Origin of the sequence: Dolichospermum heterosporum TAC447, from assembly GCF_024584745.1 — a bacterium.
Lineage (GTDB): Bacteria > Cyanobacteriota > Cyanobacteriia > Cyanobacteriales > Nostocaceae > Dolichospermum > Dolichospermum heterosporum.
In genome coordinates this window covers 3,433,769-3,549,111 of the sequence record NZ_CP099464.1, presented here as the reverse complement: position 1 = coordinate 3,549,111, position 115,343 = coordinate 3,433,769, and the positions used below count along the sequence as shown (strand labels likewise).

93 protein-coding genes, 1 tRNA gene and 4 pseudogenes (1 of these 98 cut by a window edge) are annotated in these 115,343 nt (G+C 38.4%); 30 read left to right on the top strand and 68 right to left on the bottom strand.

Annotated features, from left to right (window positions below):
• Positions 1 to 705: the 5' portion of a DNA topoisomerase (ATP-hydrolyzing) subunit A gene (gene gyrA / locus NG743_RS15885; protein ID WP_027403679.1), read on the bottom strand. The gene continues 1,947 nt to the left of window position 1, outside the view; only the first 705 of its 2,652 coding nucleotides appear in the window; the start codon lies at positions 703 to 705; the stop codon falls past the left edge of the window.
• Positions 706 to 1,074: 369 nt separating this feature from the next.
• The gene (locus NG743_RS15880; protein ID WP_027403678.1) at positions 1,075 to 1,737 is read right to left on the bottom strand and encodes a glycosyltransferase family 2 protein; all 663 of its coding nucleotides are present in this window, start codon (positions 1,735 to 1,737) and stop codon (positions 1,075 to 1,077) included.
• Positions 1,738 to 2,155: 418 nt separating this feature from the next.
• Between NG743_RS15880 and NG743_RS15875 the strand changes: the two genes are divergently transcribed.
• The gene (locus tag NG743_RS15875) at positions 2,156 to 3,466 is read left to right on the top strand and encodes a glycosyltransferase (RefSeq protein WP_035082641.1); all 1,311 of its coding nucleotides are present in this window, start codon (positions 2,156 to 2,158) and stop codon (positions 3,464 to 3,466) included.
• A 28-nt stretch (positions 3,467 to 3,494) separates the two neighbouring features.
• Here NG743_RS15875 and NG743_RS15870 read toward each other — a convergent pair whose 3' ends face one another.
• Genes NG743_RS15870 through NG743_RS15860 form a run of 3 tightly spaced genes read right to left on the bottom strand, consistent with a single transcriptional unit; the run spans position 3,495 to position 5,623 of the window.
• Entirely contained in the window at positions 3,495 to 3,653 is a 159-nt protein-coding gene (locus NG743_RS15870; protein ID WP_173401717.1) for a hypothetical protein, read from the bottom strand.
• A gap of 25 nt (positions 3,654 to 3,678) precedes the next feature.
• Complete coding sequence (locus NG743_RS15865) at positions 3,679 to 4,608, bottom strand: S66 peptidase family protein (RefSeq protein ID WP_035082639.1); 930 nt, start codon at positions 4,606 to 4,608, stop codon at positions 3,679 to 3,681.
• Positions 4,601 to 5,623 carry a DMT family transporter gene (locus NG743_RS15860; RefSeq protein ID WP_027403675.1) on the bottom strand — a complete coding sequence of 341 codons (1,023 nt, stop codon included), beginning with the start codon at positions 5,621 to 5,623 and terminating at the stop codon, positions 4,601 to 4,603. Before NG743_RS15860 ends, NG743_RS15865 begins: the two co-directional genes overlap by 8 nt.
• A gap of 165 nt (positions 5,624 to 5,788) precedes the next feature.
• Here NG743_RS15860 and NG743_RS15855 point away from each other — a divergent pair, with 165 nt between their 5' ends.
• The gene (locus NG743_RS15855; RefSeq protein ID WP_027403674.1) at positions 5,789 to 6,268 is read left to right on the top strand and encodes a molybdenum cofactor biosynthesis protein MoaE; all 480 of its coding nucleotides are present in this window, start codon (positions 5,789 to 5,791) and stop codon (positions 6,266 to 6,268) included.
• A 310-nt stretch (positions 6,269 to 6,578) separates the two neighbouring features.
• Here NG743_RS15855 and recJ read toward each other — a convergent pair whose 3' ends face one another.
• From recJ to def, 6 genes are all read right to left on the bottom strand, one after another.
• Complete coding sequence (gene recJ, locus NG743_RS15850; RefSeq protein ID WP_027403673.1) at positions 6,579 to 8,891, bottom strand: single-stranded-DNA-specific exonuclease RecJ; 2,313 nt, start codon at positions 8,889 to 8,891, stop codon at positions 6,579 to 6,581.
• Positions 8,892 to 8,960: 69 nt separating this feature from the next.
• On the bottom strand, positions 8,961 to 9,767 hold the full coding sequence (locus NG743_RS15845) for a PD-(D/E)XK nuclease family protein (protein ID WP_027403672.1): 807 nt from the start codon (positions 9,765 to 9,767) through the stop codon (positions 8,961 to 8,963).
• Between the two features lie 9 nt (positions 9,768 to 9,776).
• Positions 9,777 to 9,941 (bottom strand): type II toxin-antitoxin system RelE/ParE family toxin, encoded by a 165-nt coding sequence (locus tag NG743_RS15840; RefSeq protein WP_257120417.1) that lies wholly within the window; start codon positions 9,939 to 9,941, stop codon positions 9,777 to 9,779.
• Positions 9,919 to 10,185 (bottom strand): ribbon-helix-helix domain-containing protein, encoded by a 267-nt coding sequence (locus NG743_RS15835; protein ID WP_027403671.1) that lies wholly within the window; start codon positions 10,183 to 10,185, stop codon positions 9,919 to 9,921. The genes NG743_RS15840 and NG743_RS15835 overlap by 23 nt, the downstream gene beginning before the upstream one ends.
• A gap of 97 nt (positions 10,186 to 10,282) precedes the next feature.
• Positions 10,283 to 10,486 (bottom strand): hypothetical protein, encoded by a 204-nt coding sequence (locus NG743_RS15830; RefSeq protein ID WP_027403670.1) that lies wholly within the window; start codon positions 10,484 to 10,486, stop codon positions 10,283 to 10,285.
• 12 nt (positions 10,487 to 10,498) lie between these two features.
• On the bottom strand, positions 10,499 to 11,062 hold the full coding sequence (gene def, locus NG743_RS15825; RefSeq protein WP_027403669.1) for a peptide deformylase: 564 nt from the start codon (positions 11,060 to 11,062) through the stop codon (positions 10,499 to 10,501).
• Positions 11,063 to 11,356: 294 nt separating this feature from the next.
• Here def and NG743_RS15820 point away from each other — a divergent pair, with 294 nt between their 5' ends.
• The gene (locus tag NG743_RS15820; protein WP_027403668.1) at positions 11,357 to 12,478 is read left to right on the top strand and encodes a ferrochelatase; all 1,122 of its coding nucleotides are present in this window, start codon (positions 11,357 to 11,359) and stop codon (positions 12,476 to 12,478) included.
• An 83-nt stretch (positions 12,479 to 12,561) separates the two neighbouring features.
• Here the strand turns inward: NG743_RS15820 and NG743_RS15815 are convergent, their stop codons facing one another.
• The 7 genes from NG743_RS15815 to NG743_RS15785 form a co-directional block, all read right to left on the bottom strand.
• Positions 12,562 to 13,212: a Uma2 family endonuclease gene (locus NG743_RS15815; RefSeq protein WP_027403667.1), complete on the bottom strand. Its 651-nt coding sequence runs from the start codon at positions 13,210 to 13,212 to the stop codon at positions 12,562 to 12,564.
• Between the two features lie 5 nt (positions 13,213 to 13,217).
• Positions 13,218 to 13,673 carry a DUF29 domain-containing protein gene (locus NG743_RS15810; RefSeq protein ID WP_027403666.1) on the bottom strand — a complete coding sequence of 152 codons (456 nt, stop codon included), beginning with the start codon at positions 13,671 to 13,673 and terminating at the stop codon, positions 13,218 to 13,220.
• 62 nt (positions 13,674 to 13,735) lie between these two features.
• The gene (locus tag NG743_RS15805; protein WP_257120416.1) at positions 13,736 to 16,597 is read right to left on the bottom strand and encodes a zinc-dependent metalloprotease; all 2,862 of its coding nucleotides are present in this window, start codon (positions 16,595 to 16,597) and stop codon (positions 13,736 to 13,738) included.
• Positions 16,598 to 16,756: 159 nt separating this feature from the next.
• On the bottom strand, positions 16,757 to 18,817 hold the full coding sequence (locus tag NG743_RS15800) for a ribonuclease catalytic domain-containing protein (protein WP_257120415.1): 2,061 nt from the start codon (positions 18,815 to 18,817) through the stop codon (positions 16,757 to 16,759).
• 292 nt (positions 18,818 to 19,109) lie between these two features.
• Positions 19,110 to 19,325 carry a 30S ribosomal protein S18 gene (gene rpsR / locus NG743_RS15795; protein WP_027403663.1) on the bottom strand — a complete coding sequence of 72 codons (216 nt, stop codon included), beginning with the start codon at positions 19,323 to 19,325 and terminating at the stop codon, positions 19,110 to 19,112.
• Positions 19,326 to 19,327: 2 nt separating this feature from the next.
• Positions 19,328 to 19,522: a 50S ribosomal protein L33 gene (rpmG, locus tag NG743_RS15790; protein WP_010998585.1), complete on the bottom strand. Its 195-nt coding sequence runs from the start codon at positions 19,520 to 19,522 to the stop codon at positions 19,328 to 19,330.
• Positions 19,523 to 19,569: 47 nt separating this feature from the next.
• On the bottom strand, positions 19,570 to 20,124 hold the full coding sequence (locus NG743_RS15785) for an RDD family protein (protein WP_027403662.1): 555 nt from the start codon (positions 20,122 to 20,124) through the stop codon (positions 19,570 to 19,572).
• A 311-nt stretch (positions 20,125 to 20,435) separates the two neighbouring features.
• Between NG743_RS15785 and NG743_RS15780 the strand changes: the two genes are divergently transcribed.
• On the top strand, positions 20,436 to 21,044 hold the full coding sequence (locus tag NG743_RS15780) for a hypothetical protein (protein WP_027403661.1): 609 nt from the start codon (positions 20,436 to 20,438) through the stop codon (positions 21,042 to 21,044).
• 154 nt (positions 21,045 to 21,198) lie between these two features.
• Here the strand turns inward: NG743_RS15780 and NG743_RS15775 are convergent, their stop codons facing one another.
• From NG743_RS15775 to NG743_RS15735, 9 genes are all read right to left on the bottom strand, one after another.
• Positions 21,199 to 21,888, bottom strand: a complete 690-nt coding sequence (locus NG743_RS15775; RefSeq protein WP_027403660.1) for a J domain-containing protein — start codon at positions 21,886 to 21,888, stop codon at positions 21,199 to 21,201.
• A 15-nt stretch (positions 21,889 to 21,903) separates the two neighbouring features.
• Positions 21,904 to 22,866 (bottom strand): cysteine synthase A, encoded by a 963-nt coding sequence (cysK, locus tag NG743_RS15770; protein ID WP_027403659.1) that lies wholly within the window; start codon positions 22,864 to 22,866, stop codon positions 21,904 to 21,906.
• Between the two features lie 17 nt (positions 22,867 to 22,883).
• Positions 22,884 to 23,321, bottom strand: a complete 438-nt coding sequence (locus tag NG743_RS15765) for an RrF2 family transcriptional regulator (protein WP_027403658.1) — start codon at positions 23,319 to 23,321, stop codon at positions 22,884 to 22,886.
• A 170-nt stretch (positions 23,322 to 23,491) separates the two neighbouring features.
• On the bottom strand, positions 23,492 to 25,225 hold the full coding sequence (locus NG743_RS15760; protein ID WP_257120409.1) for an iron uptake porin: 1,734 nt from the start codon (positions 25,223 to 25,225) through the stop codon (positions 23,492 to 23,494).
• Positions 25,226 to 26,028: 803 nt separating this feature from the next.
• Positions 26,029 to 26,676, bottom strand: a complete 648-nt coding sequence (locus tag NG743_RS15755; protein ID WP_027403656.1) for an IS607 family transposase — start codon at positions 26,674 to 26,676, stop codon at positions 26,029 to 26,031.
• Between the two features lie 516 nt (positions 26,677 to 27,192).
• On the bottom strand, positions 27,193 to 28,248 hold the full coding sequence (gene psbD, locus NG743_RS15750) for a photosystem II D2 protein (photosystem q(a) protein) (RefSeq protein WP_015080309.1): 1,056 nt from the start codon (positions 28,246 to 28,248) through the stop codon (positions 27,193 to 27,195).
• 708 nt (positions 28,249 to 28,956) lie between these two features.
• Entirely contained in the window at positions 28,957 to 29,760 is an 804-nt protein-coding gene (locus tag NG743_RS15745) for an inositol monophosphatase family protein (RefSeq protein ID WP_027403655.1), read from the bottom strand.
• Between the two features lie 227 nt (positions 29,761 to 29,987).
• Positions 29,988 to 30,551 (bottom strand): thermonuclease family protein, encoded by a 564-nt coding sequence (locus NG743_RS15740; protein WP_228044053.1) that lies wholly within the window; start codon positions 30,549 to 30,551, stop codon positions 29,988 to 29,990.
• Positions 30,552 to 30,582: 31 nt separating this feature from the next.
• Positions 30,583 to 30,951, bottom strand: a complete 369-nt coding sequence (locus NG743_RS15735; RefSeq protein WP_027403653.1) for a 2Fe-2S iron-sulfur cluster-binding protein — start codon at positions 30,949 to 30,951, stop codon at positions 30,583 to 30,585.
• Positions 30,952 to 31,339: 388 nt separating this feature from the next.
• On the opposite strand from NG743_RS15735, the gene NG743_RS15730 reads away from it, so the two are divergent.
• Positions 31,340 to 31,426, top strand: a tRNA-Ser gene (locus NG743_RS15730).
• Positions 31,427 to 31,727: 301 nt separating this feature from the next.
• Positions 31,728 to 32,438 carry a LabA-like NYN domain-containing protein gene (locus NG743_RS15725; protein ID WP_027403652.1) on the top strand — a complete coding sequence of 237 codons (711 nt, stop codon included), beginning with the start codon at positions 31,728 to 31,730 and terminating at the stop codon, positions 32,436 to 32,438.
• Positions 32,439 to 32,648: 210 nt separating this feature from the next.
• On the opposite strand, the gene NG743_RS15720 is transcribed toward NG743_RS15725, so the two are convergent.
• The 6 genes and pseudogenes from NG743_RS15720 to NG743_RS15695 form a co-directional block, all read right to left on the bottom strand.
• The gene (locus NG743_RS15720) at positions 32,649 to 32,795 is read right to left on the bottom strand and encodes a hypothetical protein (protein ID WP_193963533.1); all 147 of its coding nucleotides are present in this window, start codon (positions 32,793 to 32,795) and stop codon (positions 32,649 to 32,651) included.
• Between the two features lie 1,230 nt (positions 32,796 to 34,025).
• Positions 34,026 to 34,199, bottom strand: a pseudogene (locus tag NG743_RS15715) (helix-turn-helix domain-containing protein); the annotation flags it as partial.
• Positions 34,200 to 34,570: 371 nt separating this feature from the next.
• Positions 34,571 to 35,788, bottom strand: a complete 1,218-nt coding sequence (locus NG743_RS15710) for an ABC transporter permease (RefSeq protein ID WP_257120407.1) — start codon at positions 35,786 to 35,788, stop codon at positions 34,571 to 34,573.
• Between the two features lie 20 nt (positions 35,789 to 35,808).
• Positions 35,809 to 37,278 (bottom strand): efflux RND transporter periplasmic adaptor subunit, encoded by a 1,470-nt coding sequence (locus NG743_RS15705; protein WP_193962665.1) that lies wholly within the window; start codon positions 37,276 to 37,278, stop codon positions 35,809 to 35,811.
• Between the two features lie 273 nt (positions 37,279 to 37,551).
• Positions 37,552 to 38,613, bottom strand: coding sequence for a tetratricopeptide repeat protein (locus NG743_RS15700; RefSeq protein WP_027403648.1), 1,062 nt, complete (start codon positions 38,611 to 38,613; stop codon positions 37,552 to 37,554).
• A gap of 511 nt (positions 38,614 to 39,124) precedes the next feature.
• Positions 39,125 to 39,748, bottom strand: a complete 624-nt coding sequence (locus NG743_RS15695) for a hypothetical protein (RefSeq protein WP_027403647.1) — start codon at positions 39,746 to 39,748, stop codon at positions 39,125 to 39,127.
• A 570-nt stretch (positions 39,749 to 40,318) separates the two neighbouring features.
• Here NG743_RS15695 and NG743_RS15690 point away from each other — a divergent pair.
• A complete protein-coding gene (locus tag NG743_RS15690) occupies positions 40,319 to 40,915 on the top strand; it encodes a hypothetical protein (RefSeq protein ID WP_027403646.1) in 597 nt (198 codons plus the stop codon).
• A gap of 174 nt (positions 40,916 to 41,089) precedes the next feature.
• Here NG743_RS15690 and NG743_RS15685 read toward each other — a convergent pair whose 3' ends face one another.
• Genes NG743_RS15685 through NG743_RS15675 form a run of 3 tightly spaced genes read right to left on the bottom strand, consistent with a single transcriptional unit; the run spans position 41,090 to position 41,708 of the window.
• Positions 41,090 to 41,239 carry a DUF3368 domain-containing protein gene (locus NG743_RS15685; protein WP_228043766.1) on the bottom strand — a complete coding sequence of 50 codons (150 nt, stop codon included), beginning with the start codon at positions 41,237 to 41,239 and terminating at the stop codon, positions 41,090 to 41,092.
• Positions 41,240 to 41,259: 20 nt separating this feature from the next.
• Positions 41,260 to 41,586 (bottom strand): PIN domain-containing protein, encoded by a 327-nt coding sequence (locus NG743_RS15680; RefSeq protein WP_228043765.1) that lies wholly within the window; start codon positions 41,584 to 41,586, stop codon positions 41,260 to 41,262.
• Positions 41,583 to 41,708, bottom strand: a complete 126-nt coding sequence (locus tag NG743_RS15675) for a UPF0175 family protein (RefSeq protein WP_257120406.1) — start codon at positions 41,706 to 41,708, stop codon at positions 41,583 to 41,585. Before NG743_RS15675 ends, NG743_RS15680 begins: the two co-directional genes overlap by 4 nt.
• A 268-nt stretch (positions 41,709 to 41,976) precedes the next feature.
• Between NG743_RS15675 and NG743_RS15670 the strand changes: the two genes are divergently transcribed.
• Both NG743_RS15670 and NG743_RS15665 read left to right on the top strand, forming a co-directional pair.
• On the top strand, positions 41,977 to 42,108 hold the full coding sequence (locus tag NG743_RS15670; RefSeq protein ID WP_255549955.1) for a hypothetical protein: 132 nt from the start codon (positions 41,977 to 41,979) through the stop codon (positions 42,106 to 42,108).
• A gap of 521 nt (positions 42,109 to 42,629) precedes the next feature.
• Positions 42,630 to 43,589, top strand: coding sequence for an IS110 family RNA-guided transposase (locus NG743_RS15665; protein ID WP_193965010.1), 960 nt, complete (start codon positions 42,630 to 42,632; stop codon positions 43,587 to 43,589).
• A gap of 166 nt (positions 43,590 to 43,755) precedes the next feature.
• Here NG743_RS15665 and NG743_RS15660 read toward each other — a convergent pair whose 3' ends face one another.
• Positions 43,756 to 46,281, bottom strand: a complete 2,526-nt coding sequence (locus NG743_RS15660) for a substrate-binding domain-containing protein (RefSeq protein ID WP_257120404.1) — start codon at positions 46,279 to 46,281, stop codon at positions 43,756 to 43,758.
• A gap of 544 nt (positions 46,282 to 46,825) precedes the next feature.
• Between NG743_RS15660 and NG743_RS15655 the strand changes: the two genes are divergently transcribed.
• Both NG743_RS15655 and NG743_RS15650 read left to right on the top strand, forming a co-directional pair.
• A complete protein-coding gene (locus tag NG743_RS15655) occupies positions 46,826 to 50,029 on the top strand; it encodes a PAS domain S-box protein (RefSeq protein ID WP_257120403.1) in 3,204 nt (1,067 codons plus the stop codon).
• A 119-nt stretch (positions 50,030 to 50,148) separates the two neighbouring features.
• Positions 50,149 to 50,352 carry a hypothetical protein gene (locus NG743_RS15650; protein ID WP_027403642.1) on the top strand — a complete coding sequence of 68 codons (204 nt, stop codon included), beginning with the start codon at positions 50,149 to 50,151 and terminating at the stop codon, positions 50,350 to 50,352.
• Between the two features lie 225 nt (positions 50,353 to 50,577).
• Here the strand turns inward: NG743_RS15650 and NG743_RS15645 are convergent, their stop codons facing one another.
• The 4 genes from NG743_RS15645 to NG743_RS15630 all read right to left on the bottom strand — a co-directional run bounded on the left by NG743_RS15645 (position 50,578) and on the right by NG743_RS15630 (position 57,259).
• Positions 50,578 to 51,639 (bottom strand): ATP-dependent 6-phosphofructokinase, encoded by a 1,062-nt coding sequence (locus NG743_RS15645; protein ID WP_257120401.1) that lies wholly within the window; start codon positions 51,637 to 51,639, stop codon positions 50,578 to 50,580.
• Positions 51,640 to 51,687: 48 nt separating this feature from the next.
• Positions 51,688 to 52,707 carry a dihydroorotate dehydrogenase-like protein gene (locus tag NG743_RS15640; protein ID WP_027403640.1) on the bottom strand — a complete coding sequence of 340 codons (1,020 nt, stop codon included), beginning with the start codon at positions 52,705 to 52,707 and terminating at the stop codon, positions 51,688 to 51,690.
• 159 nt (positions 52,708 to 52,866) lie between these two features.
• On the bottom strand, positions 52,867 to 56,454 hold the full coding sequence (gene nifJ, locus NG743_RS15635; RefSeq protein ID WP_257120399.1) for a pyruvate:ferredoxin (flavodoxin) oxidoreductase: 3,588 nt from the start codon (positions 56,452 to 56,454) through the stop codon (positions 52,867 to 52,869).
• A gap of 568 nt (positions 56,455 to 57,022) precedes the next feature.
• The gene (locus NG743_RS15630; protein ID WP_035082631.1) at positions 57,023 to 57,259 is read right to left on the bottom strand and encodes a HetP family heterocyst commitment protein; all 237 of its coding nucleotides are present in this window, start codon (positions 57,257 to 57,259) and stop codon (positions 57,023 to 57,025) included.
• 1,282 nt (positions 57,260 to 58,541) lie between these two features.
• Between NG743_RS15630 and NG743_RS15625 the strand changes: the two genes are divergently transcribed.
• Positions 58,542 to 60,959 (top strand): sucrose synthase, encoded by a 2,418-nt coding sequence (locus tag NG743_RS15625; protein ID WP_257120398.1) that lies wholly within the window; start codon positions 58,542 to 58,544, stop codon positions 60,957 to 60,959.
• Positions 60,960 to 61,198: 239 nt separating this feature from the next.
• Positions 61,199 to 64,090 carry a beta-phosphoglucomutase gene (pgmB, locus tag NG743_RS15620; RefSeq protein ID WP_257120397.1) on the top strand — a complete coding sequence of 964 codons (2,892 nt, stop codon included), beginning with the start codon at positions 61,199 to 61,201 and terminating at the stop codon, positions 64,088 to 64,090.
• 41 nt (positions 64,091 to 64,131) lie between these two features.
• Here the strand turns inward: pgmB and NG743_RS15615 are convergent, their stop codons facing one another.
• The 6 genes and pseudogenes from NG743_RS15615 to NG743_RS15590 all read right to left on the bottom strand — a co-directional run bounded on the left by NG743_RS15615 (position 64,132) and on the right by NG743_RS15590 (position 70,411).
• The gene (locus NG743_RS15615) at positions 64,132 to 64,575 is read right to left on the bottom strand and encodes an SRPBCC family protein (RefSeq protein WP_257120396.1); all 444 of its coding nucleotides are present in this window, start codon (positions 64,573 to 64,575) and stop codon (positions 64,132 to 64,134) included.
• A 165-nt stretch (positions 64,576 to 64,740) separates the two neighbouring features.
• A complete protein-coding gene (gene zds, locus NG743_RS15610; RefSeq protein ID WP_193964981.1) occupies positions 64,741 to 66,195 on the bottom strand; it encodes a 9,9'-di-cis-zeta-carotene desaturase in 1,455 nt (484 codons plus the stop codon).
• A gap of 138 nt (positions 66,196 to 66,333) precedes the next feature.
• Entirely contained in the window at positions 66,334 to 66,504 is a 171-nt protein-coding gene (locus tag NG743_RS15605) for a ribbon-helix-helix domain-containing protein (protein ID WP_193964158.1), read from the bottom strand.
• Between the two features lie 187 nt (positions 66,505 to 66,691).
• Entirely contained in the window at positions 66,692 to 67,870 is a 1,179-nt protein-coding gene (locus tag NG743_RS15600) for an RNA-guided endonuclease InsQ/TnpB family protein (protein ID WP_257120395.1), read from the bottom strand.
• Positions 67,871 to 67,923: 53 nt separating this feature from the next.
• A pseudogene (locus NG743_RS15595) lies at positions 67,924 to 68,488 on the bottom strand (IS607 family transposase).
• Positions 68,489 to 68,794: 306 nt separating this feature from the next.
• Positions 68,795 to 70,411, bottom strand: coding sequence for a DUF6930 domain-containing protein (locus NG743_RS15590; protein ID WP_193964154.1), 1,617 nt, complete (start codon positions 70,409 to 70,411; stop codon positions 68,795 to 68,797).
• Positions 70,412 to 70,708: 297 nt separating this feature from the next.
• Here NG743_RS15590 and NG743_RS15585 point away from each other — a divergent pair, with 297 nt between their 5' ends.
• The 3 genes from NG743_RS15585 to NG743_RS15575 all read left to right on the top strand — a co-directional run bounded on the left by NG743_RS15585 (position 70,709) and on the right by NG743_RS15575 (position 72,058).
• The gene (locus tag NG743_RS15585; RefSeq protein ID WP_027403631.1) at positions 70,709 to 71,065 is read left to right on the top strand and encodes an iron-sulfur cluster assembly accessory protein; all 357 of its coding nucleotides are present in this window, start codon (positions 70,709 to 70,711) and stop codon (positions 71,063 to 71,065) included.
• Between the two features lie 124 nt (positions 71,066 to 71,189).
• Complete coding sequence (locus NG743_RS15580) at positions 71,190 to 71,612, top strand: tetratricopeptide repeat protein (RefSeq protein ID WP_027403630.1); 423 nt, start codon at positions 71,190 to 71,192, stop codon at positions 71,610 to 71,612.
• 194 nt (positions 71,613 to 71,806) lie between these two features.
• Complete coding sequence (locus NG743_RS15575; protein WP_027403629.1) at positions 71,807 to 72,058, top strand: DUF8620 family protein; 252 nt, start codon at positions 71,807 to 71,809, stop codon at positions 72,056 to 72,058.
• Positions 72,059 to 72,133: 75 nt separating this feature from the next.
• On the opposite strand, the gene NG743_RS15570 is transcribed toward NG743_RS15575, so the two are convergent.
• A complete protein-coding gene (locus NG743_RS15570) occupies positions 72,134 to 73,732 on the bottom strand; it encodes an Hsp70 family protein (protein ID WP_257120394.1) in 1,599 nt (532 codons plus the stop codon).
• Positions 73,733 to 73,893: 161 nt separating this feature from the next.
• On the opposite strand from NG743_RS15570, the gene NG743_RS15565 reads away from it, so the two are divergent.
• The gene (locus NG743_RS15565; protein WP_027403627.1) at positions 73,894 to 75,285 is read left to right on the top strand and encodes a hypothetical protein; all 1,392 of its coding nucleotides are present in this window, start codon (positions 73,894 to 73,896) and stop codon (positions 75,283 to 75,285) included.
• A gap of 363 nt (positions 75,286 to 75,648) precedes the next feature.
• Here NG743_RS15565 and NG743_RS15560 read toward each other — a convergent pair whose 3' ends face one another.
• The gene (locus tag NG743_RS15560) at positions 75,649 to 76,287 is read right to left on the bottom strand and encodes an exopolysaccharide biosynthesis protein (protein WP_052150091.1); all 639 of its coding nucleotides are present in this window, start codon (positions 76,285 to 76,287) and stop codon (positions 75,649 to 75,651) included.
• Positions 76,288 to 76,788: 501 nt separating this feature from the next.
• A complete protein-coding gene (locus NG743_RS15555; protein WP_257120392.1) occupies positions 76,789 to 77,658 on the bottom strand; it encodes a lipid kinase in 870 nt (289 codons plus the stop codon).
• Between the two features lie 291 nt (positions 77,659 to 77,949).
• Between NG743_RS15555 and NG743_RS15550 the strand changes: the two genes are divergently transcribed.
• From NG743_RS15550 to NG743_RS15520, 7 genes are all read left to right on the top strand, one after another.
• Positions 77,950 to 78,303 carry a hypothetical protein gene (locus NG743_RS15550; protein ID WP_257120391.1) on the top strand — a complete coding sequence of 118 codons (354 nt, stop codon included), beginning with the start codon at positions 77,950 to 77,952 and terminating at the stop codon, positions 78,301 to 78,303.
• Positions 78,304 to 78,327: 24 nt separating this feature from the next.
• The gene (locus NG743_RS15545) at positions 78,328 to 79,083 is read left to right on the top strand and encodes an SAM-dependent methyltransferase (protein WP_257120390.1); all 756 of its coding nucleotides are present in this window, start codon (positions 78,328 to 78,330) and stop codon (positions 79,081 to 79,083) included.
• Between the two features lie 439 nt (positions 79,084 to 79,522).
• A complete protein-coding gene (locus NG743_RS15540; RefSeq protein WP_027403624.1) occupies positions 79,523 to 79,939 on the top strand; it encodes a VOC family protein in 417 nt (138 codons plus the stop codon).
• A 17-nt stretch (positions 79,940 to 79,956) separates the two neighbouring features.
• Complete coding sequence (gene ylqF, locus NG743_RS15535) at positions 79,957 to 80,838, top strand: ribosome biogenesis GTPase YlqF (RefSeq protein WP_193963362.1); 882 nt, start codon at positions 79,957 to 79,959, stop codon at positions 80,836 to 80,838.
• A 592-nt stretch (positions 80,839 to 81,430) separates the two neighbouring features.
• Positions 81,431 to 83,065, top strand: a complete 1,635-nt coding sequence (locus NG743_RS15530; RefSeq protein ID WP_027403622.1) for an adenylate/guanylate cyclase domain-containing protein — start codon at positions 81,431 to 81,433, stop codon at positions 83,063 to 83,065.
• A 540-nt stretch (positions 83,066 to 83,605) separates the two neighbouring features.
• Positions 83,606 to 84,973, top strand: coding sequence for an NAD-dependent succinate-semialdehyde dehydrogenase (locus tag NG743_RS15525; RefSeq protein WP_027403621.1), 1,368 nt, complete (start codon positions 83,606 to 83,608; stop codon positions 84,971 to 84,973).
• Positions 84,974 to 85,151: 178 nt separating this feature from the next.
• Positions 85,152 to 86,795, top strand: coding sequence for an acetolactate synthase large subunit (locus NG743_RS15520; protein ID WP_027403620.1), 1,644 nt, complete (start codon positions 85,152 to 85,154; stop codon positions 86,793 to 86,795).
• A 176-nt stretch (positions 86,796 to 86,971) separates the two neighbouring features.
• Here NG743_RS15520 and NG743_RS15515 read toward each other — a convergent pair whose 3' ends face one another.
• Positions 86,972 to 87,529 carry a protoglobin domain-containing protein gene (locus NG743_RS15515; protein WP_027403619.1) on the bottom strand — a complete coding sequence of 186 codons (558 nt, stop codon included), beginning with the start codon at positions 87,527 to 87,529 and terminating at the stop codon, positions 86,972 to 86,974.
• Positions 87,530 to 87,947: 418 nt separating this feature from the next.
• Between NG743_RS15515 and NG743_RS15510 the strand changes: the two genes are divergently transcribed.
• Positions 87,948 to 89,786, top strand: coding sequence for a bifunctional serine/threonine-protein kinase/formylglycine-generating enzyme family protein (locus NG743_RS15510; RefSeq protein WP_193962816.1), 1,839 nt, complete (start codon positions 87,948 to 87,950; stop codon positions 89,784 to 89,786).
• 44 nt (positions 89,787 to 89,830) lie between these two features.
• On the opposite strand, the gene NG743_RS15505 is transcribed toward NG743_RS15510, so the two are convergent.
• From NG743_RS15505 to NG743_RS15495, 3 genes are all read right to left on the bottom strand, one after another.
• Positions 89,831 to 90,511: an SDR family oxidoreductase gene (locus NG743_RS15505; protein WP_257120388.1), complete on the bottom strand. Its 681-nt coding sequence runs from the start codon at positions 90,509 to 90,511 to the stop codon at positions 89,831 to 89,833.
• Between the two features lie 52 nt (positions 90,512 to 90,563).
• Complete coding sequence (locus NG743_RS15500) at positions 90,564 to 91,103, bottom strand: PM0630 family protein (RefSeq protein ID WP_257120387.1); 540 nt, start codon at positions 91,101 to 91,103, stop codon at positions 90,564 to 90,566.
• A 75-nt stretch (positions 91,104 to 91,178) separates the two neighbouring features.
• Positions 91,179 to 91,517: a hypothetical protein gene (locus tag NG743_RS15495; protein WP_027403615.1), complete on the bottom strand. Its 339-nt coding sequence runs from the start codon at positions 91,515 to 91,517 to the stop codon at positions 91,179 to 91,181.
• 1,242 nt (positions 91,518 to 92,759) lie between these two features.
• On the opposite strand from NG743_RS15495, the gene NG743_RS15490 reads away from it, so the two are divergent.
• Positions 92,760 to 93,128, top strand: coding sequence for a pentapeptide repeat-containing protein (locus NG743_RS15490; protein WP_027403614.1), 369 nt, complete (start codon positions 92,760 to 92,762; stop codon positions 93,126 to 93,128).
• Positions 93,129 to 93,244: 116 nt separating this feature from the next.
• Here NG743_RS15490 and NG743_RS15485 read toward each other — a convergent pair whose 3' ends face one another.
• From NG743_RS15485 to NG743_RS15475, 3 genes are all read right to left on the bottom strand, one after another.
• Complete coding sequence (locus tag NG743_RS15485) at positions 93,245 to 94,060, bottom strand: DUF1838 domain-containing protein (RefSeq protein ID WP_257120386.1); 816 nt, start codon at positions 94,058 to 94,060, stop codon at positions 93,245 to 93,247.
• Positions 94,061 to 94,611: 551 nt separating this feature from the next.
• Entirely contained in the window at positions 94,612 to 97,779 is a 3,168-nt protein-coding gene (locus tag NG743_RS15480) for an efflux RND transporter permease subunit (RefSeq protein WP_257120385.1), read from the bottom strand.
• Between the two features lie 118 nt (positions 97,780 to 97,897).
• Positions 97,898 to 99,229, bottom strand: coding sequence for an efflux RND transporter periplasmic adaptor subunit (locus tag NG743_RS15475; RefSeq protein WP_257120384.1), 1,332 nt, complete (start codon positions 99,227 to 99,229; stop codon positions 97,898 to 97,900).
• Positions 99,230 to 99,652: 423 nt separating this feature from the next.
• On the opposite strand from NG743_RS15475, the gene NG743_RS15470 reads away from it, so the two are divergent.
• Positions 99,653 to 100,057: a hypothetical protein gene (locus NG743_RS15470; RefSeq protein ID WP_027403610.1), complete on the top strand. Its 405-nt coding sequence runs from the start codon at positions 99,653 to 99,655 to the stop codon at positions 100,055 to 100,057.
• Between the two features lie 505 nt (positions 100,058 to 100,562).
• Here NG743_RS15470 and NG743_RS15465 read toward each other — a convergent pair.
• From NG743_RS15465 to NG743_RS15445, 5 genes and pseudogenes are all read right to left on the bottom strand, one after another.
• Positions 100,563 to 100,763: pseudogene (locus NG743_RS15465) on the bottom strand (protein kinase domain-containing protein); the annotation flags it as partial.
• Between the two features lie 127 nt (positions 100,764 to 100,890).
• Positions 100,891 to 101,214: pseudogene (locus NG743_RS15460) on the bottom strand (protein kinase domain-containing protein); the annotation flags it as partial.
• Positions 101,215 to 101,263: 49 nt separating this feature from the next.
• The gene (locus tag NG743_RS15455) at positions 101,264 to 102,145 is read right to left on the bottom strand and encodes an ABC transporter permease (protein WP_257120383.1); all 882 of its coding nucleotides are present in this window, start codon (positions 102,143 to 102,145) and stop codon (positions 101,264 to 101,266) included.
• A 150-nt stretch (positions 102,146 to 102,295) separates the two neighbouring features.
• A complete protein-coding gene (locus NG743_RS15450) occupies positions 102,296 to 103,378 on the bottom strand; it encodes a polyamine ABC transporter substrate-binding protein (RefSeq protein ID WP_257120382.1) in 1,083 nt (360 codons plus the stop codon).
• Positions 103,379 to 104,515 carry an ABC transporter ATP-binding protein gene (locus tag NG743_RS15445; protein ID WP_257120381.1) on the bottom strand — a complete coding sequence of 379 codons (1,137 nt, stop codon included), beginning with the start codon at positions 104,513 to 104,515 and terminating at the stop codon, positions 103,379 to 103,381.
• Between the two features lie 88 nt (positions 104,516 to 104,603).
• On the opposite strand from NG743_RS15445, the gene mrdA reads away from it, so the two are divergent.
• Positions 104,604 to 106,382, top strand: coding sequence for a penicillin-binding protein 2 (gene mrdA / locus NG743_RS15440; RefSeq protein ID WP_027403604.1), 1,779 nt, complete (start codon positions 104,604 to 104,606; stop codon positions 106,380 to 106,382).
• A 383-nt stretch (positions 106,383 to 106,765) separates the two neighbouring features.
• Here mrdA and NG743_RS15435 read toward each other — a convergent pair whose 3' ends face one another.
• The 3 genes from NG743_RS15435 to NG743_RS15425 form a co-directional block, all read right to left on the bottom strand.
• Positions 106,766 to 107,404 (bottom strand): histidine phosphatase family protein, encoded by a 639-nt coding sequence (locus NG743_RS15435; protein ID WP_027403602.1) that lies wholly within the window; start codon positions 107,402 to 107,404, stop codon positions 106,766 to 106,768.
• A gap of 99 nt (positions 107,405 to 107,503) precedes the next feature.
• The gene (locus NG743_RS15430) at positions 107,504 to 108,712 is read right to left on the bottom strand and encodes an RNA-guided endonuclease InsQ/TnpB family protein (RefSeq protein ID WP_027403601.1); all 1,209 of its coding nucleotides are present in this window, start codon (positions 108,710 to 108,712) and stop codon (positions 107,504 to 107,506) included.
• Between the two features lie 482 nt (positions 108,713 to 109,194).
• Positions 109,195 to 110,082, bottom strand: coding sequence for an IS982 family transposase (locus NG743_RS15425; RefSeq protein WP_027403600.1), 888 nt, complete (start codon positions 110,080 to 110,082; stop codon positions 109,195 to 109,197).
• Between the two features lie 283 nt (positions 110,083 to 110,365).
• On the opposite strand from NG743_RS15425, the gene NG743_RS26705 reads away from it, so the two are divergent.
• Positions 110,366 to 110,620 carry a PT domain-containing protein gene (locus tag NG743_RS26705; protein WP_027403599.1) on the top strand — a complete coding sequence of 85 codons (255 nt, stop codon included), beginning with the start codon at positions 110,366 to 110,368 and terminating at the stop codon, positions 110,618 to 110,620.
• Between the two features lie 129 nt (positions 110,621 to 110,749).
• On the opposite strand, the gene NG743_RS15415 is transcribed toward NG743_RS26705, so the two are convergent.
• Complete coding sequence (locus tag NG743_RS15415; protein WP_160170641.1) at positions 110,750 to 110,899, bottom strand: hypothetical protein; 150 nt, start codon at positions 110,897 to 110,899, stop codon at positions 110,750 to 110,752.
• Position 110,900: 1 nt separating this feature from the next.
• Between NG743_RS15415 and NG743_RS15410 the strand changes: the two genes are divergently transcribed.
• Positions 110,901 to 112,163: an FAD-dependent hydroxylase gene (locus NG743_RS15410; RefSeq protein WP_027403598.1), complete on the top strand. Its 1,263-nt coding sequence runs from the start codon at positions 110,901 to 110,903 to the stop codon at positions 112,161 to 112,163.
• A gap of 557 nt (positions 112,164 to 112,720) precedes the next feature.
• Here the strand turns inward: NG743_RS15410 and lysS are convergent.
• Entirely contained in the window at positions 112,721 to 114,307 is a 1,587-nt protein-coding gene (gene lysS, locus NG743_RS15405) for a lysine--tRNA ligase (protein WP_027403597.1), read from the bottom strand.
• Between the two features lie 56 nt (positions 114,308 to 114,363).
• Positions 114,364 to 114,723 (bottom strand): VOC family protein, encoded by a 360-nt coding sequence (locus tag NG743_RS15400; RefSeq protein ID WP_257120379.1) that lies wholly within the window; start codon positions 114,721 to 114,723, stop codon positions 114,364 to 114,366.
• Positions 114,724 to 115,343: the final 620 nt, after the last annotated feature.

The window sequence follows — 115,343 nt, the reverse complement described above, 5'->3', positions numbered from 1 at the left end:
GGTGTAAGCTTCTTTAATGCCACTCACCCCCAAAATCTGCGCCCCAGTCGGGAAGTCGGGACCGTGAATATACTGCATTAGCTGCATATCAGTGATTTCGGGATTGTGAATTAGGGCTACTAATCCATCAATCAATTCTCCCAAGTTATGCGGAGGAATATTTGTCGCCATTCCCACAGCAATTCCCGAAGAACCATTTAACAGCAGTTGGGGAATGCGGGAGGGTAAAACTGTGGGTTCTTGTTGAGAACCATCGAAGTTATCGGCAAAGTCTACGGTTTCGGCTTCAATATCTTGGAGGAGGGCAACACTAGTTAAGGCGTGCAGACGACATTCTGTGTACCGCATTGCCGCCGGCGGATCATTGTCCACTGAACCAAAGTTACCATGTCCACTGATGAGAGGCGATCGCATGGAAAAATCCTGCGCCATCCGCACCAGGGCATCATACACTGCCGTGTCACCGTGAGGGTGATATTTACCCAGCACTTCCCCGACCACACGGGCGCATTTCCTGAAGGGGCGATCATGTAGTAAACCCAGTTCGTGCATGGCATAGAGGATGCGACGATGCACAGGTTTGAGTCCATCCCTAGCATCTGGCAGCGCCCGACCTACAATGACGCTCATGGCGTATTCTAGATAAGACCGCGACATTTCACCTCGCAAATCCGTCGGGATAATCCTCTCCTGTGAGGTTGTCATAAACTCGAAAACTCCAAAAAAATGTAGATTTTAGCTTTCAACTTGACAAAAGACAAAATTATGTCAAATTAACTTTGAATAGTTGTCATATTTTGCTATAATTCTAACATATTGTCGCCTGATTCGCACAAATACTATCTAATCTTCCAAAATAGTCAATCTCCAACTTACATAAATAGACTAGATAATTGCCGACAATTTACAAATCCGATTAATTAATTGCATCTAAAAATAACTTACCTAAATAAAAATATCCAGAATATTTTATAGATGCAGCTTAAAAAATCAACTTAAAACTCTAACTGCAAACATTGGCAAATACTGCCATCTTCTTATCAATTTCACCCCAAAAGTTAGATAGTGGATATGTTAATTAGCAGAGGAAATTTCATCTAGAAAAACTTTGGTGATACTATCTTCTGCTCTAGTATAGACATAGGTTTCTGGTTCTTTGATTTTATGAGTTTTGAAGATTTTTTCCGCCCGCTCCCATAAATCAACATCCTCTCCGTAAGCAATATTATTAAATCCCTTTAATTCAAAAAATATGCGTCTTTCTCCGAAAAATGTTGCCCCCGCAATACACTCTCTAATGTTAATTACTTGATCAGGTTGGAAATAATCAGCAACAAAAAATTCTTCTGCAATTTCACATCCACCTACAATCAAATCAATCTCTGGATTAGCTTGCATAAATTCCCACCGTGACTCTAGATGATTGGGTTTATAGGTATCGTCACTGTCAAGAAATGTGATATAGTCGCCAAAAGATGCTTGAATACCCGCATTTCTGGCATAAGCTAATTTCCGATTTTGATGTTTAAGATAACGAATATTGTTAAATTTTTGTAAGTAACCATTGACAATTTCAAAAGTATGATCTTGACTACCATCATCAACTACGATTAATTCAAAATCCTGAAAAGTTTGTTGAAGCACACTATTTATGCAATCATTTAAGTATTCTGCTCGATTGTAGGTAGATAGAATAATCGAGATTTTAGGTTTGGGGTCAAAATTTATACTAGGCATTTTTTGAAGTTGAACAAAAGTTCCCTGAAATTAGGTATAATTCGCATATTATAACCCTTGGTTCGCCTATTTTTAACCTTTAAGATTTACAGCAGGAGTCAGGAGAAACCCACCCTTACTCATAGTAAGATGTAAGCAAGGACGCTTTATACTTCGTGCTACGCATCTTTAAAAAAAATCCTTTTTTAACTTAGCTTTAGGGAACACCAAAAAATAAATTACCCAATTTTGTGGGATGGGCATCCTGCCTGTCCTTGATAATTAGCAGGCTTTTCGTCCCGCACCACAAGAAATTTTTGGGTATTTTTTTAATTGGAAGTCCCTTAAATTCTGAAACTTTAGGTTCTTATCTGTTCCCTGTTCCCTGTTCCCTTGCCATAACGACAATTTTCAACGCCAACCTACTTAGTTAAAAACAATGAAAAAAAATATCATGTTTGTTTCCCTACCATTAAGGGGACACACCAATCAAATGATAGCGATCGCCCAAGAACTAGTTGAACGAGGATATCCAGTTAAATTTGTTATTTCTGAAGTTGCCAAGAACTGGATAGCTACAACTGGTGCTGAATTTATTCCTTGGGAAATTAGGCTAACTGAAACAGAAAATAACAATGATAATCAACCAGAAAATTTATGGGGAAATGTTTCTCAAGAGAAAAACAATTTACGTGGTGAAAATATGATGTGGCAACACTTTATCAAGTTATATGCTCCCATGTATAAAAGTTTAATTCCTATTTTTGAAAAATATCATCCTGATCTATTAATTATTGATCGTGCTGTGATTCCAGCAATGGATTTAGCCCAACAAATGAATATACCTTATGTTATTCAAACTAGATTTTTAGGCAATTTTGTCAAAAAAAGTAGCAAAGATCCACAGTTCGGGACATCTTATTCTATGAACATGAACTTATGGGAACGCTGTCTTAATTTTCTCAGTCCAATTTTATCCCTACCTGATGTTATAATTAATACTAATAAACAGAATCAAGTGCGCCAAAGTTATACTAATAATAAAAAGTTAAATAATCTTTACGATAAAAATTTAATCATAGTCGGGACATCTTTTGGCATTGAAATTTCTAGAGAATTACCTTCTTGGGTACAAATGGTAGGGCCAATTTTTCCGAAAACACCTCCATCTCTTAGTTCTTCTTTAAGTCAATGGTTAGACGATAAACAAGGAACAAATGGCATTATATATGTTGCTTTTGGTACGCTTGTAAATATTGAAAAATGGCAGTTTAAAGCCTTATTAACGGGGTTAAAAAATACTAAATTAAAAGTTTTATGGTCTTTACCAGCAAACCAACATCATCATATTTCCGATTTGCCAGATTCTTTTCGTATCGAAAATTTTGTTCCTCAACAAGCAGTTCTTTCCCATGCCAACGTTGTACTTTTTGTGAGTCATTGTGGTATGAATAGTATTAACGAATCTTTGTATTTTTCTAAACCAATATTAGCTCTACCTTTTTTTGGAGATCAACATTATAATGCGGCTCGTCTTGTAGATATTGGAGTTGCTTTAAAGTTAAATAAACAAAAATTTGATAGTAATGAAGTAACGAGAAAAATTAATAGTTTACTTGCTGATTCTACTTATCAAGAAGCCACGAATCGGATATCAGATACTTTAAAAAAAAGCGGCGGTTTAAAAAAAGCGGCTGATATTATCGAAACAATGTTGGTAGAGGGAATAAATTACTTTATAAAAGCCTAGAAAAACTTAAAAATTTCCAGATTTAACATTATTCTTGCGTCCCTCTAATTCTTCCTCCTGACTCGGTGAGAAAGGGCGCAGTCCCTGCGCCCCAACCTCCCCAACCTCCCCAACCTCCCCAACCTCCCCAACCGCCCCAACCTCCCCAACCTCCCCAACCTCCCCAACCTCCCCAACTTGCCTTCACCCGTCATTTTCGGGTTGACAGACTACTAGCTCAATATCCCATTGTCTCCATCTAGGGTTACTTTTATACCCACAGGTAAAGCAGCATTGGGTCTATCATGACCAAAGGGGAGATTAGAAACTATGGGAATACCCAAATCACCCAAGCGATGGCTTCGCCCGCCAAAGGCATCGCGCAAAACTTCCTCTATAGTAAAACTAGGTATGTGAGGTGGGGCTTCACACTTGGTAAACCCTCCCAAAGCAATACCATGAACTTTAGATAAGGCCCCGCTCAAACGCCACTGAGTTAACATCCTATCAATGCGATAAGGTGTTTCTGTGACATCTTCCCAGGCTAAGATCACACCATCAAGGTTGGGTAAAATCGGTGTTCCTAAAAGATGGGTAGCGACTGTGAGATTACCAGGAAGCAAGATTCCCGTACTTGTTCCACCACCCCAACCACAACCTTTTAAAGGTGCGATCGCCCGACCTTCTACTATGTCTAATAACCGCTTGATTGACCATTCTGGCTCATTGGCTAGGGTAGTCATGACGGGACCATGTACACTGGCAATTCCGGCGTTGTAGAGACTCCAAAGCAGGGCTGTGATATCAGAAAAGCCGATTAACCATTTAGGGGTAATGATATTTTCTTGCCAAGTCCAATCTTCTAAAATCCGGGTGCTACCAAAACCACCTCTCGCGCAGAGAATACCCTTGCATTCTGGATCTTGCCATGCTGTGGCTAATTGTTGACGACGATGGGCATCTGTACCAGCTAGATAACCATGTCTGTTATCTATGTTATCGCTGATTTTAATCCGATAGCCGTGCGATCGCCAAATTTCTACACCTTGATTAAAAGCTTCAACTTCTCGCAATGCACCACTGGGGGCAATGACGCGCAGTAAATCACCGGGTTTGAGGGGTGGGGGTAGGAGGGTAGATTTGAGATTTTGAATGTTAGACATCAAGAGAATTACTGGCGGTTGTTAAATTCTGAGTAGATGTGGTAGTTGTATCGGTGATAGTAGGTTTCTGATTTCCGCCGATATTTTCCCGTTGGTTAATTAAATAAATACTGATTAAGGTAAGAAAAACCCCAAACCATTGAATAGTAGTCAGGACTTCATTGAGAAAAATATAACCAAATATTAAAGCAAAAACGGGTGTGAGAAAAGTCAGAGAACTTAAACTGGTGAGATTACCACTAGAGGCAAAGTAGAAAAATAATCCGTAAGCGATCGCACTGCCAAATACAGTAGCATAACCTAATCCCATCCAGTCCGATAGGACAAGATTTTCCCACTGTTGAGATTCTAATACTGAAGAAATTCCCCACAAAGGCAAGCCACCGATAATCATATGCCATCCTGTAGCCGTTACCGGATCTGCATAGCGGCACACAAACCGAATCATCACTGTTCCCACAGCCATTGATAAAGCGGCGAGTAACATTAATAACTCACCACTATTAAATAACTCTTGCCAATTATCTATGGAAATAGTGATCCCCGCCTCAAAAATATGGAAAATCCACTCTTGAGGTAAACCAATCAGACTAATTCCTGTCATTCCCAAACCTAACCCCAACCATCCCCATAATCCAATATGTTCTTGAAATAGCCAGAGTGAAAGTAAAGCTACCGCTAGAGGTTGAGAATCTATCATCACCGAACCTAAGCCGGCATTGGTTCTGACTAAACCTTCGGCTAAAAAGCCTTGAAATAATGTACCATCAACCAAAGCAAATATAATAATCCACAACCATCCTAACCAACTTTTAGGTTGGGGTTTACCCATAAATGCAGCCACCATGAGAATTAACACCCCCGCAGGTATTAATCTGACTCCAGCCATAAATAGAGGCGTGGTGTGAGGAATTACGCCTTTCATTGCCACCATTGCTGTACCCCAAAGGAAAAAAGGAGCAATTAATAGCAGATACGCAAGGGGATTTTTAGATCCACTGAGTTGCACTTGCATGAGATAATTATGGTTTTTATGAATAGATGAAAAAATTAGTTTAACTGATTTTACGGTTTTTAGAGTCTTGGCTGGTGGAATTAAGGTTCACATAAACTTATAGAACAATTATTAACCGCAGATAAACGCAGATAAACGCGGATGAATAAATTTGAGGATTTTTGTATGATGACAACTAAACCCAGGGTTGAAGATGGTTTTGGGATTACATTAGCGCCATTGTCTGTGGAAGAAATCTACAGTAAAGCAGATAATCCTGCTAATGGTGCTGTGGTACTGATGAGTGGTATGGTTCGTAATCAAACTGATGGTAAGTCTGTGGTAGCTTTGGAATATCAGGTTTATGAACCGATGGCTTTACAGGTATTTTATCAAATTGCTGATGATATTCGCCATCAATGGCCTGATGTGAGTCGGGTGGTAATATATCATCGCATTGGCAGATTATTAGTTGGGGAAATTAGTGTGGTTGTGGCTGTGGGTTGTCCCCATCGTGGTGAGGCTTTTGCCGCTTGTGAGTATGCTATTGATACACTCAAACATAATGCGCCAATTTGGAAAAAGGAACACTACAGCTTGCTAGGCGAAGATGGTTCTCCCATAGCAGACTCTAGTTGGGTATCTATTAAAAACTGTAACCATTAAATAGGGACAGAAGTTTGTGAACCTCCACCCCTACCAAACCCGTTACCTGTTAAGTAGGTAGACAAAATTAATGATACAGAAAAATTGGATTTAGTGTAGGGGTAGCACCCCGGCGCCTACCGCGATATTTGGGGACTAATTAAAGGTTTTTACTGATGTCCGCAATTAATTGATCTAGTTCGCTGATTTCAACTAATATATCAGGGTCACTGAAGGATTTCAGAGCATCGGCTGTTCTTTGTATGATAAAAAAGTCCAGCTTCTAGCCGTTTTGAGTATAACATCCGTCCACCCAACTTACGAAATGAGATTATTTACCAATCATGGCAACAATAATAGATAAAGGCACATGAAAAAAATAATCTCGTTGAAATTGTTCTTCTCTGACTGCGGCTAAAAATTTGTTAATAACATGATCTGCTGGTTGGTAATGATATGTGGAATCCCAGATTATTTGTAGATGATTATCTTGACGTTGGATGATAAATCCTAAATATTTTAATGCTTGAAAACCCAAATATAGGGTTTGATCACTAATACCTAGTTTCTCTAAAAGTTGGACGTGGGTAACAGGTTGATTTTTTCGACTCAGGTATTTAGAAATGCCTAATAAAGTTAACCAAATGTCCTTGGGAGTTAAATTATGGGGTTTTCTCCAAGCAATAACTAATTGTTTTCTCTGATTTAGTGATTGCTTTACCCACAAACGTAAATTATCCCAATTAGTAGGGCAATCTTGCATAATTAATAATGATTTTTCTGAGGTTAGTTCGGTTAAATTTTCCTGATTTCGCCAATCTAAAATCAATGCTGAATTTTTGGTTTTTAATTCACTTTCCGTATTAGGACGGACGGCGATTAATCTAATTTCATAACGGTTTTTAAAGCTGTTAAAATCAATTTCGGCAATACAATCACATCTACCAATAGGCAATTCTTCTTTATAGTGTCCCCACCAAATCCCCGGAAACGGATTGTTGGTAGAATTATCTCGAATATTGAAGTCAGTTTTAATATATTGGATTTTATTTCCTTTTAAATCTTCTTGATTTTTATGCCAAGAATTTTCGAACCAACAGTTTTTAATTAATAATTTGGGGATAGGATTGCCCATTCCACAGGGTTCTAATAGTTTCAATTCTAAAAATAAATCTTTGCCTAAATCGGCAACTGTCACCACCAAATCAGCTTGCACTGTTGGAGTGAGATTTATTCCTCCTAAAGATTGACGTAATTTCTGGTTAATGGCGGCTGTAAATAGGGGGATATTTTCTACTAATAAACTCAAACCCGCAGCAAAGGGATGTCCTCCAAAACGATGTAATAAATGGGCTTGTTCTTGAACTAATTGATATAAATCAACGGAGTTAATGGAACGGGCAGAACCTCGTGCTAGAGATGGGCTAGAATCCGTCTTATTTTCTTTTGCTTCTGTACTTAGCAAAATTGTCGGTCGCCCTGTTTCTTGGGCAATTTGTCCGGCAACCAGACCTAAAACACCACCTGCCCATTGAGGATCTTCTAAAACGATGACGCTGGTGGTTGATAAGTCTAATTGACTGAGTTTTTTAGTAACTTGGACTTGGACATCTTTTTGTAAAGATTTGCGACGGGAATTAGCTAATTCTGTTTCTTCTGCAAGTTGTTGACAACGCTGCATATCTCTACTGGTTAATAATTCTATACAGAAACTAGCATCACCATGAATGCGACTAACGGCGTTAATGCGGGGTCCCAAACCAAAGGAAATATCTGTGGGGCGATCGCCACTTTTCTGGCATAATTCTAATAACTTCCCCACTCCTGGTCTTCTTCTGGCTGATGGGATTTTTTTAAAGTCTGTGTGTAATTGTTGAATTCCCAACTGTGCCAAATAGCGACAATCACCACTTAATTGGACTAAATCGGCAATTAATCCTACTGCTACTAAATCTAATAAATCTGTTAATGGATGTTCGGGAATATCTGGCAAACTTATATATAATGCTTCCACCAATTTATAAGCAACTGCCACACCAGAAAGATGATATAAAGGATGTTCTTTTGCTAAATAACGCGGGTTAATAATGGCGACGACCGGGGGGCGTTCTGGTGGTAATGTATGATGGTCAGTCACAATTATATCTATCCCTAAACTTTGGGCATAGATGATTTCTGAAATATTTGTACTGCCTGTATCACAAGTAATAATTAATTTACAACCTTGGGCTGCTAAATTATCAATTCCTGGCTGATTTAAACCATGAGATTCTATTAAACGATTGGGAATATAATAACTTAATTGACGATGTTGCTGAAAAAATTCACCTAAACCATCCCATAATACCGCAGTCGAGGTAATTCCATCGGCATCAAAATCTCCCCAAATAACAATTTTTTCTCCTGTTTTCCCGGCAGTTATTAACCGTTGTACAGCCAAATTCATTTCCTGACCAAATTCCCAAACATCAGCAGGTTGATAAATTTGATAATTAATAAAAGCCGCTAACTTTTCCTGATCTTGAATTCCCCGTTGCCAAAATAATTGAGCAGCAAAGTTACCACCTGTTGTTGGTACGTATTTTTTCACTAATTCGATAAACCAATCAGGAGGTTGTTCCGTTCCTGTTAAAATCCATTCCATTTTAAACCACATTCTAACTTCTGTATTTCTTTCTTTGCGCCTTTGCGTGAGACAATCTTATTCATTAATTTAAAGTGATACTTCAGCAATATTTTCTAAATTAGGAAATTGCTGGTTAATATCTTCTGTTGCTTGTGTGATTTTTTGACGTTGACACCTCATGGTATATTGACAAGATTCACATATTTTCTGAGATTTGGCAATTTGTGGTAATGATATATTATTCTGATAATCTTTTACCCATTGTGTGAGATTGTCTAATAGTTGATTTAATTCCTGTGCTGTTTTCTGATGTTCTTTCTGATTATAACAAAATTTAATATTTTTAGTTTGCTCTTTTGATTGTACAAACCAGTAGGTTAGGGAAATATTTTCTAATAAATAGTTGCTAGTTTCTGCCATGACGTACAGATAAAGTTTTGTTTGCCAATTTTCAGCTAATGTTTCTCTTTTTGGTGGTTGGGGATAGGTTTTCCAGTCGAGAATTTGAGCTTGATTTTGGTCAGCAATTAATAAATCATAAATGACAGTCAGGAGATAATTACCAATTTGTAATGTTCGATAATGTTCGCTTTCTCGAAAAGTTTGATTATCAATATTAGTTATAAATATTTCTGGAGCAATTTTGCTAAAGTCAGTCATCCAATTTTGTAATTGAGGATCTGCTTGTAGTAATTTATTAATAGGTAAATCCATTTCTCGCTGCTGCATAAGCAAGTGAAACCGACTACCTAAAATTTGATATTCTTCGTGTTTAGGATCTAGAGGAGTATTTAGTTGTTCTAAGTAGCTATGTTGGAATTTACGGGGACAAACTGCGAGTAAGTTTAGATGTCCTTGGGAAAGTCGGAGTATGGGGGTAGAAGTTGGTAGCATGATTCTATTTTATTGATCTAAATCCAAAAATAAAGATTCTATATCTCTATACCCACTAACCACTCGAACAATGACAATACTATTTTCTAATAACCGATAAAAAATTATATAACTATCAATGGGAATACCTCTTAATGCAGAATATACTCCATTATTTTTTATTCTCACGAGCAATTCTAATTTTTTCTTGTAATCTAGCCATAACAACATCACTACTAACCACTTCACCTCGGTCAATTTGGGCAAGTCCTACAGCGACTTTTTTGCGTGTTTCTTGTTCCCATTCCTGATCCTCTTTTTTCCACTCGGATAACACTTTAAGTGCTTTAATTATCACATCGTCGGCATTGGTATAATGACCTGTGGCAATATAGGACTGGATCAGTTCTTCAGTTTCTGGTTTTAGTTGAATTTTCATGATTTATAATCATCAATTACTTAGTAAAAAATAAAAGGTAAAAGGGTGAAGTGTGCATTCCTCATTCATCCTCTTACCTTTTTCATATACCTGATGCTTATCCTATATTATCTCGTGCATCTCTCACTGCGGCAATAAAAAAGAATACGGTGAGAGGAATGCTCAAAGCTAGGATAATGGCAGTGGTTGGGACACCAAAATCTGGTTCTCCATAACTCAATTCAAAAACTGAACCAACAGCGGCGATCGCTGCAACACAAGCACCACCTAAAAATAAACCGCTTTTTGGAGTTAAATACACTACTAGACCACCCTATACTACTGGTTTCACTGCCTGATACGAGAAGCCATTTTTAGATAACTCTTCGTTTAAAGTCAAGGAATTTTCTACACGATCTACAAATACCACACCATTAAGGTGATCCAATTCGTGAAGAATACAGCGACCGAGTAAATCACCTGCTGTTAAGGTTTGGGGACGACCATATTCGTCCTTATAGGCGATTGTTACCACTTCTGGACGTTTTACATCTAGAAAGACATTAGGAATACTTAAGCACCCTTCCTGAGCCACACAGAGCTTACTGCTAACCTGTTTAATGGTAGGATTAATTAACACTAGTGGCGGATGATTAGGTTGATCTGGTTCGCAGTCAATAACGATAAGTTGTTTATTGATGCCAACTTGAGGTGCAGCCAAACCAATGCCATCTGAGCTATACATAGTTTGCAGCATTTCGCGCACTAGTTGGCGGAGTTCGTCATCTATTTTAGTAACCCGCTTTGCCGGTTGACGCAAAACGCGATCGCCTAAGTAGTGCATTTGCAAAGGTGGATTTTTTAATTTTTTCTTCTCGACAGCAATATCAGACGGCATGGTTTTTGATGGCTTGATAGTGAACAATATATTTTAATTCTATCGTTATTGGGGAGTGGGGAGTGGGGAGTGGGGAGTGGGGGGAGTGGGGGGAGTAGGGGGAGTAGGGGGCAGAGAGTGGGGGGTAGGGAGCTTTTTGTACAGGTTAATTTATGGGTGTAGATGTAGATGTGTATTTTTGTTTTTATTTTTATCCCATCCCCCTGGATAGGATATTATGCTACAAATTGATAGAGATAATCTAGTAATTGTCTAGGCTTGTCTCTCTGTTTTGGTTATCTTGAGGAACTCATTGTGGTTGCAACCCCCGAAAAACTGCACGCTACCCATAGCCACGATCATCTACCCAGTAAAGACCGTGTAGCCGTGTTACTTATGGGCTATGGCGAAGTTGAAAGCTATGAAGATTTTGCTAACTATAACGAACAAGCTTTAAATTTACTGACGGCTAAATTCGCTCCTGTTCCCACTTGGATTTATCCCCCTTTAGCAAAGCTTTTGGCATTATTCGATCGTCATGAATGGGGACACACGCATCATGATTTTATTTCCCCTCATAATGCCATTTTTGAAAGACAAAGAGCGGGTATTGAACACGAATTACAACATAAATGGGGTAATAGTGTTCAAGTTTTTAAAGCTTTTAACTTCTGCGCTCCTTTTTTACCAAACCAAGTTTTAGCCGAAATTAAAGATCAAGGCTTTAGCAAACTGCTGATTTATCCATTATTGGTTGTTGATTCCATTTTTACCAGTGGTATTGCGATTGAACAGGTGAATAATGCCCTGGTAGAATTAGCTGATGGTGATGAACATTGGATTAAAGCCCAAAAATATATTCCCTCGTTCTACAATGAGCCAAAATATATTGATTTAATGGCGCATTTGGTAGAAGAAAAAATTCATACTGATTTGGCTACAGGTTATTTACCTTCGCAAATTGGGATTATCTTGATGAATCATGGTTGTCCCCACAAAGCGAAAGGCTTTACTTCTGGGATTGATGAAAGTCAAGCCATGTATGAATTAGTCAGAAATAAGTTAATTAACAATTACCCGTTAATTTCTGTGGGTTGGTTAAACCATGATACCCCATTAATTGAATGGACTCAACCCAATGCTACCCAAGCTGCTCAAAATTTGATTCAATTGGGTGCAAAGGTATTGCTATTTATGCCCATTGGTTTCGCTACAGAAAATCATGAAACTTTGTTAGATGTACATCACATTATTCATGATTTGGAAAAACAACATCCAGATGTAGATTATTTACAAATGGCTTGTGTTAATGATGATCCACAATTTTTAGCGATGGTTGCTGAATGGGCAAATTCACATATTGCAGAGTTGATGGAAACTGAAGGTATGGCTGTTAATTCCCAATCAGCTATTACTCATCATCATCATCATCATTAAGTAGGGGTTGCTGAATAAGTCTTCTAGTAAAGGGAGGTGACAGGCACTTGTGCAAAATTAACAATGCCCCAAACTGCCAAAATTCAAGCCTCCTTTTGCTGAAACTGGTTCAATAACCAAGCACCAACTTCAGATTGACTCATTTCACGACTACGGCGTAAAGCTTCCTCTAAAATTGCAATTGCCAAACCAGGAAATACCTGTGATTCTCGAATACGTTTACTACCTTGATCTGCCATAGCATAAGCGATGATTTGGGCATTTTGGACATCTACTACCCAATATTCAGCCACACCTAAGTCTTCGTAGAGCGATCGCTTTGTCCCCAAATCATCAAGGAGAGATGTTTTCGCAATCTCAATCACCAAATCTGGTGCAGGATACAGATCAAGTTTGATAATACCTGTACCAGTGGGGATAGATTGGGCGCGTTCTCGCAAGTAATACGCCACATCAGGCTGACAGTCCTGAATACCAGTTTTACGAAAAGTAGTGGTGTCTAAACCTGTAGCTAGAATCCCTCTAATTGTCGCAAATAGAGTTACCGCAAAAATAATTACAACATGATCTTTACCGTGATCAAAACTAACTGGTGCCATTTCCAGCCTCATATACCCTTTATAGTAGTAACTTTTCGCTTTTTCGTTGAGCAAATTGACAATTATCTGCTCATAATCTGCCCAAGAAGTGTAAATCCATGTATCTGTGGGTAACTGGGTTTGTAACTCAATCATTTTCTTCAATATGGGAAAAAGTCAGATTTCATCACTGCATCAATATCAAAGGGACATTCAAGCGGAAAAACACCAAGAGATAAACCAGTTTCCGATGATGCTAAATCTCTAGCTTTTTGATAACATTCATTAAATACTTCTAAAAAATAATTCTTTAAACTAGGACTATCAGCAAAATCATCCTCTAAGCGGTTGCGATGTTCCTTAATGGTTGTGCGCCAACTATTCGTCCGTTTATCTGGTTGATACTGCCATTTTAACAGGTGCATCAACAAAATTCGTAAATTACTTTTAACTGATTTCTTATCATTATTTCCCATACTTGCTACTTCAGCAATTAGATTTTTAATATCTAATTCATCAAATCTTTTTTGTTGCAATAATTCAATAGTTGAATTAATCCATAAATTAAAGTCTTCATCATAGAGAACAGGAGATGAGGTGGTTAATATAGTTTTCATAAATACCTCTTGTTGTTCACATAAATTACTCCAACTTACCCGATTATAACGCTACGTCCAGACTAATTTCCTAGCAATGGTGCATTTAAGGTTTTCTCAATGCGATCGCGTGTTTCTAATAAGAAAGCCTGAGTATATTCATCTTCAGAACCCACCCGTTTTAATTTACTATTTAACTGCTTGAGTTTATACCAAGCTAAAGTTCGGGCATCTTCAGGAACAGATTCTTTTCGCAACACCATTTCCATCATTATTTCCAGGTATTCCCGTTGTAAACCTCTCCGCAAACTAGAAATTTGTAATTTACCTTGGGGTTGCAGAACTTCCGACCAAATCCCAGATTGTAAAGTATCAAATAATTCTGGCAAGGTGAGAGATTTTCCTGGTTCACTTTTTAATTCTAAATCCTTGAGACGAGTGAGGCGATCGCTTGCCAATAAATCCCGCAACACGGCAGTCTGCACCGACAAGACTAAATCATGAATCGGATAATCTAACCGTCCTTGCTGAATACTAGTCCCCCAATGTAACCACCGCGAAGGTACTAACTTATTCAGTAATTCCGGCGGAAATTTCAAAGCATCTTCCGCAAAAACATATTTTTGCATTGTCATCAATGCTTGTCGCTGTTGTTCTACCGGCACAGGAACAAATGGTAATTGTCCTTTAGTATCACTTGGTTTAACTCGGTAAAAAGACTGACCACCAATATATTTACTAGTATAGTATAAATTCCGTAAATAATTCCTCAAAATACTATTGAAACGCTCTTCTACATCGCTGGAACTCTCTTCATCTATAGTATATCCCTGATTTAATCGTTCCCACATCCGCCGCGCATTAGCCAATTGTGACTGAGAATAAACCAATACATTACCACTATGATCCCAAGGATTCACAGTGGGATCACTATTAGATAAATCCTCATCAGGAGCATAACTCAATTCCCGTTGATTAGATTGTCCTGCAATTGCCGCTAAAAACGACTTTTCTCCCAGGGTAGTTGTTGCTTGACTAGGACTATAACCATACTCAATTGCCCATTCATCATAAAGTCCCACCTGATTGGGAAAATAATCTCCCTGCTTGACACCATCAGGAGCAATATTAGGAGGAATATAATCCATAACCGATGCTGTCATCCCTTTAGTCCGGGTAATTTCTGGATTATTCATCTCAACAGGAGAGAGTAAGGTACTACCCCGGAAATTATGCCGCAGACCCAAAGTATGACCAACTTCATGGGTAATAATTAAACGTAAATATTGATGGATATAATCTTTTAACTGCTTTGGACTTGGTGGACTATTTCCCAACATAGACATTGCCAAAGAACCAAAAGCTAACTGATTAGATGCTTCCATGCCGTAGCATAAATCATAATCTGTCGCCAGTTTAGACAAATTGCCTAATGATTTGGGAGATTTTTGATTACCTTTGTCACACAAACGCCCATTGTTAACTAATGCTGATAAAGAAGTGCGAGTTTGTGAATTTTGAGGTTGAATAATTTGCCGATAATCATTTTTTAACAACCGGACAAAACTACCATCAATCAAAATATCCGCATCCAGAATTTCCCCAGTTAAGGGATTAACACGGGATGGACCCATCGCAAAAAAACCATCCACAGTATTAATCCAACGGATAGTATTATAGCGAATATCAGCCGGGTCCCAAGTAGCATTATCGGGCATTTGTTGGACTTGAATAGCATCCTTAAATCCCGCTTTCAAAAAGGCTTGATTCCACATCAAAACTCCCTCTTTGATAGCATCACGATATTCTAGAGGCACAGCATTATCAATCCAAAAAACAATCGGTTTTTTCGGTGGAGAAATTGCGGCTGTAGGATCTTGTTTTTCTAAATTCCAGCGATTAATATAACGAACAAAAGGATCTCTCCGTTCATCTTTAGATAAATCTTGATAAGCTGTGAGGAAATAACCTACCCGTTCATCAGCTAACCGAGGTTGATATTTACTTTTTGGTAATTCCGATAAACTATAATGCACTTTTAAGGTAAAAGCGCGACTATCAGGTAAAACATCCGAATTATTGCCTTCATACTTACCCGCATTAGCAAAATTGAAAATCGCTTCAAGTTCTAAATTACTGGGAAATACTTTTGCATTACCAAGATAAGCTTGTTCAGGACTAGCAGCTAATTCTAAATTAGTAGCTAATCCGGCTAAATCTGTAAGTAATAAATCACCTAAATCAATAATGATGGTTTTTCTTTCTGAATGAATACTTTTAATAGGAATAGTATAAAGCACAGAATCACTAAATGATCTAGCTACTGATTTGGCTTGGGGATCTCCCTCACGAGTCCGAAAATTGACATTACGAACCACAAACTGGATTTGGTTATCTATCTTTTGAAAATAGAATAAAAAGTCTTGTAATGGCATTCCACTATAAATACCCTTTTCACCAATTCCAGATTCCAAAGTTGAGTTTGCTAAAAAATTTTTTTTGAGTTGTTCCGGTCTAATTTCTAGATAGATTTTATTTTTATGCTTATGACGATAAATAGTAAAGATTCCCTCTAATTTTTGGGTATCCTTAGTAACTTCCGCAAAATCTTCTAATTCATCTTCCTTCGGTGATTTAGATTCAGGTTTAGTTTTTGGTTTCTCTGTTTCCTTATTAACTTGGAGAAAAGGTTGTTTTCCAACTTCCTTTAAATCTTTAAATACCCAAACAAAATTTTGTTGTTTGACCTGTTGATTCTCATCAATAACTGCTATTTTTGAATGTGGTAGTTTTAATTGTTGTAAAATTTCATCCACATTAGGGGTTTTTCTTTCTATTTCTATATCTGAATTACGATGATTATTTATTAATGATTGAGCGTTAGCAGTTCCTATAGACACAAATAGACTATTTAAAAAAATGAGAGATAAAGTAAATTTATTCATTCCCAAAGTCCCTAATAATTATTGCTTGATAGAAGGATGAAATTCAAACTCTTACTCTCTGCGACTCTGCGCCTCTGCGTGAGATATTATTTGAAAGGTTTTTGGCGAATATAATATGACTGCGCCACGCCAAAGGCGAACGCCTTAATCAGCAACGCCCTAATTTGTAATTGATTGGGCTTCCTGATACATAATTTCTTGGAAGTGAATCATATCTTTTTGGGGGTCAGCCAAACTAACTTTCACTAATAAATTTTCTCCTAAATTAACAGAACGGCGGAAAGACATAGGCAACTGTAAACCTAAATCTTCTAATAAAATTAATGCTAAATTGCTATCTTCTCGTAACCACATTAATACAGTCACCTGCCAAACTTGTTCAGGATGACGACGTAAATATTCTAAGGCGTAATATCTATTTGTTTGTCGTTCCACCATTGTTGCTTCCTGGGTAGTACTCATGACTGTCATCATCACTTCTTTGAGTTGTTCAGCAGAGAAAGGTAAACCTTCACCGCGTAAATGTGCTTTCAGTTGGAAGTGGGTGAGTAAGTCGCTGTAACGACGAATGGGAGAGGTAGCTTGAGTGTAGGTATCTAAACCTAACCCAGCATGACGCACCGGTGTAATGCTCATTTCGCTCTTAGGCATACAGCGACGCATGGCACAGGAACGGACAAAACCAGCGGGAAGTTGCAGTAATTCTTCGTCTGGTGGTAATTCTGGTTGAGGTTGACCGCGAAAGGGGAGAGGGATATTATGGGTTTGACCATAACGCGCTGCTACTTCGCCGGCGAGAATCATCATTTCTGCTACTAATTGGCGGGATGAAGAATCATCTAAAACATCAATATTAATATTATCGTCTTTGACTTTGATCATCGCTTCGGGCATATTGATACTGATAGCACCTTGACCATAACGCCAATTTTTGCGGATTTTTGCCCAATTAGCGATCGCCTCAATTTCCGGTTCAGCCTGTACTCCCAACTCCAACATCTCATCAACATCCTCGTAGGTGAGACGATAGGTAGGCTTGATCAAACCAGCGTGGATAGAATAATCCTCCACAGCCCCAACTGCATCTAAAATCACCCCAAAGCTGAGGGCGCAACAGACCTTCCCCTGTACCAAACTCATGGGACCTGTAGCCAACACCTCTGGAAACATTGGAATCATCCCTGTCGGTAAATAAACCGTACTCCCGCGTTTTCTGGCTTCCAAATCCAACTCATCATCTGGCATTAATAACCGAGTGGGATCAGCTATATGCACCCATAACCGTTCCTTCCCATCTGGTAATACCTCCCAACTCAAACCATCGTCTATTTCCGTCGTGCTTTCATCATCAATGGTGTACACCTTGAGATGTGTAAGATCGAGACGGTTTGTGTCCAAATCTGTAGGAGGAAAATCCAAACGTTTTTGCGCCACTTCTAATACCTTTTGCGGAAATTGAACGGAGATTGATGAACGGCGCAGAAACAGATTCTCATGGGAAGTCCACCAACCCAAATCTATCAAAAGTTGAAATGCCGCCTGGGGCGTAGCAGAACGTCCCAGCATATTCATAGTTTCTAATACTGGGGCTGAAGGCGGACAAGCACGAGCTAAAGAGTCGTAATTTACCTTGAGCATGACAACATCAGCTAACAAAGTCGCATACTTTTCTATGGCTTCTAAGCGTTGGCGGTCTAGTCGTTGCCATTCTACTACTTGTCCCTGAAGTGCTTGTTCTACACGGGCTAAAAATTCCTGCTGTCCCCTGGCTTTTTGGGATTCTACTTCGATCTGGTGTTTGCGTTCTGCTACTTGTGCCGTGCTGCGGGGTTCGTAAGCGTCTCCTTTCTGTTTGAAATAGAGTTTATCCTCCGATAACAAACAATGGGCTGCATAACACTGAGGAAGCGTGGATTCCGAAAATAATATATTTGCCAATTGGCTAGGAGTGACAGTTTCTCCATCTTCAATGAGTAGTTCCCACGCTATTTCTAGACTTGATGGATCTAGATAAGGTTGGACTTGACTTAAGAAATCAGCGATTTCGCCTGGTTTATAGGTTTGTCCATTCACTGTGTAGGTAAATTGGCGAGGTGCAAGACTGTGAGATTGACCCCGTTCATCTACTACAAACCAACGAGTTTTACCGTCTGGACGATCTACCACTCCTAGACGGCGATCGCTTTGAACCCTAAATTCAACTAACGTCCCCTTATCCACAACTGTCGCACTTTAATATTTTTAGATTTTTAGACTGGAGATTGCGGATTAAATAACGGGTATTTAATCCTTTATTTAATAATTTCCTATGAAGAATGCTATCACCTTTGACAATTTCATTCTCAAATTTAGCGATATCGTACCATTTTTGAGAATGAATTAATTAAATGTTTTTGGCAATTTCCTAACATTAAAATATTAAATTTTAGATTTTGGACTCAAAGTAACTGGGCAATATCCATGCAACTGCTACTTTTTTTGGATAATCCAAAATCCAAAATCCAAAATATTCTTAACCTTCGGCGTTAATGAAGGGTAACAAAGCCACAATCCGGGCGCGTTTAATGGCTAAAGTCAGGGCCCGTTGTTGCTGACAGGTTAAACCAGTGATTCTCCGAGGCAAAATCTTACCACGTTCGGTAAGAAACTTCCGCAACAAATCTACATCTTTGTAATCAATGGCATCTCCGGGCTTAATTGGAGAAAGGCGACGACGGTAGTAACTCATTCTTACTTAATTTCCTTGTGAACTGTGTGTTTATTGCAGTGGGTACAGAACTTTTTCAGTTCTAAACGGTTGGTTGTGTTCCTACGGTTCTTGGTACTGGTATAACGAGATACACCAGGAGAACGTTTATCTGGATTTGTCCGACACTCGGTGCATTCTAGTGTCACTATTATGCGCGCACCTTTACTTTTAGCCATAATCTTACAAACTGTAAAGCCTGGAGGATAATTAACACAAATGGTTATTATCTCATATTTCGGGGAAATTTTGCAACTAACCGTTTAATTTTTATATCTAATGAATAACCTCGACGGGAAGAAACTATAACCGTCCGAAAAAAGCGGTCATGGAAAGCCTGACGCATCTGAGTATCAGATAAAGCCGCACCTCCGTCAATGATTAAGGGAAGCAATAATACAACAGCAGCGGGATTGAGGATGATATTCCCCAGAAAAATGGATAATAATAAGCTAGAAAAGCAAATAATCCCTTCTCGCAGCAACAATGTCTGAAATTGAGGGATTCTGTTGACTATTTCCCTATTTACGACTTCTAGGATCTTTAAATCAAATGCCCAACGTCCTAAACTTTGTCCCTGATTGTTGTAAACTACGACTACGCGAAAAATTAACCAAGCAAAAATAAACACAAAGATTTGGGCAAATTGAATACCAATTTCATTACTTCTCACTATAGAACTCAGTAACCATGCACCGAAAAAGTCCATAGCTAAAGCCATTCCTCGACGAGTAAGATCCCCTTTGGGGTAGTGTCTTTGATTTACCTTAACAAGAGTCATACCCTTTACCTCGCTAGTGGTATAATTGTAGATTTATTGAGGCTGTATCCAATTTTGATTCCCTGGGATAAACAATACAACAAATAGTTGATTCTGATACGGCATTTATATTTAAATTAAGAGATAATAATTAAATCAGATTGCAGATTAATAAGGTACAGAATCTAAATTCAAAACCAGACAACAAGCTATTTTTACACCTGACTCCTGAATTCTGCTGTAGATCTTCAATTAATCTTGATGACCATCTGACACAAAATTAACAATTAGTTTCATAACTAATAACTAATAACTAATTAGGTCTTGTTCTGATGTCAAATATTTACAATACCCAAGAGTTAATTCAGATTTTGGCAATCGAACGCCAAGCTTGCTTAAAAGGAGAAAGGTTAAAGTTAGATATAACTGTTGCTAGTAATCCTGTTATAGATCCGTTTATTAAAACCGACGGGGTACAAAGATTCACAGCTTACCAAGATTTTAAAGCCTCTATTCATGAATATCAACGAGAAAATCAAGTTTCTGGAATTATCTGGAAAGATATTCATATTAAAGGTAAAAATCTCCATTATCCAGAAATTGATCCAGAATTGATTGCATTAGAAAGTGATTTAGAAATATTGAAAACTGCCAAATATTCTCTTTTAGAATTTTGGTATCTGGTGACAGAAGAAATGGATTTATATCTAAGTTTTAGTAATGGTAAACAACATCAAAAAGTCAACACAGTAGATGTAGAAAGAATTGTCCAAAGAACAGAATGGGCAACTTTATTAAAGTGGGAAAATCTGAACTTTCTAGAAATTATTTTACAATTAGGGTGGGGACAACCGCAAGAAGCAGCTTATAAACGAGGAAGACCACTAGCAGGTAGTGAATTTATTCATGCCGTCAATCCAGGATGTTATCCTATTGGTTAATATCAGGATAATCCAATGAACCGTATATGTATATAGCATTTCCTAGTTTAACGCGGTACAAATTTATCTGCGTTTATCTGCGCTCATCCTTTTGCATCTGCGGTTAATAATTTCGGCTCATCCGCACTTAAATGAGAATTGCTATACAATCTCATCAAGTAACTGATTCTTGCGCTTCCCGATACAATCTTTTCGCTATCCGAAATAATTCTTGTCCTGTGTGCAAATAACGATCATCATAGCTTAACGGGAAGTAGGCTAACTCCTCTATTCCATCTGCCACTTGACTCATACAATAGTAAATATGGGCGGCTGCGGCTGCAAAACTAGTAGGATTTGGCAAAGAACGAAACTTAATTTGTGCGTCTCGTAAATCTTCCCGACAGGATGCTAAATAATCTTGAAATTCGTCTAAAAGATCATCATCAAAAGGATCTGCGGCTAAGTCGTCAATTTGTGATTCTAAAGAATTGAGAATTGTCGAAAGTATCCGATTTACTGGTTTATAAACTAAACGTAGCCATTCTTCAACGTTTTCATCAACATCTTTTCTCGTTTTCCTAGTTGCTTTGTGGTGCTGTTGGGCATATTCTGCACGTTTTTGGCGAACTTGATGGAATTTTTGCTGACTGTGACGGAGTTTTTCGTCGTAATTGAAACGACTTTTACCGTCACTTAAAACTTCATAAGCAGCATTAACACGAATAATTTGTTCATTGTCTGTGATTTCTTGATTACTATCAGGATGAAAAATTTTCACCAAGCGGCGATAAGCTTGTTTAATCTCCGCAAGACTGGCATTATTACTAACTTTTAGGGTGTCGTAGTGGTTAAAATCGGACATGAATCGAATAGATTGTTAATTGGTGCTAGTTGCTGTTTTCGCTTCTAGGTCTTGGAATAAAGGTGTACTTAAATATCTCTCACCGAAACTAGGCTGAATCATCACAATTAAGCGTCCTTGATTCTCTGGACGTTGGGCAACACGAACCGCTGCACAGAGGGCTGCACCACTGGAAATGCCCGATAGTAGCCCTTCCTCCCTGGCTAATTTGCGACTAAAGGCGATCGCCTCCTCATCAGTCACCGTAATTACCTCATCAATCAATTCTACCTTTAAGACCTGGGGAATAAAACCTGCCCCAATGCCCTGAATTTTATGGGGACCTGGTTTACCCCCCGATAATATCGGGCTATTAGCTGGTTCGACAGCGATCGCCTGAAAACTTGGTTTCCGGTCCTTCAAAACTTCCGCCACCCCCGTAATCGTCCCTCCAGTCCCCACTCCCGCCACAATCATATCCACCAATCCATCCGTATCTGACCAAATTTCCTCCGCCGTAGTTTCCCGGTGAATTTGGGCATTAGCCGGATTGCGGAACTGTTGCAACATATAGGAGTATGGTGTTCTGTCCACAATCTCCTGCGCCCGCCGAATCGCCCCACTCATCCCCTCAATTCCCGGCGTGAGTTCCAATTGGGCCCCATAAGCCCTTAACATTGCCCGCCGTTCCGCACTCATCGTTTCCGGCATAGTTAAAATTAATTGATACCCCTTAGCTGCCGCTGCCATAGCCAAGGCAATACCAGTATTTCCCGATGTTGGTTCTACCAGAATCGTCTTCCCCGGGGCAATTAATCCTTCCTTTTCCGCCGCCATAATCATACTTACCCCAATGCGGTCTTTTACCGATGAGGAAGGGTTCATACTTTCCAATTTCACGAGAATTGTCGCCACACAACCTGATTCTTGAGGAATCCGGTTTAACTTCACTAAAGGTGTCCGTCCCACCAATTCCGTAATATTCTCAACAATCCGCATCATAAAATTTTCCGTCTTCAAATGTAGTACATGATATCCAACTGCTTCCGGGAATCCCGTTTTTCACAAAGATCCTGAAGCGAATAATTTTGTAACACTAAATTTGCCGCTTGACGTGCTTCCTGCCAAATTTCTGACACCACAGAATTATCTAAACTTGTGGGTTTAGTATTTTGTTCACCAGTCTGCACATCCAAACCTTCCAAACATTCTAAAATTTCAAAGATACTAATTTTTCGAGGTTCTCGCGCCAGTAAATAGCCACCTTTTGAACCCCGTTGACTTTTAACTATACCCCGCCGCCGCAAAGTTGCTAACAGTTGTTCTAAATAGCGATCAGGTATCTTTTGTTGCAGAGCGATTTGCCGAATTTGCATCGGTTCACCGTTGTCATAATGAGTAGCCATCTCTAATAACGCCAAAATTGCGTATTCAGATTTACATGATAGTTCCACAAGCAGTAGTCCAAGATCAAAATTGAAGGATAAAAATGAGCAAAACCTGACAGTTCATCTCTTTTACAGTATACTCCGGTTCTCCACTGGGGTTTTTACTCCCCACAAAAAAACCCCGCCATGGGGCAGGGTCAAATCACGTTGAAACTTATTAACAAACTTTTAACTATTTAGAAGCTAAAAGTTGTTCTGAGTGTACCAACAAAGGCATCATTACTGGTATTATTTTGTCCAGGAGATGCCACCCAGATAACTCCAGGAGTTACGGATACATTTTCAGAAACGCGATACTTATAGAAGCCTTCTACTTGGTATGGAGTCTCTCTACCAGTCGCACCTAGTGAGTAAGGTTGAGCGCCACCGAAGATACCCAAGACGTTACCTTTCTTACCAAAATCAGGTAAAGCTAAACCTGCACCATAGCTCCAAGCTTCTTTATCATCATTAGCTCCAAAGCCTGTAACATCATGGTAGGAAACGAAACCACTCAAAGACAGTTTATCGCTAGGCTTGATAGCTGCGGAAATACCGTAGGAGTTGCTGGAAGAGGCACTAGCAATACCTGTTGCTGAATTAACGCCTAAAGTATTCGCTTGTGCAGTACCTACTAAAGCACCAGTACCAAGTCCTGAATCAAATAAGGTAGTACCTGCTTTTTGATAACCATGGACATAGGTGGCAGCCAAAGCGACGCGATTACCAACGTTAAAATTTAACTGACCTAAAGCCGCATAGTTGCCATCAAACAAGCCATTGCTGGGACTAGGATCATTAGCACTTGAAGCTAAGTAACCTAATGTGAGAGAACTTGGTTTCAAGAAACTATCACCAGGTTTCCCAAAGGGTACATTCAAGGCAATACCAGAACCACCACCAATCCGGTAGATGGGGTTTTCAGATGCGAAGGTACTTAAAGCCCCTTTACCACCATCTGTTTTATCAAAAAAGTAAGGATTGTTAACAGCGGCATAATCACTATGTTGCCCACCACTAGCTGAAAGATAAACTCTTGCAGGTCCTACAGGGGCTTCATAGGTTAACTTGTCAATTTTAACGCTGTTAGCTGGGCTAGTTGCACCAACTTCAAAGGTTTGTTTGCCAACTCCACCGGACGCAATAGGACTATTCGCATTATCTCGGAGACTAAAGCCTGTGGCATTACCAGCAGCCAAACGGGTGGTTAATATATCTCTACCCGTAAAGCTGGTTTCTAAACCTAAGCGCACTCTATCCTGGAAAACTGCCCGGTTAGCTTTGCCTGTTTCACCACCAAAAACGTCGGTGACAGCAAAAATAGCTTCACCTTTTAACTTAGTGGTAGTGGAGAATTGATTGGCTTCTAATTCAGCAGTCCGCCCTTCTAAAGCATCTACTCGACCGCGTAAAGTTGCCAATTCCGCAGAAAATTCTTCTTGCAACCGCTGCAATGTTGCTAAATCCTGTTTTGTTACCATATCAGCGGTTGCTGTGGCAATCAATTCATTTACACGATCTAAACAAGAATTTAAACCAGCAGCAAATTCGTAACGGCTTAAAGCCCGATTACCGCGATATGTGCCATTGGGATAACCTGCAATACAGCCATAGCGCTCTACCAAAGATTGCAAAGCTTGGAATGCCCAATCTGTAGGTTGCACGTCAGAGAATTGGGAAACTGATGTTACCTGATTTAAAGAAGTATTGTTTTCGTTGCTGTAGCGGTTAACCTGAGCCAAAACTTGGGCTTCTTTGGTTTCTGTTGCCAATGTTGCTGGCTTTTCAGAAACTGCTGTTGTCGAGGAAGTTTCTATTGCCGATGCGTCCTGGGTGGTACTGGGTGCGGCGATCGCTGTTGAAGATACTAACAGTGCTGCTCCCAAAATTGCTGGGCTAACCACTAAGGATTTCCACAAAATATTAGACATTTTTTCTTTTCTCCTCACACCTTTATATGGATAACTTGAGTTCGCTGTAGCCAACTGGTTACAAGTGCGAAATCTTGTTGAAACCTGTGTAATAGGCATGGCTGCCACTATTACCACAATCATAGCTTTCACAAGGCTAACAATTGATTAACTAATTGTTAAACTTTAATGCAATTAACTTATGCAAAAACTTTCAACTATATCCTGTGGTTATATTATCACTTTTTCTAATAACCAACATAAGATTTTCTGTTTAAGTACGTATGTATACTCAACACGGGTGAGATTTAAACTTTTGCCAAATGACAAACAACCCAGATGTGTAGGGGTCAAGCAAGAGCTTCATTGGTGTCAACTTAAGCTCAAATCCCTACCACATCTCGTTTCTAGTCTCTGACTAGGAATGCAGTTGATGAGGCTCTGCCTCTAATATCATTGAAGGCAGAGCCTTCTAGAATTCATTCCCAGCCAGAGACTGGGAATGAGATGAAAATCGCTGAAAACTTCTTTACTCTTGCCTCTTGCCTTGCTAAGTAATTGGACAAAAATATTTATAGTCATTGCGAGCGAAGGGAAGCAATCACAACCCTTGGAATTGCTTCATTTCACTGCGTTATATATGGTTAACGCCACGCTGCGCTAACGCAATGACATTGTGTAATTAATTCTGTTTCACTACTTATAACGACAATTTTCAACGCCAACCTACTTATAGTGGTCTGTCGAGCTTAAAATGAAGCATTGTTTTCGACTTGACAATATTTATTGATACTTCTTTAGTATATACCCATATCTATCCACTGTCAACTGTTTTGGATAGATTCTTGGACAACTTTGGACACGTTGTCCAGTAGTTTTTTGTTCTTGTGACTTCGCGAACCATACAGTCTTGCTGAAAAAACAGTAATGAGTTCAATCATGTCTGTTACTAATTCTTGTTCAAAAGTGGTTTCTTCGATTGATTTATTGATAATGACAACTTCAGTTTCAAATTCTTCGCACATTGCAAATACAATCTCAGAACCAAACCGGAGAAGTCTATCCTTATGAGTCAGGACTAATCTACCTACATCACCTTGCATAATCCGTTTCAGTAGTTTTTGAAGACCTTTTTTATTGTAATTTAAACCACTACCTAAGTCAGATATAGTCTCAAACTGCCAACCATTACTTCCGCTAAAAGCTTCTAAAACCTTTATCTGCCTAGATAAATCATCTTTTTGGTCATGGCTAGAAACGCGGGCATAATTGATAGTTATGCGGTCTTCTAACTGATTAAAATCTCGCGGTGTAATTCGTTTAATATCTGTAAGAAAAAATCTTCTATGCCCTGATGGACTGCGTTCAAATCGCAATTTACCAGCATCAGCCCATCTACGAACAGTTTTTACTGACACACAAAGCTCTTTAGCAGCATCACCTATTGAAATAGTCACTTCTTGGTTTTCCATATCATTAACTCCCTTGCTTGACTAAGTTAATTATATGGACGTTCCGTAACATAAGGCTAGTTATGGGTAGAAATTGCTGAACAGTTTAAAACCCTTAAAAACTATCCGCCCTGATTTAGATTAGATAATCTAAGTCAGGGCGGTCTAGCGGGTCTTCAAGTTGCAACCAGACTGCCGGAGGGAACTCCGATGTTAAGCCTAGTTAGTTGAGCTAACTTAGTATCTCAAGAGAACTAAAGCTAACTTTTAGAGAACAGCCCCGGCGCACAGCCGGCTAACTGCAACTTGATGACCCATGCGTATACTACTTTCTATCATGGGCATCACCTCCTTGTTGCCTAAATGGTCTTAGTTTCAAAAGGGGCAAAGCAAAATGCTTTGGGTTTGTAACCTGAGACTACTATAACACAACTGCGAAAATTTGCAATACCCTGATTTCAATTTCTGCCACAAAAAAACCCTCACCAATGAGGTGAGGGCTAACTAACAAAGATAAATTCAGGGTAAATTCCAGAGTTAGAGAGCGTTACCACGTGGTAATACTTCTTCTGGGAATACAAACTGTTCGTGGGGTTGATCTTGAGGAGCCATCCAAGCGCGGATACCCTCATTCAACAAAATATTTTTGGTATAGAAAGTTTCAAACTCTGGGTCTTCTGCTGCCCGTAATTCTTGGGAAACGAAGTCATAAGCTCGCAGGTTTAATGCTAAACCAACGATCCCAATGGAACTCATCCACAAGCCTGTAACTGGTACAAACAACATGAAGAAGTGTAACCAACGTTTGTTGGAGAAAGCAACTCCGAAAATCTGTGACCAGAAACGGTTTGCTGTCACCATGGAGTAGGTTTCTTCAGCTTGGGTGGGGTTGAAGGCGCGGAAAGTGTTTGAACCTTCACCGTCTTCAAATAGGGTGTTTTCTACTGTGGCACCGTGAATGGCACAAAGTAAAGCTCCACCTAAGATTCCCGCTACACCCATCATGTGGAAGGGGTTAAGTGTCCAGTTGTGGAAACCTTGGAGGAATAAGAGGAAACGGAAAATTGCGGCTACTCCAAAGCTAGGTGCAAAGAACCAGCTAGATTGTCCTAAAGGATACATCAGGAACACACTGACGAATACGGCGATAGGACCGGAGAAAGCAAGAGCATTATAAGGACGAAGACCGACAAGACGGGCTACTTCAAATTGGCGTAACATGAAGCCAATCAAACCGAATGCGCCATGTAGGGCGACGAAAGGCCACAAACCACCGAGTTGAATCCAACGGGTGAAGTCACCTTGAGCTTCAGGTCCCCACAGGAACAACAGGGAGTGTCCCATGCTGTTGGCTGGTGTGGATACTGCTACTGTTAAAAAGTTAGCTCCTTCTAAGTAAGAAGATGCTAGTCCGTGGGTGTACCAGGAGGTGACGAAGGTTGTACCGGTTAGCCAACCGCCTAATGCGAGGAAGGCACAGGGGAATAGTAATATTCCTGACCAACCTACGAATACAAAGCGATCGCGCTTTAGCCAGTCGTCTAATACGTCAAACCACCCTCTACTGGGGGCGCGTCCAACTGCGATGGTCATGAGAGCAAATCTCCAAAATGTTTTATAAGTACGGATTTTATGCGTTTGTGGCAGGCGAATATTATTCACTTACACAAATCTAACCAGATTGTCAATCTAGTTTACAATTTTTTACGCTTTCTATCATAATAGGTGAAAATCTCTAATTTTGCTAGTGGGCTAAGAAATAAATTTTATTTGGGGATGATCATAGAGACGTTGTATGTAAAACAAGTAACTTGTTGAGAGAGGGAACAGGGAACAGGGAATAGGGAACAGGGAATAGGGAATAGGGAATAGGGAATAGGGAACAGGGAACAGGGAACAGGGAATAGGGAACAGGGAATAGGGAATAGGGAACAGGGAATAGGGAATAGGGATACTGAAAACGGTTCATAGTTTAACCAAATATGAAACCCCTCTCCAAACCTCTCCCCGCACCCCTCCCTGACCCTCCCCTACAAGGGAGGGAAAAGGAGCAGCTTTTATAATTGGAGAGGCTTTGAACTTGTTCCGGGTTTGATGACAATTTGCTGTAAGAGTTCCCTGTTCCCTGCCCTCACAGACAACTTATTCAGCAAGCCTTACTTATGGAGAAGATTTACAAGTAACGGATATTTAATTTCGCCAGATGCAAAAAAGTAAAATCCATCAAAACCTATTGCCTCTTGCCTCTTGCCTCTTGCCTTGCCATAACGACAATTTTTAACGCCAACCTACTGAGAAAACTTATGTCCAACTAGATAAACGGGGAACTTGCATCAATTCCTGACTAAGTTTTTTGTGAATATGACCGTTAGTGGCCAGAATTCTCCCCGACTGAATGTTTATCGGAGTTCCATCATAGGCAGTGACGTTACCTCCCGCTTCCTGAACCAATATTATTCCAGCCACAACATCCCAAGGTGCAATTCCCCTTTCCCAATAACCATCAACTCTCCCACAGGCTACATAAGCTAAATCCAAGGCTGCTGCACCATCACGTCTGACACCTTGGGTAAGATGGGTAAGATGACAAAACTCTGCATAATTGTTGTCAGCAGTTTCCCTGCGATCATAAGCAAATCCACTAACTAACAAGCTTTTACCTAATTCCGCTGTTTGGGAAACCTGAATAGGGCGACGGTTACGAGTTGCACCTAAGCCAGCAGCAGCCCGAAATAATTCATCACGAAAAGGGTCATAAATTACCCCTACCTTGGGGACACCGTGAATTAGCAACCCAATGGAAACAGCGAAACAGGGGTATTGATGGGCGTAATTAGTCGTACCATCGAGAGGGTCAATAGCCCAGAGAAATTCATTATCTTGGTTCCCCAGTTTTCCCGACTCTTCAGCGAGGATGGAATGCTGGGGAAAATGACGACGCAATACTTCTAAAATTACCTGTTCAGAAGCTTTATCAGCAGCGGTAACTAAATCACCAGGACGACCTTTTTCGGTGATTACGTTTTCTAATTTACCTAAATAATCTTGTAAAACTACACCTGCGGCTAAAGCTGCTTCTGTAGCAATATCTAGAAAAATTTGCATATTTGTTAGTTGTCAGTGGTCAGTTGTCCGTTGTTGGTCGTTATACTCTTACATTTAAGGGAACACCAAAAAATAAATTACCCAATTTTGTGGGATGGGCATACTATGGCTAACGCCACGCTACGCGAACGACAAGCTCAGCACAAGTCCTGCCCGTCCTTGATGATTAGCGGGCAATTCGTCCCGCACCACAAGAAATTTTTGGGTATTTTTTTGATTGGAAGTCCCTAAGGAGAGAGACGACGAAATTCTCCAGGAGTCACTCGCATGGGTTTATCTGTATTCCAGATGCCTTTTCCCATGATTCTCGCCCATTGTTGAGCGTGTTCTAGTCGTTGGTTGTATTTGTGATTAGGCGATCGCGCTACAAATAAAGCATATCCTTGTTTGACGACTTCTTCATTTAACAACAGTTTATCTTTCCATACATAAGCCAAGGTTCGGTTAAATTTATCCTTAGCTTCTAAGTCAAATTCCAGATTAACAGCCTGATTTGCACCGCCAATCAAACTTTCAACAAATTGTTTAGCATCCTCACCCCAAGGAATTTGGCGGATATCAGGTGCATCTAAACCAATTAACCGCACCGGGGAAATTAAATTCGGTTGTGACTCCATTCCCAATACTTCCAAACTTTGTCCACTCACAACCCGTGCTACCTTGACACTAGTGGGAGTTATTGAAGAGTTGTTTTGGCTTTGACAACTCACCAAAAGTGAAAAACTAGCCAATATAATTATTTTTGGCACAAAAACGCGAAGATTGACCACTACAGCAGTCATCCTCGCCATCAAATTCATTAACCTAAACACACAAAAAATATTAGTCCTCATCTAAGGGTAAACCTGCTTTAACTTTGCCCTTACCAAAAAACCGCCCAAACTGAAGTTCATAAACCTCATCTTCATCTTGTGTTTCCACTTCCAAATCAGAACGAGCATAACTTACGCATAATAAAGCGTAACCTTGACGGCGTAAATCTGGAGACAGGCCAATGGCTTCCGGTTGGTGAATTTCTCCTGATATAACTCTGACAGCGCAAGTTGTACAAGCCCCATTCCGACAAGAAAAGGGGAGTTCCGTTCCGTTATGTTCAGCCGTGTGTAAAATATAACGGTCTTCAGGAACTTCCAGAGTATGTGATGTCCCAGTTTGGCGATTGTAAACTTTAATTTTGTGGGTTTGAACCATCTTAATTTTCAGATTTGCGGATTTGGAGTTTCACACCTAATTATAAGAAGATTGTTGGAAAACTTCGTATTTTCAGGTCAGGAAGTGGTGATAGACCAGCGTAGCCCTAGTGGTCTGTCAACCCGGAAATGACGGGTGAAGGTAAGTAGGGGATGTAGGGGGATGTAGGGGGGTAGGGGATGTAGGGGGGTAGGGGATGTAGGGGGGTAGGGGATGTAGGGGGGGATGTAGGGGGGATGTAGGGGGTAGGGGATGTAGGGGAGGGAAGAACAGAAGTTTTCATTACCCGTCAAAATAAATTTGACGAACTACTAGCCATAAAAAATCTTTTTTCTGAAAAGGTTGCCTTTTTTTTAATTCTGTTGTAGGATTGCAAAGCGAGACAACTGGAGAGATGGCCGAGTGGTTGAAGGCGCAGACCTGGAAAGTCTGTTATGCAGAAATGTATACGAGGGTTCGAATCCCTCTCTCTCCATTTACCAATAACAATTAAGTTTGATTTAACAATCCTTGCTTTTAGGCGCACAGAGTAGATTTTACCAACAAAACTCAAGGACAATTTCTGGATATAAATAGTGAATTTCGCCTAAAGGTGTGCATATTGTGTAAAGTATATGCAGGTAGACGGACAAATATCATATTCACCTAGAAGAAATTGGCTAAAATCTAGCTTATAGGTATTAATTCAACCAAGGCAGTATCAAGAAATTAGTTAAAATTTAGCTATTATCAATTTACCTACAACAACATCCCCACTTTAATATTTAGAGGTATCAATGCAGTTTGAAAATTTTAGCAAGAAAACAAACGAATATAAAGAACTTAAAGAAAAACCTCATTGGCAAGGTTCCGCAACCAAGGGCAATATTAAGCCTAAAGAACCTAATCCAGCTAATAATACTGGCTTTAATGAGGATGACAATCGTGGTCGGGTAGCAATTTTTATTGATGGATTAAATCTATTTCATGCCGCATTACAACTGGGAATTGAAATTGATTATGTTAAATTGCTTTGTCGTTTAACGAAAACTTCTCGATTACTACGTGCTTTCTTTTACACAGGAATGGACAGTGGCAATGAAAAACAACAGGGATTTCTTTTGTGGATGCGTCGTAACGGCTATCGTGTAGTTACTAAAGATATGAGTGTAGTTGTAGATAATTACAAAAAACCAAATCTGAATGTCGAAATTGCCGTTGATATGATTACTTTAGCACCTTATTATGATACCGCTGTCTTAGTTAGTGGAGATGGAGATTTGGCCTATGCTGTTCATGCAGTTAGTAATGTAGGCGCTAGAGTAGAAGTAATTGGTTTGCAAACAACTACTAGCGACAGTGAAGCGCGGTCTAGAAATCATCTTATTGATGTGGCTGATGAATTTATAGATTTTGATAGTATTAAACAACACATTCAAAAAGATGCTGCTATCGGTTATAGTTATCGGACTTCTGCAAATTACCATCTGCAAATTCCCAATATATAAATCAATGGTTTTGGGAATATTCAATGTTGACACCATCAAAAATTAAGCACTTTTTGCAGTTCTATACTCCGCAAGGGAATAAATTGAGTTTTTGCTTAGAGAACTCCACAAAAAAGATGATCCAATAACTATGCTGATTGAGCAAAAATTTCCACAAATCATTTTTTGAGATTATGAAGGCGGTGAATATGCTGCTGCCATATATTTCAATTATTTTCTTTTTTTCACATCTTTAAAGAAATGATCTAATTTGAGCGATCGCCAAAATTTCCTATTGACAAATTGACAAAAAAGTGATTGTAAACCTGTCAATGTTATTAATTTTAGTGATGGTTTGCTGATAGCGTAGCGTGGCATTAGCCATACTCCTGAATGGACGCAGTCCCTGCGCCCCTACCTCCTGATAGCGTAGGTGTTGATAGCTTGCGTAGCGACGCAGGAGCTATAGACATACCACTCCAGGCACAGAGAACAGAAATGAGGGTTTGAGGAATATTTTGCGTAAGTCCTGATATTAAATCAACATGAATTATACTCCACAAGGGAATAAATTGAGCTTTTGCTTCAAGGTAATATATGGATGTAAAAACGCAAGTTATTATCTTCTCAGGTATACATGATTCTTGCTTCTTGCTTCTTTCTCCTGAATCCCAACATACTACGCCAACTTCAAATTATTTTAAGGGAGTTCATATTTGAGAGTATTAAATGCTGCATTCTATTTGGCACTTTTCTCATATCTATGCTATATCAGTGTGGAACTAGCTAATTAATATCAATAAGTATACAGCATATCACAGATTAATGAGGTACAGGATCTAAATTCAAAGCCAGACAGCAAGCCAGTTTTACTCCTGACTCGGTGACTCCTGAATTATGCTGTAGCTACCATGCTTCAAAATTCAGATTTGAATCAAGTATGATTGCTTGTTAATTTATTTTTAGCATTCACTTAAAATGTATCTGAAATAGCTATTTTTTTAAGAAATTAAATCATTGAAGGAGTAGGTGTAGTGAATCAAATCCAGTCAGCTTTAGTTATTAGCTATGTCTTAATGACTGGCTATTTTCTTATCAATTGGTTAACCTTTTCTCTCCGTAACCCTACATCTTCTCCAGCGGATAAATTTCTATCTTTTGTCATGGTCATTATTACTACTATTTTATGGCCTGTAGTTATCATTATCTCTTGCTTAGAAATATTAAAAAAAGGCAAGTTAGAATTTACTACGGTAGCTCCTGTACTTTTTGCAATATTTGCATTTAGTATTTCCTACTATTTGAGTTCTTTACATGAAAATTGGTTGTGTTATTACGATCTATTTTGCCATATATGAACTACCCCATCTTACTTCGTTGAAGATGGGGTTTCTACATCCCCATCATTCAGAGGGAACAGGGAACGGGCAACAGTGAACAGGAAAAACTCATGTTTAAAAACATGAGATTGAAATAATGACACTGTTTTTTTCGTGCTACGCATCTTTTAAAAACATCCTTTTTTTGACTGAGCTTTAAACTGGTGCAAATGAGTGTTTCTTATTTGCTCCCAGTTAAGAGTTCCCAGTTAAGAGTTCCCTTCTTTTGTAAACAATTCTGCTGCTCGAAGTAAGAAACAGATTTACCAAACTTCTTGTATGAAGTAATGCGGTTGGATACAGCAGCATTGTACAAATCTTTATGAAGTTTGCGGTGGTAGTGCAACATTTCATTGACTTGCTTATTAGGATATAGTCTGAAAGTCGCTCTACGTAACGCCATTGATAATTACCTCTCATTCACTTTCTTAACTTATGCTATACTAGCATTGTAAATTCGCCGACAACTTAATATTTTGTCAAAAACTCAACTGTCCTCAAAATTCTTTTACTTGCAGTAAAAAACATTTTTTGAACGTTTCATTTTTGACTTGCTTACATTACATCCCCACCCTATGAGTACATTGAGGGTGGGGAATTACGCAAAATAGTTAAATTCCTATCAGCAGCAGGTTTAAATTTTGCAATTTTTTCAGCAACCCCTAACTATGCAATCTAACCTAAATTTGTACTTAGAGTAAGCCACAAAATAAATTATTCTTTACAGGAATATCCGGTAAGTGTAAAGCTCAGTGGCTTTAGCGGCTGAGAGTGTCAAGCCGTTCTCAGTGCTACCATTGGATCAAGTTGAGCCGCACGACGGGCAGGAACGACACCAAAAAATAAACCAATTCCACCAGAAACACTAGCGGCTAATATGACTGCACTTGGTGAAATTGTAGCCTGTAGGGGGGTAAATATTCCCACTAAAATGATGCTACCACCGCCTAAAGCAATGCCGATTACACCACCGGCTACTGATAATATCACGGCTTCAATCATGAATTGCAAAAGAATGTCCTGTTGAGTTGCACCAATAGCTTTCCGCAGTCCAATTTCTTGGGTACGTTCGGTGACAGAAACTAACATAATATTCATAATCCCAATCCCACCCACAAATAAGGAAATACTAGCAATTGCAGCCAACATGATTGTCAATGCTCCGGTAATTGTATTCGTGATTTCTAAAAGGTTCTTTTGGGTTTGAATGGTAAAATCATCTTCACGAACAATTTTGTGCCGACGACGGAGTAAGTTTGTCATTTGGAATTCTGCGGCGGAGATGCTATTTTCATCTTGAGCAGATACAGAAATTAAAGAAACATTAATACCAAAGGGGGATGTTCTCCCTACTAACCGACTAAACATGGTATTAATAGGAATAAAAACTGCATCATCACTATTATTGCCAAAGGAAGAACCTTTAGCTACTGTTAAGCCAATTACCTGAAAAGTAGTATTTTGAATGCGGATTTTTTGACCAACAGGATTTTGATTATCAAATAGTTTAGTGGCTAAATCTGGAGCTAATACTGCTACTCTTTTATTCCGTTTAAGATCAAAGTCATTAAAAAATCTGCCTTCTTTGATTTCAAAACTACGAACTGTTGTATAATTAGGAGTAGTGCCGATCACTGTACTAGTTGTACTTTTATTTCTATAAGTGATTGTGCTTCTGTTATTAATTTCTGGGGCAACTTCTTTAACTGCACGCACTTGTTTAGCGATCGCCTTAGCATCTTGTAAAACTAAAGTTCTGGGCATTGCTGTCACCCTTCCCCGGCTTCCTGGACTCCCAGGGATAATAAATAAGGTATTTGGCCCCAATGATGAAAATTGCTTAGTTGCCAATGTTTGTGCGCCTTCTCCAATGCCAATCATGGCAATTACCGAAGCATTACCAATAATAATCCCTAACATGGTTAAACTACTTCGCAACTTATTAGCTAATAAGGTAGTAGTCGCCATTTTCACACTTTCTAAAATGTCCATATTTTTATTTAATTATGATTTTACTTTTCTGGTTCTTTATTTCCTTTGCCCTTGGTTTTAGGTAGATCAATAAATATGCGATCGCCCGCTTTTAAGCCTTCTAAAACCTGGATTTGGTTATCAATATTTGCACCAATTGTGACTAACTTAAATTGGGGTTTATTTTTTTCACCCAATAACCACACGCCAGTTTTTCCCTTTTGAGTAACAATTAACTCTTGAGGTATTAACAGCGCATTTTGGATATTCTTACCAATAAATGTTACTTCACTAACATTCATTCCCGAACGCAGTTTATTTGCTGCCTTATCAATAGCCACCCGCACCTGAAAAGATGTGACATTTTGCTCAACTACCGCTTCGGGAGCAATCAACCGGACTCGTCCCTGAAAAACTTCATCAGGATAAGCATCAATGGCAATTTCCACTTTTTGTCCCCGTTTAATTTGGGGAATATCCACTTCAGGAACTTTAGCCAGCACTTCTAAACCTTTAGCTAAAGCAACTATGGAAGTAGATGTTGCCGAAGCATCATCTGAAGCGGAAATTGCCGGACTCACATAAGCCCCCACTATCGCGTATCGTTGAGTTACAATTCCCGAAAAAGGAGCGCGAATAATTGTATCTTCTAATTGAACTTGCTGTTGTTTTAACTGAGCCTCAGCACTAGCTACTGCTGCTTTTAGTTTAGTAATTTCTTGAGGACGATTACCATTTTTTAATTTTCGTAATCCTTCTTTTTCTTGATTAACTATTGCTGCTTGCTTTTGAATATCTTGGTTGCGGTTGCCCACTTTTAGTAAAGATAATCGGCGTTGTGCTTCTTCTAAATTAGCCTTAGCTTTACTATTTTCACTCACATATTGTTCTAAACTGTCTTGGGAAATAGCCCCATCTTTAGCTAAATCTTGATAACGTTTGACTCTAGATTGGGTCAGTGCTACAGAAGCTTTTGCCGAGTCAACTTGAGCCTGTGCTTGTTGAATTTCTTGTAACCGATTACCATCTCGAATAATCGCCAATTGTGCCTGTGCTTGGTCTACACGGGCTTTTCCTTGGGCAATTTCTTCGGGACGACTGCCGGCTTCGCTATCTGCTAATTGTGCTTTTGCTTGGTCTAAATTAGCTTTGTATTGGAGAATTCGCATTTTAATTTCCGAATTATCCATGCGGGCAACTATTTGTCCTTGTTTGACAGTATCTCCCTGTTCAACATTTAACTCTGCTAACAATCCTGGACTTTTAGGACTAATATTCACACTTTGAACTGGTTGAACTTTGCCACTAGCGGTAATGCGGACAGTTACGCTTTTTGCTTCTACAGGAACAGTTAATTTACTAATATCTAGGGGTTTATTTCTTTGCTGAATGGTTTTGATTGTGGCTATTGTTCCTACAATTAAGAAACCACCGGCAATTAAACCCATTAACCACCGCCATGGATATTTAACTTTTTTGCCAATTAAGGGAATTTCAATGTAAAAAGTCATGATCAAAAATGGTTAGGAATAGAAGTTGGCAAGAATCTTTTATAGCTGAAAATTTATGATAATCATTTGATTTATTTAATTCATCATCTGATTGGGTGAATTTTCAGTTTGTATAGTTTTCTATCTCCGTCCTGGCTATATTAACACATTTTTCTAGGACTTACGTATTGACAGGATCAAGCAAATATGCAGTATTGGTTTCGGGCATTTTAACCCACATTCCGCATTAGATCCCCGACTTCTCAAAGAAGTCGGGGATCTGGTATTTTGTTATTAACGGTTTTTTAATTCATTAAGTTTATAGACTAATAAACTTTCTTGTTTACTATCTTCTAATTTCTGGGCTATGGAAATAGCTTGTGTATATAAATCCTTAGCTTTGGTAAAGTTGCCCATTTTCTCATAAATTTCTCCAGAGACAAATAAATATTTTAGATCTTCTGCGGGATTGTTAATAGAATCAGTTAGTTTAACCCGATTGTCTAACAGTTTCAAAGCTAAATCGTAACGACCTAATGCAGTATTGGCTGTGACTAAACCATCAATTGCTCGTAATTGATTGGGACGTTCAAAACTTTTTTCAGCTAACTGCATTGCCAAACTATAACTACCAATAGTCTTTTGATAATCGCCCATAGCTAAATAAGCATCACCAAGATTATTTAGGGTATTAGCTTCACCAATAGTATCACCAATCTGGCGGCGAAAAGTTAAGGCATATTCGCCAATTTTCACGGCTTTATGATAATCACCTATGCGGAAAGCAACCAAGCTTAAATTACTTAAAGATAGTCCTTGTCCTTCTGGGCTAATAATATTACGAGCCACTACTAAAGCATCTTCAAGAGTTTCTTGGGCGGCGATATTTTCGCCTTTTTGGAGAAATAAGGTAGCTAGATTATTTAGGGCAAAAATTTGATTTTGAAAATCTTGATTATCACGGGCGATCGCTAACTGTCGGCGAATGGCATCTTCAGCATTATTGATATCATTTAATTGCAGATAGGTATTAGCTAATAAATCATAAGTTAAACCCTGGGCTTTTAAATCACCTAATGAGTGGTAAATTTCCAAAGCTGCTAAGGATAATTTTAGGGTTTTTTGGGGAAATCCCTGGGATAATTGCTGTCTACCTTGTCTGAGTAATTTATCAGCTACATTTCGTGATGATTTACCAGCGGGATTATTTAAAGGACGATGAATTTGTTGGGTAATATCAATTGCTTTTACACCTGTGGTAGTCAATAAACAGGTGAGTGTTACCATATAAAAAGTCAATTTTGATAAATTGCTGATATTAATCGGATTTCCTGATAGTAAATGCCGCTGTTTCATAAGAATACCCGGTAAGTGGGAAACGAGCGTGGCTTGGCTCCCTGAAAGGGAAACGACACGAGCGGTTTTAACCGCTGTGGATATTAAAATTGAAACCAGATTTTTGATTGGAATCTGGAAACCAACTCCCATTTCTGGGGTAATGTTAGCCTTGACCTGTTATAAGAGCTTGCTTGAGCTTGCAACACTGTTCCTGTTACCTTAGAACTGTTTAATCACAAGCGACAGAGCAGGGAACTGGCTACGCATTCGGTGGGTGTCGTGACTCAAATAACGGCTACCATGAGAGTAAACTCAGGGTGGTATGGTCAGTACGGCTTGCTTGATTACTCTTGCAAGCCCAGTCCCTTTAGGGCTGGGTTACTGACAATATCTAACCGTGAAATTCTGGCTGTAAGTAAATGGTATAAGACAATTTTTATCTGAGCAAGCCGATAACTAACAAAAGTGATTTTTGCTGTGGTTCTGTACCGTAAATGGGCGACTGTGATTATTATAGCTAAAGTTAGGATTAAATCCCAGCTTCACCTAAGTAAATAGCCCGAATATCAGCAGGTAATTTATCTTCTAGCATCTCATAACCTTCTTGGAGAGAAATTGCGACTTCCGAAGGGGAAATTTGTTCTCCTTCAGCTTGCAAATACGCAGCAATTCTGGTTTCACTCCAGTGGAAGGTTTGCGCCATTAAGACGATTAATCGTGATATTGGTGGTAGTTGATCTAATGCCTGTTCTACATAGCACCATAATGGTGGGGATGTATCCTTGAGGGAATAATGAATGGCTTCTGTGGGTGGAAGCTTAATCTCGTTAATATGGAATGCGGTGATGTTAATTAACCAATTTTGTAAGGTTAAGGATTCCGTTTCTGTGGCTGCTTGGTTTAAGTCCAGTCCTCCTAATTCATAATAGATATTTCGCCAGATGAGAGCAAATAAATAATCAGCTTGCACAGGCGATCGCGCCGAATGCCGAATTAAGGTGTAAACTATGGGACTATAACGGCAAAAAATCACCGTAAAATACTTGCCATAATCTGGATATCGCTGAAATAGACTCAGTAGTTCTTGATCACTGTGATGAAATAGCGACTTCACCAATGGGTGATTAGCTTCGGGAAAGTGGGGAATTTGCACAATCTCTGAACTAGATAACTGTTAAAATATACTAGGGAATGGTGATGCGATTATTAATAATATCAGACAGCAATACTTGTTGGTTCAGGAAATGTAGGTTGGGTTGAGCAAAACCCAACCAAATCCTTGATCATGTTGGGTTATGGCTGATGCCTCAGGCGATAGCGAAGCGCTGCTGCAAGCAGTTCGCCGGGATACCCCAGACTTCGTGAACGTTCCGATTGCTCCGCAACGCTAAAGCGAACAACCCAACCTACCATAAGTAATTGGACAAAAATATTTACAGTCATTGCGAGCGAAGGGAAGCAATCACAACCCTTGGAATTGCTTCATTTCACTTCGTTTCATATGGCTAACGCCACTCTGCGCTAATGCAATGACATTGTGTAATTAATTCTGTCTCACTACTTATAATGACTTTTCAGGCTTAACCGAGCAGTATTGTATTGGAAAGTCAGTTAGTTTGCAAAGTCAGACCGCGAGACTATTGATAAACTAGAAACAAAGACTTAATGTTAGTCTTAACTGACAATACTCAAAGCGTCTCCTTTATTGTGATTGTGTTTGTTCATGGTTATAGAAGCTAGTTCCATAATGTTCCTGCTGAGTCCACTCACTTTCGGCTCTTTCTTGCCCTCCCTGCCCTTGGATAGCCTGTTCTCCACCCAGGGGATTATGATTATGCTATTGGCAGCTTACGCTGGTGCTATGTGGATGTTTCTCAGCAGCGCCCCTAAAGTTTATACTGTCATGGTATCGGATTTAGAAGTTGCCCGACAGTTGTATGCAGGGTTGCTAGATTTACCTGTAGCGGAAGTCCCTTTGCACTATTATTACAACTACGAGCAAACCATTGGGGCAACAGGTATTGACCCGCTGTATATGTCCGCTGGTCCCAGTTGGTCTAATAACACCATGAATAATGGTAGTGACGGACTATGGTATCAACTCAAGAAAAATACTCAATTACATATTATCACTGGTGCAAGTTTAGGCAAAAAAGATCAGCATCGTCATGTTTGCTTTGATCATGATTGTCTAGAATTAATTTTAATGCGGGTAGAAGTCAGAGGTTTAAAGTTCAAAATTCGCAACCAAAAGCCTTTGAATTTTTTAGTTAAGGATTATGAAGGGCGTGTCATTGAAATGGCTGAAGTTGCTAATTAGTCATTATGGGTGTGTTGGGTTTTCCTAATGCACCCTGAATAATATGAATTAGGGTTAATTTAACTTATCACAGAAGGAAATTACAGAGAGAAAAAACTCAAGTGAGAATAAAAACAAACAAACATATTGAGTAAAAAAAGGCAGAGGAGAAACATTAAATCACCAAAAATGGCATTATTTTCCTTCCTTTTCCTGTCCTAAAAGTAAAATCTTGTCATATAAAAGCGGAGAAATCCAAAAATTAGAATTTTCAATCAACTTATCCATCAAAGGCTTAACAGCCACAATAAAACCCTTCTTTTTCCCTTCTAATAAAACCCCCAATGACCCCGTAATTCTAATTCCTAACCGTTCTCAGCCCTTCCCCTGCGTTCATCAATTAACAATAAATCAGTCTTTAACTCCAATGCTAAAATAATAGCCTCTGACTCCCCATTATCTAACTTAGCTTGTTGTTTTAATTCATATACTTTATTTTTATCTTTCACAGTCTTAACCTCCAATAAAGGAGATTTTTCTGCTTGTATTTCGCTTAAAAATAGAGGATGACACCTGGATAATTCTTCATAAACTGCTTGAGGAATAATCACCCTTTCATAAAGTGCCTGCAACAGAAAAATATGTTCAGTACTAATTAAATTAGTAATCACAGAAGTATCGCTAATGATCACAATCTTCCCAACTCCTGTAAATTCTGTAAATCAATCTTAAAATCCTCCAAATCATAATGATACAAAGGTATTTTACGTGCTTTCAGTAAATCTCGAAAAGCATTTAACTCCATTTGTGCCATTTTAGCTGCATAATCACAAGTTAATCGCCCCGACTCAAATAAATGTAATGTAATGCAATATCTTGTAAAAATTCCGTAGGGGTTAACTGGGAAGCGTCTAAAAATTCATCTGCAATCACTAATGACATTACCAAAATCTCTTAATTCTATATTTATATTTTAGCGAACAATGTCCACTTTAAAAATCCGACTTCCTAACAAATTAATGCTTCTGTTCCCCCAATACTATTGCCAATTTTCTAAAATATGTCTGAAACCCAATAAAATCTTGACGATATCAATAGGGTTTCAGGGCTTTGGCAATAGTATTGTTCCCCAAGAAACAATTACGGGAGTAGTGGCAAGACTCACTTTTTACTCAGATGAATATGGCTACACAGTGGCACGCCATTTTGCATAAATGTTGAAAGTATGCGGCAATTATCACAGCGTTATATCAAGTAGGTTGGCGTTAAAAATTGTCGTTATGACAAAGGAACAGGGTGGAGACCCACTCAATGCAGAAAAGAAACCAATCAAGAAAAATAGTGGGAAAAAGAGAGGGGGACAACCAGGACACAAGGGATTTACAAAGTTTCTGTATCCAGAATCTGAGTGTGCAGAGGTAATAAATTATAGGGTTTTGTTGGGTTTCGCAAAGCCATTGCTCCGCGAACGTTCACGTTCCACAACCCAACCTTGTATCTTAGAGGTATGTTAGAAGAAGTGGTAGACCGTCCCAACCTGGGTCAGAAAAGACCGCTTTGTAGCAAGGATCACCACAACAATCTCCATGACAGAACTCGAACAGTCGCCTGGGGTAAAAACTATGAACAAAGACATAGATAATATAGCCCGTATCGTGCAAGGATGAGTGAAATCAAGGGGATGAATAAAAACAAAACAAATTAAAAAGAAGTAATTGAAATTGGAGAGTTAAAAATGGATTATATCTCCCAATGGGTAGGCATTGACGTAAGTAAAGCAACACTTGATGTTTATATCCGTCCAATGGGTAAAGCATTTCAATTTGCTAATACTGAAACAGAAATAGCTAATCTAGTTAAGCAACTTCAATCTAACGATTTAAACCTAATCGTACTGGAAGCAACAGGAGGACTAGAAACAGAATTAATCATTCAATTGCAAGCGGCTCTTTTACCAGTAGCATTAATCAATCCTCGTCAGGGAAGAGACTTTGCTAAAGCTACAGGTAAGTTAGCCAAAACCGATGCCATTGATGCACAGATTTTGGCGCATTTCGGTGAAGCAATGAAACCGGAGGTGTTAGCAATCGAAAGTGAAATGTCACGTCAATTAGGCGAATTAATTAGTCGCCGAAGACAATTAGTAGAAATGTCTACAGCGGAAAAGAATCGCCGTGACCGCGCTCGTGGTAAAGCTTTGACAGATATTGAATCCCATATTGATTATCTTGAGCAACATCTTCAACAACTCAATCAAGAAATTGAGACGTTGACCCAAAATAATCAACAATGGATTGATAAAGTCAATCTACTCAAAACTACTCCTGGCGTTGGTCAAGTAATTTCTACCACTTTAGTTTCTGACTTACCAGAATTAGGTCAATTAACTGCCAAACAAATCTCTCGCTTAGTTGGTGTTGCACCAATTAATCATGATAGTGGTCAGCACAAAGGTAAGCGCATGATTAATGGTGGTCGCGCCCATGTTCGTGCCATTCTTTATATGGGTGCTGTTGTTGCCATGCGTCATAATCCTGTTATCAAAACTTTTTATGAGCGCTTGGTTGAACGTGGTAAACCCAAAAAATTGGCCATTACTGCTTGCGTTCATAAAATGTTAGTTATTTTAAATGCGATGATTCGAGATCATCTTCCTTGGTCTATTTCTCAAGACTCACAACCAATTTCTGCATAAAGTTCTACTGTCGTTTTTATACCTCCAATCTAGTTTGGTAATTTATGGCAATCTATAATTTACCTGTTTTGTTCTGTTCTGTTTTTCTCCTCTATTTTCTGACTTTTTTCCTAGACTTTAAATTTTTCCTTAACGATCGCTTGACAATCAAGACAGTCGCTACATTCTAACCCTCTTTTTGTTCTTGGAAAAACTTCTGATCAATAGTTTTCCTATATTCTCTATTAGCAGAAGTAGCCGTTATATGATAGTCAACTGAATTATCCACAAAGGGGACAGTTAACTTAAATGTACCATCAGGATTGACCTTGACTTTTTGACCATCAATAGTGACATTTGCACCTGCTTCTGTAGCACCATGAAGAACCAATTCTGTATCAACGATAACCCAGAAATCTGTACTGGGACGACTAAAAATACGAACTGTTCCAGAACGCGCTAAACACAACCACTGATTATCACGATTCACATAACCGATTTCTGTCATGTAGTCCCGTTCACCTTTGGAAATAGGTACATAACGATCATTGATTGCGGTTTCACATTCGTATTGTGCATCGAACTGAGGACGCTGATAGCTCAGATCAAGATTGGTAACATCATAGACCCGGATAGCCAACATGGTAAATCCTTGATTGTGTAATGCTTGTTGATGATCTTCAGAAATATACCAAGATAGGTAAGCCCATTTGGGAGTGCGGGGTGTGAAAATAATTCTAGTATTTCCAGTCGCATTGATGGGATTAATATTAGTCCAAGCTTCTATCTCAGCATCTAATTCCATTGCTATAGCTTCATTTGTAGCTGGAAGAGGCAAGGGAGTAGGATATATCTCTTCTTCTATTTCCGGGGTATTGAAGGTAATTTCACTAGTAATGGCGTTTAAAGCCTCCCCTAACTCGAATGGTAAATCAGATAATGAATCTTGAGTTTGTGGTGATTGGCTGACTGGTTGAGGTGCTTGGGTTAGGTTGAGAACTTCTGTTATGCTCTTATCTGACTTAACTGGTGTGGAGGTAATACCAAGTAATTCTGATAAGGATGTAATCTTTTGATTAGATTTAATTACAGGCGTTTCTGGTGCTTCTAATGGAATATTACTGACTTCATTCCTGGAAATATCTGCATTAATTGGCTGGTGGTGAATATTCGGGATTTGTGGAAAGTAACTATTAACGACAATAACAGGGTCTTCTGTCTCCCAAGCCACTTCATCATAGTTGAGATCAAGATTAATTTCAGACATTTCCTGAATTTGATTATTGGGATAAGTTGTCTGTGGTACATCTATAGTGGCTATATTACTCACTGACGTTATTTCCTGGTTATCATTATCTTTGTAGTAATTTGCACCATTACCATTACCATTTAATATTGATGCAAATGCTTCTGAATCTGACAGAGTAAACATTGCCTCTGGAAGAGAATCACTTTCTTGATTTGAGGATGCCTGCGCTTTTTCAATCGGTAGCGAAGCACTGCTGCTGGCAGTTCGCTTTCTTCTTCTCAACCACAATGGCAAAAAGCTACTGAATCCCGCAATTAGTAATAAAGGCATTAGTAATAAAAACCTCATATTTTTGGTAATCATGGAGGGATTATCAAAGAGGTGTATCAACTGTATTTCCTTTCCAGCGTCTTGAGGTTCGGGTATAACTAATTTTTCAGGCGTTGGTGTTACTAGAGATGGACTTTGAGAAACGGAAGGAGTTACTGTGGCTGTAGGTATTTCTGAAGGGGTCGTGGTAGAGATATTAGCCACAGGCAGAGACATAGTTTGTATGGATATGGCTGCAATAGCAATTGCTTCTGCTTCTTTAGCCGCTTTTATAGACTCTTCTCCTGGCTTGGCTAAAACAAAACCTAGAAAATCTCTAACTTTAGGACTGGGATTTTCTTTATAAGCGTAAACAAAAGACTGGAAAAAAGGATATTTAGAATTATCTGGCAAAAAATCTTGTACTTTTAGTACCCGCACATCTGGTAACTTAGCAATTTGACTTGCTAACACATAGCTAATGCCATCATTACTTAATTCTTTAACAATGTTAGGTGTGTCGTCTTTCGCAACCTGCACCGCATTAGTACCTGTCAATACTTGTCCAGACTTAAATACTGAATATTCACTAAAGGAATTACGAGTATCACTATCAAAGGGACGATCTATAAATCTAATCTTACCCTTAGCATTTCCCAATTCTGACCAATCTGTAATTTCTCCTCGAAAAATCTTGGCAAATTGCTCAGTAGTCAAGCCATCATAGAAGGGATTATTCATACCAACAATGATGGCAATTTTTTCTTGACGCACTAGCACCTGTTTTAGACCTTGTGCTTTTTCTTCTGGAGTGAGTTTGCGACCAAGGGATGCTACATCAGCTTTACCATCTAAAACTGCTTTTACGGCATCTTCATTGCCATTGATGGCAATTTCTACTTTAGTTCCCGAAAACTGGGTTTCAAAGTTTTCTTTTAAGCGTTGGTTGACAAGCAGGGAGTTACGAGAACTATCAACTTTAACTACAGTCCCATTTTCTACTTTTTCTGGTAGGGGAAAATCTGGAGTCTCACTTGTGGATTCTGCTTGGATGGGTAGGGAAATTAAGAAATTTGCTACCATTGGACTGGTAACTATAGCCATTAATAAGGCCAGTTTGATAATTACACGATTTTTTTGTTGTTGTTGCCACATATATCTCTGATTTAGCTAATATAAATGAACTACTCGCCAATAATCAAAATATTATTTGATTGAGTAATGCTTTGTCCAAATTGGAAAAAGCCTTGATTTGTAGGTTAAGTTATTCGCCTTAGCGTTGCCCAGCCATAGCATAAAACTTAAAAAATGCGTTAGTTTACGCTTTAGCTTAACCCAACCTACAGAAAATGGTTAAGGTATTGATTGAGAAGATGGGTTAATTATACAGCGTGAGTTATTTTTATCTGTGATAACACAAGTGATTAAATTAGAACAGGAATTAGGAGTAATTGCGAGCGAAGAGAAGTCATTGCAAGCGAAGAGAAGCGATCGCAACCCTGACAATCACTTCATCTCACTTCATTCATTGCAAACGAAGAGAAGTCATTGCAAGCGAAGGGAAGCGATCGCAACCCTGACAATCACTTCATCTCACTTCATTCATTGCAAACAAAGAGAAGTCATTGCGAGCGAAAAGAAGTATACAATTTGATCAGACGATCAAGATTTAACCCCTTGTTACCATAACTTCATTGACATGAAATTAGTTACAGAACTATCTATTGATCAGACCAAACCATTAAACCCATTGGTTGATGGACTGAATGAAAAGTTAATTGATTTACCTAGTTTACATCAAATTATTGATTATTCTCCTGTAACTATTGGTCATGATGGTTATGTAATGGATGCTATTAAATTGATGAATCAGGTTGCAGTTAGTCATTTAACACCAGAAGCAAAAGACTATGTTTTGGTAGTAGAGGGCAAGAAATTACAAGGAATTTTGACGATTAATGATGTACTGAAGGTAGTTGCCTCAAATACTAACCTATCAGCAGTGAAAATGGCGGATGTGATGAATCAGTCACCAATTACCCTCAAAGAATCAGATTCTGAGCATATTTTGACCGTGTTGGCACTTTTACAGCAGCATGGTATTCAACAGTTACCTATAGTAGATGACGAAGACAATTTAATTGGTATTGTCCATGAAAAAGACTTACTACAAAGCTTAAATATAGAAAAAATAGTGGGTGTGATTGAGGCATTACAGGAAAATCTTGGAGATTCTCATACAAAACACACAGCAATTAATCAACAATTAGAAGTAATTCGCTGGCAAACTTATAATTATTTACAACAATGGGTGAAAGAAGAGGTTGCTGATAGTGTAGAAATTAATCTGCAACTTCAGGAAACTTTAGAAGAACTGCAAATTGCAGAAGAAGAACTGCGGCAACAAAATGAACAATTGATCTATTCCCGTGAAATTACTGAAGCAGAACGACAGCGTTATCAAAATCTATTTGAATTTGCACCTAATGGTTATTTAGTAACTGATAGTTTAGGTATAATTCAGCAAGCTAATTATGCAGCAGCATCCTTATTATCTGTAGGTCAAAATCATCTGATTGGCAAGCCATTACTGGTGTTTGTTGTTGAAAAACACCGCTTTCAGTTTGTAGCCCAGTTAAAAAAAATACAGCATTTACAGGAATGGGAAATAGATTTCCAGCCTCGCCAAGGTTCGCTATTTTCTGCTAGTGTCAGAGTAAATCCTATATCTGATAGTGAAGGTAAAAGAACCGGGTTATTGTGGTCAATAACTGATATTAGCGAACAGCAAGCTGCACTGCGTGAACGCAAAAAATTAGAAGCAGCCCTCCGTCAAAATAGCGATGTCTTGGAAACCAGAGTAAAAGAGCGCATGGCAGAATTAGTGATTGCTAATGAGCGATTGCAACAGGAAATCGTGGAACGAGAACAGATTCAAAAGTCTTTACAAGAAAGTGAAGCCCGACTTACATTGGCGCTGGAAGCGGGTAAAATTGGCATCTGGGACTGGCATATCCAAATTAATAAAACTCTCTGGTCTGTTAATTTGGGTTTAATGTATGGTTTACCTATTAATATTTTATCTCCTGATTGTGAAGACTTTCTCAAGTTAATCTATCCTGAAGACCGTGAGCAGTTTCAAAAATGTGTGAGTGCTTCTATTGAGAAAAAAGTTGATTTTGTCTGTGAGTATCGAATCGTTGCTAGTGATGGTAGTCTAAATTGGTTGAGTTCTAGAGGAAAAGTTTACTGTAATGAAAATGGTGAACCGATTCGGATGATTGGTACTACTAGAGATATTTCTGAACGGAAGGCAACTGAACAGCAACTCTATGAACAAGCTGCCCTTTTAGATATTGCAAATGATGCAATTTTTGTCCGTGATTTTCAAGCCCAAATTCTTTTTTGGAATCAGGGTGCAGAGAAGATATATGGGTGGAAACGTCAGGAGATTTTAGACAAGAATCCCAAGGATATTTTTTATGATTCAACTTCCCATGAGCAAGAGATCATTCCTCTGAAAACTGTAGTGAGATTGGGCAGTTGGCAAGGTGAATTACGCAAACGTACACAATCGAATCAACTAATTATTGTTCAAAGCCGTTGGACATTGATGTTAGATGGTGATGGACAACCTAAATCTATTCTCACGGTAGATACTGATATTACTGAAAGGAAAAGACTAGAAGATCAGTTTTCCCGCGCTCAACAGATGGAAATTCATGCTAAAAGAATGGAAAGTATTGGGACTTTAGCAGGTGGGATTGCTCACAATATCAATAATCATTTAACACCGATTTTAGGATATGCTCAATTACTTAGAAGTAAATCTTCCTTAGATAAAGATAATTGTTTGCCAATGCTAATAACTATTGAAAATAATGCTAAAAAAGGGGCAGCTTTGGTAAGACAACTTTTATCTTTTGCTAAGGGAGTAGAGATTCAATATACAATTATTCAGATTGGTGATTTGATTAGGGATACTATTCAGATGGCTAAGGAAACATTTTCTTTTCCTCAATCTATCAGATTTTTAACCGATCTCCCGCCAAAATTATGGACGGTATCTGGGGATAAGAATGAACTGGAACAGGTATTAATTAACTTGATGATTAATGCTGGTCATGCTATGCCTAATGGTGGCAATCTGTCTATTTCTGCGGAAAATTTGTATATTAGTGAAGAGATTAGACGCATAAATCATTACGCTTGTGTGGGAAATTATATTGTAATTACCGTGGAAGATACGGGGACGGGGATGCCACCGGAAATATTAGAAAGAATATTTGAGCCATTTTTTACTACTAAGGATATTGGCAAAGGAACAGGATTAGGACTATCAACATCACTAGGAACGATTAAAAGTCACAAAGGTTTTATTAATGTTGATAGTGAAGTGGGGAAAGGTAGTAAATTTAAAGTATTTTTACCATCGGTAAATCAGGAAGTTATCCCTTTAGAACCGGATTACCGGGAAACGTATCCAGGACGACGAGAGTTAATTTTGGTGGTAGATGATGAACCCCAAGTGCTGGAAGTTACGAAAAATATTTTAGAAAGTTACAATTATCAAACTATTACTGCTAAAAATGGGATGGAGGCGATCGCTATTTATGCCCGGTACAAACAGCAAATTAGAGCAGTGTTGATGGATATGATGATGCCAGAAATGGATGGAAGTTCTGCTATCTCCAATTTGAAAAAAATCAATCCTCAAGTCAAAATAATTGCTTGTAGTGGACGCAATATCCAAAATATGCTGGAATCAAGTAATGAAAATCAAGTTCCTGCGATTTTATTAAAACCCTACACTAATCAAGAATTACTGGAAACATTGAGTTATGTCCTCAAGGAGTCAGGAGTCAGGAGTCAGGAAGAAGGAAGAAAGAAGAAAGAAGAATAAAATTACCCAATTATCAATTACCAATATTTGAGTATTTTGAACAGATTTTTGGGAATCGTAGCACTTATGCTCATAGAATTGACCGATTCATGAGACTTTTATTCTTTCCTGGCAAATCTATGACACCTCAAGAATTTTTAGCAAAGTTGGCAACAGCCCCAACAGACCCCGAAAAACTGGTAATTTTTGCAGAATACTTGGATACAAATGCCTTAGACTATGCCACAACACCAAGGTGGAGAAGTCTTTCTTATAGTAACGAAATTGAAATGGCACTGAAAAATGTGGCCTTTCATTTAGAAGCGCTCGCTGAAGTTGAGTAATAGGTGAGGGAGTGGGGGGAGTTGGGGGAGTTGGGGGAGTTGGGGGAGTTGGGGGAGTTGGGGGAGTTGGGGGAGTTGGGGGAGTTGGGGGGGTAGAGGGAGTCGGGGGAGTCGGGGGAGTCGGGGGGGTAGGGGGAGTCGGGGGGGTAGGGGAGATTATTTATCTTTCTATTACCTATTACCTATTACCTATTACCTATTACCTATTACCTATTACCTATTACCTCATTCACCAATATATATACCTAAAGACCGAGCGGTTTGGACTAAATCACCGTGAGGATTAACAAGAGAGGGATTATTATCTATCACGGCTTGAATGGGGAAAGTGACAACCTTTCCATTTTGCCAAGCTAACATTTGATCATATTGATTTTGGGCAATTAAATCAATGGCAACTTTACCAAACATGGTGGCTGTGAGACGGTCTAAAGCTGAGGGGATACCACCGCGCTGAATATGTCCTAATACAGAAACTCTGGTATCAATCAGGTGATGACTACAATTGGCAATTTTTTCGGCAATATATTGACCTTGACCACATTTAGCTGTTGTGCAAGTAGAAGGATTATTGGCATCTTCTGTACAAACAGATATACCTTCAGCAACAACTATAATGGCGAATTTTTTTTGCCACTGTTCGCGTAATTCGGTCAGATGATTACATATTCCCTTAATAGTATAGGGGACTTCGGGAATTAAAATCACATCAGCACCGCCGGCAATTCCTGAGTGTAAAGCCAAGTGTCCCGCGTTGCGTCCCATAACTTCGATAATCATTACCCGGTCATGACTAGCAGCGGTAAATATGAGCCGGTTAATGGCATCAACAATGGTATTAACTGCCGTATCAAAGCCGATTGCACGTTCTGTAAAGGCGACATCATGATCAATGGTTTTGGGGATAGCAATTAAGTTCCAATTACCTAAAACTGATAGTTGATGAATAATATCTAAACTACCATCTCCACCCACAATAATTAAAGCATCTAAAGCGATCGCCTTATAGCCGGCTAATATTTCATCAGCATGAGCTAAAGTATCCCCTTTATTAATACTACCTAAAACCGTTCCCCCCATATTTAGCAAAGGGTCAATTCCGCGTAAGTCCCAACCATGTATACTTAACGGCACTGTTTTCCGTTCTAGCAACCCTTGGGTGGCGTAAGGGATACCCACTACCTGCCAATCATAAGTCCTTGTGGCATGACTCACAGCCGCGCGAATCACACAATTTAGACCAGGACAATCACCACCACTTGTAAGAATACCGATACGTTTTTTCATAAGTCAGGAGGTAGGGGCGCAGAGCCTGCGCCCAGTCAGGAGTCAGGACTAAGATGGTGTATAAACTCTACCCGAATCCGGGTTATAGGTTTGCAAAGCTTTCATATATTGAGCGCGTTCAAAAGCACTAGGATTAGGACATTTTAACTGGCTCATAGTACCTTGCATTTGCTTTACAGATTCATATTCATGGGTTTTCATCCATTCCAGTAGGTCTTTTTCTAAACACTGAATATGGTTAATTCCCTCTCGTAATAATACAGAACAAAGCATAGTTATATTTGCTCCCACCATCAACATTTTGATCACATCATGGGCATTGTGAATACCGCTAGTTGCAGCCAAACTACCCTGAATATGACCATAGAGAATAGCTATCCAGCGCAGAGGTAAACGCATGGCTTGGGGGGTACTTAAAAGTACATGAGGTTCGACTTCTAAATTTTCTAAGTTAATATCTGGTTGATAAAACCGATTAAATAATACTAATCCATCAGCCCCGGCATGATCTAAACGTTTGGCAATATTTGCAGTATTAGTAAAGTAAGGACTCAGTTTTACGGCTACAGGAATAGTGACGGCGGCTTTAACAGATGTGAGAATATCAAGATAATTTTGCTCGATATCATGACTACTTAAATCTGGGTTAGTGGGAACATAGTAAATATTTAATTCTAGTGCTGATGCTCCTGCTTCTTGCATCAGTTTACCATATTTAGTCCAACCACCGACTGAAGAACCATTCAAACTAGCAATAATCGGAATATCTACCTTTTCCTTGGCTTTGCGAATATGGTCTAAATATTCTTCTGGTCCGACTCGGAAATTAGCGATATTTGGGAAATAAGTTAAAGCTTCTGCAAAACTTTCTGTACCATAGCTTAAATGATGATGAAGTGCAGATTTTTCTAAGTTTAATTGTTCTTCAAATAGTGAGTGCATAACAACAGCACCTGCACCTGCATCTTCCATTAGCTTAATATTATCAATGTCTTCGGAAAGTGGAGACGCGGAGGGAACTAGAGGGGATTTTAATTCTAAACCTAAATACGTGGTAGTTAAGTTCATAAATTTGGTAATGGGTAATTTTTTCTTTCTGTCTCCTGACTCCTGATATTAATTCAATTCAGATAAATGAACCACAGAGGCACAGAGGACACAGAGACAGAAAATCTCAAAAAATTTGGCGCATTTTTACAAAGAAATGGTATGACTCGTAATTTAGCTTTATTGTAATTTTCTGGCGGCTAAATATTGGTACATTTGCCAACGGGTGTTAACATCGAGTTGGGCTTCTCTGAGGAGTTCTTTTGCTGTTTCTGGGTTAATTTTGGTTAACATTTTAAAACGGTTTTCCATGTACATGGAATTTTCTATTGGTATGCGAGGGGTGCGAGAATCGAGTTGTAGGGGGTTTTCTCCCTGTTTAATGCGGTGGGGGTGATAGCGATATAATAACCAGCGTCCAGAGTCTACAGCGGCTTTTTGGTTTTGCATGGCTGTACTCATGTTGATACCGTGAGCAATACAATGACTGTAGGCAATGATTAAGGATGGACCTTCGTAAGCTTCGGCTTCTAAGAAAGTTTTCAGGGTTTGTTCATCTTTTGCGCCCATTGCTACACTAGCAACATAAACGTTACCGTAGGTCATAGCGATTAAACCTAAGTCTTTTTTAGTTGCGGGTTTACCACCGGCGGCGAATTTTGCTACTGCACCTTTAGGGGTAGATTTGGACATTTGACCGCCAGTATTAGAGTAAACTTCTGTGTCTAAGACGAGAATATTGACGTTGCGTCCACTAGCAATGACATGATCTAATCCACCGTAACCAATATCATAGGCCCAACCGTCACCACCAATGATCCAAACACTTTTTTTGACTAAATAATCAGCGAGGGATTGAAGATTTTTAAACGCTGATAAACGCTGATAAACGCTGATAGAATCTTCTTTCATCTGCGTTAATCTGTGTTCATCTGCGGTGATAATTTCTTCTAATTTTCTTTTAAGAATGGAAACTCGTTCTCGTTGAGAGTAAATATCCGATTCGTCTTTTTGTTCAGCGTTGAGGATTTCTGAGACTAAGGTTTCACCTATATGGGGTGCAAGTTGTTGGAGTAAATAAGCGGCAAATTCGGCTTGTTTGTCTATGGAAACCCGGAAACCTAAGCCAAATTCGGCGTTATCTTCAAATAGACTGTTAGACCATGCTGGACCCCTACCTGCGGCGTTTTTTGTCCAAGGTGTGGTGGGTAAGTTACCACCATAGATAGATGAACAACCGGTGGCGTTAGCGACAATCATGCGATCGCCAAATAATTGTGTTACAAGTTTAATATAAGGTGTTTCTCCACATCCAGCACAAGCACCAGAAAACTCAAATAATGGTTCTTGCATCTGTTGTTGATTAATATGATTTAACTTTAAATTCCGTCTATCTGGGTTAGGAAGATTTAAGAAGAAATCCCAGTTTTCTCGTTCTTGTTCTCGCAATGGTTTTTGCGCTGCCATATTAATAGCTTTTTTGCGCGGTTCGGCTTTATTTTTTGCGGGACAAACATCAACACAAATACCGCAACCTGTACAATCTTCTGCTGCTACTTGAATGGTAAACTTTAAATCATGCCAATCATGTTCTTTTGCATTTGCACTTTTAAAAGTTGTTGGGGCATTTTCTAACTCTTCTGGTGCATATACTTTAGCGCGAATGACACTATGGGGACACACCATCACACATTTACCACATTGAATACAAACGTCAGCATCCCACACCGGAATTTCTTCAGCAATATTGCGTTTTTCCCATTTGGATGTTCCTGTGGGATATGTACCATCTACAGGTAATGCACTTACAGGTAAATCATCACCTTCACGAACTATCATTTTCCCTAATACATTGCGGACAAATGCAGGGGCATTATTGAGAATAGGTGACAGGTGACAGGTGACAGGTGACAGTTCTTTAGCTGTAATTTTATAGAGATTTTCCAAGGTTTTATCAACTGCTTGGATATTCATTTGTACAAGTTCTTCACCTTTTTTACCGTAGGTTTTACGAATAGATTTTTTAATTTGATCTATAGCTTCTTCCCTTGGTAAAATACCAGAAACAGCAAAGAAACAAACCTGCATAACTGTATTAATATGTCCACCCATTCCCGCTTCACGGGCGACTTTATAGGCATTAATGACATAGAATTTGAGATTTTTGTTAATTATCTCTGTTTGCATGGTGGTGGGTAATTTATCCCAAACTTCATCTTTGCTATAATGTGAATTTAATAAGAATGTCCCACCAGGAATAATATCTTTTAATATCGGGAATTTTTCTATAAAATCCCATTGGTGACAAGCGATAAAGTTAGCTTTAGTAATTAAATAGGTAGAATGAATTGGTTGATTACCAAAGCGCAAATGAGAGACTGTAACAGAACCAGATTTTTTAGAATCGTAAACAAAATAACCTTGGGCATAATTATCTGTTTCTTCCCCAATAATTTTAATTGAGTTTTTATTTGCCCCCACTGTACCATCTGCACCTAAACCATAAAAAATTGCTCTAATTATATTGTCAGCTTCAATATTAAATTCGGGATTATATGCTAAACTGGTATGGGTAACATCATCATTAATGCCGACAGTAAAATTATTTTTTGGTGTTGCCAAATCTAAGTTATCAAATACCGCTTTTACCATTGCTGGTGTAAATTCTTTAGATGATAAACCATATCTTCCCCCCACAACTTGAATTTTGTGAAGTTGGTTTGCTGCCAAAGCTGTAACTACGTCTACATACAAAGGTTCACCAATTGCCCCTGGTTCTTTTGTTCTATCTAAAACAGCAATTTTGCGAATAGTTTGGGGAAGAGAATCAATAAATCTTTGGGTATCAAAGGGACGATATAATCTAACTTTGATAACTCCGACTTTTTCACCTTGTTGATTGAGATAATCTACGGTTTCATGAACTGTTTCGCAACCAGAACCCATGAGAATAATTATTTTTTCTGCTGCTGGATTTCCATGATATTCAAATAGTTGATATTTTCTGCCTATATTTTGGGCAAATTCATCCATTACCTGTTGAGTAATATCTGGACAAGCGAGATAAAAAGAGTTTACTGTTTCCCTAGCTTGAAAATAAACATCAGGGTTTTGGGCTGTTCCTCGTAATACCGGATGATCAGGTGTTAAAGCCCGTGAACGATGGGCAATTACTAACTCTATGGGAATAAATTTTTGTAAGTCTTCAGTTGTTAATATTTCTATTTTATTGACTTCGTGGGAAGTGCGAAAACCATCAAAAAAGTGTAAGTAAGGTATCCGAGATAATAAAGTTACTTTTGTGGAAATTAGGGCAAAATCATGGGCTTCTTGCACAGAAGCAGCGCATAACATGGCAAAACCTGTGGTTCTTGCGGCCATGACATCACTATGATCTCCGAAAATGGATAAAGCTTGGGCTGCAAGCGATCGCGCCGCAATATGAAATACTGTAGGTGTAAGTTCACCGGCAATTTTGTACATATTTGGTAGCATCAACATTAACCCCTGAGATGCTGTAAAGGTTGTTGTCAGGGAACCAGTTTGTAAAGCCCCATGTACAGCGCCCGCAACCCCCCCTTCACTCTGCAACTGGACCACCGCAGGAACAGTTCCCCAAATGTTCGGTTTTCCCTCACTCATCCAAGTATCAGACCATTCCGCCATCGGTGAAGATGGTGTAATCGGGTAAATGGCAATAACTTCGTTTAATTGGTAAACGACTTTAGCCACGGCTTCATTACCATCTATAGTTGCAAAGGTTTTCATTTTATATTCCTTAACCTTAAATAACTACCAAAACATCCAGTCAGGAGGTAGGGGCGCAGGGCCTGCGCCCAGTCAGGATTCAGAAGTAAAACTACAGCGATTTCCAATCATATAAGGTACATCTTAGCCCCCTCATCGCACCCCCCTAAATCCCCCCGCAGCGGGGGGAAGAAAAGGATAAGCTTTTGATACTGGAGGGGGTTGGGGTTCTTGTTCCGGGTTTGATGACAATTTGCTGTAGCTTGCTGTCTGGCTTTGAACTTAAATCCTCTACCTCATTAATCTGCAATCTGCTGTAAATTATTCAATAGACATCTCCAAAAATTAAAGATACTTGACCTGAAAACCCTGTAGAGACGTTCCATGGAACGTCTCTACTTTTTTGGAGATGTCTAATAATTATAGGATAGTTCGTGAAGAAACCTCCCCATACTAAATGTAGCATGGGGCTAGATAGGAACAAAATCCCAAATTATTAGTTTTAGGGAATAACTTTCTGCTGAGTTACTCTACCTTTTGGCTTAGTAATTGACATGAATCTTTGTAAATATGACTATTCACAAAAGACTCAAATATCTGCTTTTGGTTTATTAGCTGTTCCAGAACCTTGACGGTTTTCTTTAATTAATCGGCTGTAAGTCCGTTGAGGGATATAGTGAATTGGATTATAATCAATACAACGTAAAATCAACACACAAGCCCAAGAATACCGTCCATCAGCAATAGCTTCAATGATATGATTGAACTGTTCGGGAGTGATGGCACTATGAAAATCGTTCTGAGCAGAAGAAGCTTGATAGTTCATAACTAACCCTGATATAATCTTGTAGGATTGAAAGTTAATAGGTTTTAAATATTCAGAACAGACAATCTTTTTAGTCCAAACGAATCAGACTTTTATCGTCAAGTTTAGGAATTCTACTCCTGATTTGACAAGCCTTTTAAGTCCTGACTTTTGATCTCCTAAATTCCGAATAATAGGGAGAAATCAAGGGGATATTTGTGCAATCACAGCAATATATACAGATGATATGCACAGGATGTAATTCTCTTGGTGAATAACTTCGATATCTAAATTCGAGTATAGCGATAACTTACCGATTAAATATCAATATTATTTGTGGTTATAAGAGAATTTTATTAATTTTCTGTGAGGTTTAGTAAGTAGTGGTATACATTCAATTAGTGATATCTCATTAGCGATTTGTAATCTAAATAGATTAAATCCTGCAATTTTTGAGTGTATAAATTGAAAAAATTACTAGACACATTACTCTTGTGTTAGTAAAAATACAGGTAAATTTCTAGCATTGTATGCCCAGGTTGATTGTTTGGTAAAAAATAGGAAATACAGATATTCGTATTATGACACTATTTAAATAGTCATACAACATTGAGATCTTTCCTGTCCATGATTTTGTAAATACTCCTTGTGACACTATTATATGCAGAATACTATGTTTCCCGTAACTAGTGAGCCAAATTGGCACTTTGTTTATATAAATACTACAGAAAATATCGGTTACAAATTACGAATTAAATGACTATTTAAATACTGTCACAAGGGGTATTTACAAAACTGTAGGTAAAATGTACTTCAGTGTTGCATGACTATCTGAATACTGTCACAAGCAGTATTTACAAAGCATTAAATCAAAATTGATTTAGCGTGTATGACTATTCAAATAGTGGCACAAGGGATATTTACAAAATTAAATCTGGCATAAGGTCACAAATTCATTTTCAATTTTTTGGCTAAATTAATTACACCTCATCACGACATACTCAACCTACAAAATTCGTTGAGGATATGAGTATTCAGGTTTTGCTGAATTGAGTAATATTTATATATGTAATATTTTATTCTTATTTTAATAGACTATTAAAGAAGTGTCACAAGTAAGATTTACAAAATGGTAATTAATATACTTCAGAACTATGCTGTAGCGAATAGATATTTCTCTATCTATAAGATGATGTTAGGGTTCATCCTTTAGTTAGAAGTAAATGATTGAGTAACTTATTTACGATTAACTTGGCACAGCATATCAATAATTCTGACTTTCGCTAGAGTTTGGTAATGTAAAATGTATAAATTAGTGCAAACTATTGTTAACAGTGATGAAAAAAATGCTTTAGGTGAGTTTATCTTAGGATTGGGTAATAATCATAAACGTTACTTTCTAAGAAACGAGATTTTACAAGCCTTTGCAGATTATTGTCGCCAATTCCAAAAACCTGCTTATTTTTATCACTCTTCCTCACTAGGAACATTTATTCAGTATACCCATGAAATAATTCTAGATAGTGGAAATACTTGGTTTGTCCTTAGACCAAAAATTGCGAGTCAAGAAGTATGGTTATTAACCGCTGATTTGACCAAGTTTGACTTAATGACACCCAAAGCATTATTAGATGTGAGCGATCGCTTAGTCAACCGTTACCAACCCCACATTTTAGAAATTGATCTTCATCCCTTTTACCCAGCAGCACCAAAAATTAGTGATTCTCGAAATATCGGACAAGGTTTAACAGTTCTCAATCATTATTTTTGTAATCAATCATTGACAGATCCTGAATATTGGATTGACGCATTATTTCAATCACTACAAAGATTAGAATATAATGGCATCAGCCTATTAATTAGTAATCACATTCATTCAGGATTACAACTAACCAAACAAATCAAACTAGCTTTAGAATTTGTTAGTCATTTATCCCCCGATACACCATACATAAAATTTGGTTTTCATTTCCAATCACTCGGTTTAGAACCAGGTTGGGGTAACAATGCAGCCAGAGTTAGAGAAACCTTAGAACTTCTCGAAAAACTCATGGATAATCCCGAAGCTGCTATTTTAGAAACCTTTGTTTCTCGCATTTGTGCAGTTTTCCGCGTCGTCCTTATTTCCATACATGGTTGGGTTGCACAAGAAGATGTTTTAGGAAGAGATGAAACATTAGGACAGGTTATTTATGTTTTAGAACAAGCCCGCAGTTTAGAAAATAAAATGCGAGCAGAAATTGAACTTGCAGGTTTAGATACATTAGGAATTAAACCCCATATCATTATATTAACCCGACTCATTCCCAATTGCGAAGGCACATTTTGTAACTTACCATTAGAAAAAGTTGATGGTACAGAAAATGCTTGGATTTTGCGCGTTCCTTTTGTAGAATCTCAACCAGAAATTACCAACAACTGGATTTCTAAATTTGAAATTTGGCCTTACTTAGAAAAATTTGCCCTGGCTGCCGAAACAGAACTTTTAAAACAATTTCAAGGCAAGCCAAATCTAATTATTGGTAATTACAGTGATGGTAACTTAGTCGCTTTTATTCTCTCCCGAAAAATGAAAGTTACCCAATGTAATATTGCCCATTCCCTAGAGAAACCTAAGTTTCTATTTAGTAACTTATATTGGCAAGATTTAGAATCACAATATCATTTTTCTGCCCAATTCACCGCTGATTTAATCAGCATGAATGCCGCAGATTTTATCATCACATCATCCTATCAGGAGATTGTCGGTACACCAGATACAATGGGACAATATGAATCTTATAAATGTTTCACCATGCCTAACTTATATCATGTAATTGATGGCATTGATTTATTTAGTCCTAAATTCAACATGGTTCCCCCAGGAGTTAGTGAAAATATATTTTTTCCCTACAACGAAACAACCAATAGAGAATCCCACCGTCGTCAACATATCCAAAATCTGATTTTTCAGGCAGAACACCCACAAATTCTCGGTAAATTAGAACATCCCCATAAAAAACCAATTTTTTCTGTTAGTCCTACTACCTCAATTAAAAACCTCACAGGTTTAGTGGAATGTTTCGGTAAAAGTCAAGAATTACAAGAACAATGTAACCTAATTTTATTAACCAGTAAACTGCATCCAGACTCAGGTACAAACTCCGAAGAAATTCAAGAAATAGAAAAAATTCACGCGATTATTAATCAATATCATCTTCACCATAAAATTCGCTGGTTAGGAATGCGTCTTCCTTTGAGCGATATCGCGGAAACCTATCGTGTAATTGCCGATTTTCAAGGAATTTATATTCACTTTGCCCTTTATGAATCCTTTAGCAGAAGTGTTTTAGAAGCAATGATTTCTGGATTACCAACTTTTACAACTCAATTTGGTGGTTCATTAGAAATTATTGAAAATCACAATAAAGGATTTAATCTCAATCCCACAGACCTGGAAGGAACAGCCAAAACAATTACTAACTTCTTAGAAAAATGCCATAATTATCCAGAATATTGGCTAGAAAATTCTCAATGGATGATTGAGCGCATTCGCCATAAATATAACTGGAATTCCCACACAAATCAACTCTTGTTATTAGCCAAAATGTTTAGTTTTTGGAACTTCGTTTATCCCGAAGATAACGAAGCTAGAGATCGTTACATGGAAAGTTTATTTCATCTCCTTTATAAACCTATCGCCGACAATATTTTATCAGAACACATTCATCAGCAAAAATAAAAATTGTAGGTTGGGTAGAACGAAGTGAAACCCAACATTTACAGAAGTTTGTTGGATTTAATTTACAGAAGTTTGTTGGATTTAATTTACAGGAGTTTGTTGGATTTAATTTACAGAAGTTTGTTGGATTTAATTTACAGAAGTTTGTTGGGTTATGGCTTCGCCACTTCGTGAACGTGCCTCAACCCAACCTACGTAAGTTTTAAATATAAAAAAACAAAAATAACTAATCCAAAATCATGGATAAAAAAGACCATTTTCGTAACCTTAGCTATACAGACTGGGTATTAACCGAAACCCAGTTTAATCCCGAATATTTGCACAGCCGAGAAACCATTTTCACCATAGGTAATGGCTATTTAGGAACAAGAGGAACATTTGAAGAAGGCTATCCCCGTGCATTATCAGCGACATTTGTTAACGGTGTTTACGATGATGTTCCCGTAGTTTACACCGAACTCGTTAACTGTCCAGATTGGCTCCCATTAACATTTATAATTGAGGGAGAACGCTTTCGCCTTGATCAAGGTACAACCTTAAAATATCACCGTAAACTAGACTTACATCATGGCATTCTCAGTCGTTGCTTACGTTGGTGTAGTCCCAATGGCAAAGTTATAGATATCCATTTTGAACGCTTTGCTAGTTTAGCTGATCAACATATAGTAGGACAAAGTTGCCAATTAACACCAGTAAATTTTGATGGTTTAATTGAAATTCAAGCAAGTGTAAACAGCTATTCAGAAAATCAAGGATTCAATCACTGGGAAGGATTAGATCAAGGTAAAACTACACAAGGATTCTGGTTGCATAGTCGCACTCGTAATAGCCGCATAGATGTCGGTATAGCAGCAAAAATAAATATTTCGGGAATTAACACAGACTTCCAAATTAATACCACTCCTGGTTATCCTAGCCTGAATGCAACTGTGATAGGTCAATTTCAACAGACGATTACTATAGTAAAGATTGTGAGTATTTTTACATCTAATGAAGTTGCAGAACCAGTTGCAGCCGCTAAAGAAAAACTCGTAAGTTTACCAGATTACATAACCTTAATTGATGCCAATGCCCAAGCCTGGGACACAGTTTGGCAACAAAGTGATATTATTATTGAAGGGGATATTACAGCGGCTTTTGCAGTGCGTTACAATCTGTTCCAGTTACTAATTGCTGCACCTAGAAATAATCATCGAGTTAGTATACCAGCAAAAACCCTATCCGGCTTTGGTTATCACGGTCATATCTTTTGGGATACAGAGATTTTTATTCTGCCATTTTTTACCTTTACCCAACCAAATTTAGCCCGTAATTTACTCAGTTACCGTTATCATACTTTACCAGGAGCGCGACGTAAAGCCTCCCATTATGGGTATCAGGGGGCGATGTTTGCTTGGGAAAGTGCGGTAACTGGAGATGAAGCCACACCGCGCTGGTCACTACGAAGTGACTTTTATGCCGAAGATATCCGTATATGGTGTCGTGATCGAGAAGTTCATATTAGTGCGGATATTGCTTACGCCACTTGGTATTATTGGCAAGTGACAGAAGATAATGAGTGGATGCGAGATTATGGTGCGGAAATTATTTTAGATACCGCCATTTTCTGGAGTAGTCGAGTTGAATTTAATCCCCAATTAGAATGTTATGAAATTCGTGGAGTTATTGGTGCAGACGAATATCACGAATCAGTCCATAACAATTGTTTTACAAATCGGATGGTTCAATGGCATTTAGAAAAATCTTTATTCATCTATAATTGGTTGCATTCCACTTTCCCAGAAGTAGCTATAAAACTTGAGCAAAAATTACAAATCACCTCCGAAGTCCTCACACATTGGCGAGAAATTATCGCTAAAATTATCATTATTCACAACCCAGAAACCTTACTAATTGAGCAATGTGAGGGATTTTTTCAACTAGATGATATTAACTTAGCCGCTTGTGAACCGCGAGAAAAATCCATCCAAACTATTTTGGGGATGGAAAAAACCAATCAAGGACAAGTAATTAAACAACCAGATGTATTAATGCTTCTGTATTTGATGCGAGAATCTGGCGATTTTCCCTACAATCAGTCAGCATTACAGATAAATTGGGACTATTACGCCCCCCGCACAGATATTAGTTATGGTTCTTCCTTGGGGCCTGCCATTCACGCCATTTTAGCCGCAGATTTGGGCAAATCACAGGAGGCTTACGAATGCTTTATGCAAGCGGCAATGGTAGATTTAGAAGATAAACGCGGAAATACCCAAGATGGGATACATGGTGCTAGTGCTGGAGGCATTTGGCAAGCTGTAGTATTCGGTTTCGGTGGTATTCAATTTCGGGAAAATCTCCCAGTCGCCCATCCTCACTTACCCCCAACTTGGACAAGGCTGAAATTTAAGTTACAGTGGCATGGTAAATGGCACGAGTTTGATTTGCGTCAGGAATTGCCAAAGGCAGGAAAAACTAACATCCGGGGCGTGATTTTTGATTTAGATGGCGTGTTGACTGATACCGCAGAATATCATTACCAAGCTTGGCAAAAGTTAGCTAATGAGGAAGGTTTATTTTTTAATCGAGAAATTAATGAATCCTTGCGGGGTGTATCTCGTCATGCTTCCCTAATGTTGATTATTGGTAATAGAGAATATTCAGAAGTGCAAATTCAGGAAATGATGGCTCGGAAAAATAATTATTATGTAGAACTAATTCATAATATTACACCCGCAGATTTATTACCAGGGGCTGTGGCTTTGTTGGCTGAATTGCATGAAGCTGGGATCAAAATCGCCATTGGTTCTGCTAGTAAAAATGCCCGCATGGTGATTGAAAAATTGGGAATTGGTGATAGGGTAGATGTTGTTACTGATGGTGATACTGTCCAATCTGCCAAACCAGCACCAGATTTATTTCTTAATGCCGCCAACCAGTTAGGAATTCCCCCAGATGAATGCGTGGTTTTTGAAGATGCAGCCGTAGGTATTGCAGCCGCTAAAGCAGCAAATATGTGGGTGGTAGGCTTGGGACCAGAGGAGAGGGTAGGGGATGCTGATGTGGTTTTGCCTAGTTTAGCAGGAGTCAAATGGGATGAACTGATTAAGAATTTGTTTCACGCAGAGGCGCAGAGGCGCAGAGAGTGATAGTTTGGGAGAATGAATTTTTTTGACGTTCAATTTTACACTTAATTGGTTTTCACATTCAAGGCATATTCTTTAAACCTTTCCAAATCTGCTTGGATTGTGGATTCTACCACTTTTCCTAAAAATAAGTTATCCATAAGTTTACCAATTAATCCAGGAATAGCATAGGAAACTGTCATTTTCACAACACTCATCTCATGACGATCATAAAAGCGAATAGCCCCTTGATTTGGTAAACCATCAACCGATTCCCATTGAATAATTTGATTAGGAACCATTTTAGTAATTCGCGATTTCCAAGCAAATTCTAACCCTCCTGTACTTAGTTTCCACAGGGAAATTTCTGGGTTATCTGGAGAAATTGTCACCGAATCAATCCATTTCATCCATTTAGGCATTTGCTCTAAGTCAGACCATAATTCCCATGCTAGCTCTATGGGAATTTCTACTTCTACTTGGACGCTGTGTTCTAACAATTCACTCATAGGATTTTAGATTTTAGATTTTAGATTTTAGATTTTAGATTGGTAATAGGTAATGGGTAATCAGTAAACTTCTACTTATTCCCTGCCCCCTGTCCCCTGCCCCCTGCCCCTGCTCCCTGCTCCCTGCTCCCTGCTCCCTGCCCCCTGCTCCCTGCCCCCTGCTCCCTATTTCTTCCCACTTTCAAGGATTACTTTAGCTGCACGTTTTCCAGAAACTGTTGCTCCTTCCATACTGTCAATATAATCTTGTTGTGTGTAACTTCCAGCTAGGAAAAAGTTAGAAACAGGTGTTTTTTGATCAGGACGATAGACATCCATTCCTGGTGCTTCTCTGTACAAAGATTGAGCTAGTTTGACGACACTGTACCAAGTCATGTTTAAGTCTCTTGAAGAGGGAAATAGTTCATGCACTTGTTTGAGAACGTGATTAGCGATCGCTTCATTACTTTGTTTAATGAAAGGATCTCCCGGTGTCAATACCAGTTGTAACAATGAACCCTCTCCAGGACGATAATAATCGGCGGGACTAGTTAAAGCCAAATCAGCAAAACAGGAAAAATCAGCATCAGCGGTATACAACAAGTTATCTATCCCTGCTGCCTGTAAGGGTGGTGTCACTCCGCCTTTACCCCGTTTTTTCTCATCTTGTAGTTCTGTCACCCAACCATCGAAACGTAGCTGTACTGTAGCGACGGGGACAGCATCTAGCTTATAAATGTTATCAAATTCTGACCATTTTCGCCAAGTTTGGGGTAAAACTCGTTGAATTCCCGGAACATCACAAGCACATAGATAAGCGTCAGCAGTGATCACTTCTTCTGTATCACCTTGGGCGACTAATATCCCTGTAACTTGGGTTTGTTCTCCAGACTCAGCAAATTGAATTTCTCGGACTTGACGACGGGTGTATATTTTTGTGCCTCTTTCTTCTAAATACTTAACAATAGGTTTGTGTAAATATTCATGAGGTGAACCTTCGAGCATTCGCAAAATTGAAGCTTCTGTTCGGACAGCAAAAAACTGGAAAATTGTCAACATACATCGGGCGGAAATATGATCACAATCTATAAATCCCAAGGCGTAAGCAATAGGATTCCAGAGACGTTTGATACTGCCTTTACTGCCTCCGTGACTGTAGAACCAGTCGGAAAAACTGATGTTATCTAATTTACGAATAGTTTTCATTGCCCCATCAAAGTCTACCAAACCTTGAACTATTGGGCTAGTCCCCAGGGCGATCGCATTTTGGAGTTTATCCCGTATCGAAAGTTGAGAAGTTGTAAAAAACGCCTTTAATCCATTAAAAGGCGCACCTGTGAAAAAGCGAAAATCTAATGCTCCAGTTTGTCCACCTTTATTGATAAAAGTATGACTATGTTCCTTCAAGCGTAAATTATCACCAGCCCCCACTTTCTCCATCAACTCAAACAAATTGTAGTAGCAGCCGAAAAAGACGTGCAGCCCCATTTCAATATGGTTGCCGTCACCATCTACCCAACTGCTAACTTTACCCCCCACAAACGGACGGGACTCAAAAATTTCTACTTCACAGCCAGCATCTACTAAATCTACAGCAGTTGCTAACCCTGCTAATCCCGCACCCACAATTGCAACGCGCATTCCCTCTTCCTTGTTCAGTTTCTTTACAAATTGTAACTGAATTGGTCAGTTGTCAGTTGTCAGTTGTCAGTTGTCATCAGTAAAATTCCTCTCCCCTACTCCCCCCACTCCCCCTACTCCCTGCCCCCCTGTCGTCTATCACACTCCTGTCATCTCTTCCCCTTGAGGGAGACTTCTAATCAGTTCTCGAATCACATCTGTTGCTGGTCTACCTGTTTGTTGACAATATTTTTCTAGTTTTTCCGCTTCTTGTGTAGCTAGATTCACTGTTATGCGTTTAACCGCCCATTTCTTGTTTGTCATTATCATGCACTTTGCTAGTTTATTAACTTGATATGGAGAGTCTGGTCACTCAAAACAAAAATAATACTATGATAGTTAGTCTGAATTAGAAATGTAACAAAAACACTAATTATATTTGAAATTTTCAGTTTGTCAACTACTTACCCAAATAAATTTGGCGATAACCTTGCTTGAATAGTTACTAAAAATATAGTCAAATATTTCTAGCTTGGTAAGGCTTACACCTTACAGGGCTAACTACAAGCCTCTCTACTGAGTTTCTATCAAAGATAGACTCCCCAACTACTTTTCTTAATATATTCAGAGAACCGTTTAAATCTGCTGAATAAGGCTGACCCGACTTAGACCTAAATAAACCTCTTTTAACTCTTTTTCCTAAATATTGCTCATGCTTTTTGATTGGTTCAAAATCCAGAAAACTACATTTTGAGGTATAGCTTTCTTCTACAATTTGTACCTTAATTCCTACAAGTTTAGCTTTGTATTCTAACTGTTGGATGAATCGCGCATGAGGAATATTGGTAAAGTTTTGGTTAGTTTTACTCCCTAAGTTAATATTCTGTTTCCAATTCTCATTTTTACCTATAATTAAATGGGTTATATTTTGACTAACTAGCTGATTAATAATAAATCTACTAGCTGTGTGGAGGTAGTAATCCACTTTATTATTACGCTTGAGTGTTAATGCTTCTATTTTTCGAGAAGATTTTTGATTTTTCACGGTGAGCGCAGTCGAACCGTTAGGTAACTGAGATTGAAGACTAGCTTTAACTTTGTTGTAGAACTGGTTACAAGATTTAATTGCTTTGCCGCAAACAATAAAAGGTTGAAAATCTAAACAATTACTACTGGCAGTAGCTAAGTTGTTTAGTCCTATATCAATCGCGGCGATTCTATTATTAACTTCTATGGTGGTTTCTTCTCTTTCATAAACTGCCTCAAGAATATAAACATTATTTTTAGGAATTATCCTCACTTCTTCAATTTGTGTTAGCTTAGTTTTAATACTTATGGGTAATCCCGAAGGTGAGATTAAACCTTGTTTTAAGGCTTTTTTGGAAACAGCCTGATTATTAAAAGTTAAAACATTTCTCCCCTGAAGTTTATGTTTATATTTAGGTAGTTTTGGTTCACCTAAAAACTTATCTGGACTTAACTGATATTCCTTCTTTGCCTCCTGGTACGATTTAAAGCATTTATCAACTTGTTTAAATACCATTTGAGCGACTTTACTAGGTAAGGCTTGATAATCATCACTCTTCTTGAGTGAATGATATATTTGATTGAATGTTGGTATTGGTTGACCACTAAAGAAAGCCTGACGACATAAATACACAGCACAGTTAAATAGATTTTTTGAGAAAAAAGACATTTGATCAATTTCTCTAAACCTGATGTGATTCTGTTTAATTATATGTCGCTCAACTAATCGCATTCTGACTCCAGGCACTTAACAATACACTCTGTTTTTCTCTTTTTTTCTTCTTAATCCATAGATTCTAGCACAAAAGCTAGTTATTATTGAAATAAAATCTTGCATCATATCTTCTGTTTCTTCTTCCGCCAGATTTACTACTTCAATATCTTTGCCTTGTTTGTTAAGCAGAACCTTCAAATAATTAAAACCAATTCTGGTTAATCGGTCTTTATGTTCCACAACAATGATTTTGTAATCATCTTCATTGAGTAATGCAACTAACTTTTTACGATTATCATTCACCCCGCTTCCTATTTCTTTAATTACTTTTTTTATTTGGTAGCCCTTAGCTTCGCAGTAATGCACAAGTCTTTGGGCTTGACTATCTAAATTCGCTTTATTTTCAGAGATTGAAACTCTCGCGTAAATAACGACTCCTTCAGTTATTTTTTGTACATCAATAATGACTGTACCTGTAGGTAGTTGCGTAGCTTTAAGTTCACCACGTTTCCACATTCTCCAAGCAGTCTGATAGCTTATTCCTTTTGATTTTGCATAGTCAGATAGTTTCATTCTCCAATCATCACACAAATGATTATATTTGACTATGTTTGACTATATTTTTGTGATTTAAACTCAATACTGGAAATTTCTGGTAGCTTGAGTGTCATTATCATGCACTTTGCTGGGTTATTAACTTGATCTAGAGAGTCTGGTCACTTAAAACAAGAATGAGAGAGACTATGAAAGTTAGTCTAAATTAAAAATGTAAATAGGGAACAGGGAAGAAAATAGATCAGGAGAATCTTACAAAAACAAAATTGGATTGTTATAGATATCCTGTAATTTAATTTATAAATTCTAGGTATATCTATTTATTTAGTCAACCGTTTCCAAGCTTAATTCTTCCGAGGAAAGTACATGAGCTTCTAATAAAGCCATCATATCTCTTAACTGGGGATTACCACGAGAAGATCCAGTCAATCCTTTGGCAATAATTAACCCACAATGTCCTTGAGTATTTTGACACCGCTGATACCATTTTCGCTTGGCTTCTATATGCACTGGGTCGTCATCTAAAAATTGCCCAAACAAAAATAATTCACTGTTATGGGTTTGCAATAACCCTAAATCGTATAGATCATCATCTACTGGATCCGTGACAGTGTGAAAGCAGATTGCGTTTAATCCTCCAGCGGCTTGAATATTTTCAATAATCCCTTTAGCCTTGGGACGGGAGGTTTGAATGACAATCACAGGTAAACCATCACCGACTTGTTCAAATTCCCCTGCTGCTTGGTGATTAGGTGCTTGACGCAGGTAATCTAACGTCTCCCAGGGTAAGACACCCAAACTCATGAAAGCATCTTCTGGGATTAAGTCGTCTCTTAAGGCTTCAAATATGGAATCATCTTCGTCGTCTTCATCTTCGTCATCTAAATCAAAACCAGCCATTTCCTCTAGTTCTGCTGTCAACTCTGGCATGGTAGAAACAGTGACAGTTAAGGATTTGCGATTGTTGTTGGCTTCTGGTAGGGAAATTCGATAACGTTGGCTCAGGGCAAGAAAATCTTCGTCGTATAATTGCCGATGATGGTCACGGAGAAACCGCAATAAACTTTCTACGGCAACAAAACTGAGTAGTGCTTCTTCTTCATACAAAACGGAACGTAACCCTTCTAGGGGGTGAATATTGCCGAAGGTGGGTTGAATTTCGGACAGGGGCATTTGTGCCAAATTACCCGGATCATCATCCTCGTTGTCATGCAGGGAGTCAAATGTGAGAAATAGACAATCTTGTTTGAGGAAGGCTTCTTCTAAATCTTGATTTAGTTCATCTTCGTCAGCTAAAACAGCAGCCCGAAACCGTTTAAGAGAATCTTCCGAACGATAAAACAAAATACCATATTCAATGCCCAACATTCCCATGACGGAGGCATAAAGTTTTTCTACATCCCATTGATTGATTTCTATGGATAAAATTTGCTGTTCTTCTAGAAATCTCCAAGGGGCAGTTTGCCAGACTTCTAAGGCTTTATCATGGAGGAGTTTGGCGTATTTGGGTGGTAAGTCGGGAGTTTGGCTATCAATGACTTCGGCAAAGGAGCGAAATAGTTCGTCAATTATGGGTAATTCCGGTACGTAGTCAATGGCAATGTCTAAATCCTGTAAGACTCCGCGCAGGTAAAATTGAATTTCCCGATCGCGCACAACTATTCTTTGTGGTCTACCGGGTTTGGCTGGGCTTTGGGGATGTTCTATTGCCCGCATGAGGGTACGCACAATGGCTTCTGGACCCAGGGCGGGATCTATCATGTCCATGCCTCTAACAATGCCTTCTGAGGCATCTACCCAAAGAATGCAGTCTCCTTTGGTATCTGGATCTGTAAATGGGGTGTGTGGTGATGACAATGGACGGCGATCGCCCTCCCATACAGAAGGAATCTGGGTTAATTTCTGCAACCGGCGACTGGTAGAGCGATTAAAACTTGTCATAGAGTAAGTGAATCAAAACAAAGCGATTGAGAATGGGAATTTCGGGAATGGTTAATCTTTCAACATACCTAACCCCTCAATTCTAGGATAAAAATCTGAGGTTGCTGACAAAGGAGCAACACTGGATAGAGAGGGGATTATTTGAAAATTTTTTCCTATCTTTCCATCTTCCCATCTTCTTATGCTTTTTTGCCGTCGTAATGTCGCTAAAATGAATACAAAAACATTCACAGCAATCCAGCGGTACAAGAATGCCTACTGGAATATTGATAAAACTAGTTCAGGAGTTAAAAATTTATGACCCAAGCAACTCAAACTCAACAACGGGGAATTCTGTTATCTGAATCGGCATTGCGTCAGGTTAAGTCTCTTCAAGATAAGCAAGGGCAAGATTTATGCTTGCGGGTGGGAGTCAGACAAGGTGGTTGTTCGGGAATGTCTTACATGATGGATTTTGAGGATGTCAGCAAGATTACCCCTGATGATGAGGTTTTCGATTATGATGGCTTCAAAATTATTAGCGATCGCAAAAGTCTACTTTACCTTTACGGCTTAATGCTCGATTATAGTGATGCCATGATTGGTGGTGGTTTCCAATTCACTAACCCCAATGCCGCCCAAACCTGTGGTTGCGGTAAGTCTTTCGGAGTATAATACCGTGAGGAGTCAGGAGGCAGGAGTCAGGAGTCAGGAAGAAACTATTTTTCCATAACAACTGACAACTGACAACTGACAACTGACAATTGACAACGAACAACTGACCACTGACAACTGACAAATGACTAATACAATTGATTCCCTATTTGATACAGGTTTAGAACGTTATAAAGCTGGAGAATCTGTAGAATCCTTGATTCCTGTATTTAAAGAGGTATGCGATCGCTCTCCTAAAGCCAGTTCAGCCTGGATTTGTTTAGCTTGGTTATATCTTCTCGATAACAAAGGTAAATTAGCTTTTAACGCTGCTAATAAAGCCGTCAAACTCAATCCCCAAGACCCACAAGGCAGAATTAATCTAGCCTTAGCTATGCTAGAAACAGGTCAAAAAGGTTTGCGGGAACACATTGACGTAGCACAACAATTGATATTTGTCAATGAAGAATGGCAAGAAGAAGTCAAAAATAGCATTGAAGATGGTTTAACCAGAAAACCTGATTGGAAAAATTTAGCCAAAGTTAAAAAATGGTTATTTGAAGAATAGGGAGTGGGGGAGTGGGGGAGTGGGGGAGTGGGGGAGTAGGGGGAGTAGGGGGAGTAGGGGGAGTAGGGGGAGTAGGGGAGTAGGGGGAGTAGGGGGAACGGAATTTTACTGATGACAACGGACAACGGACAACGGACAACGGACAACGGACAATGGACAACTGACAACTGACAACTGACAACTAACTAATCAAAATGAAAGACAAATTATTAAACTGGCTTAATTTCATATTAGTTGCTGATGTTTTCCTAGTAATTTTTGGTTTTGGGTGGCTTGTGATAGCCGTGATTGGTGATGCTTCTGGAATAAACCTGGGATTAGATTTGTGGCACCAACTGTGGATACCAGTATTTAACCCCGCTATTGGTATATTGATGGGCGGTGCGTTACTTAGTGGTATTATTAGCTGGGTATCTAAAAAGCTGACTAAAAATGAGTTATCGTAAATTTTACTCATTAATCTTGCAGAAGCGTGTAATTTTCGCCCTCTGTTGTATAGCGCTGGACAAAAACCGCTATACTCAACTTAATTGTGCCACAAGTTGATTCTCTACTAAGGTGTTGTTGGTTAATAAGTCTTTAACTGTGATTCTTAAAAACTGTTGTTCATCTACTTGAAAATAGATTTTAATGCGATCGCTGCCGGGAAATCCTGGAGGTTGGAGTTTGGCGATTTTACTGGCATTTACAGTATCATTCAGGGGTTTAACGGTAGTTACACGAGTATCAAGCTGACGAGTAATTAAGCGATCGCCATCAAAGTATATCTCTGTCGCACCTGTTTCTGCACCTAATTCCCCGATAATTAACTCAATGCTGAGTTGATTGTCTACGGAAGCGCCTAAGACTAATTCTACGGGTTGAGTCATGGGGTAAGGTTGTCCGGTTTTAATGATAGGATGCCAGCTATGACCTTGATTACGGCGATTCCAATAACGCACACCATAGCTATGATAAAGGTAGTCTTTAATTTCTATGCCTTGGGTGATTTGTAATGCACCATGAGCGATCGCTTCAAAAGGCAGACGACGACGGATTTTTTCTGGTTTAAAATATTTTTCTATCCATGTCTGCACCACTGGTAATTGTACAGTTCCACCAACTAATAATACTGCATTAATATCATCAATTTCTATGCCATAGCGTCGCGCTTGCTGTAGTAATGTCATCATTGAATCATGCAGCTTATCGAAAAATCCGTTTTCTTTCAAGATATTTTCAAAGGTGTAACGATCAAGATCCATTTCATAACTTTCAAAAGTTTGATCATTAAAATAAACTTCACTAGCTTGATCATGAGTAGATAACTGAATTTTCACTCGTTCCGCGAGTCGTGCGGTGAGAGAACTAACTGGTAATCCCTGGGTTTTTGCAAAATAATCTACTATCCAATTATCAATATCAGTTCCGCCGAGATTTTGCCCTGCTTTAGCTAATACACGGGCTGTTTTAGGCTTTTGTTTAGAATCTTCACCTAGAGTTTTATCACCCCATTTAAGGAGAAATCCTAAAGGTTTGGTTTTAGCCTGTTTCCCCTGATCTAAGCTTACCAAAGACAAATCTAATGTTCCTCCACCAAAGTCAACAACCAAGAGAGTTCCTTGATCTGCTAAACCATACCCCAAAGCCGCAGCGGTGGGTTCATCTAACATTCGTATTTGTGCGACGGGTAGTGATTGACAAACTTTCCCTAACCAATAACGATAGGCTTCAAAGCTGTCTACAGGTGCAGTTAAAACTAAAGAATCTATGTTCCCTTCCAGGATGGCTAATTCGGCAATTACTTGGCTTAAAAACCATTGTCCTACTTGTTCAAAGGTAATGTTTTTACCATCCAGTTCTGGTAAAAAACCCTGAATATCTGCACCGATACCGCGTTTAAAGTTACGGAAAAATCTTTGATCAGTTTTTATATCTAAACCGCGATCACATACCTGTTGTCCAGCTATAATTGTCTCCGCACTGGCATTTTCTACATAAACTAAGCTGGGTATCAGTGGTGGGTTGAGGAATTGTTGCGCTGATAACCCAGGCAGATTTAGGGTTTCTGCTTGTTGAGTAACAGGATTCCAACGAGTGATAACTGTGTTACTTGTGCCAAAATCAATAGCGATCGCCATATCTTAGTATTATTTCCGAAAATAGAGAACAGAATGGAGGGGGCATGGGGATAATTACCAATTACCAATTACCCACTACCTATTACCAGAATAAACTATCTAACTAGCAACTTTTGTGGTATCAAATCTGTCATATTGTAAAAACTACCCAAATATCCATTATGTCTATTGACGCTAAAGGTATTCCTGGTTTACCTGATTTAACACATCCCCAGGAATTACTGCAATTTGGTACTCAATTACTCCAAAGTTCACTATTATTATTTTTTTTAATTATAGCCTTGGGAGTGGCAATTGCCCTAATTAGTTTTTCTCTGCGAAGATATGGGACCGAACAAGCGGTTTTTTTCGGTCAATGGTCAATTCGTTACTCCCAATTATTGCAAGGATTACAGCATTTAGCTTTAATTTTAATTTTGTTAGTAACTGGCTTTTTTTTGTGTTCAACTTTAAGCAATCGTTACCATGATTGGGAACAGGCAAAAGTCTCTCAAGTTGCGGCTAATGTAGCAGGTGATAAACTCGAACAAATTTCTCCCCAAATTCGCTACGTTACTGAAGAACCTTATGTTTATACTACCCAAGTTAATGGAAAAATAGTCAAAGTTAATGACAAACAAAAAGTTACTCGTTACCTAGCTTTAGCAAGTTCAGAAATTCAAGTTAAAATTAATCAAAGTGTAGATGTCCAAAATCGTAGTTCTATTTATCAGACAGACTATACAGCTAATTACAAAGTTATTAACCAACTGAGTAATATTAATAGTTTTCTCTTGGAAGTACCACCCCCTAATGGTTCTTCTATCCTGCGCGGTTACAAAGTAGAACGGGATGGGACAAGACTAAAACAAACAAATAACGATGATTATAGTTTTCCTTTTCGCTTAGAACCGGGACAAGAAACTATTTTTAAAGTTACCTATAAAGCCGATGGTGGTCCTCGCTGGGTTTATAGTGCCGCAAATCAGTTACTTTCGCAATTTAGGCTGGTGGCGATCGCTAATTTTAATAATGCTGATTTTGCCAGTGGGATTACTCCTGATGATATTAAAGTTGATGACAAAAGCACTCAATTCACTTGGACTTTTGCCGAAAATGTGGCTGTAAAAAATCCTTTTGGTGTCTTTACTAGCACTAAACCTATTGGGAAAAATGGCATTATTCCCCGGTTGTTGTTGTTAGCACCGGCTTTGTTTTTATGGTGGATATTGCTGCTGTACTTATCCCTACCCATGACTTTGAAAAATGTCGCCATTGCTGGAGGCATTTTCTTTGCTTGTTTATTAACACTAACCTATCTGTCACGGGTAATTAATGCTGAATTAGCTTGGTTGATGATGGCACTAATTTTATTAGCTTTAAGTTATGGTTTAGGTACAAATCGCCGTGTTTCTTTAGCAGCAATTATTTGTACAATCTCTGGAGTTGTTTTACCTGTATTTGGGTTATTAATTCCTTTTACTGGCTTAACCTTGAGTATTGCTGGGTTACTATCAGCCGCATGGTTAGCCGTGCTACATTGGTACGGGTGGTACAATTTACGAGAGAATTAAATTAATTAATTTAGATCCCCGACTTCTTTAAGAAGTCGGGAATCTGGTAGTTTAGCAGCATAGAAAAATCAAAGTTCCACCCAAACTATCCGGATGGAGGAAGACAGGCAATGGATACTCAAATAGTAGATGCACCTTAATTAAACTATTACCCTCGGCTTTTAGCTGGGGGTTTTTCTTGGCTTTGGGATTTCTATCCTAGCAACATATCATGGGAAATGTCAAAAATTTGGTTCTTCGGTTATTTTTATGGAAAACCTGGTTCAAAATCATTGAAAGTCCTATTGTGTAGGCATTTCATTGAAAATATGGAAATAATTGTTTATAACCCTTGTCCCGTAAGGGTTTTGTTATCATCAATCCTCAATTACCATAAAAGGGAAAGAGACGGAAGAGCCAAGAATTTTCTCTGAAAATATCAGTCAGTAAATTGGAGGCTAACCATGGGGCATAACCAAATAGTAAAGTAATTAAGAGAGTAGCAACATAGCTAACACACATTAGTAAACCATCCGCTTCAATGGTAGCAACGGCTAAAAGTAAAATTCCCACAGTCGGAATAGGATTGGTAAAAGGAACGGGAGAAATTAATAATATTGTTAACCAAGAGATGCACAGCCCGTTAAATCGCCAAATCCAAGGATGATTAGCGACTTTTTGTAATCGGGGACGGGCAATTGTTTCTGATATCCTAGTGACGCGCCGCAGATTTTGTAAGATGATTTTAGCGAAAGCGTTGGGAAATTTATAATTAGCAATTTTTTTGGGTAGCCAAGGTGTTCTTCTGCCTAAAACCATTTGCAATGATAATAATAAACAAGTACCACCTAAAGGACTAGTCACGCCTGGAGGCATAGGAAATAAAAAAGGTAATACTAGTAATGTGATTACCAAGCTAAACCCCCGTTCAGAAGTTTCTGCGAGGATATCACCTAAAGTTAGCGGCTGTTCACTTAAACGTTCTAAAAGAGATTTAATTTCTTGAGAAAAGCGTAAATTCATAGGAATACCCGGTAAGTGGGAAACGAGCGCGTCTTTAGACCTGAGAGGGAAACGACACGAGCGGTTTTAACCGCTGTGGATATTAAAATTGAAACCAGATTTTTGATTGGAACCTGGAAACCAACTCCCATTTCTGGGGTAATGTTAGCCAGATGCCTCCGGCACGCTGGCGCGAACGACCTGTTATTTTTATTCGACGGCGGGACAGGTTTCCGCAGATACAATTAGAAGATATATAGAAGATCCGCATCATGGTTAAGAATCTTGATTGCGAATGAATTCGCCGTTGGCACTTCCTCCACTGTCTAAAGCCAAGTGGCTTCCGTGCCTTTCGTTCTATCTTGTGAACCCCGCTAGATGCTTAATTGTTGACAGATAGGAGTTTTGATGTTAATTTTTTACCTCGTTGACTGGCAACCTACTGTTTAATTACATAAATAATAGTCAAGATATCATCAAATAAATCAGATGAATCAGGTAAATCATAGTTTAAGATGATAGTTAGGGAGCTAAAACAGCGATCGCTTGAGGAACAACCCGAAACACAGCCGGAGTATGGGTGGTGATTTCTCCATCTGTATTAATAGAATGGGGTCTGCGCGTGTATACTGTGATTTCCTGACCTTCCAGGGCGCGAACATTTGGTGAATGAATATGTCGTCCTTGACGCATAGCCGGCAGCAAAGGCAGAATTTGCCACCAATGATCAATTTCTAAGCTATAAAGATCCAGCCTTTGATCATCTATAGCCGCATCGTGAACTACAGCCATACCACCACCATAATAGCGACCATTACCCACAGCAATTTGCACAGTTTTGACATGAATTGATTCATCATTGATCCGAATTTCTGCACTAAAAGGGCGAGATTTCCAAATTACTTGCAATGCAATTGCCGCATAAGCAAATATACCCCAACGCCGTTTAATTTCCTTAGTTAATTGTTGAGTAATTTTTACACTTAACCCCAAACTAGCCACATTAAAAAAATACTTACCATTTACACAACCTAAATCAATCCTGCGTAACTTTCCAGAAGCAATAATTTGACACGCTTCCATTAAAGAGTTAGGAATTCCCAAAGTCCTTGCTAAGTCGTTAGCAGTTCCTAATGGTAAAATACCCAAAGGTAATTGAGTCTCAACTATCGCCTCAATAGCAGCATTCAGTGTACCATCACCACCACCCACAATTACCAAATTTATTTCTTGTTGATAATGCCGAATCAAATCACCTAATTGATTTGGATGTTCTGTAGATTCTGTAATTATCTCTAAACCCAATTTATTTAAACAATTTATCGCTTCTTGGTAACGTTCTTGTCCTTGACGGGAATTACTATTTACTAACAATAGTGCGCGGATACTCATTTTAGCTGCCTTTTGTAGTTTGTATATGGAATTATTTACATCAATTTACTGAAAATCTCAGTACAGGATGATTAAAAGGTTGAGACTTAACTGATTATACAATACAGCAATATGGTTCTAGTATAACGGAGCATCAATTATTTGGTTTTGTATATAGTAATCATTATTTAGTTTGAATAAAAATATTCCCAACTTATTTATATCTATCTAAAGGAATATCTATTATTTAATGATATTTTGACTTGGGTTTATTGATATAGAATAGTGGCAGTTTTACACCCCAAAATAAATATGAATTCATTAACAATTTTACAAAATATTGAAAAACATCTTCCCCTCGTGGGAGATGTGCATACTAAAAGTCCAATTGCTTACAAAGCAACCCGTCTTGCAGTTGGTACAGTTAACCTAGTGCAAATGGCAATAGCCGAGTCTTATATCAATGGATTAGAAGTACCGGATGCTGTGTTGCGATCGCTTTTTGATAGTTGTATGCCCATCTTTTTTAAATATTTTCCATCCCTGCTTGCACCCTACGAATGGGTATTAACAGAAACAGACCATACCGCCGAAGGTTCGCAGGAATTAATGAAGATTCAGTACGACTTACCTCAAGCTATGCTGAATCCCATGTTAGGTGATTGAAAACTCATTTATCCTAAATATAGCATGGGATTGTGGGAAAAAGGAGCAACCAATCTTGAAGAATCACAAATGCAAATGATTGATGATGTCATTGACAAATTAGAAATCAAAGATGGTGATCATATTTTAGATTTTGGCTGTGGTTGGGGCTGTGTAGCTAATTATATTCTTGCCAAATTTCCCAATGTCAAATTCACAGGAATTAACTTGAGTCACCACCAATGTGAATATATGCGTCAGAAAATGCAAGATCCTGAAAGTTACCTTAGTTCCGGTCGTTTTACTCTCTATGAAGGAGATTTAAACGATGCCCAATTTGAAACAAAATTCGACAAAATCCTCTCAATTGGCGTTTTTTGTCATGTAGGTAATTTAACAAAAGCTTTCAGAAAACTGGCATCTTTCCTCAAAGATAACGGCAAAATTTTTATTCATATTATTACAGTCCGCACCCCCAATAATATATCCAGTGTTTTCACTCACAAATACATTTTTCCTCATGGTCGTTACTGGAAATATGATGCGATTCCCAGCCATAATCAAGACCTGAAAACTATTGATAAATGGTATCTTAATGGTTCTAATTATTCCCAAACTTTTGCTAGTTGGTTAAAAAACTTTGATGATTCTCAAGCAATAGTAAAAGATTTGGACTACGGTATTAACTATGCCAAATTTCGTCGCATCTGGAGATTTTATTTAATTTGGTTAGGTGCTAATTTCGCCATTTGCGATGGTGAATATAACGGTAATGGACAATATTTAATGGTTCATGCCTAAGAGGATGTTTGAAAAGTTTTGAGGGGTAAAATTTTATGCTAATCGCCTCGCCATGATCCGGATCATGGCAAGGTAAGATAAAAGTTACTAAAATCCGTGAAATCAGCGCAATCCGTCTAATCCGTGATTAAAAGATTGGGCGGATTAGGTTGTTTGCTATGATAAAAGTTACTAAAATCCGTGAAATCAGCGCAATCCGTCTAATTCGTGATTCAGACCTTTTCCCCGCGTAATGCATATAATCCGCAATTCTAACCTGATTTTAGCCATAGGGAACGAAGTGAAATGAAGCAATCGCCAGGGTTGTGATTGCTTCCCTTCCCTCGCAATGACTGTAAATATTTTTGTCCAATTACTTATTTACACCCCCGACTTGGTGAATTCTGCTGTAAGAATGAATTAACTGCGCTCTTGTGACAAATCTATGGTAAAAATAAATATGCAATATAATAGTGTCATAGTCACCATAGCCACAGTTAATTTTGATAATATAGTCAGCTTTTATACTCAATTACTAGAACAAAAACCAAAAAAACTTATTCCCCATATCTATGCTGAGTTTCATATTGCTGGTTTAAAGTTAGGTATTTTTAAACCTAAATCAACAAATGAGTCAGAATTTGTCGTTAATTCCCAAAGTCCGCTCAGTTTATGTTTGGAAGTGAATAATTTAGAAACTGCCATATCTCACCTGACATCTTTAGGCTGTACCTCACAAAGAGACATTTCTATAGCTTCTCACGGACAAGAAATTTATGCCTACGACCCCGACGGCAACCGTTTAATTTTACATCAATCTCATCAAGAGGAAACAGGCAACAGGGAACAGGCAAATATTATGATCAATGACCAATGACAACTAACAAACAATAAATGTCAATCACACAAAATTACAAATTAAATTTGATTCAATGGTATCCCGGACACATTGCCAAAGCTGAAAAAAATCTCAAAGAACAGCTAAAACGGGTTGATGTGGTTTTAGAAGTAAGAGATGCCCGTATTCCTATAACTACAAATCACCCCCAAATGAATGAATGGGTGGGGACAAAAGCCAGGATATTGGTACTCAACCGGGTAGATATGATTTTGCCACAAGTGCGATCGCGCTGGATAGAGTGGTTTAAAAATCAAGGCGAAGTTCCATATTTTACCAACGCCCAACATGGTCAAGGTGTCACCGCCATAGCCAAAGCCGCCCAAGCAGCAGGTATTGAACTTAACCAACGCCGCACAGATAGAGGAATGTTACCCCGTCCCGTCCGGGCTGTCGTCATTGGTTTTCCCAATGTCGGTAAATCAGCCTTAATTAACAGGTTGATAGGAAAACGAGTCGTAGAAAGCGCTGCCCGTCCCGGTGTTACCAGGCAACTGCGGTGGGTAAGAATTTCTGATCAATTACAATTACTGGATGCCCCTGGTGTCATTCCTGCCAGACTGGACAGCCAAGCCGCAGCCGTCAAATTAGCTATTTGTGACGATATTGGTGAAGCAGCTTATGACAATCAACTCATCGGCGCAGCATTCGTAGATATACTTAACGAGCTTCAAGAAACACATTCTCATTTATTACCACCACATCCATTACTGTCACGGTATGAGATAGATTCCATCATCCACACAGGAGAAGACTACTTACAAGTTTTAGCAGAACATCGTTATAAAGGTGATGTAGAACGTGCTGCCAGACAAATGATCACCGATTTTCGGAAAGGACTTTTGGGTAATATTCCCTTAGAATTACCACCATTTTAAATACTAATTTGTCATAGGTAGGTGAACACAATAAAACCAATCTGTGTAACAATACCTTGTCCAAATTGAAAAAAGTCTTGATTTGTAGGTTATTCGGATCGGAAAGCCCGCTAATCATCAAGGACGGGCATCCTGCCCATCCCAAAAAATTGGGTAATTTATTTTTTTTATCGTACAAAGGGACTTCAAATTAAAAAAATCCCCAAAAGTTTCTTGTGGTGCGGGACGAATTGCCCGCTAATTACCAAGGACAGGCAGGATGCCCATCCCACAAAATTGGGTAATTTATTTTTTGGGCGTTGCTGATTAAGGGTATGAATTTTAGTCTCACGCAAAGGCGCAATCACGCTTCGTGATCTCGAAGAGTAGACGCACTGAGGTTTGATTTTTAAAGGTTCAATTTGGAAATTTCATACCTCGATTCAGCAACGCCATTTTTTGGTGATCCCTCAGAGGAGTAGAGGGAAAAGGAATAACATTTAATACTAGAGAGGTTTACCAGAGGGGTTTCATATTTGGTTAAACTATGAACCGTTTGCAGTATAATTGCACTGATACTTGCGCCCTTAGCTTCGAGCCTGATTTGACAGTCATGAATCAACTTACCCTCGTTTTCCAGCAAGAAGGACATACTGAAACATTAGTTCTAGTAGATAAAGATGTATTTATGATCGGACGGTTGCCAGAATGTGACATGGTATTACCCTTTGAAGGAATTTCTCGCAATCATGTGCGAATCGTCAAAAGTTCTGATCATGTGTGGACTATTCAGGATTTAGGTAGTAAAAACGGTACGCAAATTAATCAGTATTTGATTACAGGTATCCAAGAATTAGCTAATAATGATGTAATTTCCTTGGGCAACATTAAATTATTAGTAAAATTCAAAAATATAAATGGTAATGATAATAGTAATACTAATATATTTTTAGAAAATGTCAATATTCAACCACAAAAAACAATTTTTCGGAATGTTGAAGAACTACAACAACAATGGATAAGTGCTAATACTATTAATAGCAATAACAATAATCAAAATGAAACTATTGCTCGTCTTAAAGATTTGGTAGATATAGCTAAAAATCTTTGTGCTGCTGCATCTATTGAGGAAATTTTCTTCCAAGTACAACAGGTGGTTTTTCGTTATCTTGATAGTATTGACCGATTAGCCCTATTAGTAAAAATTGATGATTCTGGTAATTTAGAGTTAATAAATTCTGCCACTAGAAATATTTCTGAACAAGAACATTTAGCTACGGATGGTAGTTGGATTAGTCGCAGTATTTGTCAAAAAGTATTTGCAGAAAAAATTGCTATTCAAAGCGCCGATACTCAATCTGATCAACGTTTTTCTAGGGAGAAAAGTATTTTAGTTAAAGGTATTCGCAGTGCTATGGCTGTCCCATTATGGGATGAACACAAAGTAATTGGAGTTCTCTATGCTGATGCTAGTCTGTCTTCATCTCATTGGGAAAGTGAAGGGGAAGAAGAACTCAGCTTTTTTTCGGCTTTGGCTAATATTGTAGCTTCTAGTGTGCAACGTTCGTTGTTAGTAGACAAACTCAAAAATGAAGAAGTAATTCGTCATCGTTTAGAAAGATACCATTCTCCGGCTGTTGTCCAACAATTGATAGCTGTTGGTGGTTCTCCAGATGGACGTTTAGCACCTAGAGAAAATGAAATTAGTATTTTATTTGCAGATTTAGTCGGTTTTACGGCAATTTCTGAACGATTGACACCTACAGAAATTGCTCAATTATTAAATAATTTATTTGAAGAAATGTTGAAAGAAGTATTTTTGTATAGTGGCACCTTAGATAAATACATTGGTGACTGTATTATGGCATTTTTTGGCGCTCCTGACCCAGATCCAGGTCATGCAGATAGGGCAGTTGCCTCGGCGAAGGGAATGCTAACTCGGTTAAAACATCTCAATGCTAATCATTTTTGGCAAGAACCTTTACAATTACGGATTGCTATTAACAGTGGTAAAGCTGTAGTTGGTGATGTTGGTAGTTCTCAGAGGGTGGATTATACTGCTTTAGGAACGACAATTAATTTGGCAGCCAGGATGGAGACTATTTGTTCTCCTGGTGAATGTGTAATTAGTGAAGTTACTTATAATATGTTGTCAGAAAAATCTGATTTTTTTGATATCGGAGCTTATCGTTTTAAAGGAATTGATCGTTCCATTAAGTTATATCAAACTAAAATGCATGAACTATAATATTACTGACGCTGTGCTGTAATGGGTAGTAGTCCGTCAACCCGAAAATGACGGGTGAAGGCAAGCAGGGGGTAGGGGAGGTAGGGGAGGTAGGGGAGGTGGGGGAGGTAGGGGAGGTGGGGGAGGTAGGGGAGGTGGGGGAGGGAAGAACAGAAGTTTTTTCCGATCATTACCCGTCAAAATAAATTTGACTAACTACTAGTACAAAACGGCGTAAATAAACCAACTATTCTAAATCCTCCAAAAGACTATACTGTCTTCATTTTGACTTTTGACTTTTGACTTTTGACTTCCGCCTTGCGGTACTAGTGGGTAATCTGGAATAGAGCGTAATTTACAATATTATCCAAAAATCCTGTTGATATTGTGACAATTTTATGGGCTTTTGGCATACTATTTGGCAAATTGGCGAGGTATTGATTTAATGACAAATTATTTTCATTATTTTCTCTCCAAGTCAATTTTCGTGTTAGCTTCTGTAGTGAATGTGTGTAAGACTGGTAAACTACCTCAAACTATTTTTTAATGGGGGGTCAGGTTATGGCTATAGCTACTATTAATCCCACCACTGGGGAAACGCTCAAAACTTTTGAGCCACTAAAAGATACAGAAATTCTTGCCAAGTTGGATTTAGCAGGAAAGTCTTTTGAAGAATATCGTCAGACGAGTTTTCTAGAGCGATCGCACTGGTTAGAACAAGCAGCAACTATTTTAGACCAAGAAAAGCCAGATTTAGGGAAATTGATGACCCTGGAAATGGGTAAACCATTAAAAGCGGCGATCGCAGAAGTTGAAAAATGCGCCCTGGTTTGTCGCTATTATGCCGAAAATGCCGCCAATTTTCTCGCTGATGTCCCCATTGAAACCGATGCCAGTCATAGTTTTATAAAATATCAACCTTTAGGGGTAATTCTCGCTGTCATGCCTTGGAATTTTCCATTTTGGCAGGTTTTTCGGTTTGCTGCACCTGCCCTCATGGCGGGCAATGTAGGACTACTCAAACACGCCTCCAACGTGCCACAGTGCGCCCTGGCGATCGAAGATATTATCAACCGTTCCGGCTTTCCCAAAGGTGTATTTCAAACATTGTTAATTGGTGCTGCCCAAGTTGCCAATTTGATGGCTGATGATCGCGTCAAAGCTGCTACTTTAACCGGTAGTGAACCAGCAGGTATATCCCTCGCGGTTGCATCTGGGAAACAAATTAAAAAAACTGTTTTAGAATTGGGGGGTAGTGACCCATTTATTGTTTTAGAAAGTGCCGATTTAGAAACAGCAGTTAGCACCGCAGTAACAGCGAGAATGTTAAATAATGGACAATCTTGTATTGCAGCGAAACGCTTTATAATTGCTGAATCTGTGGCTGATCAATTTGAAAAACTGCTGGTAGAAAAATTTCAAGCGTTGAAAATTGGTAATCCAATGGCAGCAGATACAGATTTGGGACCATTGGCAACTCCCGATATTCTCCAAGAATTAGACCAACAAGTTAAAAATGCGGTAAAAAGTGGTGGTAAAGTCCTCACAGGTGGACATCCTTTAACAGAAATGCCGGGGAACTTTTATCCACCCACAATTATCATAGATATTCCTGTAGATAAACCAATTGCCCAAGAGGAATTTTTTGGGCCTGTGGCATTATTATTCCGAGTTCCTGATATCGAAGCGGCAATTAAATTAGCTAATGATAGTCCCTTTGGTTTGGGTGCAAGTGCATGGACAACAAATACAGAAGAACAAAATCGCCTAATTCAAGAAATTGAAGCTGGTGCAGTATTTATTAACAGCATGGTTAAATCAGATCCCCGTCTACCCTTTGGGGGCATTAAGCGTTCTGGCTACGGTAGGGAGTTGAGTATTCAAGGTTTACATGAATTTGTGAATGTGAAAACTGTTTGGGTGAACTAAGGAGTCAGGAGTATGGCTAACGCCACGCTGCGCTATCAGGAGGTAGGGGCGCAGGGCCTGCGCCCATTCAGGAGTATGGCTAACGCCACGCTGCGCTATCAGGAGTAAGAAGAAAGAAGGGAAGAAGAAAATTAAGCAATCACCAATTACCAATTACCAATTACCAATTACCAAAATTATGAATACCGCAGAATTATTAGTACAGTGTTTAGAAAATGAAGGAGTACAATATGTTTTTGGACTCCCTGGTGAAGAGAATTTGCACGTTTTAGAAGCCTTAAAAACATCCTCAATTCAATTTATTACCACTCGTCATGAACAGGGTGCAGCCTTCATGGCTGATGTTTATGGGAGGTTAACAGGTAAAGCCGGAGTATGCCTTTCTACCCTTGGACCTGGGGCAACTAATTTAATGACAGGAGTTGCAGATGCTAACTTAGATGGTGCGCCATTAGTGGCAATTACTGGGCAGGTGGGAACAGATAGAATGCACATTGAATCCCATCAATATTTGGATTTAGTGGCAATGTTTGCTCCAGTTACTAAGTGGAATAAACAGATTGTCAGACCAAGTATTACACCGGAAGTTGTGAGAAAAGCCTTCAAGCGATCGCAAACAGAAAAACCCGGTGCAGTTCACATTGACTTACCAGAAAATATTGCGGCAATGCCCGTAGAAGGCAAACCTTTAAATAAGGATAATAGTGAAAAAACCTATGCTTCCTTTGCCAGTATTCGCGCCGCAGCCGGGGCAATTTCCCAAGCCGTTAATCCCATCATTTTAGTTGGAAATGGTGCAATTCGCGCCCATGCTAGTGATGCAGTCACGCAATTTGCCACCCAAATGAATATTCCCGTTGTTAATACTTTTATGGGTAAAGGAGTTATTCCCTATACTCATCCTTTAGCACTTTGGTCTGTGGGATTACAACAACGAGATTTCATTATCTGTGGCTTTGATAATACAGATTTAGTCATAGCAATTGGCTATGATTTAATTGAATTTTCTCCCAAAAAATGGAATCCTGAAGGAACAATTCCTATTATTCATATTGCGGCAACTTCTTCAGAAATTGATAGTAGTTATATTCCCCAAGTAGAAATAGTTGGTGATATTTCTGATTCCCTCAATGAAATATTAAAATTAGCAGACAGACACAATAAACCCAATCCCTATTCTATTAGCTTGCGTTCTAACATTCGCGCTGATTACGAAGAATACGCCAAAGATGATGAATTTCCTATTAAACCGCAAAAATTAATTTATGACCTGCGGCAAGTTATGGGACCAGATGATATTGTAATTTCCGATGTTGGCGCCCATAAAATGTGGATTGCTAGACATTATCATTGTCATAGTCCCAACACTTGTATTATTTCCAATGGTTTTGCCGCTATGGGTATTGCTATCCCCGGTGCATTAGCCGCAAAATTAGTTCACCCAGATCGTAAAGTTGTCGCTGCCACTGGTGACGGTGGTTTTATGATGAATTGTCAAGAATTAGAAACAGCTTTGCGAGTCGGAACACCATTTGTTACCCTGATTTTTAATGACGGTGGCTATGGTTTAATTGAATGGAAGCAAGAAAATCAATTTGGTCCAGGTAACTCATCTTTTGTCCATTTTGGTAATCCTGATTTCGTCAAATTTGCCGAAAGTATGGGATTAAAAGGTTATCGCGTCGAATCCGTTGCGGATTTTATTCCCTTACTGAAAGAAGCGCTCGCGCAAGATGTGCCAGCAGTCATAGATTGTCGGGTAGATTATCGAGAAAATCGTCGTTTTACCAAAAAAGCCGGTGAATTAAGTTGCGAAGTTTAAACAAGGTAATAGGTAATAATAGGTAATAGGTAATAGGTAATAGAAAGATAAAAAATCTCTCTACTCCCCCTACTCCCCCTACTCCCCCCACTCCCCCCACTCCCCCTACTCCCCCCACTCCCCCTACTCCCCCTACTCCCCCCACTCCCCCTACTCCCCCCACTCCCCTGCCCCTATTAATTTATTGATGCTGCACCTGTGCTGATTAGACGCTTTAATAAAGCGGATGACCAGCCAGTTTCTTTTAACACAGCCGAGGTCGAAACATCTACGTAAGACTGTTCAATAAAAGCTAAATCAATCATACAAATCCGCCCTAAAGCAGCTTTTAATTCCTCAGATTTGCCCTCAGCTTTCAGTTTCTTGCCTACTTCATGAATGACTGTAGACATGGCTGGAACAATATGCTGGGGTTGAATTCCCACCTTCACATGAACAACCCCAATTTGCCAACGTCGTTGGGCATAAACAGCACCCCAATCATCAATTCCTGTAAACATTTCGGCAAACCATTTGATGAATGTATCTGTGAGTCGCTGCATTCTGCCTTCACTAGCATTAATAATGGCATTCATTTCTGCATCACGCCCTAGATATTCATAAAAGTGTCCCGCCATTTCCGCTGCAATTTCTTCACCCCAGGCAGCATTGGCGTTCAAAATAGATTTGTCTTCAGCCGTGAAACCAAATCTATTTTCCATTGTCGTCATAAATGCTAGAGTATCTATAGCCATAAGTCATCCTTAATATCAGTATTTTTTGATGTGCCTGTCCTATGGATAGCTTTATACTATCTACCTTTAAAGTAAATCAAAAATTTGAGGAAGTTGTAAGAATAGTTATGAAATGATACATATTTCTGGCAATTATCGGGCAGTTACTCAGTACGGAGTCCCTAGAGGAAGGGAAAAGTCAGAATCTGTGCAACAAACACTACAGATTTTTCCTACTGATAGTGTTATTTATAAATAAATCATCTAAACTGTGATTTTGGTGATGAAGATGATTTTTTATGATTACCTATAAATTGAATCATAATAATCATTGAAATCAAATAACTCATAGTTTAGACAAATATAGTAATAAATATCGTTTTGACAACTTAATAATATTGGGGCTGAATTTTGACAAGATGCTATTTTCTCAACATTCATGCAAATTTGCCAAAATCCCAATTGTTCTAACCCCTTCAACCCGAAAACCTCTAAATCTTGTCTAAGTTGTCAAGAAAGTAACTTTGGGGAAATGCTGCGAAACCGTTACCGTGTTTTGAGGTTATTAGGTGAAGGTGGATTTAGCAGAACCTACGCTGCGGAAGATGTAGATAGACTGAATGCACCTTGCGTAATTAAGCAATTTTTCCCCCAAGTTCAAGGAACTGGACAACGTGCTAAAGCAGCAGAATTTTTCAAAGAAGAAGCTTTTAGACTGTATGATTTGGGCGAAAACCATGCCCAAATTCCCCGACTTTTGGCTTACTTTGAACAAGGTTCTAGTTTGTATTTAGTCCAGGAATTTATTATTGGGAAAACTCTTCTCGAAGAACTACAAAATCAAGCTTATGATGAAACCGAAGTTCGGCAACTTTTAGCTGACTTATTACCAGTTTTGGATTTTGTTCACAAACATCATGTGATTCACCGCGATATCAAGCCGGAAAACATTGTGCGTCGGGATAGTGATAGAAAACCCGTATTAATTGATTTTGGAGGTGCAAAACAAGTTACTCAAACCAGTATCGCTAGACAAGCGACAGCTATTTATACCCTTGGGTATGCCCCAACAGAACAAATGGCTGGGTTTGCTTGTCAAGCGAGTGATTTATATGCTTTGGGTGTCACCTGTGTACGCCTATTAACTCAAGATTTACCATTACAAAATGATTATGGACAACTTCAAGATCATCTTTATGATGCCATGAATGCTAAATGGTTATGGGAAGAACGCTTACGCATTAAAGGCATGACTATTAGTGATGAATTAAAGCAAATCTTAGATAAATTACTCCAACATTTTGCTAGTGATAGATATCAATCAGCACTGGATGTTTTAGATGATTTGAACTTTCCCAAATCTCCCGTAGCTATCAAATTTTCTTCCTTTCCTAAACCACCATTAGCACCACCACTTCCCCAAAAAGTTACTGTTCCCTTACCTCCCTTGTACAACTTTGATTTTTATGTCATTACCGTAGACACTTCTGGCAGAGAAGTTAACCGTGATAGACGGAATACTAAATATTTTAAAGAAGAATTAGGCAGAAATACAACCTTAGAAATGGTATCAATTCCCCATGGAACTTTTATTATGGGTTCTTTGAGTTGTGAAGGTGATGATGATGAACGTCCCCAACATCAAGTTATAGTTCCACCCTTTTTTATGGGGAAATATCCTATTACCCAATTACAGTGGAGAACCATAGCAGCTTTACCTCCAGTTAAACAAGAATTGCACCCTAATCCATCAAAATTTAAAGGTGCAAATTTGCCTGTTGAAAATGTCTCTTGGTATGAAGCTGTAGAATTTTGTGCCAGATTAGCAATTAAAACGGGGAGAGAACATCGTTTACCTAGTGAAGCCGAATGGGAATATGCTTGTCGGGCAGGAACTACCACATCTTTTCATTTTGGAGAAACAATTACTTCTGATTTAATTAACTGTAGCGGTAGCGATACCTATTCTATAGAACCAAAAAGTAGATTTCGGAAAGAAACAACTAATGTTGGTTATTTTGAAGTTGCGAATGCTTTTGGTTTATATGATATGCACGGATTAGTCTGGGAATGGTGTGCAGATCCTTGGCATAATAACTATCATGGCGCACCTACAAATGGTAGTGTCTGGGAAGATGGAGGTGATAAACATCGTCGCGTTTTAAGAGGTGGTGCATGGAATTTTAGTGCAGAACTTTGTCGCAGTGCTAGTAGAAGTTGGAATGAAGCAGACGGTGGTTTAAGAATGTGTGGGTTTCGGGTAGTATTTTCTGTTTAAATTGAATTAGTAGTGAGGACTTTAGTCCTCAAAGTTAACAACAACTAATCTAAATTAAATTCCACAAATTCCGGTAATCCTGGATATATCATATTCCGATCTATCGCTGAGAAAATTTTATTATTAGTATGATCGGAATTTAAACAGCGACAAACTAATTGGGCCACATCTGCACGATGAATAGTACCCACAATCTGAGGATTTTCGGTGATAATTCCGTTGTTGGTTGCTGGTTCTGATTTTAAACCACCAGGACGGATAATTGTATAGTTAAGTCCACTGGAAATTAAATATTGTTCTGCTTTTTCTTTTTCAATTAAAACTGGTTTGAGTGCTTCTAAAGCTTGGGGAGGTAAAGCCACCACACTATCACCACTACCAATGGAGGTCACGAGAATAAATTTCTTAACTCCTGCTTTGACTGCGACATCAATCAGGTTTTTATTACCGATATAATCAGGTTTGATATTATCTGTAGGTAAACCACCTAATGTACTGATAACGGCTTGAATAGGTTCATTTCCTAAAATTGCCTGTTCAATATCAGTTACATTTAACGCATCTCCTAGAATTGGATAAACACCCATTGCTTTTGCTGCCACAGCAGCAGCTTCTGTTCTCAACAGGGCTTTAACTTGAATTTGTTGTGCTATCAAATATTTAGCGATTTCTTGCCCAACACCGCGACTAGCACCGGCTAGAAAAATGGAAGATGAGATTAACATAATTAGTCTATAAAAAAGATGCTATACTTACATTTAGCACAAAACTGTCATTTCATAACGGAACTATTTCAAAGGCAAAAGTACCAATTAAATTTTCATCAATATAGACTTCTATTTGATGTTTACCCAAAGGATCTCCAGCAGCAATAGTCCAAAAGTTTTCAATTACACCATTCACAGGTGTTACTGTGCGGGTGGAAGTTGCTGTTTTTCCATCTTTCGATATGGAGAAATTTTTATTATTTTCTGTTGTCCAAGTTTCGGGGGCTTGTGGTAAAGTTAAAACTTCCCGCCATTTAACTTTACCTTTGATGTTACCTTGATAGTTGTTAAGTGTAATTCTCCAACCATAAGCATCACCTTCTTTTAATGGAACTGTAGTTGTTGGAAAAAAATTAACTTTCCCTTCTGGGTTGACTATCTTTACGCCAAATTCACTCTTATTAACAACTATTTGCTGATTAATAATTGGTTGATCATAATTTATTGTACTTCCTGCCAAAGCCATGTTAGACTTGTGGGAAACCGGAGTTATTATCGGCAATATCAAAGAAATCAAAACTAATAAAAACTGGAAATTTATAATTTTCATCAACTTTATTTTCTAGTAAGTAAGTAGGATACAAAATGTATATATCCTACTAAAAAAAAATATTTTTGGCAATAGTTAATCTTCATCAAGTGCAGGTAAAAATTCTTCAAATTGCCACAATTGATCTTTCTTTTCTAGAAACCAAATTCGAGTTTCTGTGGTTAATTTACCCCAGATTACATCAACAGGAACATGGGGAGAAGCATATTGAAACTCTTCACCAATAATTCTGAGATTATCCTCTATATTCCGAGGCATACCAAAATCTTCCCAATCAATTTTGACATTCCTGCCAGTAACTCCCGCAGTCGGATCAAAAACTAATTGTGCGGTTCTGATTAAATCAGCAAAGTGTTGTGCTTTTAGTCCAATTACTTCTTGGATTTGAGGTGATTGTTGAGGATCTTGAGACATTTTCGCTGGAGTTGTGTAGATGTATAATTTAGAAAAATTACTGCCAGAGATGATCCCAGTAAGTAATTGGACAAAAATATTTACAGTCATTGCGAGCGAAGGGAAGCAATCACAACCCTTGGAATTGCTTCATTTCACTTCGTTCCATATGGCTAACGCCACGCTACGCTAACGCAATGACATTGTGTAATTAATTCTGCCTCACTACTTATCCCCATTTTAGCTCAAAAAATCCAGAGAAAATCAATATTTCCAGCAATTCTCATTTTAAGGTTTTCTGAGATTGAACCCCTTGCAGTTACAGGGTTCTACAATTCTTGACGAATCTAGGAATCGCTGAAATGGCGCAGAATCGTTTCAAAATGAGTATCTTGTTTTTTCGTCGGGAATATCCTTAACCTTACCCCATATTTACATCACCCTAATAGATGTTTTTCCGTATTTACTTATACATTTTATATCAATATAAATTACTTCTATGATTTGTCATTTCAGTCTAAGTATAATTACAATAACTACAACATCTTTATACAGAAATGCTGCGATATTTACTATTTAGCCGTGTTTGATTAACTCCTATTTACTATGCTTCATTTTTAACTAGTGTCAGTTAAGAAAGTGTCACTCTCTACACTAGCCATTTGATTTTAAAAGAGATATTCTTAGTGAATGCAAGGAGTGATACCACTTCATTTTATATTTGTTACAATTTTCCTCGCGCTGCTTATACTTTCTGTTATTTGAGTCGCAGGTTTTAAATGTTACAATAGTAGTGAATTGGTAGAAAGTTATACGGGGAACGCTTGGGTTAAAAACTCAGGCGTTTTTTATATAGCTGTAAGTAGGTGAACACAATAAAACCAAATTGTGTAAAGAAACGTAAAATCGCCCAAACCCTCTTCACTAAGTAATTGGACAAAAATATTTACAGTCATTGCGAGCGAAGGGAAGCAATCACAACCCTTGGAATTGCTTCATTTCACTTCGTTCCATATGGCTAACGCCACGCCACGCTTACGCAATAACATTGTGTAATTAATTCTGTCTCACTACTTATTGCCTCTTGCCTCTTGCCCTTTGCTTTGCCATAACGACAATTTTCAACGCCAACCTACTTACTTCCAAAAATAGTATTAATTTACTAGTGATTGATAAGCGAAAATTTTTGTGCAAAGAACACACCAACAAATAATTTAAGCAGTATTCTTAGAATAGAGTTTTTGTGGCTCAAGTAGGTTAAATATGGAAGCTGAGGAACTAAAACGGCGTTATCTTGCGGGCGAAACATATTTTGTTTCGGCGAAACTAATCAAAGCTAAACTAATTAATGCTTATTTGCCAGGGATTAATTTATGGGGAGCGGATTTAAGTGAAGCTAACTTAGCTAAAGCTAAACTTTGGGGAGCAGATTTGAGTAGAGCAAATTTAGCCAAGGCAAATTTAACAAGAGCAAATTTATCCGGTGTTAATCTCACTGAAGCAAATCTTCGAGGGGCTAGGCTGCATTATACTAAGTTGTATGGCGCGAATTTAAATCGTGCATATTATGATGAAAGCACCAAATTTCCCAGAAATTTTGATCCTCTTAGTCACAATATGCAAAAGCTGTAATTACAGCGATTTTCGGGTAAATGAACCACATTTTTTTGTCTCACGTTCCAGACGCAGAGGCGCAAAGAGGAATCAAGAGTTTGGTCTAAATACATGAAGACTGCTGTAATTGTCAATTAAACTTCTTCTGGTGCTGGTATGGGGAATATTTCTCCAGCTAAATATGCGGAAAAATGCTTTTGAAAATAAAGCCAAGATGTCATATCTTCTCCCTCAATATAACTTTTTGGTGCTGCTTTATATAAAGGAACGCGAGTGTTAATCTCCTGTTGTAAAATTGGATGTAATTCTGTTAATCCACTAACTTTGTTACCTGTAGCACTATAAATTAAATAACCAGGATGTTCACCCATTTTCATCCAGGGCAACCATTGACCAATTCTATCCCAGGATATGCTTAATTGTGTGACTGAATTTAATTGTGAATTTTCTAAATCTGCTGTGGGAACAGAGATTTTAAATAATTCTACTGCTTGATAAATTCCTCCTGGACAATAATCAGCAAATTCGGGATTTTCAGCTAAAGGATTGGGATAATTAGGAAAGATGTCAAATACAAAATTAGTTTTTTCTCCGTCTAATTGCACAGGTAGTTGACCTTTAAATTGACCCTGAACAGGACTATTAGCAACGTGCATAACGGTCACTATTTCCTGTGTCCAAGGATTCTCCCATTTATGTAAAATCTCTTTGGTTTCTGGATTGAGGTAATAGGTTAATTCTCTAGAAGTAAAATCCCAACTATCTTCACCTGTGGTTATACACCGACTCACACTCATTCCCACGATTTTAAATAATAATTGTCGTTTCTCTCCAGGAATAAAACTATAAATATTTCCTGTCCAACTCAAAAAATTCGACTCATTGGCATCTAGAGAAGCACGGGTTTTAATCCATTGTTGAACATCTACTAATTGAGTTTTATCTATCATTATATATCTCCTTCAATACTAAAACAATTGTATTCAATGTTCTCTTTTGACTAATGTTGTGTTTACTTTATTTAACGTGAGTTCGACGAAAATAATTTTACCCCTCTCCAAACCCCCCCCTTTCCCCTTGTAAAGGGCTTGTAAAGGGGGGTAAGTAGTGAGACAGAATTAATTACACAATGTCATTGCGTTAGCGCAGCGTGGCGTTAGCCATATGGAACGAAGTGAAATCAAGCAATCGCCAGGGTTGTGATTGCTTCCCTTCCCTCGCAATGACTGTAAATATTTTTGTCCAATTACTTAACAATAAAAATCCCTAACCCTCCCCTTGTAAAGGGGAGGGTTAGGGAGGGGTAAAAAATATTTGATACATCAACCATAACTTTTCAAACACCCTCTTAAACAAACCTACAAGATTTAGACTTCAAGGTGGTACTAGTACCGCAAGGCGGAAGTCAAAAGTCAAAAGTCAAAAGTCAAAATGAAAACAGTATAGGCTTTTGGAGGATTTAGAATGGTTGGTTTATTTACGCCGTTTTGTACTAGAAATACTATCTTAATGAAATATGATCTTCTTCTTGCATTTCTAAATAGGGAGAATGATGAACAGGTTGCAAACGTTGGCGAATTGTACCAATGATAATATAAAGAATTGGCACAATAAATAAACTTAAAAAAGTCGCCACAAACATTCCGCCAAATACCGCAGTACCTAAAGATTGACGACTTGCTGCACCTGCACCTGTAGCAGTTGCTAGGGGAAAAATTCCTAACAAAGTCGAAAAAGCAGTCATGAGAATTGGACGTAAACGACCTTGTGCTGCTTCTACTGCGGCTTTGGTAATTGATAAACCTTGCTGTTCTCGTAATTGGTTAGCAAATTCGACAATTAAAATTGCGTTTTTACTGGCTAAACCTATTAACATGACTAACCCAACTTGGCAAAATACATCATTATTTAAACCTCGTAATGATTGTGATGCTAAAGCTCCCATAATAGCTAAGGGAACTGACAACATAATAATCAAAGGGTCAACATAATTTTCATATTGAGCAGCTAAGACTAAAAAGACGAAAAGTAATCCCAAACCAAAAATTATCGGTGCTTGTCCACCGGATTCTTTTTCCTGAGCCGCAATACCTGACCATTCATATCCCATGCTTGTGGGTAATATCTTTTTAGCTAGTTGTTCCATAGCTAAAGTTGCTTGTCCAGAACTAGTACCAGGAGCAGGAGAACCGTTAATTTCAATGGAACGAAATAAGTTGTAATGATTAATAGTTTGCGCTCCCGTTGTGGGAGTTAATTTGACCAAACTACTCAGAGGAATCATCTGATTAGTTGCAGAACGCACATTTAATAAACCAATATCATCAGGATTGGAACGAAACTGAGCATCTGCTTGGATGTATACCCGATATGTGCGGGAAAGAAAATTAAAATCGTTGACATATCTTGAACCCAAATAAGTTTGCAGGGTTTTAAAAATATCGTCAATAGAAACTTGTAGAGATTTAGCTTTGTTGCGGTCAACTTCAATTAAGATTTGGGGTGTGTTGGCGGTAAAGGTACTAAATACAGCTTGTAGTCCGGGGGTTTGATTTCCCTGCATCATAAACTGACCAACAGTTTGCAGCATAGAATTCAGGCTGTTAGTGCCGGCTATATCTTGTAATTGAAATTGGAAACCGCTAAAACTACCTAAACCGCGAATTGCGGGGGGGTTAACTGGGAAAACTCTAGCTTCGGTAATTCCTGAAAACCTTTTTCTTAAATTGCCAATAATGGCTTGTACTGATTGATTTGGTTGTTTTCGTTCGTCCCAGGATTTGAGAGTTGTAAAAATTACGCCACTGTTAGCGGTGCTACCACTAAAACCAAAACCACCGATCGCAAAAGTACCTGTAACTTCTGGTAATTTCAATATTTCTGCTTCTACCTCACTCATGACTTTACTGGTGTATTTGAGTGAAGAACCTTCTGGACCCTGGATAATGGTAATGAAATAACCCTGGTCTTCGTCGGGGAGAAATGCGGTGGGTACAGTCATGTACAACCAAGCGGTGAAACCTAATGAACCGATAAATAACAGGAGAATAATCGCTTTTATTCTCGTCAAAAATCTTAAAGAGCGCTCATATCCCCAACGCATGGCTTCTAAAAACCAGTTGATTCGACCGAATACCCAACCAAAAATCCCTCTAGGTGCGGGTCTTCGCCGCAACAATAAGGCAGAAAGAGAAGGGGTGAGGGTAAGAGCCAAAAATGTGGAAATGGCGATAGAAAAGGCAATCGTCAGGGCAAATTGTTTGTAAATTTGTCCAGTTGCACCTGGGAAAAAGGCGACAGGTACAAATACCGCCATCAATACTAAAGAAGTCGCAATTACAGCCCCAAATAGCTCTTGCATGGAGACTGAAGCCGCTTGTCGGGGTGACATTCCTTTTTCTTGAATTAAGCGAGAAATATTTTCTACGACAATAATCGCGTCATCAACTACCATTCCTGTTGCGAGGGTTAAACCGAACATGGTTAAGGTGTTGATGGAAAATCCAAAGGCTTTGACGAAGGCAAAAGTCCCAACTAAGGATAGGGGAATAGTGATCACAGGAATTAAGGTGGTGCGCCAATCTTGTAGGAAAATAAAGATGACGAGAATTACCAGAGCGATCGCCTCTAAAAGAGTTTTTATCACTTCTGCCAAAGATTCTTCTACAATAGTCGTGGTGTCAAATGCCACTTGATATTTCATCCCCGGCGGAAAGCTTTGCGACAATCGCGCCATTTCCTTTTTGACTAAATTAGCCACGTCCAAAACATTACTTCCCGGCGTTGGAAATATCCCCAGTCCCACACCCTCATTCCCCTTAAACCGCAGAAATGAGCTATAGTTTTGCGCTCCCAATTCCGCCCTTCCCACATCTTTTAACTTAATCAAACTACCGTCACCAGCAGTTTTAATTACAACATTGTCAAATTCCTCAACTTCCGTGAGCCTACTAACTGCCCTCAAGTCAATTTGATACATTTGACCATCAACGGCTGGCTGTTGTCCAATTTGTCCCGCACCTACCTGTAAATTTTGTTCCTTCAGGGCATCAATCACATCATCAGTAGTTAGATTTCGACTAGCCAATTTATTCGGGTCAAGCCATAGGCGCATTGCATAGCGACGTTCACCAAAAATCCGCGCCTCACTGACACCTTTAATTCGCTTCAGGGCATCTACTAAATATAAATCTGCATAATTACTTAAAAAGACATTATTTAAGGCTTTATTATCACTAAACAAACCGATCGCTAACAAAATATTGTTAGACTGTTTACTCACAGTCACTCCTGTTTGCTTCACCGCTTCTGGTAACTGGGGTTCAGCCGAGGTGACGCGGTTTTGCACATCAACGGCGGCAATATCCTTATCCCGTGAAGCATCAAATGTGACAGTAATCGTACTACTACCATCATTACTACTGCTCGAAGTCATGTATTTAATGCCTTCGACACCGTTAATTTGCCGTTCTAAAATCGTTGTGACGGTACTTTCAACAATTTCCGCACTAGCACCAACATAATTAGAATTGACGATAATCTGCGTAGGACTAATCTCTGGATACTGGGCTGTAGGCAATGTGGGAATACTGATTGCACCAACAAGTAAAATGATAATAGCGCAGACGCTGGTAAATACAGGTCGCTTAATAAAGAAGTTAACAAACATAAATTGGTAATTGGTGATTGATTAAGATTTACGGAATAACGAACCACAGAGGCACAGAGGACACAGAGAAATGAGGGTTTGAGAGATATTTTGCGTGAGTCCTATTGGTAATTGGTGATTACTTCTTTTCACTATTCCCTGTTTCTTCATTTTCAGGAATTATTGGTAGTCCATCTCTGAGGTTTTGTATTCCTGAAATTATCAATTTTTCATCCCGTTGTAATCCCTCAATTACTTGATAATCATTCCCCTTAATATTTCCTAACTTCACCTGTTTTTGTTTAGCTATTAATTGAGAACCACCTTGAGGAGATTTTCCAGCTTCGGCTACAAATACAAAGGTTTCTCCAGCGATTCGAGATATTGCTGTTGTGGGAACTAGCACCCCAGAACGTTGATTCCAAATCACCTTAGCCCGAATTGATTGATCAGCTCGTAGTTGCCCATTATCATTGTTATAAAGTGCCTTAACTAATATTGATTGAGAGTTATTAGTAATACTGGGAGAAATAAAGAATATACTACTATTGCCAATAATTTTACCTTGGGCGTTAATTAATTCCACTGGCAATCCTGGACGTAATTGTGTACCTTTTTCCAATGGAACCGGAATTTTAACGTCTAAAGGTCGGTTTTGGGTAATAGTTGCTAATGGTGTGGAAGTATTCACAAAATCCCCTACTTTAACGGGAACATCACCAACAGTTCCCGCAAAAGGAGCAGTTATTTTATAATACTGAAGTTGAACTTGTTGTTGTTTAATATTGGCATCAGATTGTTGTAAGGATTTTTCTACCTGGGATATGGTAGCTATTTGAGCTTGAATGCGGGAATCTATCGCCCCTAGTTGGGCTTTTGCTGTCGCTAGTTTGTTAGCATATAAATCTTGAGTCTGAAGAGATACAGCCCCTTGTGCAGCTAATTCAGAATAACGCTTATAATCTTGTTGACTTAAGCGCACATTGGCAACATTCGCTAGGCGTTCTGCTTGCAAAGATTTAAGAGTAGCGCGAACATTTTCTAGTTGCGCTTGTGAACCTCGACCAGCAGCAGATAAACTACTAACTGCGGCTTGTTGTTGTTGAGAATCTATTTGCAGAATCGCAGTCCCGGAGGAAACTGAATCTCCCGATTTCACGAATATTTGCGAAACCTGACCTTGAATTCTCGGTTGGAGGTTGACTGAACGCCGCGATTCCAGACTGGCTATATATTCCGTACTATCTTCAACTGTACCTGTTTGCACTGGTGATAGTTTAACTTTAACCCCTGGAGGTGGAGCATTAGCTACTGCTGAATTTGGTTTTTCAGGATTTAGCAATTTCCATGCTATCCCGCTGAGACCCCCAATTAATAACAGTGCAGCTAATAGTAAGCGCAGCCACCGATTTGACTTGGGAGGTGACGGGTAAATGTCTTTAATATCGGTTTGAGGCTCAGGTAGTGTCATGGCTGATAACAAGTTGACGGAATGAATAGTTAAAAATCTATGTGTATGATATTAATTTTGAAACTTCTAATTTATAATGAACAGACAAAAATATGTATCATCTAATTTAAATATACAGGCTTTACATTTTTTTACAATCTATTAGCAAAATAATTATCCTGATGATCAATTTCTGAATTTAGTCATAGAGAAAACATTATCTACTTTAGCTCACCTTAAATATAGAAATAGCCTGATTTCTTTGTCACTGTCTTGAACTCAGGATTTATGCCATTTAATGACTAGTAAGTTTGTTCTATTAAATAAGTGCTGATTAATGCTTGTTTCTCTTTGGCAAGTCGCACCCGGAAATAGGAAAATTGTCTAGGCTACTCTTTCCCTAGTTAGAATTTAACTTAAGCTGTTATTAACCTCAAAATCAACATGATTAATAAATTAACACAACGGTTATTGACTTTGGCTCTTATTTTTGCCATTACCTTTTTCTCCTGGGAAGTTCCTTTGGCTCGTGCTAGTCACTTATTCACCAACTCTGGAGAAATTAGCGATAATATCAAATTATCTGAATATGATTTTACTCCCCAAGAAAATCAAGCACTACAAGGGATTCGTCAGCGTCGAAATAAAGAGATTGCGGCAATTTTAGATTTATCTCAACGTGATTTGCTTGCTCATGAATTACACAATGGTGATAATATTGATCAAGCTTTGAAAGCATTAAATTTAAGTTCTGAACAACGAGAATTAGTAAATTCTATAAATGTCTTCACTAATTTGAAATTGAAGGGTATTTTTTCCCGTCATGGTTTACTTGATAGTCATAGATAAGGTTAGGGATTGGTAAGTTATGCCAGTTGTGGGAAATATGATTTTTCTGCAACTGGTAATTGTCAGAATCAGGATGTCCAGGATTGAAGGATGAACAGGATGAACGCAATCAATTGCAAAGTATTTAATAGACATATCCAAAAATTAAAGATACTTGACCTGAAAACCCTGTAGAGACGTTCCATGGAACGTCTCTACAATCTTTTTTGGAGATGTCTATTAAGTAATTGGACAAAATATTTACAGTCATTGCGAGCGAAGGGAAGCAATCACAACCCTTGCAGTTGCTTCATTTCACTTCGTTCGATATGGCTAACGCCACGCAACGCTTACGCAATGACATTGTGTAATTAATTCTGTTTCACTACTTATCGACGAACAAAGTTTTTTGCTGGTCTGGTTGCGGTGTTGACAATTGTTATTTTATTTTTTGGGAATATTAATATTGTTTATTCTTATCAATAGGAAATTGAGTAATCATGGTTAACCAAGAACCAACTAACATAGTGGGATTTCCTTGTAAATTAACTACTGTCCCCATTGATTCACGTACAGCACCAAAATCAATTAGCACTGGTTTCCCATCATGATGACGCAAAATTATATTATCGGGTTTAATATCACGGTGAATAATACGTTTTGAATGAACATATTCCAAAACAGGTAACAAAGATAGTAATATTTCTCTAACAGCAATCTCCGTAAGTAAGTAGGTAAAGAGAAAAATTTAAAGGTATGTGACGAAATGTAAATTCAATGAATGCCTTGCAAATAGGTTATTTCACGGTTTTTACAAAACTAAACATATATCGTTTTTATTATGTTTACCTACTTAGTCCATATTGTTGAATTTTTTCTGTAACAGTATCACCCTCAATTAATTCCTGAACTAAATAAAATTGATCATTAAATTGAAAATAAGCATATAAGCTAGGAATTTGATTAGATGTAGAACCAAGTTGTTCTAAAATTGCGGCTTCTCGCTGGAAACGTTCTTGGACTAATTGATAAATTTGTGTATTATTTTGAATCGGTTTTAACTGCTTTATTACACAACGACGTTGGGATGGCATTTGGGTATCTTCAGCTAAATAAGTTTCGCCAAATCCACCACTCCCCAAAGTTCTTAATATTCGATAGCGGTTATTTAATAACATAATTATTAGTTTATTAGGTTTAATTTCATAAAATTTGTAAAGTCAACAATTATTTAGTTTGATCAAATTTAATTACAAAAGAAATGGCAATACTCACCATCAAAATTAATGCCATACTCAATGCTGAACCGAAACCCCAATTTTGACTGGCACCCAAAAACTGATTATAAACTAACCGCGCAGCGGTCATACTCGAAGCACCACCCAGTAATTCTGGGTCTATAAAATCCCCTAACCCAGTAATAAAAACTAGCAGCGAACCAGCAGTGATTCCTGGTAAAACTTGAGGTACAGTCACTTTCCAAAAGGTTTGCACTGGATTTGCACCCAAATCAGCAGCAGCTTCTAATAGCTGCTTATCTAACTTTTCCAAAGAAGCATATAAAATTAACACCATATAAGGTAACAAGCTGTAACTCATGCCAATTAATACCGCTGAGTTACTGTTCAAAATATTCACAGCAGGTAAACTAAAACTGGCTAATATACTATTTAATAATCCGGTGGGACGTAAAATTGTAATCCATGCGTAAGAACGCAACAAGGAAGAAGTCCATAAAGGCAAAACAAAGGCTAATAATAACAAATTTTGCCACCGTTTTGGTGCTGTCAAAGCAATCCAATAAGCAACGGGAAAGCCTAAAATTAAGGTGATAATAGTAGTTCCAAATGCCAGAAAAAGTGAATTAAATATTACTTTTAAATAAAGTGGTTCAAAAATGCGAATATAGTTACCTAATCCACTGGGATTTACTAAATCACCTGGTCGAATATCTGGGACTAAACTTAATTCAAGAATTATTAATGTTGGCAAAACTAGCAACATTAATAACCAAATACCAGATGGTGCTAGTAATCCCCATGTCGGTAGCCAATTTTTCCAATCAGGTTGTAATTTCTCGATTTTTTTGATGTTGCTAGAAGATTCCATTTGCGAATTAGTGATTATATAGCGGTATGCACTTGAATGAGATATTAAGATTTACGGTAAAAGCCATACGGCAAAATAGTTTACTCCTTCTTTTTTCTTCTGAATCCTGAATGGGCGCAGGGCCTGCGCCCCTACTTCCTTAATCATTTTTTAAGTTAGTAATTGAGTCCAATAACGTTCATAAATCTCTTCAAATTTTCCTAAAGGAGTTAGACGTTCACACTTTGCTAAAAGTGATTGAGGAGGAAATAAATTAGTATTCTCTTGAATTGCTTTTGGTAAATTTTCAAATCCTGCCCGATTAGGAGTAGAAATATATAAACGTTCGGAAATTTTCGCTGCTACTTCTGGTTGCAAAATTAAGTTAATCCAGGCATAAGCACCAGCTATATTTGGATTAGATTTGGGAATGACAATGGTATCAGTCCATAATGAAGAACCACTACGAGGAATTACAAATTTGAGGTTGGGATTTTCCTTACAAATTTTGACGGCATCAGTAGAATAACACATAGCGATCGCTAAATCTCCCGCCAGAATCTTATTTTGCCAAGCGTCAGTATCAAAAGCGGCGATCGCAGGTTTTAATATCTGCAATTTCTGATATGCTTGTTTAACCTCATTTTCATTTTGGGAATTATAGGAATAGCCCAACATCCGTAATGTTGCACCCATTACCTCTCGCACATCATTGAGTAAGGTAAATCGTTTATTGAGTTTATCTTGATTTTGCCAAAGATACTCCCAATCTTCTGGGGCATTTACCAGTTGTTCTGAGTTGTATAATAAACCCGTTGTTCCCCAATTAAAAGGAAGACTATAACGATTATTCGGGTCATAAGTGGGATTATGAAATTGGGGAAATAAATTATCTAAGCCAATTAAACGGCTATGATCTATTTCCATCAATAACCCTTTTTCCGCCATCTTTTGTACCATATAGTCAGAGGGGTAAATAATGCTATAAGTACCACCACCTCCGGCTTGCAACTTAGCTAACATGACATCATTGGATTCATATACATCTGCTATTACTTTCACACCTGTTTGGGTCGTGAAGGTAGTTATTAATTCTTTATCTGTATATTGAGTCCAGGTATAAATATATAGTTTGCCACTTTGATTAGAGCTAATATAGTTTGACCCTATATTAGCTAGTCGCCAACCACAACTACCTAAAGACAAGGTAGAAAATGCCACCATTTTTTTGAGAAAATTACGTCTGTTAGTCATTTAATTTACATCTTGACTAATAGCTAAACAGTCAAATTTTTCCCACCAAGCATAAATGGGTGTATTCCTATCTGGTAAACTAGCATAAGTATTAGGTTGTAAAACATTGAGGTGAACACCATTGATTAATTCCACAACATAATTAACATGAGTCCCTAAATACATGACATTAATTAGCCGTCCCTCAAAACAATTTGTGAGTATATTAGTGGGATAAAGGGAAAGTTGAATTTTTTCAGGACGGACACTAACAACAACACTTTGAGCTATTTCTAGGGGAGTTTGTTCGTGACGACTAACAATCATCGTTAATCCGGTTTTAGTAGAAATTTTCATAGATTCTGCATCTACTTCCACAATTTCACCGCTAAATAGATTAGTATCACCAATGAAGTCAGCCACAAAAGGTGTTTGAGGACGTTCGTAAATCTCGCTAGGAGTACCAATTTGTTCTATTTTGCCTTGATTCATCACCGCAATGCGATCAGATAAACATAATGCTTCTTCCTGATCATGTGTCACCATCACAAAAGTTAACCCTAAATCCTGATGAAGATTGGATAACTCAACCTGCATCTCCTTACGAAGTTTTAAGTCTAATGCTCCCAAAGGTTCATCAAGGAGGATAACTGCGGGACGATTAACCAAAGCTCTTGCTAAGGCTACCCGCTGTTGTTGACCACCGGAGAGTTGACTAGGAACACGCGATCGCAAACTTTCCATTTTTACTAGCTTTAAAGCATCTGTAACGCGACTAGCAATTTCCGATTTGGATATTTTTTTCAATCGCAATCCAAAAGCAATATTTTCCCACACATTCAAGTGGTTAAATAAAGCATAACTTTGAAATACAGTATTCACAGGTCGCCGATAAGGAGGAACATCAGTCATTAACTGACCTTGAATGAGTAACTTACCAGCATCCACCCTTTCAAATCCAGCAATCAAGCGGAGCGTAGTTGTCTTTCCACAACCAGAAGGACCTAAAATGCTAAAAAACTCTCCCTGTCTAACATCCAAATCCACTCCGTGTACTGCGGGTTCTTGGTTGAAAAACTTGAATACATTACGCAATTCAACATCAAGTGGCTGTAGTGGTTTTAAACCTCTTTGATTCTGCATCGCAGTTCGAGCCATAATCTTCAGTAGAATACCCTGATATTTAATCTTGTTCGTTGTCAGTTGTTACCTGTTACCTATTTATCCCAAAAAATTATTTTGGTCTATGGCTATTTTACCATCATTACTTAGTATAACAAAAAATACACGCACAGTTGGACGTGGTGTTCAATCTACATTTGTAATTTTATTCACATTATTAATGTTATCTGGAATCGGCGCTAGATTAATATATTTACAAATTATCGAAGGAAAAAACCACCGCATCCGGGCAGAATCCAACCGCATTCGGATTATTCCCAAACAACCAGAAAGAGGTAATATTTTTGATAGAAATGGTAAATTATTAGCCAGCACCCGTTATCCCCGATCTGTATATTTATGGCCAATGGCACATACCAAAGCATCTTGGTCGGTGGTTGGTCCACGTTTAGCCAAAATTCTCGACACTCCCCAAACAGATATCGAGAAAATACTTGAACAATCTGCTGTCAATCCTTCATCACTAATTCGCATTGCTCGAAATTTAAACGAAGCACAGGTAACAGGATTAAAAGAGTATGAAAATGAACTACCAGGAGTAGAAATAAATACGGAAGCTGTTCGTTATTACCCTCATGGTCAAGAGTTGGCTCACATACTTGGATATACCCGTGAAGTTACTGCTGAACAGTTGCAAAAAAGGAAAGCTGAAGGCTACCGCTTAGGAGATGTCATGGGTCAAATGGGAGTAGAAAAAGCTTATGAAAAATTGTTAAGAGGTGAATGGGGCGGTCAGCAGGTAGAAGTTGATGGTAGCGGTAGACCTCTACGAGTATTGGGAAGCAAACAAGCAAAAGCTGGCAATGATTTGCACTTAACCATAGATTTGGATATGCAAATTTCCGCAGAAAAAGCTTTAGGTAATCGTAATGGCGCAATAGTTGCAATTGACCCTAAAAATGGGGCTGTCTTAGCAATGGTGTCTCATCCTACTTTTGACCCCAATATATTTTCTAAACAAAAACTTTCTCAAAAAGATTGGTTAACCGTTCAAGGTTCTGGACATCCTTTGGTCAATCGTGCCATTAGTGCCTTTCCTCCAGCCAGTACATTTAAAATCGTCACCACAACCGCTGGACTAGAATCAGGTAAATTTTCTCCTGATACAGTATTACAAACCTACGGTTCTTTAACTATTGGTGGAACTAGATTTGGTGAATGGAATCATGCTGGGTTTGGTCCGCTGGGTTTTGTAGGGGCTATGCAGTGGAGTAGCGATACTTTCTTTTATCAAATTGGTAAGCGAGTCGGTGGACCAACATTGATTGAATGGACTCGTAAATATGGATTTGGTCAAAGAACCGGGTTTGAATTTACTACAGAAGAATCTAAAGGTTTAGTTCCCGATGAAAATTGGAAACAGAAAGCCTGGAAGATACCTTGGAGTGTGGGTGATACTATCAATATGTCCATTGGCCAAGGGGCTTTACAAGCTACTCCTTTACAAACCGCTGTGATGTTTGCTGTACCTGCCAATGGTGGTTATCGAGTTCAGCCCCATTTATTGAAGGATAATGAAGAAGCTAAAAGCTGGAGAGAATCATTAAATCTCAAACCCACAACGGTCAAAGTTCTCCGGGAAGGATTGCGGAAGGTAGTTAGTGAAGGTACAGGTAAGGTACTAAATGTCCCCAATCTTCCTCCGGTGGCTGGCAAAAGTGGTACTGCTGAAGCTTGGAGAGGAGGAGTTAAAGAAAATCACGCTTGGTTTGGCGCTTATGCACCTGCGGATAAGCCAGAAATTTTAGTGGTTGCCTTTGCTGAACATTCCGGTGGTGGTGGTGGTAGTATCGCTGCACCCATGATTTTAGAAATCATGGAAAAACATTTTGCTCGAAAATAGGTAATGGGTAATGGGTAAATGGGTAATGGGTAATGGGTAATGGTAATAAGAATAATTATTTTTCCCTACTCTCTACCCCCTGCTTCCTGCTTGACATAAAAAAAGACCCTGAAATGATCTCCAGGGTACTTACACGTTTTTCAGGCATTAATAAGTTTAAGATTACTCAGCCTCAAGAAATATTGCTACTACCTAAAGTAGAGTTAATGGAAATATTTTGGCTTGAGGGTAAATAAGAAAGCGTTTAAAAAGTTTTGATTTATAGCAACGGTCAAGGTGGTTAGGACATGAGTTGTTCGTGTTAACGTACCGTAGGTATTCATGAAACTCTGTCCACAACAGGTTTTTACTCTGTGACTCCTGACTCCGTGACTCCTGCTATATTATGTTCCGGCACGAGAGCGAATATGATCTGGTAGATGATGGCGATCGCCTAATATTTCCAACAAAGGTCCATGCACATCAAATTTCACCATACTTACCGATGCGACCAAAATATTGACCCGATAACGATAGCGTCCCAAATCAATCCCCAGTAAACTGCAAAGCATAATCCGAATCGTGGCTTTATGGGAAACCACTAAAACATTACCTTGGGGATGTTTTTCTTGAATTTCCGCAATTACAGGCATAGAACGGTTAGCAATCTCTACCGCAGTTTCTCCACCAATAGGTGCATTCCAAGCGGGTTCTGTCAACCATTTTACATAGTTTTCTGCATAATTTTCTTGAGCAAACAATTTACTCTTAGTTTCCCATTGTCCGTAACTACCTTCTCTGAGTCCTGTCCTCAACTGCATCTCCATCCCAACAGCATCACAAAATGGCTTGGCGGTTGCAATTGCGCGTTTCATTGGGCTAACATAAACCGCCGACCAGTCCAATTTTTGATAAATATCAGCAAAACTAGATGCCATTTCCATTCCTGCTGGTGTCAAATCTGCATCAGTTTCACCACAGAAATTACCACTTTGACTAAAAGTAGTTTCGCCATGTCGCAGTAAATATAAATTGAGTGTCATAGTTTGTATGGCGATGGGGATAAAAGAGTTTGTGCAAAAATAAAATAACATCAATCTCACTATCGAATCTGTGATAGCAGGACAAAGTGATCAAGTGAACTACCCACACTGACCTGACGGTACAGTGTCGGCTTCCTGCCCAACAGAAAGCGGAGTAGTAGATTTCTTTCGTCCTCTATTACTGCGACTTACTTCTGGGCGACAGGCTTTACCCCCCGTTCCAGAGGTCAAAATTCGTAGTCCCTCATCTCTGAGGTTTATTGCTGCATTAATATCTCTGTCATGTTTGGTCTGGCACTTTTCACAAGTCCAGAATCTTATATCTAGTGGCAAACTACCTACTTGATTAAGGCATACATGACAAGTTTTTGACGAAGGAAAGAATCTATCAACTTCTTGATAAATCTTCCCTTCGTTTTCTGCTTTGTATTTCAGCATGGTACAAAACATTCCCCAGCCAACTTGTTGAATAGATTTGGCTAGGCAGTGATTTTGCATCATACCTTTAACATTAAGATTTTCCACCACAATAACTTGGTTTTCGTTAACTATCCTACGAGATAGTTTATGGAGAAAATCTTCTCTACAATTAGTTATCTTTCTATGGACTCTAGCAACTTTCTTTCTAGCTTTATTGCGGCTGTTAGAGCCTTTTTGTTTCCTGGATAATTGCTGTTGTTTTGTTTTTAAGTTCAACTCATGTTTATTCAGTATTCGAGGGTTGTCAAATTTAGAACCATCACTGGTAATTGCAAAATGAGTTAATCCCAAATCAATACCTATTGCTTTACCTTCGGCAATTAACTCTGGTTTCTCCTTGCCATCTTCAAATAAAATAGCAGCGAAATATTGTTCACTGCAATTTTTGGTGATAGTTACAGTTTTAATCTTCCCTTCAATCTCTCGATGAATAATTGCTGATACTTTCCCTATTTTCGGTAGGATTAATTGATTATCGGCAATCTTAACATTTTGAGGATACTGAATAGACTGCTTGCCATGCCTAGATTTAAACTTGGGGTATTTAGTTCTTTTTTCAAAAAAATTGTTAAATGCAACTCCCAGATTTAAACAGACTTGTTGCAAGCATTGAGAATAAGTTAGTGATAACCACTCATGCTCTTTTTTTAATTGAGGAATTATCTTTTTGACTTCGTATTCAGACAGCCCTTTACCTGTCTCTTTGTATGTTTCGTTCATCAAATTCAAAAAATAATTCCATAGCCAGCGACAATTGCCAAAAGCTTGCGCTAATGATTGCTGTTGCTGGGCATCTGGATATAATCTGACCTTGACAACTCTTAACATATTAGAGTGAAAGGTATTTACTATAAAATAGTGTAACACAAGATTTGTGAATTGCCTCCATGTTTTTCTCCCTTGCTGTCGCTTTGGTCGAAAAACTGTCGTTAATTCACGCGCCATTCATCCCACGCTGCCCTTCGGGTCAGTCGTGGGGCTTCTGTCGGTTAAGCTAAAAAAGTCAATTAGGTAAAACAATACCGTTTACCGTTGTAACTGTTCATACTCCCCCCTATCTTTAATCAGAGATCAAGGGTTTCGATAATTGTAGAGGGGGGAGTGAATAACTATATACCGTTTGCACTTAAAAATTAGCAAAATTTACGCATTTGTGATTATAATTACCTGAGTTCGATATAAATAATCATCCTGAAAACTAATTATATCGGGCTTTTCTCAATTAGCAATGATTATTGACAATAAATAAACAAGAGAAAACAATCCAAAATTGAATATTTTGGACTCACAATTTAATTGCATGAAAATAATTAAATTAATAAAGCTGGTAGAGAAGTTACTTCATGTTTATCTAATTTTAAAGAAGGTTTTTTATCTTGCCAAGTATAAGCAATTAAACCAGCAATAATATTAACCATAAAATTAGAAATACTGCGATGACGAGAATGAACAACTTGGGAAATATTTTGAAGTTGGTCATTGACAGTTTCAATTAAAGCTCTTTTTCTTAACATAAGTTTTTCCCACAATTCAACTAATTTATTCTTCATATTCTTCTTAAAAGGAGTAATTAATTTCACATCATTTTCCAATAGTTCCTGAAATAAACTTTTAGAAATATATCCTTTATCTCCAAAAAGTCTTCCCCATAAATTTTGTGCCAAAGTAGGAACTGGTTTCCGGTCATCAACATTTCCGGGAGTAACTTGAAAAGCTAATAATTCGCCTTGTTCATTAATAATTAAATGAAGTTTAAATCCAAAGTACCAATCCACAGAACTCTTGCCCCAGCCCGATAAGCCACGGAAAACTTTATTTCTTTTTGCTCTTTTATTATGACAAATAGGAATACCCATGCTGTCAATAAAAGAGATGCCACTACATTGACCTTTTCGACTATTAAGATAACAAATTAAAGGCAGTAAAGCATCAGGCATTAATTCAACAAAGCGATTATAACTCACTAAAGATGGAAAATATCTGTGGTAGATTGTTAAAATGCTTTTTTGATAATAGTCCTGAAAATTACGATAACTTGATTGGTGAAAATGAACAATAATAGTCATGACTTCACTTAAACATAAGCGACTTTTTCTTTTTCTTTTTTGTGACTGGCTCGAAATTAGTTCTGAGTTCAATTTTGCTTCAAAATCCAAACAGAAATCATCTATTGCACAAAATAATTGTTCTAATTCCATTGTCCATTTTTCCTTGCTCAAACAACTACTTTATTCTTAAATCTTTGGTGCAATCTTGAGTATGATTAGTAATGTTATTTAATGGTTTTTAAGAAAAATTTACAATTTATATTATTTATTCCCAAGAAATTGTCAATAACCGGAAATTATTGATAACCGCTAAAAATTCATTTAATCCTGAAACTCTTTCCAGTCAACACTTGTAAGTTATTCTCTTCCGTCGAACTCAGGTATAATTACAGATGAATTAATCCTGTCATTTCTTTTTGATACAGCATCCTCTATGAAGAACCTAATTAAAGTTTTGGTTTTGGCTCTAGCTTTTGCTTCTCCTCTGTCCATCTCCGCTCCTGGAGTTCAAGCTAAGACTGCTCAATCTTCTAATGTTAAACCTACAGCCAAGCCTACAACCAAGCCTACCGACAAACCCACAGCTAAACCTACCAGCAAACCTACTGGCAAACCTACCAGTAAACCTACTGGCAAACCTACTGGCAAACCCACAGCTAAACCTACAACAACTCCCACTCCACAGTAGAAATAATTAATGGCAACATTCAGTAAATCCAACGGGGAAAGAATGTAAGCGGAAAACAACGATTACAGGTTATCAAAGACTACACGATCACTCGATCTGTTTAATCTATGTAATCTGTGATCGTTTCTTTTATTTACAGTAGATTGCAGATGGATGAGGTATAGGATCTAAATTCAAAGCCAGACAGTAAGCCAGTTTTACTTCTAAATTCAGTTGTATGTTGATCATCAGTGGCGATCGCGTCACAATAATAATTAAAACTATGTAATTTATCTTCACAATGTCCATCTCCCCGCTTACTCCTACCCTTTCATCCCCCCACGCCCCCACAGAAACCTACTGGGGATATGATTATGATTTGGTCATAGTCGGTGGTGGCATTGTCGGCTTAACCCTAGCCGCAGCTTTAAAAGATTCTGGTTTAAAGATTCTCCTCATTGAAGCTAGAGTTGCATCAGCCGCAGTGGCTAAAGGACAGGCTTATGCTGTACATCTGCTATCCGCCCAAATTTTCCAAGGAATTGGTTTATGGGACAAAATTCTCCCCAACATTGCTAAATATAACCAAGTGCGCCTCTCCGATGCTGATTACCCTGATGTGGTGAACTTCCAAACCGATGATTTAGGGACACCAGAATTAGGTTATGTAGCAGAACACTATGCGCTGTTAGCACCTTTACAGGAATTTGTTCAAAGTTGTGCAAATGTAACCATCTTGTGTCCAGCGGAAGTAGTAAGTACACAAAACGAAAGAGATATAGTTGCTATTAATATCAAAATTGGCGACGAAAATCAGATAATTCGCAGCAAATTGTTAGTCGCTGCTGATGGTTCAAAATCTCCCATTCGTCAAGCCGCCGGCATTAAAACCAAAGGGTGGAAATATTGGCAATCCTGTATTGTGGCTTTTGTGAAACCAGAAAAATCTCACAATAACACCGCTTATGAAAAATTTTGGTCTAGTGGTCCCTTTGCCATTTTACCCTTACCGGGAAACCGTTGTCGCATTGTTTGGACTGCACCCCATGAAGAAGCAAAAGCTTTGTGTGCGTTGAATGATGAGGAATTTTTAGCGGAACTAACTAAACGCTATGGTCAGCAAATGGGGAAATTGGAATTATTGGGAGAGAGATTTATTTTTCAGGTACAGTTAATGCAGAGCGATCGCTATGTTCTCCCCAGATTAGCATTAATAGGTGATGCCGCCCATAACTGTCATCCTGTTGGTGGACAAGGTTTAAACTTAGGGATTCGGGACGCAGCCGCATTAGCCGAAATCATCCAAACAGCCCATCAAAATCGTCAAGATATTGGTAATATTTCCATACTCAAAAAATATGAAAGCTGGAGAAAAAAAGAAAACCTCGCAATTTTAGGTTTCACCGATTTATTAGATAGAGTTTTTTCTAACAACTTTTTACCAATAGTCATAGTTCGCCGTTTAGGTTTATGGATTATGCAGCGAGTTCCCATCGTAAAAATATTCGCCCTGAAATTAATGATTGGCTTAAAAGGAAAAACTCCACAACTAGCCAAACGCTGAAATCACCAACCTATTGTAGGGTGCGTCAGATTCGATAACTCAGCCAGCCATAAATAGATTTTTGACATCTGACGCACCTTAAAAATGTACTTTTTTTGATAATTTGTTAATAACATCAACCTAATAACTAAGGACAGTAAGTAATTGGACAAAAATATTTACAGTCATTGCGAGCGAAGGGAAGCAATCGCCAGGGTTGTGATTGCTTCATTTCACCTCGTTCCATATGGTTAACGCCACGCTACGCTAACGCAATGACATTGTGTAATTAATTCTGTCTCACTACTTAAGAGATATCATAACTCGTTTTCCTCGTTTCCTCGTTCCCAGCTTCTAGCTGGGAATGCAATCCAGAAGGCTCTGACTTCTGATAATCTAGTAGTTCGTCAAATTTATTTTGACGGGTAATGATCGGAAAAAACTTCTGTTTCTGTTCTTACCTCCCCTACCTCCCCTACCTCCCCTACCTCCCCTACCCTAGTCATTTTCGGGTTGACAGACTACTAGAGGCAGAGCCTCATAAACCGTATTCCCTGTCAGAGACAGGGAACAAGGAATTAAGAAACTTCTACCTTTTCCTTACCTGCATTCAAAGCCACAACATCTTGCAACCTCGAAAGCACAAAAGACTTCTCCAGATAAGAAAACAAACCACCAGCCTTTGGACCCTTTTCTTTGTTCAAGAAAGATAGATACAAAGCCTTAAAAGCAATTGGTTGTTGAATCCCTAACTCCTTAGTAGTGGAGAAAATTATAGTTTGCAATGCCTCAGCTTCCCAATGAGGAATATTTTGCAAATTCTCCATCAACTTTTGCAAATAAGCAACTTGTTCAGAGTTCAAATCATTAGCTTTCTCTGGAACTTGTTCCAAATACAGAACTAACTTTTCTTCCTCATCTGCATAATCTTGTAACCACAATTGTGCAGCAGCAATTCTTTGATTAATAATTTGCTGATCATACTCATTTAAAGGCTGTGGACTACGTTGGACAACCTCATCTTGAATATTTAAACGCGGAACTTGCAACAAAGAAATTAACGTACTAAAATCAAAAGGTTGGAAAGTTTTAACTTCATCCCCTAGTTGGGCGTAAAATAACGGCATTAATTCCTCCGTTAATTCAGGAGATTTAGAATACTTGTTAATTAAAGTATCGTAATCTCTAAATAAACGAGTAGTAGTTTCATAATTTGGCGCAAAATTAATGACAGTTCTTGGCTGAGTTCGCAACATTAAAAAGCGCAGTAATTCCGGTGGAAGTAAAGCCGCAATTTCTTCAGCACTCGAACCAACTCCTTTAGAAGAACTCATCTTTGTCCCATTTACCAGAATAAATTCATAGGGAGAATGAAAAGGAGGTTGCTTTTGTAAAACCTTGCGACTAATCGCATTAGCAACATCACGAGAACCACCTTTTTGAGAATGATCCTTTCCAGCCATTTCAATAGTTACACCCAACACATCCCACTTAGCCACCCATTCAACTTTCCAAGGTAATTTACCATTACCATTAAAAGGAGAAATCCAGCCAGAATGTCCACAACCTTTTACATAATCAGTTGCATCAGGTTTGCAGGTGTAAAATACTTCTGAACCGTTATAATCTGTCGTGACAGTTGTGGCAATCTTACCGCAATTTTCACAAATAACTTGAAAAGGATACCAGTTATTTGGACGGTCAGCTTTGCTTACTTCCTTATAAGCTTCTCTCACCAAATGGGCATTTTTTAAGAAAGTGTCAATATAGGAATTAAGTTTTCCAGAACGATATAAATCGCGGAGAAAATAAGTTTCTGGTTTAATTCCTAAATACTCGAAAACTTCAAAAAATTCACCAATGAAATATTTAGCATAATCACTAGCATCATCACCAGGAGAAGGCACATTACACAGCGGAAAGCCCAAATAAGGAGAAAACTTTTCCTGATCTAAGTATTTTGGAACTGTATCCAGTGCGTCATAGTCATCCACACCATACAAGAACTTGACAGGTTTACCTGCGTGTTTCAATGCCCGGTAAATCACATCATGGATAACCACACCCCGCAAAGACCCAACGTGTACCCGTCCTGATGGAGTCTTAGAATCATTAACTACCTGGTAGCCTACTGCATCAGCAGCGATTTTATCAGCCCAAAACATTTGCTATTTATCTTTTCACAATCTACCCATTTTAACTTTTGTCATGGAGAATAATCTCATTGTTGACTAAGTTCAATAATATTTCTATCTGGATCTTTAATAAAAATTGCCGCGCGACCAGAAGCACTAGCCTGAAAAGGATAATTTTTAGCGATTAACTCATCTTTCACAACCTGCAAATCAACCACAGCAAAAGCAATATGAGGATTTTGCCCCCATTTTTCCTGTTGCTTATCGGTTGGTACAACAGGCGCAACTATGAGATGAAGTTGATAATTACCGATTTGATACCAGACACCAGGGTATTTTAGAGGGCGTTCTACTTTGTTTAGTCCTAACACCTGACTATAAAAATATTCAGCCTGTTCTAAATCAGTGACTAGAATAGCAGTATGAAGACTCTGTATAATTTGCATTTTTTTTGTTTTGTTAAAATATATAGTCATCATATTTGATTTTTGAACATTGCCAGACTCAGATCCCCGACTTCTTAGAGAAGTCGGGGATCTTATTGTTCAAAAAAAATTAATTTTTTCTTTATGATTACTCGAAAGTGCCACAAATGCTCAGAAAACCACACCTAAGATAGATTGATTTATAATCCACGTAGTTTTTTTTACATAAAAATTGATAATTCTAATACTTCCCCTTCAAATAAAAAAATGTATATTGTTCAAATCTAGCACAGTAGGAAACATCAAGGCAGAAACAAGGTAATGGTGAAAGATGAATTTACTTCTTTCTACCCTTGTCGTGTAAGAATTTCATCTTGATGTTTCTCTTTTTTAATAATTTGTAAATTGTTGATTTTTATCAAAATCTTATCTAATTAATTATTCTTAAATCCAGCAATATTTACTTAAGTAAAGTATAAATTTTACATAAAACCCCCCATGCAATAAAAAGAGCAGGACTTACGCAATTGGCACATTGGTAGGGTGCATCAGATATCAACAATCTGTTTATTTGCAGGATTTACGCAGTCTGGCGCACCCTACAAATCTTGCGTAAGTCCTAAAGATTTTTCCTCTTTCTA

Bases quoted from the DNA above. Each gene is read 5' to 3' on its own strand.
- NG743_RS15720 (WP_193963533.1), bottom strand. From the start codon at position 32,795: ATGCCACGCTACGCTATCAGCAAACCATCACTAAAATTAATAACATTG.
- def (WP_027403669.1), bottom strand. From the start codon at position 11,062: ATGCCGTCTGATATTGCTGTCGAGAAGAAAAAATTAAAAAATCCACCT.
- pgmB (WP_257120397.1), top strand. From the start codon at position 61,199: ATGGATAAAAAAGACCATTTTCGTAACCTTAGCTATACAGACTGGGTA.
- NG743_RS15565 (WP_027403627.1), top strand. From the start codon at position 73,894: ATGTCTATTGACGCTAAAGGTATTCCTGGTTTACCTGATTTAACACAT.
- NG743_RS15650 (WP_027403642.1), top strand. From the start codon at position 50,149: ATGACACCTCAAGAATTTTTAGCAAAGTTGGCAACAGCCCCAACAGAC.
- NG743_RS15455 (WP_257120383.1), bottom strand. From the start codon at position 102,145: ATGGAATCTTCTAGCAACATCAAAAAAATCGAGAAATTACAACCTGAT.
- NG743_RS15785 (WP_027403662.1), bottom strand. From the start codon at position 20,124: ATGACTCTTGTTAAGGTAAATCAAAGACACTACCCCAAAGGGGATCTT.
- NG743_RS15725 (WP_027403652.1), top strand. From the start codon at position 31,728: ATGCAGTTTGAAAATTTTAGCAAGAAAACAAACGAATATAAAGAACTT.
- NG743_RS15855 (WP_027403674.1), top strand. From the start codon at position 5,789: ATGATGACAACTAAACCCAGGGTTGAAGATGGTTTTGGGATTACATTA.
- NG743_RS15450 (WP_257120382.1), bottom strand. From the start codon at position 103,378: ATGACTAACAGACGTAATTTTCTCAAAAAAATGGTGGCATTTTCTACC.
- NG743_RS15410 (WP_027403598.1), top strand. From the start codon at position 110,901: ATGTCCATCTCCCCGCTTACTCCTACCCTTTCATCCCCCCACGCCCCC.
- NG743_RS15425 (WP_027403600.1), bottom strand. From the start codon at position 110,082: ATGGAATTAGAACAATTATTTTGTGCAATAGATGATTTCTGTTTGGAT.
- recJ (WP_027403673.1), bottom strand. From the start codon at position 8,891: ATGGAATGGATTTTAACAGGAACGGAACAACCTCCTGATTGGTTTATC.
- NG743_RS15545 (WP_257120390.1), top strand. From the start codon at position 78,328: ATGGGATTGTGGGAAAAAGGAGCAACCAATCTTGAAGAATCACAAATG.
- NG743_RS15550 (WP_257120391.1), top strand. From the start codon at position 77,950: ATGAATTCATTAACAATTTTACAAAATATTGAAAAACATCTTCCCCTC.
- NG743_RS15525 (WP_027403621.1), top strand. From the start codon at position 83,606: ATGGCTATAGCTACTATTAATCCCACCACTGGGGAAACGCTCAAAACT.
- NG743_RS15625 (WP_257120398.1), top strand. From the start codon at position 58,542: ATGTATAAATTAGTGCAAACTATTGTTAACAGTGATGAAAAAAATGCT.
- NG743_RS15865 (WP_035082639.1), bottom strand. From the start codon at position 4,608: ATGTCTAACATTCAAAATCTCAAATCTACCCTCCTACCCCCACCCCTC.
- NG743_RS15505 (WP_257120388.1), bottom strand. From the start codon at position 90,511: ATGTTAATCTCATCTTCCATTTTTCTAGCCGGTGCTAGTCGCGGTGTT.
- NG743_RS15470 (WP_027403610.1), top strand. From the start codon at position 99,653: ATGATTAATAAATTAACACAACGGTTATTGACTTTGGCTCTTATTTTT.
- NG743_RS15845 (WP_027403672.1), bottom strand. From the start codon at position 9,767: ATGCTACCAACTTCTACCCCCATACTCCGACTTTCCCAAGGACATCTA.
- NG743_RS15805 (WP_257120416.1), bottom strand. From the start codon at position 16,597: ATGAATAAATTTACTTTATCTCTCATTTTTTTAAATAGTCTATTTGTG.
- NG743_RS15530 (WP_027403622.1), top strand. From the start codon at position 81,431: ATGAATCAACTTACCCTCGTTTTCCAGCAAGAAGGACATACTGAAACA.
- NG743_RS15490 (WP_027403614.1), top strand. From the start codon at position 92,760: ATGGAAGCTGAGGAACTAAAACGGCGTTATCTTGCGGGCGAAACATAT.
- NG743_RS15560 (WP_052150091.1), bottom strand. From the start codon at position 76,287: ATGAATTTACGCTTTTCTCAAGAAATTAAATCTCTTTTAGAACGTTTA.
- NG743_RS15705 (WP_193962665.1), bottom strand. From the start codon at position 37,278: ATGACTTTTTACATTGAAATTCCCTTAATTGGCAAAAAAGTTAAATAT.
- NG743_RS15615 (WP_257120396.1), bottom strand. From the start codon at position 64,575: ATGAGTGAATTGTTAGAACACAGCGTCCAAGTAGAAGTAGAAATTCCC.
- NG743_RS15485 (WP_257120386.1), bottom strand. From the start codon at position 94,060: ATGATAGATAAAACTCAATTAGTAGATGTTCAACAATGGATTAAAACC.
- NG743_RS15540 (WP_027403624.1), top strand. From the start codon at position 79,523: ATGCAATATAATAGTGTCATAGTCACCATAGCCACAGTTAATTTTGAT.
- NG743_RS15660 (WP_257120404.1), bottom strand. From the start codon at position 46,281: ATGTGGCAACAACAACAAAAAAATCGTGTAATTATCAAACTGGCCTTA.
- NG743_RS15640 (WP_027403640.1), bottom strand. From the start codon at position 52,707: ATGAACTTAACTACCACGTATTTAGGTTTAGAATTAAAATCCCCTCTA.
- NG743_RS15655 (WP_257120403.1), top strand. From the start codon at position 46,826: ATGAAATTAGTTACAGAACTATCTATTGATCAGACCAAACCATTAAAC.
- ylqF (WP_193963362.1), top strand. From the start codon at position 79,957: ATGTCAATCACACAAAATTACAAATTAAATTTGATTCAATGGTATCCC.
- NG743_RS15700 (WP_027403648.1), bottom strand. From the start codon at position 38,613: ATGAAACAGCGGCATTTACTATCAGGAAATCCGATTAATATCAGCAAT.
- NG743_RS15630 (WP_035082631.1), bottom strand. From the start codon at position 57,259: ATGAACTATCAAGCTTCTTCTGCTCAGAACGATTTTCATAGTGCCATC.
- NG743_RS15600 (WP_257120395.1), bottom strand. From the start codon at position 67,870: ATGTCTTTTTTCTCAAAAAATCTATTTAACTGTGCTGTGTATTTATGT.
- NG743_RS15500 (WP_257120387.1), bottom strand. From the start codon at position 91,103: ATGAAAATTATAAATTTCCAGTTTTTATTAGTTTTGATTTCTTTGATA.
- NG743_RS15745 (WP_027403655.1), bottom strand. From the start codon at position 29,760: ATGCAAATTTTTCTAGATATTGCTACAGAAGCAGCTTTAGCCGCAGGT.
- NG743_RS15675 (WP_257120406.1), bottom strand. From the start codon at position 41,708: ATGGCACAAATGGAGTTAAATGCTTTTCGAGATTTACTGAAAGCACGT.
- NG743_RS15605 (WP_193964158.1), bottom strand. From the start codon at position 66,504: ATGATAATGACAAACAAGAAATGGGCGGTTAAACGCATAACAGTGAAT.
- cysK (WP_027403659.1), bottom strand. From the start codon at position 22,866: ATGCGGATTGTTGAGAATATTACGGAATTGGTGGGACGGACACCTTTA.
- NG743_RS15580 (WP_027403630.1), top strand. From the start codon at position 71,190: ATGACTAATACAATTGATTCCCTATTTGATACAGGTTTAGAACGTTAT.
- zds (WP_193964981.1), bottom strand. From the start codon at position 66,195: ATGCGCGTTGCAATTGTGGGTGCGGGATTAGCAGGGTTAGCAACTGCT.
- NG743_RS15575 (WP_027403629.1), top strand. From the start codon at position 71,807: ATGAAAGACAAATTATTAAACTGGCTTAATTTCATATTAGTTGCTGAT.
- rpsR (WP_027403663.1), bottom strand. From the start codon at position 19,325: ATGAGTTACTACCGTCGTCGCCTTTCTCCAATTAAGCCCGGAGATGCC.
- NG743_RS15760 (WP_257120409.1), bottom strand. From the start codon at position 25,225: ATGTCTAATATTTTGTGGAAATCCTTAGTGGTTAGCCCAGCAATTTTG.
- NG743_RS15510 (WP_193962816.1), top strand. From the start codon at position 87,948: ATGCAAATTTGCCAAAATCCCAATTGTTCTAACCCCTTCAACCCGAAA.
- NG743_RS15435 (WP_027403602.1), bottom strand. From the start codon at position 107,404: ATGACACTCAATTTATATTTACTGCGACATGGCGAAACTACTTTTAGT.
- NG743_RS15810 (WP_027403666.1), bottom strand. From the start codon at position 13,673: ATGAAAACTATATTAACCACCTCATCTCCTGTTCTCTATGATGAAGAC.
- NG743_RS15835 (WP_027403671.1), bottom strand. From the start codon at position 10,185: ATGAAAATTCAACTAAAACCAGAAACTGAAGAACTGATCCAGTCCTAT.
- NG743_RS15585 (WP_027403631.1), top strand. From the start codon at position 70,709: ATGACCCAAGCAACTCAAACTCAACAACGGGGAATTCTGTTATCTGAA.
- NG743_RS15875 (WP_035082641.1), top strand. From the start codon at position 2,156: ATGAAAAAAAATATCATGTTTGTTTCCCTACCATTAAGGGGACACACC.
- NG743_RS15735 (WP_027403653.1), bottom strand. From the start codon at position 30,951: ATGGTTCAAACCCACAAAATTAAAGTTTACAATCGCCAAACTGGGACA.
- NG743_RS15665 (WP_193965010.1), top strand. From the start codon at position 42,630: ATGGATTATATCTCCCAATGGGTAGGCATTGACGTAAGTAAAGCAACA.
- NG743_RS15515 (WP_027403619.1), bottom strand. From the start codon at position 87,529: ATGGCTATAGATACTCTAGCATTTATGACGACAATGGAAAATAGATTT.
- nifJ (WP_257120399.1), bottom strand. From the start codon at position 56,454: ATGAAAACCTTTGCAACTATAGATGGTAATGAAGCCGTGGCTAAAGTC.
- NG743_RS15860 (WP_027403675.1), bottom strand. From the start codon at position 5,623: ATGCAAGTGCAACTCAGTGGATCTAAAAATCCCCTTGCGTATCTGCTA.
- NG743_RS15590 (WP_193964154.1), bottom strand. From the start codon at position 70,411: ATGACAAGTTTTAATCGCTCTACCAGTCGCCGGTTGCAGAAATTAACC.
- NG743_RS15445 (WP_257120381.1), bottom strand. From the start codon at position 104,515: ATGGCTCGAACTGCGATGCAGAATCAAAGAGGTTTAAAACCACTACAG.
- NG743_RS15645 (WP_257120401.1), bottom strand. From the start codon at position 51,639: ATGAAAAAACGTATCGGTATTCTTACAAGTGGTGGTGATTGTCCTGGT.
- NG743_RS15755 (WP_027403656.1), bottom strand. From the start codon at position 26,676: ATGGAAAACCAAGAAGTGACTATTTCAATAGGTGATGCTGCTAAAGAG.
- rpmG (WP_010998585.1), bottom strand. From the start codon at position 19,522: ATGGCTAAAAGTAAAGGTGCGCGCATAATAGTGACACTAGAATGCACC.
- NG743_RS15775 (WP_027403660.1), bottom strand. From the start codon at position 21,888: ATGTCCGATTTTAACCACTACGACACCCTAAAAGTTAGTAATAATGCC.
- NG743_RS15475 (WP_257120384.1), bottom strand. From the start codon at position 99,229: ATGACACTACCTGAGCCTCAAACCGATATTAAAGACATTTACCCGTCA.
- psbD (WP_015080309.1), bottom strand. From the start codon at position 28,248: ATGACCATCGCAGTTGGACGCGCCCCCAGTAGAGGGTGGTTTGACGTA.
- NG743_RS15710 (WP_257120407.1), bottom strand. From the start codon at position 35,788: ATGGACATTTTAGAAAGTGTGAAAATGGCGACTACTACCTTATTAGCT.
- NG743_RS15555 (WP_257120392.1), bottom strand. From the start codon at position 77,658: ATGAGTATCCGCGCACTATTGTTAGTAAATAGTAATTCCCGTCAAGGA.
- NG743_RS15740 (WP_228044053.1), bottom strand. From the start codon at position 30,551: ATGGCGAGGATGACTGCTGTAGTGGTCAATCTTCGCGTTTTTGTGCCA.
- NG743_RS15780 (WP_027403661.1), top strand. From the start codon at position 20,436: ATGTCAAATATTTACAATACCCAAGAGTTAATTCAGATTTTGGCAATC.
- NG743_RS15880 (WP_027403678.1), bottom strand. From the start codon at position 1,737: ATGCCTAGTATAAATTTTGACCCCAAACCTAAAATCTCGATTATTCTA.
- NG743_RS15495 (WP_027403615.1), bottom strand. From the start codon at position 91,517: ATGTCTCAAGATCCTCAACAATCACCTCAAATCCAAGAAGTAATTGGA.
- NG743_RS15430 (WP_027403601.1), bottom strand. From the start codon at position 108,712: ATGTTAAGAGTTGTCAAGGTCAGATTATATCCAGATGCCCAGCAACAG.
- NG743_RS15400 (WP_257120379.1), bottom strand. From the start codon at position 114,723: ATGCAAATTATACAGAGTCTTCATACTGCTATTCTAGTCACTGATTTA.
- mrdA (WP_027403604.1), top strand. From the start codon at position 104,604: ATGGCTATTTTACCATCATTACTTAGTATAACAAAAAATACACGCACA.
- NG743_RS15690 (WP_027403646.1), top strand. From the start codon at position 40,319: ATGGTTATAGAAGCTAGTTCCATAATGTTCCTGCTGAGTCCACTCACT.
- NG743_RS15570 (WP_257120394.1), bottom strand. From the start codon at position 73,732: ATGGCGATCGCTATTGATTTTGGCACAAGTAACACAGTTATCACTCGT.
- NG743_RS15480 (WP_257120385.1), bottom strand. From the start codon at position 97,779: ATGTTTGTTAACTTCTTTATTAAGCGACCTGTATTTACCAGCGTCTGC.
- NG743_RS15815 (WP_027403667.1), bottom strand. From the start codon at position 13,212: ATGATTGAGTTACAAACCCAGTTACCCACAGATACATGGATTTACACT.
- NG743_RS15520 (WP_027403620.1), top strand. From the start codon at position 85,152: ATGAATACCGCAGAATTATTAGTACAGTGTTTAGAAAATGAAGGAGTA.
- NG743_RS26705 (WP_027403599.1), top strand. From the start codon at position 110,366: ATGAAGAACCTAATTAAAGTTTTGGTTTTGGCTCTAGCTTTTGCTTCT.
- lysS (WP_027403597.1), bottom strand. From the start codon at position 114,307: ATGTTTTGGGCTGATAAAATCGCTGCTGATGCAGTAGGCTACCAGGTA.